The sequence below is a fragment of the Rhizobium sp. BK289 genome (genome assembly GCF_014193575.1).
Lineage (GTDB): Bacteria > Pseudomonadota > Alphaproteobacteria > Rhizobiales > Rhizobiaceae > Rhizobium > Rhizobium tropici_C.
Genome location: NZ_JACHZO010000002.1, coordinates 282927 through 395872 on the forward strand (window position 1 = coordinate 282927; position 112946 = coordinate 395872).

Consider the following 112946-nt stretch of genomic DNA (forward strand, 5'->3'; position numbering starts at 1 on the left):
AAGCACGTCCCCGAAGCGGGCGAACGGTAGCGCAAAGCCGCCATCGAACGCGTAAGGATCCACCGCCGGATCGCCCCAGCGCGCCGTGATTTCATCCTGAATCTGTTTGGGAAGCGACGAGAAGAAATCCTTGTAGTCGCTAAAGGAAAGCCTCTCGCGAACGACGCGCCCATCATGCCCCGAATTCGTCGGACCTTCCGCCAGATGCCGCATCAGTGCATCGCCGTCGGCAGGCAGATCGGCAACGCCGTAGCCTGCCGCCTGCATCGCCTTCAGCACCTCGATCGTACCGGCCGGAGTATCGAGCCCGACGCCATTACCCAAGCGCCCATCGCGATTGGGATAGTTCGCCATAATAAGCGCGACGCGGCGATCTTTAGGCAGCGTATTGCGCAGCCGCGCCCAATTGGCCGCGAGCCGCGCCGTGTAGCGCATGCGATCCGCAAGCGGCTCGCTGGCGACGATATTGGCTTCGACCCGCTCGTCGTAATGAGCCGCAGCCTTGAAGGACACAGCGCGCGCAAGAACACGGCCATCGACCTCGGGCAAAGCCACGTTCATGCCGAGATCGCGGGCCGAAAGCCCCTGCGAAGATGCCTCCCACGCCTCCTTCGATGAAGCCGAGAAGATAGCCTGCAGAACGACAGCGTCGTTGGTTTCCAGCACCGTCGCCTGACGATCCGCACCCGGCGCCGAAACGGCAAAGCCTGTCGCGTTGATGACCACTGCCGGCTTCAGCTCGGTAAAGACACTTTCGAGAATGCCGACGGACACGGCGTCCTTCAGGCTATAGGCAAAGACCGGCAACGGCCGCATGCCCTCGGCAATGAGCGCCTCTATCATGGCCTCGACGGGCTTGGTTTCACCGCTCTGGACGAGGGCGCGGTAGAAAGAAATAGCGACGGTCGGAGGTTCGAGTCCCTCCGGGACGACCACCCCCAAATTGAAAACCCTCCGCCACTCCTCCACGCCGATCACGCCCCGGCCCGGCCACCATATGCCGCCCTTCATCAACGGTACGGCAGGGATCGGCTTCTCGGCACCCGAGAGCATAGCTTCGGCATAGCCAAGAAACGCCCGCGAATTCGTCTCCCCGCCCTCGATCAGATAGGACCAGAGCGCGTTGAGATCATCGAGCGCGACGTTGGAAAATGGCGTCAGTCCCGGATCCGGCTTCGAATCCCCCGGCAGCACCGCAATCAAGGCGCCCTGGCGCGCCGCGCAGGCATGCAGCGCTTCCAGAGCATAATGGAAGTAGCTCGCCCCTCCCAGCGCCCGCACGATGATGAGCTTCGCGTGCCGCGCTGTCCTGTCGATATAGGTATCGACGGACATCGGATGCTTGAGGCTCATCAGGCTCGCAAGCCGAAGGGAACGGTCGCCCTCGCCATGCGCTGCGGCAATCGCCGCAAGCTCGGTATCGGCAGCCGACAGAAAAAGGATATCGCCGGGCGACTGCCCGAGATCGATCGCCTCCTCACCGTCGCTGATCGTTCCCTTCTGTGCCAGGAGGAGATGCATTAGATCTTAGAGTATGCGGCGGCATACCCCCCCCTGTCCCTCCGGGACATCTCCCCCACAAAGGGGGAAATTGTTTGGTGCCATGCCTCACCCCATCGACCATTCGAAGCCACTAAAACCTCGGTAGTCAGCCGTTTCGCAAAAACGTAGTCGTGAGTTCCCAATCTCCCCCCTTGTGGGGGAGATGTCCCGCAAGGGACAGAGGGGGGTATCGCACAGCAAAATCGGGACATCGATCAGACCAGCGCTTCAATCGCTTTGCGAACGATCGTCTCGTCCATCTCGTGCAGGCCGATCACCACGAGCCGGGTCGCGCGCGCTTCACCCGGCGTCCAGGCGCGATCGAAATAGGTGTCGATGCGACTGCCGACGGCCTGAAGCTGCAGGCGCATAGGCTTGCCGGGGACATCGACGAAGCCCTTGAGGCGCAGCACATCATGCTCCGCAATCACGCGCTTCAGCGCATCGACGAAGGCGGCCGGATCGGCAATCGGGCCGAGTTCGACGACGAAGCTGTCGAATTCGTCGTGGTCATGCGGCGTGCCGTCCTCATGCTCCAGTTCATGATGGGATTTGCGGTTGACGATATCGTCTTCCGTGCCAATGCCGAGGCCGAGCAGGACGGCAGCGGGCACGTCACCATTCTTCGCCTCGATGATTATCGGCTTGCGGGCGGTGCGCGAGGCGACCTCGGCGCGCACACGGCCGAGTCCGTCGACGTCGATCAGATCGGTCTTGTTGAGCACGATCAGATCGGCACAGGTCAGCTGATCTTCGAACAGTTCCTCGATCGGGCTTTCGTGGTCCAGCGAGTCGTCCTCGACGCGGGCAGCCTCGACAGCGTCGTGATCGTCGGCGAAGCGGCCGGCGGCAACGGCGGCGCTGTCAACGACAGTGATGACGCCGTCGACCGTGACATGGGTGCGAATGTCGGGCCAGTTGAAGGCGGCGACCAGCGGCTGCGGCAGCGCGAGGCCCGATGTTTCGATGACGATGTGATCCGGGCGCGCATCGCGCTCCAGCAGTTTCGTCATGGTGGGAATGAAATCATCGGCGACAGTGCAGCAGATGCAGCCGTTGGTGAGCTCGATGATGTCGTCTTCCGTGCAGTTCTCCGCGCCGCACCCCTTCAGAACGTCGCCATCGACGCCGAGATCGCCGAATTCGTTGATGATCAGCGCGATCTTCTTGCCGCCGGCATTCTGCAGGAGGTTGCGGATCATCGTCGTCTTGCCGGCTCCCAGGAAGCCGGTGATGACGGTGGCGGGAATCTTTTCCTGATTCATATGGATCAACCCTTCATTTTCAGCGGCAGGCCCGCTGCGATAAAATAAACTTCGGCACTCGCCGCCGCGACCATCTGGTGCAGACGGCCGGCATGGTCGCGAAATTCGCGCGCCATGCGATTTTCCGGCACGATTCCCAGGCCTACCTCATTGGAGACGAGAACGAGCCTTGATCGCGCAGTTGGCAGAAATGCAGTGAGAGCGGCAAATTCCGCCGCCATGTCACGCTCGGCCATCATCAGATTGGTTACCCAGAGCGTCAGGCAGTCGATAAGCACCGCCCGCCTCTCCGCGTCGATAGCCGCGAGCTGCCCGACGAGATCGATCGGCTCCTCATGCGTCTGCCATAGATCGCCGCGGTCGGCCCGATGCTTGGCGATGCGTTCGCGCATCTCGTCGTCCCACGCCTGCCCTGTCGCCACATAGTGACGTTCGAGACCGGTATCCGACACCAGAGATTCGGCAAACCTGGATTTGCCGGAACGCGCACCACCGAGGACGAAGATCGCTTGGGAAATCGAAGCCGACATGCGTTATGCCCACCCCCGTGCGGAAGCGAGGGTCGGCAGCACGTCGCTGGAACCGGGAAACGGGCGTCTACACGCCGAAAACTCGTCTTGCGCCATGACAACCTCCGTGCTGGCAGCGGAACTCGCGTCCCAAAACAGGCTCTGCGCCCGGCACGCATGGCAGGTCTCCTGGCTCGCGGATGAGGCGCCGCGACGGGGGCTGACCGAAGCCGGTCGCCCCCGATCGTGCGCCAGCGGATCTTTCTCGCCTTCCCGGCAATGCATCATGAAAAGGCGGACGATTCGTAGAATAAGAGGCGTCCAGCCCCCGTTGATCATGATGCCACACTAGTGGCTTTTTCGATTTGCGCCTGCCCCGCCCCGTTCGCCCCATGCGAACCATCGACGGAATCGGCTTCAAACCGAACGAAAGACCCTGACCGCTCTACAGTCGCGGGGTCGGCTGTGATGAGAACGCCCGGGTTGGGTCCGTCCCTTCACATTCCCTTTTCATCCCATGCGGCAGATCGCCGCCCGGGAACCATTCGTTATACGGGCAATGATTAGGCTTTCACCGACTTCAAGTCAATCAAGGGCATGGATGCGATGCCAAACGTCCCGATTGCGAAATTGACCTGACATTCCCGCAAAATCAGCGGCTTTTTTGCCGCATTTCTTTGATGTTAGAAGTCTATAGAGGGTAAGCCCTCACATTCGAAAAAACATATCGTTCGTTCCCAATGCTGCAGAAATTCCAACCGCGCCGCCTCGGCGTCTTCTCCGCCCTGTTCGATCTCGGTCGGTTCAGGGCATTGCTGCGCCGTGGCGAACTGGGACTTGTTTTCGCCGGCGCGCTGGTGGGAATAGCCTCCGGCTGTGCCGTAACGGCGATGAGCTTCATCTCCCGCAAACTTCACAGCCTCATCTACGGCATAACCGACTATGAGCGCCTGAGTTCGGCGGCGGTGGCGATTCCCGACAAATCGGTGTTGCTGATCGCGCCGATCGCGGGAGGCATTATCCTCGGTATCCTGCTCTATATATTATCGCGCACACGCAAGAAGCCGATGGTCGACCCGATCGAAGCCAATGCGCTGCACGGCGGTCGCATGTCGCTCACCGACAGTATCCTCGTCGCCGTGCAGAACCTGATCTCGAATGGATTCGGTGCCTCCGTTGGCCTCGAGGCAGGCTATACCCAGCTTGCCGCCGGCATCGCCTCGAAATTCGGCTACAAGATGCAGATGCGCCGCGCGGACCTGCGCATGCTCGTCGGCTGCGGCGCCGCCGGCGCGATTGCCGCCGCCTTCAATGCGCCGCTCACGGGCGCCTTCTACGCCTTCGAGCTGATCATCGGCACCTATTCGATCCTAACGCTGACGCCTGTCGTCGTCTCGGCATTGATATCGACGATGATCGCAAGGCTGCTGGCCGGTGACGACTTTGCCATCGATATCGGCCATATCGGATCGATCGCCCCCGCCGATTATCTGCCGGCAGTTCTGCTCGGCGCCTTCTGCGCCGGCGTCGGCGTCCTGATCATGCAGGGCGTCGCCTGGACCGAGGAGCTCGCACGCAAGAGTTCGATCGCGCCGCCCTTCCGCCCGGCGCTCGGCGGCCTTGTCGTCGGGAGCCTGGCGCTGATCTCCCCGCAGGTTTTGTCAGCGGGACACGGCGCCCTGCATCTCAACCTGTCGACGGACGTGACGTTCGGGGCCCTGGTGGGGCTGTTCCTCCTCAAATCGCTGGCCTCTGCTGTCTCGATCGGCTCAGGCTTCAGAGGTGGTCTATTCTTCGCATCTCTGTTCATGGGTGCGCTTCTCGGCAAAATCTTCGCCTATTGCGCCCCCTATTTCGATCACAATGCGCTGACGCCAGCCGTCTATGCCGTGGTCGGCATGAGTTCGCTGGCCGTCGCGATCATCGGCGGGCCGCTGACGATGACGTTTCTGGCGCTGGAAATTTCCGGCGACTTCCCGATTACCGCCCTCGTGCTGGCCGCCGTCATCACATCCTCGCTCGTGGTCCGCACCACCTTCGGCTATTCCTTCGCCACCTGGCGCTTCCATCTGCGCGGCGAAAGCATACGCAGCGCCCATGACGTCGGCTGGATCCGCAATCTCACGGTTGCCCGCATGATGCGCCCCGACGTGCATACAGCCAGCATTGACATGAGCATCGAGGAATTCCGCAAGAATTTCCCGATCGGCTCGGCCCAGCGCGTCATCCTGGTCGACAAGAACGACAAATATGCAGGAATGGTCCTCGTGCCCGACGTCTATGCGAGCCCGGTCGAAAAGGATGACGAGGAACACGGGCTTTCCGATTTCATCCAGCTGCGCAATGAATTCCTGCAGCCGCAGATGAACGCCAAGCAAGCGGCCGCCATGTTCGAGCAGACCAAGAGTGAAGCGCTCGTCGTCGTCAACGATCTGATCGAACGCAAGGTAATCGGCCTGCTGACAGAAAGCTATACGCTGCGCCGCTACAGCGAGGAGCTCGACCGCCGCCGCCGGGAAGTCTCGGGCGAACTCTGAAGCAGATCACCGACCTGAGTTTTATCGAACCAGGCTGTCGAGCCAGGCAGGGTCGAGCACGCTCTCCAATTCCCCGGCAACGTCGTCCAGCGCCGCATCGACGCTTGCTCGATAATCCGTGCGCTCACCGGCAAGGCCAAAGCTCGCGAGCAGCTTTGCTCGATAGGCATCGCTGCTAAAGAGCCCATGTAGATAGGTGCCCATGATGCGCCCGTCCGGCGATATGGCTCCATCGGGCCGGCCGTCAATGACAGTCGAGGGTCGTTCACAGTCCGCCCCACGCGTTACCCCGAGATGGATTTCATAGCCCGACAACGGCACGTCATATTCCCTGGAGACGGCCTTGCTGTTGCGCACCGTCTTTTCCGGCGCCATTTCCGTCTCGATATCCAGCAGGCCCAATCCAGGCGTCTCGGTAACCGATCCCTCGATGCCGAGCGGATCGTAAACGGTATGGCCGAGCATCTGATAGCCGCCGCAAATGCCGATGACGCGGCCGCCGCGACGCACATGTGCGGCAATGTCGCGGTCCCATCCCTGCTCGCGCAGATCGAGCAAGTCACCGATCGTGGACTTTGAACCCGGCAGAACCACAAGCCCCGCATCGGTAGGCAGATGCTCACCCGCCCGGACAAAGACGAGATCGACATCGGGCTCGGCCCGCAACGGATCGAGATCGTCGAAATTGGCAATGCGCGACAGCACGGGCACGGCGACCTTCAACGCGCCGGAGGAGCCGCGCGCCAGCCGCTCCAATACGACGGAATCCTCGGCCGGCAGGCGCGCGGCCGCTTTGAGCCATGGCACGACGCCATGGCATTGCCAGCCCGTGAAGCCGCCGATCGCCTCGATGCCCTCTCCGAACAGGGAGACGTCGCCGCGAAACTTATTGATGATGTAGCCGCGGATCATCCGGCGATCTTCTTCCGGCAGAATATGGTAGGTGCCGACCAGCGATGCGATCACGCCGCCGCGGTCGATGTCCCCTACGAGTACGACAGGAACGTTTGTCCGCGTCGCAAAGCCCATATTGGCGATATCGCCCCGTCGCAGATTGATCTCGGCGGGAGAACCGGCCCCCTCGACGATGACGAGATCGGTTCCGGCACGCATCGCGGCAAAACTTTCAAGCACCGCGCCAAGCAGCTGCGGCTTCAGCGCCTGATAATCCCGCCCCTTGGCATTCCCCCAGACCTTGCCCTGCACGATAATCTGGCTGCCCGTCTCCGATTGCGGCTTTAACAGCACCGGATTCATGTGAACGGATGACGGCACGCGCGCCGCCAGCGATTGCAGCCATTGAGCCCGGCCTATCTCGCCGCCATCCTCGGCAACGGCGGCATTGTTGGACATATTCTGCGGCTTGAACGGACGGACCCTCACGCCCCTGTTGGCGAACAGCCGGCACAACCCCGCGACCAATACCGTTTTTCCGACATCGGAGCCGGTTCCCTGCAGCATGATCGCCTTTGTCATTCCCCACCACCTCGATATGCTGCAGCCACTGGAAACGCGGAGTTTCGCCTTGATTTTGCCACTATGCTCAACGGCTGGAAGCAGCAGTCCAGATACAAAAATGCATCACTTCGAAATATGCTCTGTTTGCGACATTGGATGACGATTTCATCCGTTGTGAGTTACGCTGGAGAGGATTATCTCCGTCGCGAAAACAAACAACGAAATGGGCCGCCCCGGCTCGGAGGATACCCCAATGCTCTTCATCTTCAACAGACAGAATTCCATCCAGATCGCGTGGAATGGCAAGCTTCCAACCCACCGCCCGGAGAACCGCCTGCAGCAGCTCGACACCCGCTTCGGGACCGTCGGCTTCATCCGCACCTATAACGTCGGCTGATCTCCGGTCAAGCCACGGGCCTGCGCACATCAAGCCGCCATGCGACCGCATCGGCGGCTTTAATTTTGACTTGAAACGTGAGATCGCATCGCCAGGTGCCCCGAAACGGTACGGCTGAAACGCGAAAACCGCGCGATCCGGAGATCAACGCGGCTTGCCAAAAAACGCCGGCTTCCCTGCACATACACCGCAAGGTTCGCTTTCTCCGGGACGCGATACCTGATCCGAAGAAGCAGCGGTGTGTCCCCCGCCACGTCTCGATTGATAACCCGACATCGTTACCGTAGGGTTATTAAGTGCTTAAATTAGAGTGAATCTGAAATTTTTTCGAAAATTCTCTTCTTTGCATTGAGAAATCGCAAAGGCCGCAAATTGAACATAAAACGTCTTTCAGGGACGCGATATTTGAGCCCCATTTAACTCCGCACCCAAGGAAGCGCTTCATCGAAGCCTCACATTGCCTGTTTTGCAGCCATGAATAGCAGAAAACAGGCTAATTCAGATGCTTATATCAGCTTCTCCAAGAGACGCGATAACTCCGAATGGCCGGCAGGCTGTTGATTTATTCATTCAAATCCTTAGGCTGCCTTCTGTCGATGCAAGAAACATCCGGCCGCGACAAAGTTCCGCGGTCGCAAAAAGACCAGATGCACGACGGCAGCAAGGGGACCGTGCTCGCATCGTCAGCGGTGTAGGAACGGTTGCGGTAGGACCACGCTGACAGGGGATCGACAGAAATCGAAAGCGTTTGGGGTCGATTTCCGCCACGCAACGAAAAATTGGGAGACAATACCAAATGAAGAAGCTACTCGCTTCCGCCATCCTGGCATTCGGCGCCTATGCTTTGGCTGGCTCGGCGCAGGCTGCAGAATGCGGCAATGTATCGATCGCCGAAATGAACTGGGCATCCGCCGGCGTCGCAGCCCAGGTCGACAAGATCATTCTGCAAAACGGCTACGGCTGCAACGTGACGCTGGTGACCGGCGATACGCAGCCGACATTCACCTCAATGAACGAAAAGGGTGAGCCGGACGTCGCTCCGGAACTCTGGGTCAACGCCGTGCGCACTGCACTCGACAAGGCCGTATCCGAAGGCAGCCTGATCGAAGCAGCACCGCTCCTGAGCGATGGCGGTGTCGAAGGCTGGTGGATTCCGAAATTCGTCGCCGACGCCCACCCCGATATCAAGACCGTCCAGGACGCGCTGAAGCATCCGGAGCTCTTCCCTGCGCCGGAAGATGCTTCCAAGGCTGCGATCTACAATTGCCCGTCGGGCTGGAACTGCCAGATCTCCACAGCCAATCTCTACAAGGCGCTCGGTGCCGAAAAGCTCGGCTTCACGCTGGTCGATACCGGCTCCGCCGCGGGCCTCGACGGTTCGATCGCCAACGCTTTCGAAAAGAAGACCGGCTGGCTCGGCTACTATTGGGCTCCAACGGCCATCCTCGGCAAGTACGAGATGGTTCGCCTGAGCTTCAATGTGCCACACGACAAGAAGGAATGGGATGCCTGCACGTCGCAGCAGGATTGCGCCAACCCGAAGGTGAACTCCTATCCGGTTTCGGACGTCTATACCGTCGTAACCAAGTCCTTTGCCGAGAAGGCGGGCGTCGCCATGGATTACATGAAGACCCGCAAGTGGGATAACGGCACCGTCGGCAAGGTTCTCGCCTGGATGACCGACAATCAGGGTACCAACGAGGATGGCGCCAAGTACTTCCTCAAGACCTATCCGGACATGTGGACCAAGTGGGTCGCCCCGGAAGTCGCCACCAAGGTGAAGGCTTCGCTCTAATCGTGTCGTGGAATCGGCGGCTGGCCAGCGCCTGCCGCCGATTTCGTATTCGCCGGAATCGACAGCGGCGGCTCTCATTGCTGACGGGATGACACGCCGCAAGGTCGCAACGAGTGCAGATCAGAGAAGGCAAATACTGTAAGAATTGAAGGGCAGCCTGAAGAACCGGTCGCAGCGCTGCAATGCCATCTGCGCGTGAAAGCCACACGCCGGACCAGGACAGAACCGGACCAAGAAGGGGAAATACATGGCTATCCAGTGTACGATCCTGCCGAGTGTGCTCTGCAACTTTCCGGCAATAGATGAATCGCTCATACGTCTTGCGCGCAAGAATATCGATGACGGGTTTCGCGCATCCGTGCGCGCCTACGGCAACATCATCGATGCCGTCGTGCAGCCTCTGCAGTGGTTTCTGAATTATCTGGAATGGGCTTTTACCAATACGCCCTGGTTCATCGTGCTCGTCGTCATGATGCTCGTCGTCTATGCCGCAAGCCGTAACCTGAAGATCGTTTTAGGCACGGCGATCTCGATGATCCTCATCGGCGTCTTCGGCCTTTGGACCGACACGATGGTAACGCTTGCCATGGTGACGGTCTGTACGCTCATCGCCATCGTCATCGGCCTGCCGATCGGCATTCTGATGGCGCGCTCCGACCGGCTGCAGTCGATCGTCAATCCGACCCTCGACGTGATGCAGACCATGCCGAGCTTCGTTTATCTGATCCCCGTCGTCGTCATCTTCGGCATCGGCAAAGTCCCGGGTCTTATCGCCGTTGTCATCTATGCCGTCCCGCCGATGATCCGCCTGACCAATCTCGGCATCCGGCTCGTGGACAAGGAAGTTCTGGAAGCCGCCGACGCCTTCGGGTCGTCGCATCGCCAGAAACTGTTCAACGTGCAGATCCCACTGGCGCTGCCAACCATCATGGCAGGCATCAACCAGACCATCATGATGTCGCTCGCCATGGTCGTCGTCGCCTCCATGGTTGGGGTCGGGGGGCTTGGCAAGAACACGCTGCAGGCGATCAACAATCAGTTCTTCACTGTCGGGTTCCTCAACGGTTTCGCCCTGGTTGCCATCGCCATCATTTTCGACCGCACGAGCCAGGCCTATGGCAGACGGCTCCAGAAGCACTCGGAGGTCATTCATGGCTAGTCACGCGATACAGATAAAAAGCCTCTACAAGATCTTCGGCCCGCGCGGACGCGACTATGTCGACCAGGTCAAGAACGGCTTGGGCAAGGCAGAGCTCAACGAGACGCATGGCCATGTGCTCGGCCTGCAGGATATCAGCATCGACATGCCGGCCGGTGCCATCACCGTCGTCATGGGCCTTTCCGGCTCGGGCAAGTCGACGCTGATCCGTCATATCAACCGGCTGATCGAGCCGACCGTCGGCGAAGTGCTCTATGACGGCGTCGACGTCTGCAAGATGAACGAAAATGACCTGCGCGAATTCCGCCGCCACAAGACGGCGATGGTGTTCCAGAAATTCGCGCTGCTGCCACATCGCACGGTGATCGAGAACACGATCTACGGCCTGGATATCCAAGGTGTGCCGCGTTCTGAAAGCGAGAAGAAGGGCCAATACTGGATCGAGCGCGTCGGCCTCAAGGGCTTCGAGAGGCACTATCCGAACCAGCTTTCCGGCGGCATGCAGCAGCGTGTCGGGCTTGCCAGGGCATTGACGAACGATGCCGATATCCTGCTGATGGACGAAGCCTATTCGGCCCTCGATCCGTTGATCCGCGTGGATATGCAAACTGTTCTGCTCGATCTTCAGAAGGAATTGAAGAAAACCGTCGTCTTCATCACCCATGATCTCGACGAGGCGCTGCGCCTTGGCGACAAGATCGCGATCCTGCGCGACGGCAAGGTCGTGCAGCAGGGAACCGGTCAGCAAATCGTGCTGCAGCCGGCGGACGACTACATTACCGCCTTCGTCAAGGAAGTGAACCGCGGTCGCGTCATACAGGCCCAGACGATCATGAAGCCGCTTGGGGGCGAGTCCGTCACCACACGCGTGCCCGGCGATATGACCCTGGAACTCGCCGCCAAACAGATAACCGAAGCCGGCCAGACCGGAGCGCTCGTCACCGACGCCGGCGGAAAACCTGTCGGCATCATAGATCTGCAAAGCATCATCGCCGCCATGGTCACGCCCAAGACCCATGAGGCGGCCGAGATGGCGGCGGCCTGAACCAAAGCGCTGCAACGAAAGCGCCCTTCATGGGGCGCTTTTTTCTTGTCTGGTCGGCACATCGAGACAAGCGGACCATCTAGTCATTGTGTTCACATAAAGAAATGTTTATATCTGCATTTGATATCCAGATATTCGACGCATCCGAGGACAAACCATGACCGTCGCCATCAATCCCTTGACCGATCTTCTTGCTGAAAAGGGCGTGCTGCTTGCCGACGGCGCCACGGGCACCAATCTTTTTGCCATGGGCCTCGAGGCCGGCGAAGCCCCCGAACTCTGGAACGAACAGCATCCGGAGCGCATCACGAAGCTGCATCAGGATTTCGTCGATGCGGGCGCCGACATCATCCTGACCAACACCTTCGGCGGCACCCGCCATCGTCTCAAGCTGCACCATGCGCAGGATCGCGTCCACAGCCTCAACAAGACGGCGGCCGAGATCGCTCGTGCGGTTGCCGACAAGGCCGGCCGCAAGGTCATCGTCGGCGGTTCGGTGGGACCGACAGGAGAGCTGCTGATGCCGCTCGGCGCGTTGACCTATGAAGACGCCGTCGCGGCCTTCGTCGAGCAGATCGAAGGCCTCCAAGCCGGAGGCGCCGATGTCGCATGGATCGAAACCATGTCCTCGCCGGAAGAGATCCGCGCCGCAGCCGAAGCTGCCGCCAAGGTCGGCCTGCCCTATACCTATACCGGCTCGTTCGACACGGCCGGCAAGACCATGATGGGTCTGCATCCGAAGGATATTCACGCCGTCGCCACCGACATCGGCGAAGGCCCGCTCGCCGTCGGCGCCAATTGCGGCGTCGGCGCCTCGGATATCCTGTCAAGCCTTCTCGACATGACGGAAGCGGATGCCTCCGCGATCGTCATCGTCAAGGGCAATTGCGGTATTCCGGAATATCGCGGCGCCGAGATCCATTATTCCGGCACGCCGCCGCTGATGGCCGACTATGCACGCCTTGCCCGCGATGCCGGCGCCAGGATCATCGGCGGCTGCTGCGGCACCTCCTGCGGGCATCTCGCCGCCATGCGGCAAGCGCTGGACAGCTACGTACCCGGCCCTCGCCCGACGTTGGAAACGATCATCGAAAAGATCGGCCCCTTGCGCAACAAGACCGCCAGCGAAAGCGGCGCGGCCCCGGCTCGCGAACGCCGCCGGCGCGTTTAAAGAGCACATCGTTGCGCTGGGCTTTCAAGCCTGGCGCAAGCAACCTGTCGGGTAAGTGTCACCGGCCGAACGGATCAAGGCCGAAAAACCGCTTGTGCGGAGTGACACAAAGCGGGTTGCTTCCCATGACCTTCCTTGCTCGCAGTACTGTTGACGTTCATGCCTCCGCCGACGGCAGAATCTCTGTTCGCCCCGTCGCGGGCGCGAGCTCGGCTGCTCTCGGGGCATCGGTACCGCCCATAGGCTATCTCTCATCCAGTCAGCCTCGCCGTTCGCGTTTCGCTTTCGCCGCAAGCAAGTCGGATCGGAAATGCCGATGCGATCCTACGATCCGGGTTAATTCGCCCTCCGCCAATTGCCGACGAACACCGCAAACGATCACAGAAACGAGGGGCAAGCCTTGAATGACGTCCTGTTGCAGATGAGCTAGAGCGTTCCCCATGCGACGGCCTGCGTTGTCTTCCGCCCCGTTGGCGGGGTAGTGCAGTGGTAATGTCACCTCAATCCGATCGACGACAGTTTCGGACAAGTGTGGAGTGGCAAATTGGCCTTTGGAGGCTCTGATCCGGCACCGGCGAGCAAAGGATGTCGGGCGATCGGGCCTAATCCCATGGAGGATCGATAAGGCATGCTCAATTTTTCAGATGTGCGCGAGCAATCGGGTGGCTGGGAGATTCTCAACTTTCCGCGCATACCCGACAGCCGTGGGAATTTGACCTTTCTCGAAGGTAATCGCCACGCGCCGTTCGACATCAAGCGTGTCTATTACCTTTACGACGTTCCGGGCGGCGCCCATCGCGGCGGACATGCCCATAAACAGCTCCGTCAACTGATCATTGCCATATCCGGCAGCTTCGACGTCGTTCTGGATAACGGCTTCGAAAAGAAGCGGTTCTCGCTCAATCGCTCCTATTACGGCCTCTATGTTCCGGTGATGACATGGCGTGAGCTGGATAATTTCTCGTCAGGCTCCGTCTGCCTCGTTCTCGCCTCGGAACACTATGACGAGGCCGACTACTATCGCGATTATGAAGAGTTCGTGCAGGTGGTTAGGGGCGCATAATGAATACGGTTCCCTTTTTCGACCTGTCCGCGACACAGACGGACATTCAGACCGCGCTCGATGATGCTGCCAAGCGCGTCGTTTCCAGCGGCTGGTTCATCCTCGGCAAGGAACTGGAAGCTTTCGAGAACGAGTTTGCCTCCTATATCGGCACAAGGCATGCGATCGGCGTCGGCAACGGCCTCGATGCCCTGACGCTCACGCTGCGTGCCTGGAAGGAACAAGGGAAATTGAAGGATGGCGATGGCGTCATCGTACCGGCCAACACCTACATAGCGAGCGTGCTGGCGATCACGGAGAACAATCTTCGCCCTGTTCTCGTCGAACCCGATGAAGCCACTTACAATCTGTCTGCAGAAGGTATCGAAGCCGGCGTACTGCAAAATGCAAAGGCGGCGATGGCAGTCCATCTCTATGGTCAAGCCGCCGATATGCCCGCTATCGCGGCCTCTTGCCGGAAGCATGGACTTCTGCTCATTGAAGACAGCGCGCAGGCGCATGGCGCGGCGATCGGCGCCCGAAAGGTCGGAACCTTCGGCCATGCCGCGGGCTTCAGCTTTTATCCGACGAAGAATCTCGGCGCACTCGGCGACGGCGGTGCGATCACCACCGATGACGACGAACTCGCGGCTCTGCTGAAGGCGATACGCAATTACGGGTCGGAGCGAAAATACCATAACAGTCATCAAGGCCCGAACAGCCGCCTCGACGAGATACAGGCAGCGTTCCTGCGGGCGAAGCTGCCGCACCTAGACGAACAGAACGCACGCCGGCGCAAGATCGCCGAGCGCTATTGCAGAGATATCGTCAATCAGCATCTGCAGCTGCCCGTCGTTTCGGGCGATCCGGCAAGTCACGTCTGGCACCTCTTTGTGGTTCGCTGCAAGCAAAGGGATGCGTTGGCCGCTCACCTTGCCGAGCAGGACATTCAGACCGCGGTGCATTACCCGATACCGATCCATAAGCAGACCTGTTACCGGCATGTGATGAGCGATGTCAGCCTGCCGCTGACGGAGGCCATCCATCGCGACGTTCTCTCCCTGCCCATGAGTCCGGCGATGAATGCCGAGCAGGTCGAACGCGTCATCAATGCCGTCAACGCCTTCGCCGTATAACCAGCGAAGGGACCGGAAGGGAACCGGGTTCAATGGTTCCTGACGGCCGCCGCTTGCGAAAGCTTCCCGAACAAAAGGAAACGCCATGTTCATCAACATCAATAGTCTTGAGCAGGAGTTGAAGACGATGTTTGAGAGCAACGAGATTGAAAGCTTTCTGGCGATGCTGACGCAGATGTTCTTCGAGATGTTGAGCGATCCGCGGTTCAGGGGCCAGGCCCTTTTCGAGCCGATTTCCGATGGCTATCTGCAAAAACTGGCGCTATCGCTCTGCGACTATAATCTGGAAGGGCGCCACAAGAACGCCGTTCTGCACGTTGCAACGGAAGTATACGATACCGGCGGCCACACGCGCGTGCTGGAAGACATCGTCGCCAATTTGCCCGACAAGCGTCATGTCCTCGTCTTGACGGGCGGAGCCGCGGGGCGGCCGCCCCAACTCTCCAAACTCCTGCAGGAGCGCTTCGCGACCCTCGGCCTGTCGGTCATCTATTTGCATCGCCAAGCGCTCTTCGACCGGGTCAAAGAGCTGGTCGCGCTCATTCGCAATCTGGCGCCGCATACGATTTTCCTGAACGCCCATCATTTCGATAGCGTCGCCTACGGCGCAGTTTGCGGTTACAGCGCACCCCGAGTCCATTTCCTGCATCATGCGGATCACCAGCCGAGCCTTGGCGCCACCCGAACCGACTACGAGCATTTTGATCTGACGCCGGAATGCCACGGCGCTTGTCGCAAACATCTGAAGTTCGGTCCGAAAATGCTGCATATGAGCGCCGCCGATCATGGCATGGTCTGCGACGGGCCGACCGACGAAGCGACATCCCTGGTCTGCGTAACTTCTGGAAGCGCCCAAAAATTCCATGGCGAAGTCGGTTTCGGCTATCCGCAATTGGCCTCGGCCCTTCTCAAAGCCGGCGTCGACCGATTGCATCACATCGGCCCGTTCCCGGATGTGCTGCAGCAGCAGGTCCGCAATCAGCTAGCGATCGATGGCTCAGATCCCGGCAGGATTGTCTTCGAGGGTCCGGTTCCCTCACTTGTCACGCGTCTGAAGGAGATCGCGCCCGACTTCTATCTGGAATCTCATCCGGTCGGCGGCGGAAAAGCAAGAGTCGAAGCTCTTGCCCTCGGGCTGCCTATTCTCAGGGCGGAGCCGCCCGAGAAACTTCCGCTTTTTCGCTGGGTTGATGGCGAACTCGGCTCGGCGGCAATCATCTCGCACCTCGGCGACGTCCCGGCTGCCGTCGACAAAATCAGGACGACGGGCAAGGCCATGGGCGCGTCCAACAGAGAATTCTATCAGCAATTCCATGCGCCCGATGTCTTCCGGCAGAAACTGCTGAACATGACCGAACCGGTCCCGGCTGGTCTCTGATCCCGGGCAGCATTCCCCGAATGCTTGCTTTCGACAAAAGCCTCAAACGCCGAGTAGCGCCGCAAATGACGAATTTTGACTGGTTCGATAAACTGCAGTTGAAGACCATACAGCTGGTCCCCGCCCGGAGCGAGCATGCGGATTACATTTATTCGCTGCGCATCGATCCTCTCTACAATACCCATCTCTCCCCGCCTCCCGCCTCCGCCGAAGCGCAGCGCGCATGGATCGAGCGATATGTCCAACGCGAGCAGCAAGGCGAGGAGTTCTATTTTGTTATCGAGCGATTGGACAAAGTCGCATGCGGTACCGTGCGCCTCTATGATTTCCGCGGGCCCTCCTTCTGTTGGGGAAGCTGGATCTTGGATCACAATAAATCCCGCTATGCGGCGATTGAATCGGCCCTGTTGGTCTACCGCATCGGTTTTGAACACCTTGGCTTTGACGAAAGCCATTTTGACGTGAGACGGGAAAACAGGAAGGTCATCAGCTTTCACAAAAAGATGGGCGCCATCACCACTGAGATCGATGACGACAACGAATATATGCGCCTTCCCAAGGAAGTATTTTACGAAAAGCAAAGAGACATCATCGATTTTCTTGGCAGAAGCGCAGATTAAGCGCAGCGGGATGTCTGCCGCCCACCGTCGAGCAAGCTGCCTCGCATCGATGATGTCCTGGGCACGATTGACGGCTGTTCGACCGCGATCATAGACACGATGCTTGTAGCCGGTGAATGCAGTGAAGCTGTTGAGATGGGCCCAGACCAGTTCGTTCGGCTTATGAAAGAGATGCGTGCCGTAGCGGTGAACCTCGATACCGGTCTCTGTCGAACTCGCTATAGGCGTTGCCGCCGATATGGCTTCGCCGATCGATCAGAAGCACGTTCTTCTGCAAGCTCGTTGGCCACCCGCTCCGCGATCGTCGCGCCATAAAAGCCGGCGCCAACCACAAGCAAGTCAAACATCGGCGAAATTGATCATGATCGCAAGACCAACCTTCTTGCCGCCAACTTTCGATCAGACCTGCCCGAATACACTGAAGACCTCCAGTTCGAACTTTGTCTCTTCGACGGCAATAGAGCGCCGGTAGACGCCGAAATCCTCGAACCTCTCCGGGAAATTCTGGATCACGTCACCGATCGCCCTTGAAATCTCGTGCATTCTTTGGAGATGGTTGCCGAACTTGTATTTGGCCGGAATGGGCAAATCCTCGAAATTGTTGGCCGAACCGTTCCGACCGGTGATCACGCAGCATCCGAGGAGCGCCGCTTCACGCGGCATGCGATCCTTGCCGGCATGCGGACCGAAGTCGACATAGAGCTTCGCCTGCGCCATGTTTTGGTGGACTTCCGTCGGCGACATGTTGCTCAGGATCTTGAATTCATATTGCGGAGACATGATCGCCAGTTGGCGCTCGAAAGCCTCGGCCTTGTCGTTGAACAGAACCAGATCGCGCCGCTGCTGAAGCGGCTGTGGCGCCACGTTGTTTGCCAGTGTCGTAAAATCCGAGATCCGCAAGACATCGCTGAAGCCCAAAACACTGAGCTGTGCCGTGGCATAAGCGGATTGCGACAACATCTTGCAGTCGTTCGCCAGAAGGAACTGCACGCCGCCCAACGGCATCAGATGTCCCATGCCGTAATCGAAACTCAACCACCAAAAGGCCTTAACCGCCTTCTTGAAGAGCGGAATCAGATGCGGCCATATCTCCGGAAATACCACGATCGCGTCTTCGTTGTCGATGATATAGTCCGAGCTTTCGGTCGCGTAGGCCCGATATTGCGGATGGATGGCATTCTCGTATTCCCGAAATACCATCGCTGTTTCCCCCTTAGGGGACGGCATCAGCGAGTGATCGGAACCGTTGGTATAGACCATTCTGGCGTTGCGCCCGATTTTGGTCAGCCTCGCGCAGAGCTGGTGAAGGGCTTCCGGGCCGCCCGTCATATGATTGGGTGGGCAGAGGATGTAGATCGTTTCATTTCCAGTCATAGTCGCAGTCCGCCTTCACATGTCGTTTGCCGATTCACCCGCCACAGGCGCCCGGTTCGCCGCCAAAATGCTCTAAAAAAACCTAGCCGCCCCTCGTCATCAAAGCGGAAAGGATGGCCGCCTGCTGGCGCTCGCACATGAGGCCGAAGCCGCGGCCCCCGATTGCCGACCGTCTCTCGTCGTCGCGAACGAGTTCGATGCAGGTTTCGACAAGCCGATCATAGTTGCAAAACGCCATTCCCTTGGCAAAAGCGGCCACTTCCGGGTCATGGATATTGCCCTCGCTGACGACACAGGCGCCATTGGCAAGCAGGAAGGAAACGCGGCAAATCTCGAAGATCGCGGCGTCGAAATGATGCACGTTGAGGACGATTTTGGAGCGCCCGATGAAGGCGTCGCGCTCGGTGCCGTAGACACCGAACAGGTGAACGAGGTTCAGCCCGCTTGCTTGCAGCGCCACAAGCACATTCTTGCGGCGTTCGTTGATCGAGCCGTAAAAGAGAACGTCGATATCCTTCACCGGCGCTTGCGGCACACGCGTCAGGTGCCTGTTGTATCCTACATCGAGAATTTCAGCGGGAACGCCGAACCTGGCCAGTCCCTGGCGATTGCGCTCGCTGTAATCGAGCACGGCGAATTTCTTGAGCAATCCGAGATAGCGATGATTGATCCAACTGCTTTCAGCCGAGACCTGCTCCATATTCACGATGATGCTCTCGGGCGGCAGCCATTGCGCTGCGACCGACGGCAGCAAATTTGCGCCGTAAACGATCGGCACCCGTCCGTTCCACTCTCGCGGATCGGTAACCAGAGGCGCGCTGCCGCCGAGTTCGGCAAAGGCGTAGTGGAGACCAAGGGCAACATCCTCGAAAGCGCGGCTGTGCACGTAGCCCTCTGGGCTGACGATCCAAATGCAGTGCCGATCCTTGTGATGCTCCCAACCGAAAGGAAAGGCTGGCAGGGCGTGTTCCGCGCCATGCGATGCGACAGTCTGCTTCTCCGCTTGCGCGTACATGTTGATCCTTCTCGAAGACTCGCTGGAACCCCTCGCTTGGAAACTGCGCGATGGGCCTTGCTCAAACCTTGCGAGGCCGAGAGCCGATGGAGAGCTTCGGGAAGGCATTCTTGCCTGTGTATGGAAGCTGCCCTAGCCTGGCAGCATTTGTGTTACCGCAATGATCGGACCGAGCGGAAACAGGCTGTCGCGCCTTTGCCATTCCGGTATGTCGATGCTGGAAATGCTGCCGTCGAGAAACAGCGCATTCGGACATTGCAGATCATCGCGGAACAGCGTCGCAAAATCGTGGAAGCGCACCGGGCCGTCGGAAATCGCAAACACGACGAGCCCATCGGCGGTGACGCCGACGCCGTTTCTCGTCTTGAGACTGGTGCTATCGGCCAGAAATGACGGATGAAGCTTGCCGTCGATGACGAGCATCGGGCCGGACTGAGTCGCATAGAACGGCTTTGTACCGGAAGCAGCGAAGGTCTTGCTTTCCACGATCCCGGCCTTGCCTCTATCGACATAGAAAACCCCGTTCGGCAAGAGATGGAAATTGCCCCAGCCCCTATTGGTGTTGATCGCCTTTACCTCGCGCCCGTTTTCGATGAAGAGACCAACAGGAGATTGATCATCGAGATACATGCCGCCATTCATGGCAAAGCGCACATAGACGCGATCCTGGCGCAGATCTATCTCCAGTGCCCGGAACGAGCCGTAAGGCTTGCCGTTGTGATCATTTTGGAAAATCTGGATGTCGTAACGGGCGGGATCGAAGGTGCAAACCGTGTAGCTGTCGCCGAGATGCTCAACCTTCCGGCAATCTTCGCCAGCCGAGGCGGTGGCGGCGAAGGCAAGAACGGCAAGGATGAGCATCAAACGAATCAAGCGCATAGCTCCGCACCAATAGCACAGGCCCTGGAATGCACCGCAATGCGGCGAAACGAGGAACCCGCGAGGCTAAAGCTGAAGTGCCGCCATATGGAATGCAAGCTGTTCGGCGGGATATCGATAGGTTGCACCGACAGGGCAGATGTTGCGTGCGAGGCAGCCGCCGACCATGCAGCCGGCCTGCCCCTCCTGCGTGCGCAAATGCGAGCGACAGGCCTGAACATCGAAACCGGTCGTGGTAATGGCCTCGACGGGACAGGCGGTGAGGCAAGGCTTCTCCACGCATGACGCGCATGGATGCGGAGAAGACGCTGTCGTCCGAGCCGCCTTTAAATCCTCGGCAAATCCCAGGGCACCACGATATCCATGCCATAGGCCGTATTCCGGATGGATCAATATGCCGAGCGGCGACGGCTGCAATCCCTCGGCCTGCATCGCCCAGCGCTGGAACGGCTGCCACGGGGGATCCGAAGGAAAATAAGCCGTGGCCCCCAATGTCTTTGCGACCGGACGGATGATCTCTTTCGACCAATCGTCGAGAGGATCGATGCGTGTCCCGTTGCCGGGCATATCTCGCCAAGCCGAAAATGCCGGCCAGATCGAGCCGCCGATATTGCCCAGCAGCGCGACGCTGCGCACGGGCGTGCCATTGGTCAGCAACGGTCCTTCGCCTTCATTGAAGGACACAACGCCTCGAACGAAAACTCCGTGGACGCCGAGCGCCGCACGGAGCTGTTCGAGTATGACAGGGCCGCGGCTCACCGTGGCCCCTTATATTGATAGTGCGGCCGCCAGACTTCCTTCTGGATCAGGTCGGCAACGCGTATGGCACCGCCTTGCTCCCTGGCGGCCTCGGGCTCTCTTCAGGTGAAGGCGTCCGGCATGGAATCCTTGCGCTTCTGGATATAGGCCAGAAGAGCCTCGTCGATGGCCGGATCGAGCGGCGGCGCTTCGTAATGATCGAGCCAGGAGCGGCAAAGTGCGTTGGCGCGCTGCTCGATGCGCTTCTGGCCTTCAATCTCCCACTGCTCGAAGGAGTTGTTGTCGGCGAGCGGCGAGCGATAGAAGGCGGACTGGAAATTCGCCTGCGTGTGGCCGCAGCCCAGATAATGGCTTCCCGGGCCGACTTCGCGGATGGCATCCAGTGCCTGGCCATTGTCGGAGAGATCGATACCTTCAGCCATCTTCTGCATCATGCCGAGCTGGTCCTGGTCGATCATGAACTTCTCATAGGAGGAGACGAGCCCCCCTTCGAGCCAGCCGGCCGCATGAAGCACGAAATTCGTGCCCGCCAGCAGCGTCATGTTCAAAGTATTGGCGGATTCATGCGCGGCCTGTGCATCCGGCACCTTCGACGCGCAGAGCGAACCGCCGGTACGGAACGGCAGGCCGAGACGGCGGGCAAGCTGCGCTGCACCGTAAGAAACAAGCGACGGCTCCGGCGTGCCGAAGGTCGGCGCGCCCGACTGCATCGAGATGGATGCGGCGAAGGTGCCGAACAGAACCGGCGAGCCCTTGCGGATCAGCTGCGTGAAGGAAGCTCCGGCCAGCACTTCGGCCAGAATCTGCGTCAGCGTGCCCGCGACCGTCACCGGGCTCATCGCGCCCGAGAGAATGAAGGGCGAAACGACCGAAGCCTGATTGTGCCGCGCATAGACCTTCAAGGCGCCAAGCATGGTCTCGTCGAACACCATCGGCGAATTGGCGTTGATGAGGTTCAGGGTTACGCAATTATTCTCGACGAAATCGTCGCCGAACACGATCTTTGCCATAGCGATGGTGTCTTCGGCACGCTCCGGTGCCGTGACCGAGCCCATGAACGGCTTGTCGGAATATTTGATATGGCTGTAGACCATATCGAGATGGCGCTTGTTGACCGGGATATCCACCGGCTCGCAGACCGTGCCGCCGGACGAATGCATCGACGGCGCCATATAGGCGAGCTTCACGAAATTGCGGAAATCTTCGATCGTCGCATAGCGGCGGTTGCCCTCGAGATCGCGCACGAAGGGCGGGCCGTAGACGGGCGCGAAGATCGTCGCCTTGCCGCCGACATGAGCGTTGCGGGCGCTGTTGCGCGCATGCCAGGTAAATTCCTTCGGCGCGGTCTTCAGAAGTTCGCGGCAAAGTCCCTTCGGAAAATGCACGCGCTGCCCGCGTACGTCGGCACCGGCGTCCTTCCAGAGCGCCAGAGCTTCCGCATCATCGCGAAACTCGATGCCGATTTCCTCCAGAACCCTGTCGGCATTGCGTTCGATGAGCTGCAGGCCCTCTTCGTCAAGCACTTCATAGACGCCGATCTTACGGGTGATATAGGGGAGCGAAGGACCCGGCCCGCCGCCGCTGCGCGAAGCGCGCCGCGCTGCCGCACCCCTGCCCTCGCTGCGCGAACGCCGTCCGCCGCCGTCATTGCCTGCAGCCGGTTGCTCAATCATATCGTCCATGATGTTTCCTCACTCCTGCGCATGAATGCGTCTATCAGGCTCCATGCTACCTGATTCCGACAAGCGGACGTTCCTTAATGCGCCAGCAATTAGCATAGGACAGACATCGGCTGACAATATCAACTGTTCTTCGTCCGTCGCGATTGTTCCGTGCGACGTCGCATTCAAAAAGAGTTTTGGCGGCCTTCCGGTCTATCCGTAATGGCGGCAGTGTTTTATACAAGTCTCTGATGCTGCACGAAAATGGGATGGAGCGCATGTCTGACGACGAAATCATTCTCTCGGAACTTTCTGATGAAGAGCTCGTGCAGCAGATGCATGACGATCTGTATGACGGTTTGAAGGAAGAAATCGAGGAAGCGACCAATATCCTCCTCGAACGCGGCTGGGCTCCTTACGATGTCCTGACCCAGGCGCTGGTCGAGGGCATGCGCATCGTCGGCATCGATTTCCGCGACGGCATTCTCTTCGTTCCGGAAGTGCTGCTTTCGGCCAATGCGATGAAGGCAGGCATGGCGATCCTGCGGCCGCTGCTGGCACAGACCGGCGCCCCCAAGCTCGGCAAGATGGTGATCGGCACCGTCAAGGGCGACATTCACGACATCGGCAAGAACCTCGTCGGCATGATGATGGAAGGTGCCGGTTTCGACGTCATCGACCTGGGGATCAACAACCCGGTCGAAAACTATCTTGACGCCATCGAACGCGAACAGCCTGACATTCTCGGCATGTCGGCGCTGCTGACGACCACCATGCCCTACATGAAGGTCGTGATTGATACGCTGAAGGAAAAGGGCCTGCGCGACGACTATGTCGTGCTGGTCGGCGGCGCACCGCTGAACGAGGAATTCGGCAAGGCCGTCGGTGCCGACGCCTATTGCCGCGACGCAGCCGTGGCGGTCGAAACCGCCAAGGAATTCATGAAGCGCAAGCACAACAGCCTGGCTGCCGGCGCCTGATCGCTTTATTTCTCCGAGCCGGCGACGAAAAGGTTGTCGCCGGCCCGTGGACATCCCAAATGAGTTACTGAGCAGCCTTCTTGACGGTATGACCGGCGTCTTCCGTCGCATTGACGGCGTTTGCCGTATCCCTGCCCATGCCACGAATGGTGTTGGAGCACGAAGCAAGCACCATAAGCACGGCGAAGGCAGCGGCGATTTTGCTTGTTGTCGATACGGTCATCATCAGGAGCCCCTTTGAATGGATGTTGATCGGCAAGATTCGGAGAAAAACCCTCCGCGCGATAAACGCGCCGCAACTCAAAAAGTTCATGTGATCGCGTGCGGCGCAATCGCGCGCGAAATACTGGCGATCGTCAGAATAAACAGCCTCGACCACATCGACCTGCACTGTCTTCCCGCAATCTACCATTCCTATCCGCAGAGGATCGCGCCGGCGCTGGAACAGGCGATCGTCGATGCCCGCTCGCGCGGGTTCGACAAGATCTTCATCGGTTATGCAGATTGCGGCACCGGCGGCGATATCGACAGGATTTGCGAGCGCGAGGGGATAGAACGCCTGTCCGGCCCGCACTGTTACTCCTTCTTTACCGGCAACGAAGCTTTCGCGGCGCGTGAGGATGATATCACCTCGTTTTTCCTCACCGACTTTCTGGCCCGCCAGTTCGAATCCTTCGTCGTCGTCCCACTGGGTCTGGATCGTCATCCCGAGCTGCGCGATATGTATTTCGGCAACTATCGCAAGGTCGTCTACCTTTCGCAGGAAGAGGATCCCGCCTTGCAGGCGAAGGCGAAGGAAGCCGCCGCCTATCTCGGCCTTGACTATGAATATCGCTTCACCGGCTACGGCGACCTTGCCCGCGAACTGTCGGTCGTCTGATTGCGGCGCCCTGTCGTTTCTCGCCCGCTGCTGCTTTGTCGCCACCGACATGCTGGACGAGTGAGGCACATTCAATCACAGTTCGAACCCGGTAATTTCAAAGGAAAATGCCCGTTAGGAACGCTTGCGGACAAGCTTTTCATGCGGCGTCGCTTTTCGGCATGTGCCGCGTCGTGGCGAGCGCAGTCCAATGGTCTGCCGGCGTGCATTCTGGCGTGAAGAGGAGATTTGTGCATGGCAGATCGCATTGTCGTCTACTGGCGGGACATTCCGGCCCAGGTGATTATCAAGAAGGGCAGGCAGACGGCAAAACGTGAGCTTTCGCTACGCTTTACCGAAGCAATAGACATGTGCGCCATGCGCACCGGCGCCGCCGAAACCGACGACTACCTGGCCGAATGGCGCAAGGCGGATCCCGTGCCGGTCTCCGACGATCTCGAAGCCGAGGCGGACAAGGCGGCGAGCGAATTCGAGGCCGCCTATGATCGCGAGCGGCTGGTGGCACTGGTGAAATCCGGAGGCCGCGACAATGGCTGATGCCGTTCAGAAGCCCGGCAATGCCGCCGCGGGCGCAAAGGCGGCCAGCGGCGCCTATACCCCAGCCGGCGTCTCGCCCAACCGCCGCGCCCGACGCAAATATACCGTTCGACTCTGGGCCGTCCGTCATTCGCGCTTCTTGGAATGGTTCTACCGTCGTTTCGCCGACGCTTTCCTGCTGCTTCATCCGCTGTGGAAGGCACTCGGCTATGACCGGGTGGAGCGCCCGATCACCTTCATCGAACGCAATGTGAAGGGCTTCCTGTTCGATTGCCGCATGTGCGGCCAGTGCGCTCTGTCGTCGACGGGCATGTCCTGCCCGATGAACTGTCCCAAGCAGCTGCGCAACGGTCCGTGCGGCGGCGTTCGCGCCAATGGCAATTGCGAAGTGGAGCCCGATATGCCTTGCGTCTGGGTGCAGGCCTGGAACGGTTCTAGGAACATGACCCACGGTGACGCGATCCTCAACGTGCAGAAGCCCGTGAACCAGTCGCTGCGCGAAACCTCCTCGTGGCTCCGCGTCACGGCTGAGGCCGCTGCATCCCGCGAAACGGCAAGCAAGGAAGCCTGAGCGATGGCGCATATCGATGAAAATCCGCTTGGTGCGCATCTGCCGCTCGATCCCCTGCCCGGCCACTCCTCGCTCGGGCGGCTGGAACGCGTGCTTCGCCGCGGCGAGTTTGCCGTCACCGCCGAACTGAACCCGCCCGACAGTGCCAATCCGGAAGACGTCTACGAACGTGCTGCGATCTTTGATGGCTGGGTAGATGGCATCAATGCCGTCGATGCTTCCGGTGCCAACTGTCATATGTCGTCGGTCGGGATCTGCGCGCTGCTGACGCGGATGGGCTATGCGCCCATCATGCAGATCGCCTGCCGCGACAAGAACCGTATCGCCATCCAAGGCGACGTGCTGGGTGCGTCGGCCATGGGCGTGCAGAATATCATGTGCCTGACCGGTGACGGCGTGCAGGCCGGCGACCAGCCCGGCGCCAAGCCGGTCTTCGATCTCGATTGCATGTCGCTGCTCGAAACCGTACGCATTATGCGCGACAACGCCAAATTCCTTTCCGGCCGCAAGCTGACGTCGCCGCCGAAGGTCTTTCTCGGCGCCGCCATCAATCCCTTCGCGCCGCCCTACGACTTCCGCCCCTATCGGCTGGCAAAGAAGATCGAGGCCGGGGCGCAGTTCGTCCAGAGCCAGTATTGCTACGACGTGCCGATGTTCCGCGAATACATGAAGAAGGTGCGCGATCTCGGCCTCCACGAAAAATGCTTCATTCTCGTCGGCGTCGGCCCGCTCGCCTCGGCAAAGACCGCCCGCTGGATGCGCTCCAACGTACCGGGCGTCCATATTCCCGATGAGGTCATCAAGCGCATCGAGGGTGCACAGGATCAGAAGAAGGAAGGCAAGCAGCTCTGCATCGACATCATCAACGAGGTGAAGGAGATCGAGGGCGTTTCCGGCATTCACGTCATGGCCTATCGCCAGGAAGAATATGTCGCCGAAATGGTGCATGATTCCGGCGTTCTGAAGGGCCGCCAGCCTTGGAAACGCGAGGCGAGCCGCACCGATGCTCTCGTCGCCGAGCGGCTGCACCAGATCAGCGAAGGCAGAGAAGAAAACCAGCAGGCAATGGCGGAGATCGCCGCACATCATACGCCGCCGCAGGCACATTGAATTCGAGACGATAGCAGCAGGCCAGGAGAGGAACCGGCCGGCTTGTAACCCAGATCACCGCACGATAGACCAGCTATCGGGCCAACTGACCAGAGGATCAGATATGACGCGTACCATCGTTGCCTCCGCCACCCGCGAGATCATCATAGGCTTCGACCAGCCCTTCTGCGTGATCGGCGAGCGCATCAACCCGACGGGGCGCAAGAAGCTCGCTGCAGAGATGATCGAAGGCAATTTCGACACCGTCATCAAGGACGCGCTGGAACAGGTCGCCGCCGGTGCGACCATGCTCGACGTCAATGCGGGCGTCACCTCGGTCAACCCGAACGAGACCGAACCGGGCCTACTGGTACAGACGCTTGAAATCGTGCAGGGTCTGGTCGACGTCCCCCTTTCGATCGACAGCTCGGTCACGGCGGCGATCGAGGCTGCCCTCAAGGTTGCCAAGGGCCGGCCGTTGGTCAATTCGGTCACGGGCGAAGAGGAAAAGCTCGAAGCCATTCTGCCGCTGGTCAAGAAATACGATGTGCCCGTCGTCGCCATCTCGAACGATGAGACCGGTATTTCCATGGACCCGGACGTCCGTTTCGCGGTTGCAAAGAAGATTGTTGAGCGCGCCATGGATCACGGCATCAAGCCTGAGGACATCGTCGTCGACCCGCTCGTCATGCCGATCGGGGCGTTGGGCGATGCAGGCCGTCAGGTTTTCGCGCTGCTGTACCGCCTGCGCAATGAACTCAAGGTCAACACGACCTGCGGCCTTTCCAACATCTCCTTCGGCCTGCCGCATCGCCACGGCATCAATGCGGGCTTCATCCCGATGGTCATCGGCGCGGGCATGACCTCCGCCATCATGAATCCCTGCCGCCCGCAGGAAATGGAAGCCGTGCGCGCCGCCAACGTGCTGAATGGCACGGATGCCAATTGCACCAACTGGATCATGACCTATCGTGACTACAAGCCGGCCGAAGGCGGCGTTGCAGCTGCCGCAGCCACGGCAGCCCCTGCCGCCGGCGGCGGACGCCGTGGCGGTCGGGCAGCGCGCGCCGGTGCGGGAGCAGCGAGGGAATAAGATGGCATCCGGTCGCGGCCTATCCAACGATCTTGCCACGCTTTGGCTGCAGGCGCCCGTCGTGATCGCCATACGGCTGCAGCAGATGTGGATGGACGCGCTGTCCGGCAGCGTGAACGCCGCCGAAATGAACCGGATGATCTCGGAGAAGATGATGGCTGCAGCGGAAAGCGCCGTTGCCGTCAACGCAGCAATGGTGCAACAGGGTTTCGCGGCTCTGACGGCCGCAGGCGAGACAAGCCAGCGCAGCATCGCCGATGCGGTCGCCCACGCCGCGATAAAACCCTATAGCAAGCGCGTTCGCTCGAACGTGCGCCGTCTTAGCAAATAGAAAGGCTGATCCGTGGCCGACGCCAGCGACAGCGCCAAACCTCTCGTCCTTTTCATGCCATCCGGCAAGCGCGGCCACTTCCCCGTGGGAACGCCCGTACTGGAGGCAGCCCGTCAGCTCGGCGTCTATGTCGAAAGCGTCTGTGGCGGCCGGGCCACCTGCGGTCGCTGCCAGGTCTCCGTGCAGGAAGGCAATTTCGCCAAGCACAAGATCGTCTCGGCCAATGACCATCTTTCGCCAATCGGGCCGAAGGAAAAGCGCTATGCCGAGGTGCGCGAACTGCCTGAAGGACGCCGCCTCTCCTGCTCCGCGCTGATCCAGGGCGATCTGGTCATCGACGTGCCGCAGGATACCGTCATCAACGCGCAGGTCGTGCGAAAAGCAGCCGACGAACGCGTCATTGCCCGCGATGCGGCCGTGCACATGTGCTACGTCGAGGTCGAGGAGCCCGATATGCACAAGCCGCTTGGCGATCTGGATCGCCTGAAGGCGGCAATCGCGGCGGATTGGAAATACGATAATCTCGAAGTGGATTTCCACCTTATCCCGCAGGTGCAGTCGATCCTGCGCAAGGGCGAATGGAAGGTGACCGCCGCCATTCATCGTGATCAGGATAGCGAGCGCCCTCGCCTGATCGCGCTCTATCCCGGCCTGAAGAACGAAGCTTACGGCATTGCCTGCGATATCGGTTCGACGACGATCGCCATGCATCTGTCGTCACTGCTGTCGGGCAGAACCGTCGCGTCGGCTGGCGCCTCCAACCCGCAGATCCGCTTCGGCGAGGATCTGATGAGCCGCGTCTCCTATGTGATGATGAACCCGGACGGCCGCGAGGCGATGACCAACGCCGTTCGCGAAGCCTTGAACGGCTTGATTGACAAGGTCTGCGCCGATGGCGGCGTGTCGCGTCAGGATATTCTGAACGCCGTCTTCGTCGGCAACCCGATCATGCACCACCTGTTCCTCGGCATCGACCCGACCGAACTTGGTGGCGCACCCTTTGCGCTTGCCGTATCCGGCGCAGTACATCTGAAATCGGCCGACATCGGCCTGCCGATGAATGCCGGCACGCGCATCTACATGCTGCCCTGCATCGCCGGCCATGTCGGCGCCGATGCGGCTGCCGCAACACTCGCCGAAGGGCCGCATCGCCAGGATGAGATGATGCTGCTGGTCGACATCGGCACCAATGCCGAGATCGTGCTCGGCAACCGCCATCGTGTCGTCGCCGCCTCTTCGCCGACCGGACCCGCCTTCGAAGGCGCAGAGATTTCCAGCGGTCAGCGCGCTGCCCCAGGAGCGATCGAACGCGTGCGCATCGATCCCGTCACACTGGAGCCTCGCTACCGTGTCATCGGCATCGAACCGTGGGCGGACGAGCCAGGCTTCGAGGAAGCGGCCGCCAAGGTCGGCGTGACCGGCATCTGCGGCTCGGCGATCATCGAGGTCGTCGCCGAAATGTTCCTCACCGGCATCATCTCGAAAGATGGCGTGGTCGATGGCACTATGGCGGCGCGTTCGCCGCGCATCCTGCAGAATGGCCGCACCTACTCCTACCTGTTGCGCGATGGCGAACCGCGCATCACGGTTACGCAGAACGATATCCGCGCCATTCAGCTTGCCAAAGCCGCGCTTTATGCCGGCGTCAAGCTGTTGATGGATAAGCAGGGCATCGATCACGTCGACCGCATCGGCCTTGCCGGCGCCTTCGGCACTTTCATCGATCCGAAATATGCGATGGTGCTTGGGCTCATTCCCGACTGTGAACTCGACAAGGTCAAGGCCGTCGGCAATGCCGCCGGCACTGGCGCGCGCATGGCACTGCTCAATCGCGGCCATCGTCGCGAGATCGAAGAAACCGTCAGGAAAATCGAGAAGATAGAGACGGCGCTTGAATCAAAGTTTCAGGAACATTTCGTCTACGCCATGGCTTTGCCGAACAAGGTAGACAGCTTCCCGGAACTTTCGAAGGTCGTCACCCTGCCCGAGCGCAAGCAAATCTCCGACGATGGCGGAGAAGGCGGCGGCCGCAGGCGTCGCCGCAGCCGCGAATAGGAAATGGCTGGCCGCGTATCACGCGGCCATTTTGCGCCCGATCTCGACGAAGGCTTGGCGGATGCTGTCTGCCACCGCCTTCATCGGCCCGGTCATCTGCGATGCCGTCAGCAGGCGAATATCGAAAGGTGTCAGCTCCGGCAATCCCTCGTTCGGCCCAAGGATCTCCATATCTTCCGTGACGTAGGACCGTGGAAACGGCGCGATGGCGAGATCGGAAACCACGGCGGCGCGTTGCGCCATCGTATGGGCGCTGAGATAGGAGACGCGATAGGGCCGCTTCTGCCGTTCCAGCTGTGCCATCGCCTCCGATCGCCAGATGCAGCCTTCCTCCCAGATGGAAATCGGCAGTGGATCGCGGCGATAGGCCGTGCCGCACTTGGCGCCGGCCCAGACGAGACGCTCCGTATAGATCACCTCACCCTCGGTCGGGAAAGGCCGCGTCGCGCAATTGATCAGCGCGAGATCCAGCCGCTGCTCCTCGATCCGCTTCTTGAGCTGGATGCTCATATCGACGACGACATCCACCATGATGCCCGGATAGCTCTCTGAAAAACTCCTGAGAATCGTCGGCAGCAGGCGCTCGCCGATATCGTCGGGAGCGCCAAGCCGTACCACACCACTGAGTTCAGGCATGATGAAGCGCGAGACAGCCTCGTTGGAGAGCGCCAGAATATTGCGCGCATAAGAAAGCAGCATCTCGCCGTGCTGCGTCAGGCTGACCGAGCGCGCATCGCGCAGGAACAGCGTCACGCCGAGTTGCTCTTCCAGTTTCTTGATCTGCATGGAAACGGCCGACGGCGTGCGAAAGACAGCATCGGCGGCAGTCGAAAAATTACCCGTTTCGGCGATCGCGACAAAGGTACGCAGAACTTCATTGTCAAGCAACGGTATGGGCCGGCGGAACGGTACGGTCATATCGATTACCTTTCAATTTTTCTGATCCTAAGCACCATATCATTTCATTTGTCTGAATGTCAACGAAGCACCATATTAGACCTAATGGAAATTCGTCGCAGACAGCCCAAAGGAGTAAAATCATGGCTGGCACGGTATCAAACGAAGCCTCACGGCTGTTCTCTCTGTTACGCCTTCGCAAAATACAGCGCATGGCACAGCATACGCTAGACGAGATTGCCACCAGGTTCCCCGCTCATCTGATCGATGATGTCAATGCACGCGGCCTTCCGCCGGATCGCACATTATCAGCGCTGGAGCGAAAACCCGGCAGGCTGCGTTCGTTCAAGAATACTAATGGCAGCTATAAGATCTATTCGTTTGATTGATGGATCTGCCGAGCCCATATTAAACCCGTGACATTTTGAGCGGTTGACACTGAAAGGACCCTGAAAATGACGACCATCAGTTATAGACACACCGGCACGCGGAACCCATTTCCGTCAAGCGGAAGTTACATGCCCTTCTTTTCCCGTCTTGCAAATCGCTGGCAGCAGTGGCGCTCCCTTCGTGAGCTGGAATCTCTGTCCGATGATATGCGCAAGGACTTGGGTTGGCCGGCCGCAAACGAAGTCAAGAAGCCGAAAGCCACCCGATGAGAATCAAAGAGCATAACGACTGAAGGCGACGCTCAACCCGAACGAGCGTCGCCTTTTGAACATTTGCGCATCCAGATGCGAACCGCGCTTTAATCTTGAGAATTACCCGCAAATATATTTTGCCGCTTGAGCATATCGCTCGGCTCCGCTTCGCTTCCCTCCTGTAGCCCCCTATTTTTCATGGTAGACGCAAATATCCCTTTGCGGCCGCGATTATCCATGCCAATGTCGCTTATAGACCATCGGACCGACGTATTTGACGCAAGGAATACGTAACGGCCCTGGAGCATGGATTTTCACGACATGAGCAAGACCCCGATCAAGACGCGTTCCCTGGTTTTCTTCCTCGTCCCGCATTTCACCATGCTGCCGTTTTCCGCCGCGATCGAGACGCTGCGGATTGCCAATCGCATGCTGGGCTATCCCGCCTACACATGGCGACTTGCCTCGACGGATGGTCAGAAAGTCTATTCCTCCAGCGGCATCGGATTGGAGGTCAATTCCTCCCTCACGGACGAGCGCCGCTATCTCGGCGGCGAGAACCGCCCGAACATGGTACTGGTCTGTTCCGGCATCTATGTCGAAGAGTTCCACAACAAGTCCGTCAACGCCTGGCTGCGCGAGACGTACAATCGCGGCGTCGCCGTCGGCAGCCTCTGTACGGGCGCGCATGTGCTTGCCCAGGCGGGTCTGTTGAACGGCAAGCGCTGTGCGATCCACTGGGAGAACCTGCCAGGCTTTTCGGAAACTTTTCCGCAGGCGGAAGTCTATGCCGATCTCTACGAGGTCGACAGCAATCTCTATACCTGCGCTGGCGGCACCGCCTCGCTCGATATGATGCTGAACCTGATCGGTCAGGACTTCGGCGAAAACCTTGTCAATCGCGTCTGCGAACAGCAGCTGACCGATCGCGTGCGCAGCCCGCACGATCGCCAGCGCCTGCCGCTGCGCGCGCGTCTCGGCGTGCAGAATTCGAAGGTGCTGTCGATCATCGAGCTGATGGAAAGCAATCTCGCCGAGCCGCTGTCGCTTCTGGAAATCGCCGACGATGCCGGCCTGTCGCGCCGCCAGATCGAGCGCCTGTTCCGCCAGGAAATGGGCCGCTCTCCAGCCCGTTACTATCTTGAAATTCGCCTGGATCGCGCCCGGCATCTGCTCGTGCAATCCTCCATGCCGGTCGTGGAGGTCGCTGTCGCCTGCGGCTTCGTCTCCGCCTCGCACTTCTCCAAGTGTTATCGCGAACTCTATAACCGCTCGCCCCAGCAGGAGCGCGCCGAGCGCAAGCTGACCATGTCGACGAACCGCACGGGGATCGTCGTCTAAAAGGCCCGAGCAATCAAACTATGGCGGCGCAGCCTATTGCGCCGCCTCCTGAGCCATCTTGAAGTCGGAATAGACCTGATTGCGACCGTTGTGTTTCGCCATGTAGAGAAACTGGTCGGCGGCGTTGAGATAGTTGTCGAAGGCTTCGTATCCGGCGATCTCGGCAACACCGATGGAAACGGTCACCGACAATTCCTCGTCATCGGCATGGACCTTCAGATCCGCAAGACTGAGGCGGACCTCGTCGCAAAGCGCGGTCGCCGCGCGTGAGTTCATTTCGGTAAAGAGAATGGCGAACTCCTCGCCGCCGAGACGGGAGAGCAGGTTGTCGCTGCCTTCAAAAAGCGCACCAAGCCTGCCGGCAACGGCCTTCAACACCTGATCGCCGATCTCGTGACCGTAGGTATCATTGAGATTCTTGAAATGATCGATATCGAGGATGGCGACCGAACTCGGACGCTGCCGGCGCAGGCATTCATTTACGAGACGTGGACCGTGGTCGTAGAAGTAACGCCTGTTATAAAGACCCGTCAGATAATCGCTTGCCGCCGCGGCGCGCAATTGCTTCAGCTGCGCCAAAGTCTCGACGTTCAACGCTATACGGCATTGCAGTTCCTCTGGAACGAAGGGGCGATAGATGAAGTCGCTCGCACCGGCCTTCAAGAAGGTCGCGGACAACAATCGGTCATTCGACGACGAAATGCCGATGATCCGCATCCGGTCCGAACCAAAACGGTGGCGGATGCGGCGTGTCAGTTCGTGCCCATTCATATCGGGCATGTTGTAGTCGGTGACGACGACTTCGATATCGCCGAACTCCTCGAGCGCCGCCAAGGCTTCGATACCGGTACCGGCCTCGGTGACTTTGAATTGTTGGGCATATAGCAAATCCGTCAGCATCTTTCGGGCCGACGGCAGATCATCCACGACCAGAACGCGCGTCGATCGATTGGCAATGGCGCGCCGGACGGATGAGACCAGATTGTCGAGCGCAAACTCGCCGTCCTTGAGCACGTAATCGACGACGCTGCGCTCCATGATACGGTTGCGTGTCGCGACATCGAAAGAGGCTGTGAAAACGATAGTGGGAATATTGTGGGCGACCGCGACATCCAAAGCTTCGCCATGGGGGGCGTCGGGCAAATTGAGGTCGATCACAGCCATGGTGAAGCCATCACCGGCATTCATCAGCGCCTCATTCAATATTTTCAACGATGGGCAATGCGTGACCGCCAGGCCGAGCTCGGTCTCGAACCGATGTGAAAGCACGGCGGAAAACATACGGGAATCCTCCACCAGAAGTATCTTCCGGTGACCGTCGCGGTGGCCGCTGCCATCGCCCGGAGATCCCACATGCAGTACCATTTCCCTTCAATTCCTCCCACGCCATAGGCGCCTGAATCTCTGTCAATCGCAGGGTCTGCCAAACCGTTCCTCACTTCATCCTGAACAGGATTCGTGAAAAAATTGGAACCATAGATTGCGGAGATTTATACAAAAATGATTTTTCCTCACATTTTTTTGCAGCCGACGCGCCCGTTGCTGCAGCGCCTACGCGGTTTCCTCGACTTTACGCGCAGTCTGGATTTGCAGCAGCGTATCGAGATTCTGATTCACGCGGCAGTAGAATTCCTCGTCGATGAATGGCCGCAGGATAAAGTCGTTGCCACCGGCCTTGAGGAAGCGTGCCGACAGCAGTCGGTTGCTGGACGATGAAACGCCGATGATGCGCAGCTGATGCGAGCCCGTGGTGGCGCGAATGCGCCGCGTCAGCTCGAAGCCGTCCATGTCGGGCATGTTATAGTCCGTGACCATAAGGCCGATATCCGGATTGGCTTTCAGGATGTCGAGGGCCTTGGCGCCGCTCTCGGCAACGCTGACACGGAAGTTATAACGCTTCAGGCGGCTGGACAGCAAAGCGCGCGCCGTAGCACTGTCATCGACGATCAGCACATGATGGCGGTGGTTGGTGAGAAAGCGGCAGATCGACTCCGCCAGCATGTCGACCGCAAACACATTGTCCTTGAGAATGTAGTCGACGACATCCCTGGCGATCAGCTCGTCGCGCGTACCTTCCAGGAAGGTGCCGGTGAAAGCGATGGTCGGAATGCTGAGATCGACCAGATAAGCTAGGGCTTCGCCCTTCTCGGCTCCCGGCAGGTTCATATTCGAGATCGCCAGCTTGATCGGCTCGGACGACTTGTCATAGGCAAGCTGCAATTCCTCGAAGTTCCGACAAATCTCGACATCGATGTCCAGAAGCTCCTTGAGCCTGGCTCGGATCATCGCGGTAAATAGATTGGAATCCTCGACGAGAAGAATGCGCGAGCCGGCAAGAGACGCGCCGGAATATTGCATCCCCGAAACACCCAGAAATGGCATAATGAAAACCTGTTATTGAAAATGATCCCCTCTGTACTTTTCTAGTACAAAGCTTTTGCGGATTCATTAAGCCGACTGGTTTCCCATAGATGAAGAAAGATAGATGAAGAAAGGCGGGCATCCGCCGCGGACGCACGCGAATGTTCGGGCCCTTGGAACCGGTCGATAATCGTCAAGCATGAAGCATCGCGTGCCGCTGATCTCGGCTACAAGCCCCGGCCCGGCCCACCGACATACGGTATAAACCAGGTCGGAACCTGCTGCCCGGCTCATTCCGCTGCGGTTCTGCCGCGGCGACGGCCGGCACCCTTAACCTCGGAAGCATTCTCCTCGGACGGAGCAGCACCTTCCGCCGCATCGGCCTCCGGACCATTGGCGGAATCCGTCAATACGCTGGCCGCAATATCACCGTGCCGCTCTCTCCTGCCATCGCGTACGATATGCAGCTCCTGATGCGGATAGGGAATGGCAATCCCCTCTTCCTTGAACCGCTTCAGGATTTCGATGCGCAGATTGTTGCGGATCTCCATGCCGTCGGAAAGATCCGAGAGGTAGAAGCGCATCTCGAAATCGAGCGATGACGGACCGAAGCGCAGGAACTCCACGTGCGGTTCGGGATTTCTGAGAACCTTCGGGATCGCGCGCACCAGTTCCAGCAGAATATCCATGACCTTGCGCGGATCGGCATCGTAGCTGACGGATACCGGAATTTCCGAACGGCCGAGGCGGTTGCGATGCGTCCAGTTGCCGACGGAAGCGTTGATGAGTTCGGAATTCGGCACGATGATCGACTGTTTTCGAAAGGTCTCGATCTCCGTCGCGCGCACCGAGATGCGCTTGACGATGCCTTCCGAAGTACCCGACACGATCCAGTCACCGACCTTGAAAGGCCGTTCGACCAGAAGGATCAGGCCGGACACGAAGTTCGACACGATATTCTGCAGGCCGAAACCGATACCGACCGAAAGGGCACTCGCGACGAGCGCGAGGCTGGACAAATCGATGCCGGCAGCGGAAATGGCAAAGATGGCCGCCAAGGCTATGCCGAGATAGCCGATACCGGTCCTCACGGAGTTGCGGACGCCGAGATCCACCTGCCCGCGCGCCATGACATTGCTGTCGAGCCAGCGCTGGAACCAGCGCGTGACCAGATAGCCTCCGGCAAACAGCAGAATACCGACGAAGATGCCGAGCAGCGAGATCGACATGTTGCCGATCTTGATCTCGGTAAACAGCCGATAGGCGAAGACTTCCAGATCCTGGATATGGAAGCCCCAGAACAGCAGAATCAGCGGAATGCCCGTCAGCAGCGCGACGGCATAGGTCGCGAGCCCGGCAGCAAGGCCGGCCTGATCGAGCGCCACTTCGCGAAGCTTCAGCCGGTTTTCCAGAAAGCGGCCGATGATCGTTTCGGCAAAGACGCCCTGCTTCGACACGGCCTTGCCGAGCTGGAAGCCGAGATACATGGTCGCGATGACGGCGCTCGTCACGATCATCTGCGTTGCCATGAAGCGGGCGAGACCGACATAGCCGATGAACGAGATGAAGATCACCAATATGCCGAGAACACGGAGAATGATGGCCATGCCGTGCGGCCAATGCCGCCCAGGCGCATCCGGATCGCCATTCTTGGCCAGCATCGGCGAGCCGAACGAGGCGGCAATCAGAATGAGGCCGATCAACAGCGCCGCCAGGAAGCTCTTTGCCACTGTGACGACGACGGGCGAACCCATGGATTCGCTGATGCGGTCGAAGACGTAGTCCAAACCATTGACCACGGCCATTGCCTGCAGGCACCAGGCCAGCGAATGCGCGCCCTTGTTCGACAGCTTGACGAGGCGCCAGTGTGGCCGGAACGGCGCAAAGACGGCGTTGCTCAGGCGGCCGACGAAATAGACAAGCCCGATGAAACCGAAGACCGCCGCCAGAATCGGCGCGATATCCGGCCGCAGCACATTGAAATTCGAAAGGAAAAAGAACGACGTGACGAGAAATGCCGCCAGCGACAGCGTGCGGATCAGCGTCGACCAGAAGGCGACGGAGAGCCGGCTGATATAGGGCGGATTCTCGATGGCCTCGTCCTGCACATAATAGCGGCGGAACAGCCTGTAGCCACCGACAAGGAATAGCAGTGCCGCGCCGATCGAGAGACAAACGGCGGTGAGGAACGAAACAAGCTTGGCTTTCAGTACGAAGCCGATCCAGCTCGCCACGGCGCCGCTGAACTTGACGCCCTCATCGACGAGAGCCGCACCCGCGTCGTCGAATGTGGCACCGGAAATCTCCGTTCGCTTGAACAATGTCTCTGCGAACAGCCTTCGACGCATCTCCATGAGCTGCATGGAAAGTCGATTGGTCTCTGCAGTCAGATTATCGGCATCGAGGATCACGGCACTGATCTGCGCGCGCTCGGCATTGAGCCGGTCGCGCTCCTGCGCGACGATCGGTGCTTCCGGCGGCTGGCCCTCTTTGGGAGCGGCGCCCAGCTGGGCCAGGCGCGTATCGATCTCGGCGGTGCGGGGTTTCAGGCGCGCTGAAATTGCAGTGACGGAGCGATTGAGATCGTCGACACGGCCTGACAGCGCCACCAGCGTCTCGTCATCGCTACCCGATTGCTTTGCGCTCTCCTGGAGGGTGTCGTATGTCTTCTTTACCTTGTTGAGATCGGCAACGGCCGCATCCAGCAACCCGTTTGCAAGCTGTGTGGGCTGTTGCTGGTCCGTTTGTTGCGGCTGCTGGGCCGGCTGTTGATCCTGCGCAAAAGCATAGCCGCCAGCCTGTGGAAGGGTGGCAGTAACGGCTCCCAATCCCAATAGCAAAAGGGGCAGCAGAAAAAGACGGCATTTCAGCGGGCGCAAGCAAAGCTCCTCGTCGCACGTAACTCGCAGGCAGCGGATGACCGAATCGCCGAAGAAAATCGAGAACCGAGTCTTCCTGAAGTGTGATTGCGAATTTCATAGTCTTTACGCGTACGCCTTGTAAGACAAAGAAAGGCGACACAAAGGCATTCCACGCCTTTATCCCATCCAGAATAGCGCCAGAAGCCGGATATTGCCCGCCTCATCACGAAGACAACGTGTCGGACTGCTCATGCCTGTCCGCAAATAGGCCAGGTAAATGCCTTGGCAATGGGGCGTCCATGGCCGTCTGCTCCAGGATATCAGGATAAAAGCCACCCCTTCGACAGGCCGGGATCGGCGAGCCGACTTGCTTAAGCCAGGCAGAGAAACGTTAGCCGGCCTTGCACTGCGGATGAAAACGTTCCGCCATGTTTTCGGCTGCGGCATAGGCCTGGGTGACGATCTCCGGCACCAGATCGATATCGGGGAGGCTGCCAAGCCCCAAGGGACCGATGGCGAAAAGCCCTTCCGTCGTGCGGCCATTGACCTCGAGCGCACCACTCGCCTCGACGGCCAGACCGAGGCCGAGTTCGTCGGGTACCGCAAGGCCGGCGTCGATCAGGCTGCGCAGCAACGGCGCATTCAGATCGGGCGCCTGGCATCGACAGTCGATGACGTCATCGGCGTAGAGCTGCTCGGGTTCCGATCGGCCCGCGGGTCTCAAAACCATCCCGGTCGGCGTCCGCCGGATGAAATGACCTCGCTGCAGCAAGGTATTCCCCTCGGCCAGCTCCTGCTTCAGGCGGACGTGCAGCGCTTCGGGCAGTCGGTTACGATGACTGTCGTAGAGTGCCCGCAGATGACGGTTGAACTGTTGCTTCTGACCGGCGGGCAAGGACCGCCAGAGCGATCGCGCATGCTTGCGCAAGCCATTCATGACAGCCTGCCAGCTTTGGCCGCTTGCCTCCGCCTCCTCGCAGGCCTGACGGATAAAGCGAACGATCTCGCTGAGATTGCCAGGCATCTTATCGGCAGGGAAGACCGGATCGGCATTGTTGCGTGTGTGGCTTTGCGGCAGGAAGCCCCGCCTTGAAACGATGGTGATCTGCCCGGCATAGCCATTGTCGCGCATCTGCAGCAGCCGGTCGACGACGCGCAGGCCGCTGCCGAGCAGGATCGTATGCGGGCGTGAAACCAAGCGCCGCGCCCGCACTGTCGTCGGGGTATTCACGAGATCGCTGGCCTGCGATTCCTGATCGGTGATGCCGTAGCCGGTCGCCACTACCACCATGTCGAACGGCGCATTGACGGCACCATCGCTTTCCACCACGAAGCGGCCGCCGCGAACGCGGCGAAGCCCGAAGACCGTCTCGCTGCTGACCTGTACCGTAACATCGCGACGGGATGAGAAGGCCTCGGAAAAACGCTGATAGACGTAGTCGCTAAAAATGCTCTTCGGCACAAAGATCTGCAGAAAACTGGGTATGGCGGCAGGAACGGCGCTGCGAAACGGCGCATTGCTGCAAAGCCATTGATTGAAATCATCGGGATCGCCGGCCGAAACCGAAAGATCGCGAACGCGGCTGTTGAGAATCTCGCTGCTATGGCCCGAGGCCAGCGCCTGACCGCCGCTGACGCGGGAATTGGGATCGAAAAGCTGCAGATGGAACGGAAAACGCACTGTCTTCATCAGGGCGATCGCCATCATCATGCCGGAAAAGCCGCGCCCGATAACGGCAATGCGCGGCATCACGTAAGACTGTGCCGCCGCGTTCGTCCTGGCGGAAAAAAATCCCTGAACCGTCATATCAACTCCTGGGGCGAGAGGTGGTCGATCATGCCTTTCCTGGGGCTTGCTCACTTTACGGGCTCAGAAACTCAAACTCCGATATCTGGTGCTCGGCAGCCGAAAAACAGTGGCTGACAAAACGCACGGAAGCCGTTTCAGTTCTCAAAACTCGGCGCATCCTCTCAATTGGATATCTCGTCCGCTGAGAGATGCGACAGGCAGGTCCAACTCTGATCTGAGATCAGATGCCTGCAATCGGCCGCCTATTGCTTCTCGGAAGCCGTCAAGGCGGCGGGATTATTGCCATTGTCTACTTATTTAGTCGTATATGAAAGCGCGAAAATGCGCCGCTAGCAAGTGCTTTCTTGTCCTGACAGGATCAGCCTGGCGATGTTGCGACGCGAAAACGCCGCGGGATTGGCTGTCTCCTTGTGGATGACCACCAGGTCAATCGGCGGAAAAGGAATAGCATTTCATAGCCCTGAAGCCCCATGTGGCATCGCTTTCGATAATGACGGACGGGAAGATGAAAGCTGCGAAGCTCGCTGCCGCGCAACTGCATATCGACCGCTCGCTTACAATTTCTACATTTGGCGCCTATCATGTCCCAGGATGTGGCGCGCACAACCGAGGAAGATCCGTGGTATGCCGCCTCGATGGAAAAGCGAATCCTGGTGATTTATCGCGCCTGGAAGACTGATCCGGCGCAGGCCGAGGAGTGGTGAATGGGGACTGTTTCGCAGTTGCGCGAACGCGTCAGGCCGCCCGCGCATCGCGTTCAAAGCGAAGAGGAAGCGCTCGATATTGCCCGATCACTCGCGGCTGATTTCGCGCAGCAGGCAAGCGACCGCGATATCAACCGCATCCTGCCCTATGACGAGATCGAGGCGTTGTCCATATCAGGCCTCCTCGGCATTTCAGTGCCTTCGGAGCATGGCGGCATCGATATTTCGAACTGCGTTCTTGCGGAGGTCATTGCCATATTGGCGGAGGCCGATCCTTCCATTGCGCAGATATTGCAGACGCATTTTCACGTGCTGGAGGCGATCAGGATTGCCGGCAGTGAGGAACAACGGGCATCCCACTTCGAACGAGCCATTGCAGGCGATCGCTTCGGCAGCGTCTTTTCCCAACCCGAGACCGGCGGGGCGGATCAGGATGGCCTGCATCTGTCACCGGAAGGGCTCGGCTTTCGCCTCAACGGCCGGAGCCTGCCTTCCGCCAGCATCCTGTTCTCGGACTGGGTCGCACTGTTCATTCCGGACCGGCGCAACGGGCTGATGGCAGCCATCCTGCCGAGAAATACCGAGGGCATTCAGATCATCGACGACTGGGACGGTTTTGGTCAAAGAACATCCGGAAACGGCACGACCATATTGCATAATGTTTATCTCAGCGCCGATGCCCTGCTCTCGCAGCACGAGAAGCTGACGGAGCCCACTGTGATCGACTGCGTGAGCCAACTCACCCATGCCGGCATCAATCTCGGCATCGCCCGATCCGCACTTGCGACGACCATGGAGTTCGTGCGGGCCAATCCTCACCTATCGGCGGATAACAGTTCCAAGCGGGCCGTGGACGATCCATTGCTGGTGACGAGAATCGGCGAGATTGCCATTCGGATCGAGGCCGCAACAGCGATCGTGGAGCGTGCCGGCAGCAAGATCGATGCCGCCCAGATCAACCTCACCGAGGATCACGTCATCGATGCTGCGCTCTCCGTTGCGGCGGCCCAGGCGATTACCGCTGATATCGCTATGGAAGCATCCAATACGCTGTTCGATCTTGCCGGCGCGACGTCGGCGCGCATCGGGCTCAATCTCGACCGCCACTGGCGCAACGCCCGCATTCACACACTGTCTGATCCCGCGCGCAAAACGCACAATATCGTCGGCAATTACCATCTCAACGGCATAAAGCCGGCAAGAAACTCGCTCGTCTGAAAAATGTAGGGACGGTCAGCCGATCTGCGAGGCGCGGTGGTCTTCACGCTCCGGTATCTCGATATCCGCGCCGCCGGTAACAAACTGTTCCAGCGACATGTTGTCGAGAATCTCCGCAATGGCGTCACGCACCTCCGTCATGGAGCGCCGCACCTGACAGCGCTCGGGATCGGAACAGTCGTCACAGGCTTCGTAGGCCGTACGGCTGGCGCAGCGGATCGGCGCCAGCGGGCCGTCCAGGGTGCGAATGACATGACCGATGCGGATTTCCGATGCCGGACGCGACAACGAATAGCCGCCACCCGGCCCCTTTTTGGAGCGCAAGACGCCGGCATTGCGCAATTCGAGCAGGATGGTATCGAGAAACTTCTTCGGGATATTGTTGCGCAACGCGATATCGTTGATGAATGCCGTTTCCCCAGGACCGAGGCGCGCAAGATCCACCAACGCCTTCAGTCCGTATTTTCCTTTTTTCGTAAGCATCGCCGTCCGCTTTACTGCAAAGTCGATTGTTGAAACCCGGCTTGGCCACCCAAGGGAGACTCACCGGTCCATCCTGTCACCACGGATTGCGGAAGTAACCCCGCGCCTCCTGACGAGCAAGATAGTAACTCACAAATTGTATAGTTTATATGAGTAAATTTAGGCAATTGTATCGCCTAAGCAACGAATTTGCGGTTTTTCTTGGATTTAGGCGGCGCTACTATCCAAATATGCCGTCTTTTGCCCATGGTCGTGATCGCTGATCGCACCGGCGACCTGTTCGGCGACCAGAACGGCATGCTCGACTACCTCGGGCAGTCCCATGAGTTCGCCGAACGTTCCACGCGCAAGCGGTCCGGAAATAAACAGGGACGGCGCTACCGTTCCATCGGCAGCAAGTGCCCGCGATTGCGTATCGCAGGCAAATCCCAGCCGGGCCGGATCCATTGCGAGATAGCCGGCTTCCGATAGTTCTTCGATCCAGCCTTGCGATTGCAGAATGCCGCGATGTCCGGGGCCGGTGGTGACGACGACCGCATCGAATTGTCTGTCCATATATCGCTCGGACCGGCTGAGCTGCAATCTGCAGTCAATGAAGCCGTTGGCTACGACGACACCTGCGACCGAAGCTGCCAGAACCTCGAGCCTGCCGCTTTCGATCGCCCGATCGCTGACTGTCTCCACCTGCGGCGCGACCCGAAAACGATGCACATCCCAGAACGGCCTCAAATGCCTGACGAGACGGCGCCGCTCCTCGATCGGGAGCGCCTGCCACACATACCGGCCCTGCGCCCTTACCTGGTCGATGACGGCATGCCAGCTGTGTCCTTCGCTCTGCGCTTCGCGGATCGCGGCCCGTAGGCGGCGCAGGAGATCAAGCGCCGTCTTCGAAGGCTCACTGGCGAAATCGCCGAATGGTTCCTGCTTCACCGCCGCATGGCCGCGTGAGCGCAGACCGCGTCGCGATATGGCGGTGACCGGTCCCATGTGCCCCCTGAGTTCGAGTGAGGCAATGACGTCGGCCGAGGTCAAGCCGTTGCCGACAACCAGCACACGATCCTCGGCCCGGATAGCCGCAAGCGCATTCGGCCGCGTCGGATCCGGAACGAAGCGCGGATGACCGGCAAGCGCATCCTGCAGCACCTGCGGCGGAAGGGGCGAAGGATGGCTGGTGGCGATGACGAGAATATCCGCATCCACGCGCTGACCGGCCGCGCCGGTAACCGCCCAGCGGCCATCTGCCCTCTCGATGCGCTCCACGCTTTGCCTGACATGGACAACGCGCCCATCCTCGACGAAAGGATGGATCATGCTATTGATATAATTGCCGAAAACGGAGCGCCTGGGAAAAAGATTGCCACTGGCGGCCACCGCCGCCTCATCGTCGGCAAGCGCATCCCTTTGCTGCAGCCAGCGTTGAAAATGCTCGATGTCATCGGGCAGCAGGCTCATCTTTGCCGCCGGCACATTGATACGGTGAGCGGGATCTTGCGTATCGTAGGCAAGCCCTGCCCCGAGACGTTCCCGTGGCTCGAAGATGAAGAGTTGGCCAGGTTGCAACGACCGCTGCTGCAGCAGATGGAAGGCAACCCCCGTTCCGGAAACGCCGCCGCCGACGATGACGATAACAGGCAGTTCACGCGCCTGGCGATCAGAGCCAATGGTCAATAGCCAACTCCCTCAAGATCGATCTGCCGCGAGTCTTTTGCGTGTCGATCAATCGCAATCTCATTGAAGATAATGGTATACTCTACAAAATTTGTTGACAATACGATTGCGGCGGGTGCCAGCTCTTCAGACAACCAAAGGCAGTCAATGCAATGCTGATATTCCTTTGCAAACAAATGGTTATTTGTGCCGCGCACAACATTGTTTTTGCGTCGCAGGATGTAAAAAGCTTGGCATGCGCCGGTTGAAAGAACATACTAGCGGTTGTTCTGGCTCGTGTTCTCTGTGGGAGGAGAAACATCATGGAACTGCTTCGTCTGCTCACTGCCTTCGACTATACGCTGGTGCTGATTCTGGCAGTCATCTTTGTGTTCAGCGTCATGGAAGGCGGGCATAAAAAGCATTGAATTTGGGCTGTAGAAAGCGATAGCCGTCGCGGCCGGGCAGCGCCCGGCAGAGTCAGATGCATTTCAGCTGCCATGCCCAGAGCCCGCTGCGGGGCGCAAATAATCGACACAAATGACGAGCTGCCTCGGCCGGTATTTCCGATGCGGCTGCCTGCATGCAAAGTTCTTTCAAACCGGGAATAAGGATGTGTCACTGTACTCACAAAGCCGACAGTAGATATTGCAGCACTGGATTGTATAATTCGACGCTCTTCGCCCGTTAAAGTGAGAGAATTATTCCACAAGCTTCGCGCAAACAATTCTTAGGATATTTCCTTACATCGATAAACCATCGATCGGAGGGGATATACTCATGGGCTATGACTGGAGCGGCATCAAGACACGCCGGATGAGAAGGCTGAAATACGGGCTTTCGCTATTCCTCTTCACCATGTCCATAGCAGCGCCAATCATGTTCCTGCTGCATCTCCGCTGAACCCTTGGCAAGACCTGCTCCGATTGCTGGACCAGGAATTTCGCCTCGGGGCAGCGCTTGAAGTTAGGATCAATCCATCGCGACGGGGAACCAAAGCGAGCTACGGCCGTTCCTAAAGGCTTACGCTATTCAGGAGAACACCATGGCCGACGTCTCGCTGGACAAGGATATCAACGCGCAGATCGATGAGCTCCGCAGACAGATCAGTAAGCTCTCGACCGTCCTGAAAACCAAGATCGATACCGCCACCGATCGTGCGGACGAGACCCTTTATTCATCGAAAGCGAAGGCTGCAAGCATTGCGGACCAAGCTCGGTCCGAAGGCCGGAACGTGGTGCAGGCTGCAAGGGAAAATCCGACAGCCACGAGCTCCATCCTGATCGCAACGGCGCTTCTGGGCGTCTTGACCGGCCTTCTGCTCGGCAAGCTTTCGAACTGATCCGACAATTCCCGTCAGACAAAGACTGATCGGTCACAATGGCAACAGCAACCGCGCATCGTTTGAAGTTTTGCGCCATGTTTGGGCGGAGGGCGCAACGGAACTGATGGACAAGCGTTGAAGCAAGATCGAGCCGGTCGCGTTTGAAATGTGAAACCGGAAAATGAATTGGAAACGACTTCCAAATCATCGTCGTCAATCAGTGTAAATCTTGGCTAAGTGCCTGAAAAGATGGTGGGTGATGTAGGGCTCGAACCTACGACCCGCTGATTAAGAGTCAGCTGCTCTACCAACTGAGCTAATCACCCGTACCGCTTGCTGGCGGCGTGACCGGGCATATAAATAGGATCGGTTTGATTGTCCAGCGGCCAGACGAATTTTCTTTGATTATTTGTCAAAAAAATTTCAGAAGCCGCGAAAAACCCCGTAAAATCAAAGCTCAAGGATTCCGGATGCAATGCGCACAGCCTGGCCGCCGATGCGGGCATTGGTGATCAGGCCGCCGTCGACATCGACATGGAGGTGAATCAGAGACGGCCGCCCCATCTCGATGCCCTGCTCGACGATGAAGGGATGATGCCCATCCGGCAGCGCATCGAACTGATTGATGGCGCCGGACATCGCCGCGACCGCCGAACCCGTTGCCGGGTCCTCCACGATCCCCATGCCGACCGGAAAGACGCGCGCGTGAAACTTCGCCGCATGGTTGACCCCGCCACGGCAATAGATGAAGGCCGAGGCCAGCGCGCCATCGACGAAGGGGACCGTCTTCTCCCAGAGCTGCGAATCGAATTCCATCCGCTCGGCCGCACCGACATCGTGCACCGGCACCAGAAGAAACGGCACTCCGGCGCTCCAGATGGAAGGAACATGGTTCTCGAAACCAATCTCGGTGATGTTCAGGCTGAGCGCGTTGGCGATGTCGGCCTTGTCGAGCGGCAACAGGATCTGCTGCGATTTCTTCGGCAGGTCGAACTCGGCAAAGCTCGCCTTGTTCTGCCGCAGCTTGATGGCGCAGCGCACCGGCCCAAGGCGTTCATCGAGAACGGAAACAAGATCGAGATCTCCGCCATGGCTGGCATGGGCTTTCTCCGCCAGAGCGATCGCCGTGCCGACGGTCGGGTGCCCGGCAAAAGGCAGCTCGCGGGCAGGCGTGAATATGCGCAAGCTTGCCGTATGGGCCGGATTTTGCGGCGGCAGCACGAATACCGTCTCGGAGAGGTTCAGCTCCCTGGCGATCGACTGCATCGCCTCGTCGCTCAGGCCCTCGGCTTCGAAGATGATTCCGAGCGGATTGCCCGCCAGCTTGCTGTCGGTGAACACATCATAGACACTATAGCTGCGCGTCAATCCGGCCTCCATCCGTATTTCCAGATTCGCTTATTCATACCGGCAAGCGACCCTAGCGCAAGCCCAAGCTATTTGTCGCTGCCGAAGAACCAGGCGAGAATAGGACGCATTGCAATATTATAGGGATGCGCCGTTGGGTCGGCCGATCGAATAGCAACCACGCCATCGACCTCGTCCTCTTCGGAAACGAGCATATGCGCCTCGATCCGCCGAAGTATCTCCTCGGCTGTCCACGGAAAACGGAAAACGCGGAGAAGCGTGATCGAACGCCTTATATGCATTGCGTAATATCCGGATACCGCAGCGGCATCACGTAGATCGAGGCCGGTCTCCTCCAACAGCTCACGCCGCATATTGCCTTCGACATCGGCGTGCCCGTCGACGATATCGTTCTCATCCATCGATCCGGAGGCGCAATAGACCTGACCGGGATTTGCGGTATGGGCGGCCATGCGTATCGCGATGATCGCTCCGTCCGACGATACGATAACGGGAAAGGCAAAAAGGTGAAAAGCTCCCGGCTGCCGCTGCTTTCGCCACAAGAGAAATGTCGAGAAGGACGTTACATAGGCCTCCCCCTTCACTGCACCGCCTTCAAGCGACAGCCTGTGCTGAAAGATCATGCGACCGTCATAAAGTGATGGGTTGGCGGCAATTTCCCTTGCCCAATTTTCCCGCGCCGCCTCCTGCTCGCGCAGGTGAAACGGATGTTCGCCGGGAAACACGGCAAGGTCGATGCTGGAGATGGGAAACACGGTGCTTTCCGGCGGCCAGCCGGCCATGTCGTTCTGTTCTGAGAAGGTCATATCAAATCCAATGTCATGACGATGGGGCAATGATCGGATGCTTTCGGCCTGTCCCAGCCGACGCGGGGATAGCGTTCCACCTCCTGCCCCGGTGGAAATATGGTGCGGAAAGGCTGGCCTGAACGAACGACATCCGGGACCCGAGTTGCATTGGCGCGCGCCAGAGCGGGCGACAGCCAGATGTAGTCGAGCTGGCACAGCCGCTGCTCCTGCGGCCCGCGCGCGTGATAGAGCGTCCAGCGATCGAGTTCGTCGCGCCGCTGCATGATATTTTCGGCAAAGCCGTCATGGCTGAAGACATCGAGCGCGCTGCCCTTCTCTTCGTTCCGCGCCTCGAAACGATAGCCCGTGCGGCGCGTGCCGATGACATCGATCCATTCCTGATAGTCGTTCATGTCGCCGCAGATGGCGAAATTCTTCGTTGCCGTATGACCGGCGCCGAACCGGTTCTCGATGATGCGGCGAACCGCCAAGGTCTCGGCGCGGCGGATCGGCATGGTCGCATGACGCCCATCCACGCCTTCACGCGCCGGCCCCATCGATTTGAGATGCACGACATAGAGCGAAAACGGCACCCCGCCGATATGGAGATGCAGCTCCAGGCAGTCACGCTTGAAGATCTTGTCTTCCGGATGAATCTCGAGTTCCGCCAGTTCGTCGTTGAAAAGACCGAAATCGCCATATGTCACCATGGCGTGACTCTTGATGTCGTTGAGCACGATCGGCTGGCCGTCGCGCGTTTCCTCACGCATCATGACGGCGACATCGATGCCGCGGCTGTCATTGCCTTCGATCAGGAATTTCTGGCGATAGCCGTTGCCGACCATGCGGTAGAGGTACCCGTATTCGAAGGCCTGCAGCGCGGCCATGTTGTCGACCTCCTGCAGGCAGATGATGTCGGCATCGGCGTCTGCGATCGCCAGCGCCGTCATCTGCCTGGTGTCGTCGGTCGCAGCGATCACACGCGCCGCTTCCAGCTGCTGATAGATCTCTTCATTGCGGACATCGAAGAGCTGCAGCACGCGATCCTGGCGCAACTGGTTGCGAAAACCGGTGTAATCAAAACGGGTCAGAAGGTTTTCGACATTGAATGTCGCAAGGCGCAGGGACATGAAGCATTCCAATTTATGAAGAAGCAGGCGAGCCGGTTCACTAAACCGATATCACCCGGCCTTCGCGGTCACGGTCGATTTGAATTTGCCCATCAGATACGGGCCGGAGAGAACAGACGCATATTTCGGCTCCTCGCCTTCCTTCAGGCACGACGGCAGGCAGGCGATCTCGGCAAACCAGTTCGGCTGATGGAAGAAGGCCAGGGATTGCCGCCGCTGCATGCCGCCCTCCTCCGGCGGCGGATTGACGACGCGATGCACGGTCGAGACCCAGCGATCGTTGGTCCAGAGCGCCATCAGGTCGCCGATGTTGATAACGAAAGCCCCCTCCACCGGGGGCACCGGCGTCCAGTTGCCATCAGGAGCGATGATCTCGAGCCCTTTCGAGCCGGATTGCGGCAGAAGGATCGTCAGGCTGCCGTAATCGGTATGCGCACCGGCGCGAAGCTGGCCCGGCTGCGGCGGTACATGCTGCTCGGGATAATTCAGCGCCCTCAGCGCACTGATCGGTGCATCGACGTGAGGATCGAAGAAGTGTTCGTCGAGGCCGAGCGCCGTTGCGAACACGCGCATGATGCGCGCCGCCAAATCTTCCATAGCTCCGTAGTAAGCCTTCCATGCCTCCACAAATCCATCAGGTTCTTCCGGCCAAATGGTGGCGGCATAGCAGAAGCCGAGCGCCTCCGGATCGCTCATATCAGCGGGAACGGAAAGCGGGCCGCCATTGAAGCTTTCCTTCAAATCCGGCGGCGTGTCGACATTGCGCGATTTTGCCAGCGCTTCGGTGCCCGGCCCGAGATAGCCGTAGGGATAACCGGGATAGAGCGTTTTCGCCCGCTGCTTCACCTCGGGTGGCAGATCGAAGAATGCTTGCGTTTTCTTCCAGACCTCGGCGATGACGGCGTCTGCAACGCCATGGTTGGAAATTGCCAGAAAGCCGGTCGAGCGGCATATCCGATCCACCTCCGCACCGAGCCGCTTTTTCTCCTCATGACCAGCCGCCTCGAAGGCGCCGAGATCGAAAATAGGAAAGCTATGATCGGACATGCGCGACTCCCATCCGTAACCTCGAGCAAATCAAGCATAGGAGAAGGCGGGGAACAACCATCTTGTCCCCTGCCCGATCAAAGCCGCCAGGCCGAGCGGACCGCGACCCGATAATCATCGCCCACGGCAACAGCCTCGCGGCTATAGGCGCGCAACACCTGTCCATCCGACATAGACAGCCTCAGCGCATAGCGCTCGCCCTCATAGAGAACGGAATCGACACGGCATGAAATGCCCTCGCCGTCGACAACCACGTCCTCCGGCCGCACGAGAACATCCGCGCCCGCCGAGCCGCCTGCCCGATTCTCCCATAAGCCCCGGAAGAACGGCCAATCGATACGGCGCGGACCGCCGTCGGGAAAAGCCATCGACAGGATGGCGCCCTGCCCGACCAGACTGCCGACCATTTTCCCTTCAGGGCGTGCATAGATCTCCGCCGGCTGCGCCACCTGCAGGAGCCGCCCTTTGGACATGACGGCAACATCGGTCGCAAGCGCCATCGCTTCGCTCTGGTCGTGCGTGACATAGACCATGGTGGCACCGGAGCGCTGATGAAACTCGCGAAAAGTCTCCTCCATCTCCTTCTTCAGGTGACGGTCGAGATTGGCGAGCGGTTCGTCGAGCAGCACGACATCGGGCGATGTCACCAAGCAGCGAGCAAGCGCCACGCGCTGGCGCTGGCCGCCGGAGAGTTCGGCTGGCCGGCGCTCGGCATAATCGTCAAGCCGCACCGTCGCCAAGGCCTCGCGCACCTTCTCGCGATAACGCTCGCCGGAGATGCCGCGCACCTTGAGTGGATAACCGACATTGTCTGATACGTTCATATGCGGCCAGAGCGCATAGGATTGAAACACCATCGCCATGTTGCGCCGCTCGGGCGGCAACATGTTTACGGCATCCGCCAGTAGCCGTTCGCCGAGATGGATGGAGCCATCCGTCGGCTGCTCGAAGCCGGCGATCATTCGAAGCACGGTCGTCTTGCCGCAACCGGAGGGGCCGAGCAGCGCCAGGAAACCGCCCTCGCGAACATCGAGCGACAAGGCATTGACGGCAGCCCGGCCACCGGTACCAAAATCCTTGCTGATATGGTTGAGGATCAGCTTCGCCAAGGCACCACTCCCTTCGGCAGGCGCTTGGCCATGATTTCCAGAAGCACCATCATGATGACGACCATGGCGATGACGATGACCGACATGGCCGAGGCAAGATCGGCGCTGCCGCCGTCGTCGAGATTGTAAATGACGACGCCGAGCGTCTGCGTGCCGGCCGACCAGAGCAGAGCCGAAACGGTCAGCTCGTTGCAGGCAATGAGGAAGACGAGGATCACCGAGGCACCCGCCGCCGGCGCGATCAGCGGCACGATGATATCGATCAACCGGCGGAAGAAGCCGGCTCCGGAAAGCCGCGCCGCCTCTTCCAGCGCCGGATCGAGCTGCAGGAAAGCGCTCATGACCGGCTTCAGGCTGACGGCGAAATAGGCGGAGAAATAGGCAAGCAGGATGATCCAGATCGTTCCGTAAAGCGTGACGTTGAGGATCGGCAAGGGTGCGGCAAACACCAGAATGAAGCAGACGGCAATGATGATGCCCGGAAGCGCATAGGGGATCTCGATCATGCCGCCAACGATGCGGCTGAGCGCGTCCTTGCGCCGCGTCAGCGCATAGGCCGTGAGCACTGTCACGAAGAGGAGACCCAATGCTGTCATTCCCGCCAGAAACAACGAATTGGAAAAGGCGGTCCGCGTTATGCTCTGCCGAAACAGGATTTCCGTGAAGGCATTGAGCGATGCCGTCTTGAAGGTGAGCGGCACGCCATAGGCCGGCACCAGCGCGCCTGCGACCAGCGCCAGGAAGGGTGCGACGAGCATGACGAACAAAATGGCGCAGAGCACGGGCAAGGCCAGATAGCGCCAGCGGCCAAGCGAAAAGGCAGCCGTCGCACCGGAAATACCGATGACACGGTAATCACGCCCCTTCAGAGCCCTGCCCTGCACGGCAAGACCGGCAACGGCGATGACGGCGATCATCGTCGAGAGTACGGCGATATCGCCGAATGTCCTCGGCCCGAAATTGGAGAACTTGGTGAAGATCAGGGTCGATAACGTGTAGATCGAGGCAGGAATGCCGAGGATCGCAGGAATACCGAAATTGCCGATCGAGGAGACGAAAGCAATCGCGGCTCCGGCAATGACACCGGGCAGAGACAAGGGCAGAATAGTATCGCGGAAGACGCGCAGGCCTGAGGCTCCGGAAAGCCTTGCCGCTTCCACACCATCGCGTGGCAGCGCCATCAGGCCGGCGCGCAAAGCGAGATAGACCAGCGGCGCATGCTGAACGCCATAGAGCAGCGTGATGCCGCTGACGGAATAGAGCGGCTGCGGCGAGCCGAGCGGCGGCGCGATATGCAGCGCTTTCAGCAAAGGGCTCGACGGCCCGGACATCTGCACCCAGGCAAGCGCCGTGACCTGCGGCGGGATCATCATCGGTAGCACGAAGAGGAAACCGATGAGCCCCCTGCCCGAAAGATCTGTCAATGTCAGCAGGAATGCGAAGAGGCTGCCAAGGACGACGGAAATGATGGTGCCGAGCACGGCCGTTTCGATCGTGTACCAGACCGAGCGCCAGAGCGCGGGATCGGTGACGAGCTCATAGGTCCCGCCCTTGAGAAGTGCCTCGATGCCGGTAAGCGCCAGCCGCGCCAGCGGCAGGACGCTGAGCAACAGCACGACGGCAACAACAAAAGGAAACAGCCAGGCCGGCTGGCTGTTTCCCCTACGCATATATGAGTACATTCCAGATCCGGGTCGGATTACTTCGACTTGAAGTAGGTGGAGAAGGTCTTCAGGTCCTGATCCGTGTTCTTGAGAGCATCGGCGGCATTCAACGGCAAAACCTTGATGCTGTCACGTGCCGGGAAGCCTTGCGGCAGCGGCGTACCATTGCGGGCCGGGATGTAGCCGAGCTTCAGGAAGCCTTCCTGGCCCTTTTCCGAGAGGACGTAATCGACGAACTTCTTGGCGGCATCGGCATGCTGCGTGCTCGCCAGAATGCCCACCGGTTCGGTGACGGCTGAAACACCTTCCTTCGGGAAGACGAATTCCAGCGGAGCGCCCTTGGCCTTCTCGCGGATCGGCATGTAATCGACGATCATGCCATAGGCCTTCTCGCCGGAAGCAACCGACTTGAGCACCGCGCCATTGCCGCCCGAGGCGATCGCGCCATTGTCGGCGAGGTTCTTGTAGTAATCCCAGCCGAGGCTACCGACGCCGGCGAGCGTCTGCGCGTGAATGAGAGCGGCGCCCGAGGCAAGCGGGCTCGGCATGGCGACGAGGCCCTTGGCTTCCGGCTTCACCAGATCCTGCCAGCTTGCCGGCTTCATCGCGGCCGCGGTGTTGTAGACGATGCCGGTCGTGATCAGCTTGGTGGAATAGTAATAGCCGTCGGTGTCATAGAGCGAGGCATCGTAGTTCTTGGCTTCTGGCGACTTGTAGGCAAGCAGCTTGCCGGCTTCCTTCAGGCGCTCCAGCGTCACCGTATCGGCGATCAACAGGACATCGGCGACCGGAGCGCCAGCCTGCATTTCGGCCTGCAGCTTGGCGATGATCTGCGGCGTGCCGTCACGAACCCAATCGACCTTGATGCCGGGATTGGCGGCCATGAAGCCATCGACAGTCGCCTGTGCATCGGCATTCGGCTGACTGGTATAGAGGACGAGATCGGCGGCATTGGCGCTGCCGGAGAAAAGGGCAATGGCCAACAGGCCGGCAAAGGCGGAAACAAAGGTCTTCATGAAAACGTCCTCGACTAGGTTGTAGGAGGTTGTCTAGACGCAGGGCTTAACATGATTGTGACAGTTGAATTTGAATAGATTGCCGTTCGTATGATGATTGAATCTTGACGATCGGCATCCGGCGCTATTTCTTGACGTACGTATTTCAGACGGGATCGAGGAGGACAGATCTATGGAATATCGCCTGCTTGGCCGCTCCGGCCTCAAAGTTTCCACCATCACAATGGGCACCATGACTTTCGGCGGCGTCGGCTGGGCAAAAACCGTCGGCGATCTCGGCATCAAGGATGCCAAGAAGCTTGTCGACATGTGTATCGACGCCGGCGTCAACCTGCTCGATACGGCCGACGTCTACTCGCAAGGCGCATCGGAGGAGATTCTCGGTGAGATCATCGGCGGCCCGCGCAAGAACGGCGTGCTCATCGCCACCAAGGCACGCTTCCCGATGGGGCCGGGCGTCAACGATGCCGGCTCGTCCCGCCAGCACCTCATTCAGGCCTGCGAGGCGAGCCTGAAGCGCATGAAGACCGATGTGATCGATCTCTACCAGCTGCATGAGTGGGACGGACAGACACCGCTGGAAGAGACGATGGAAGCGCTCGACACCTTGGTTCGCCAGGGCAAGGTCCGCTATATCGGCTGCTCGAACTTTTCCGGCTGGCACATCATGAAGGCGCTCGGCGTCAGCGAGCGCGACAAGCGCGAACGCTTCGTCAGCCAGCAGATCCATTACACGCTCGAAGCACGCGACGCGGAAAACGAGCTGGTGCCTGTTAGTATCGACCAGGGCCTCGGCATTCTCGTCTGGAGCCCGATCGCCGGCGGCCTGCTCTCGGGCAAGCATCGCCGCAATCAGGCGACACCGGAGGGTACGCGCCAGTTCGCCGGCTGGACGGAACCGCCGATCCGCAATGAGAACCGTCTGTGGAATATCGTCGACAGGTTGGTGGAGATCGCAGATGGTCGCGGCGTTTCCGCCGCTCAGGTGGCGCTTGCCTGGCTCATCGGCCGAAAGGGCGTGACCTCGGTCATCATCGGCGGCCGCACCGAGGCGCAGTTCAAGGACAATCTTGCCAGCGCCGAATTGAAGCTGACCGACGAAGAACGCAAGCGGCTGGACGACGTCAGCCTACCGCCGCTGATGTATCCCTATTGGCACCAGCGCAATACCGCCAGCGACAGGCTGAGCGAGGCCGATCTGGCGCTGATCGGCCCGCATCTGGCGAAGTAAAAAACGGTGGTGGCGGCTTAGGCCGCCATTGCTCCGATCTCGCCCGCGATCAGCTTGCCGAGCCGCGAAATGCCCTCTTCGATCATCTCGTCATTGGCGCAGGAGAAGCTGACGCGGAAGGTGTTCGCGCCCGAACCGTCGGCGAAGAAGGCCTGCCCGGGCACGAAGGCGACTTTCGCCGTTTCTAGCGACCGCGCGAGCAGCTTGGCGCCATCCATGCCCTTCGGCAGGGTGATCCAGACGAACATGCCGCCCTGCGGCCTCGTCCAGCTCGTACCGTCGGGCATGTATTTCGCAAGCGCCGCCAGCATGCAGTCGCGGCGGTGGCTGTAGGTCTTGCGGATCTTGGCAACCTGCGCATCGAAACCACGCTCTGCGACCTGATGAATGGCGATCTGGTTGATGGTCGAGGAATGCAGGTCGGCCGCCTGTTTCATCAGGACGAGTTTGCGGATGACAGGCGCATTGGCAACGACGAAGCCGACGCGAAGGCCAGGCGCCAGCGTCTTCGAAAAGCTGCCGCAATAGATCGTGCGCGTGTCGTTGATGCTGCCCTTGCGCGCGATTTCCAGCGCCAAGATCGGCGCGACCGGATCGCCGTCATAACGCAGCGACTGATAGGCGGCGTCTTCGATGACGGCGATATCGAGCTCTTCGGCAAGGTCGAGCACCTTCTTGCGGCCGGCCAGATCGACGGTCTCGCCCGTCGGATTGGCAAAATCGGCCGAGAGATAGGCGAACTTCACCCTGCCGCCCGCCTGCGAAGCCGCGGCGCGATAGGAATCCGGCGTGCGGTTGCCGTTCGGCGTCAGCTGGTCATAGGCCGGCTCATAGGCGTTGAAAGCCTGCAACGCGCCAAGATAGGTCGGCGCTGTCACAAGCGCCGTATCCTTCGGCGACAGGAAAAGCTTGCCGAGATAATCGAGCCCCTGCTGCGAACCGGAAACGATGAAGACATTTTCGAGTTCGCAGGGAATGCCGAGCGCGCCCATCTGGCCGACAAGCCATTCGCGCAGCGGCTTGTAGCCCTCGCTGACCGAATATTGCAGCGCTGCATTCACCGTCGGACCGGAAAAGATATCGGCATAGGCCTGCTTGAATTCGGCATCGGGAAACAGAGCGGGATCGGGAATACCACCTGCAAAAGAGATGATATCCGGCCGCTCCAAGAGTTTCAGCAGCTCGCGGATTTCGGAGGCGCGCATGCGGCTTGAGCGCGTCGCAAAGATATTTTCCCAATTCAACATGGGGCTTCCTCGTAATTTTTGGTCTTTCCGTCACAAGATCACGCAATAAAAGATAAGTCAATAATGCTGACCTATTTTGTTTGTGACAGTGACAAACAACTCTCGAAACTCAACGATGCTTTGCCGATCACCGATGCTCGGACCGCTTCCGAATGACCTACACATTTCTCTCTTCGGGTGCTATTCTTACGTCCTATCCATCGATCGGAAAAAGTAAGAATGGCGACCGCAACTCTCTCCTCGAAATTTCAGATATCGATCCCGAAAGAAGTTCGTGACCAGCAGCATTGGAGCGCGGGCCAGGAATTTGTTTTCATTCCGAAGGGCAAGGGTGTGCTGCTTATCCCCGTACCCGAACTTGCTGACCTCAAGGGCATGGCGAAGGGCGCCAACCCTGGTAATTACCGTGACCGGAAAGACCGGTTCTAATGCGCGTCGTTGATAGCTCAGCCTGGATCGAGTGGCTGACCCAAGGTCCGGCTGCAGATCGGCTTCAAGGCGAGATGCCTGCGCGAACCGAATGTATCGTCCCCACTATCGTCCAGCTCGAACTTTCCAAATGGCTGGAGCGCGAGCGCGATGAGGACGCAGTCGATTCCTTCTTCGCCTACACCGCCACCTGCATCGTCGCTCCCCTCGATACCGCTCTCGCCCGCCGCGCCGCCGAAGTCTCTGCGAAATACAAACTCGCACTCGCCGATGCGATCATCTACGCCACCGCCGAACAGCACGACGCCGACGTTCTGACGCTGGATGCGCATTTCAAGGACCTGGAACGCGTGGTCTATTTTGGCAAAGCATAATAGATATTTGCCCTTTTCCGCTTAAACGCGATACATCTCGAAAAGGCGCCAACCAGCATGAGCACCGATCCGACATCGTCCTTCTATACCGACAACGCCGTCGTCTACGCGGCGCGTGAACGCAGGCTGCCGCGCCAAAGGCTGGATGCCTTTCTGACCGCCCTGCCCGCAGGCGCAGCCATCCTCGAACTCGGTTGCGGCGGCGGTCAGGATGCCGCCTACATGCTGTCCCGCGGCTTCGACGTTACGCCCACGGATGGCTCCGCCGAACTTGCGAGAGAAGCGGAAAAGCGTCTCGGCAGGCCCGTTCGAGTGATGCGCTTCGAAGCCTTGGATGCCACCGAAATCTTCGACGGCATATGGGCGGAAGCCAGCCTTCTGCATGTTCCGCGATCTGTTCTGCCGGATATCTTCGATCGCATTTTGCGCGCCCTAAAGACGGGCGGCATCTTCCACGCCAGCTTCAAGGCGGGTGAAGCAGAGGGGCACGACAAGTTCGGACGCTATTACAACTATCCGTCGGCCTCATGGCTTCGGGATATGCTAAGCATTCGCGGATGGAAGAACATCACCATGACCGAAGCCGACGGTGGCGGTTTCGATGGCGTGCCCACAAGATGGCTCTACGTCGCCGCTCATAAATAGAAAGGCCGGAGCTTTCGCCCCGGCCCTCCAATCCAGCTCTCGCCGAAAGCTTAGTTGACCGACTTGTCGACCAGCTTGTTCTTGCCGATCCAGGGCATCATGCCGCGCAGCTTGGCGCCGACTTCTTCGATCTGGTGGCTGTCGTTGTTGCGGCGGATACCCTTGAAGCGGGCAGCACCCGAACGGTATTCCTGCATCCACTCGGAGGTGAACTTGCCGGTCTGGATGTCCTTGAGGACACGCTTCATCTCAGCCTTGGTTTCTTCGGTGATGATGCGCGGACCGGTGACGTATTCGCCCCACTCGGCCGTGTTCGAGATCGAGTAGTTCATGTTGGCGATGCCGCCTTCATAGATCAGGTCGACGATCAGCTTCACTTCGTGCAGGCATTCGAAATAGGCCATTTCCGGAGCGTAGCCGGCTTCAACCAGCGTTTCGAAGCCGGCGCGGATGAGCTCGACGAGACCGCCGCAGAGAACGACCTGTTCGCCGAAGAGGTCGGTTTCGCACTCTTCGCGGAAGTTGGTTTCGATGATGCCCGAACGGCCGCCGCCGACGCCGCAGGCGTAGGAGAGAGCGAGTTCAAGGGCGTTGCCGGAAGCGTTCTGATGGACGGCAACGAGGCAGGGAACGCCGCCGCCCTTCTGGTATTCGCCGCGAACCGTGTGGCCCGGGCCCTTCGGCGCGATCATGACGACATCGACCGAAGCCTTCGGCTCGATGAGGCCGAAGTGAACGTTGAGGCCGTGTGCGAAAGCGATCGCAGCGCCGTCACGAATGTTCGGAGCAATATCGGCCTTATAGATATCGGCCTGCAGTTCGTCCGGGGTCGCCATCATCATCAGGTCGGCCCAGGCGGCAGCTTCGGCAACGGTCATGACCTTGAAGCCATCGGCCTCGGCCTTCTTGATCGTGGGCGAACCGGCCTTCAGCGCGATCACAAGGTTCTGTGCGCCGCTGTCCTTCAGGTTCAGCGCGTGAGCGCGGCCCTGGGAACCGTAGCCGATGACGGCGACCTTTTTCGACTTGATGAGGTTGAGATCGGCATCACGATCGTAATAGACGCGCATTGTTTGTCCTTCCCTTTGCTTGTCTGGTGTAAACTTGGATCTGCTCAGACGGTCGCTGCTGCTTCCGCCAATACCTTTTCCGTGCCGTAAAGCTTGAGGAAGGCGCTGACCGCCTTCTCAGCCTGACGGCTCGTATCCTTCAAACCGGGCTCACCGAGCAGCATGCGCACATGCAGGTCGGAGACGATGAGCCCATAAAGCGTGTGATATGCCTCGTCCGCATCGGCAAAGCGCAGCAACCCCACCCGCTTGCCGGCATCGATGAGACCGATGGCACGGCGGTCGATCTGCCGGCGCCCGCGCTCCAGAAGCAGCTTGCCGAGCTTCGAGCCATCGCGGTTCGACTGGCCGATCGCCAGGCGGTTCAAAGCGAGAGAAACGTCGCCCGCCAGAACCTCCAGCAGGTCGCGGGCGAATATGACGAGGTGGTCATGCAGGCTTGCCGGATTCAGCCGCTCGCCATTGCGCTCGAAGGTGCGAACCTTGCTGGCCTGATAGGTGATCATCGCCGACAAAAGACCGTCACGGTCGCCGAACCACTTGTAGAGACTTTCCTTCGAGCAATTGGCGGCGCGCGCGACGCCCGAGGTCGTCAGCGCCTTCTCGCCGCCGTCGACGAGCAGACGCAGCGCCTGCTCCAGAACGGCGTTCTGGCGCGGCGAAAACTCGCTCGACTGTCCTACTTCGCTCAGCACGATGGCCACTCCCAAATGCGTACCGTACGGTACGGTTCGTGGCGCTTTATGCAGGACGACAAGACAGCCGTCAAGCGGAATTCGTTGCTGCACTGCGTTAAAAAGAGAGTGCTTTTCATGCTACTAAACGGTAGCAGCTGCCGCGAGTCGGTCAGTTGATCGATAGGGCTTGACGCAAATGATTGGTCGGAAACATCGCCTACTCGGCCGCGACCACGCTATTGCGCATGGCCTCGACATCCTTCAGCGGCGGCAGGCCGTAAAGCCGACTATATTCGCGGCTGAACTGTGAAGGACTCTGATAGCCGACACGATGACCGGCCGATCCGACGTCGAGCTGCTCGACGATCATCAGCCGACGGGCCTCATGCAGCCGAAGCTGCTTTTGATACTGCATCGGCGATAGGGCCGTAACAGTCTTAAAATGATGATGCAGCGAGGAAACGCTCATGCCGACGCGCTCGGCGAGTTCTTCGATGCGCAGCGGCTGCGTATAGTTGCCGCGGAGCCAGGCGACGGCACGCGCCACCCGGTTGCTCTGGCTCTCCGCCATGGCGATCTGCAGCAGCCGAGGGCCGTTCGGACCAGTTAGCAGGCGGTAGAGGATTTCCTGCTCGATCAAAGGCGCCATGGCCGGAATATCTTGGGGCCGATCAAGCAATCGGAGCAGCCGCAGCGAGGCATCGAGCAGTTCCGGCGAGGCGGCATTGACCGCAATTCCGCGCACAGGCTCGGCAGTCAGTGCCTGACGCGGAACGCTGACGCGCGACAGCAGCTCCTTCAACCGTTCGCTGTCGAGCGCCATGCCGAAGCAAAGATAGGGCGCATCGCTGCCGACATTGGTGACCTGCGTCGACACCGGCAAGTCGAGCGCAGTCAAAATATACTCGCCGACCCCGTAATTGTAGGTCTCGGCGCCGATTGTCAGGTTCTTGCGTCCCTGGACCACGATGGCAAAACAGGGCCGGTAAGCCCCATGCTGCCACACGGTCGCGGCCGACTGCCGATAGAGATTAAGATTGTCTATCGGCGTGCGGTGTTCGCCGTCCCCCGGAGCGAAACGTGCAACGATCGATGCGAGTTCCTGATTGGGATTGAAAGGCAGTGTCATGCGCAACCAACTGTTTTCGTGCAGATATCGATGCTTATCTAGATAACACCATTCGATCGCGAAAGACCTGCCGCACATTTAGATTCGCAGGATCGTACATAAAGCTTGCAGGATCGCTCTAACGCTGTGACCCGGTCCTGATGCATGGTGGGCCATCCAAATTCTACTCCCAACCCATCCGAAAAAATAAGGAAATCTCCCATGCCTATCGCAAAGGGTTATGCAGCAACCGACGCGTCCAAGCCGCTCACGCCTTTCACTTTCGAGCGGCGCGAGCCGAACGCGGACGACGTTGTCATCTCCGTCAAATATTGCGGCGTCTGCCATTCCGACATTCACCAGGCCCGCAACGAATGGGGCGGCTCGAAATATCCGATGGTGCCCGGCCACGAAGTCGCCGGCATCGTGACCGCCGTCGGTTCCGAGGTCACGAAGTTCAAGGTCGGCGACCGCGTCGGCGTCGGCTGCTTCGTCAATTCCTGCACGACCTGTGCCACGCGCGATCTGGATTACGAGCACTACATGCCGGGCTTGGTTCAGACCTACAACGACGTGGAAGCCGATGGCGAGACGCCAACCTATGGCGGCTACTCCGACTCGATCGTCGTCAAGGAAGGCTATGTCCTCTCCTTCCCCGAAAACATTCCGCTCGATTCGGGCGCACCGCTGCTGTGCGCCGGCATCACGCTCTATTCGCCGCTGCGCCACTGGAAAGCCGGACCGGGCAAGAAGGTCGCGATTGTCGGCATGGGCGGCCTCGGCCACATGGGCGTGAAGCTGGCCCACGCCATGGGCGCCGACGTGACAGTTCTCAGCCAGACGCTGTCGAAGAAGGAAGACGGCTTCAAGCTCGGCGCGAAGGACTACTACGCCACCAGCGACGCCGAAACCTTCACGAAGCTCGCCGGCACCTTCGACCTGATCATCAACACGGTTGGTACGGCGATCGATTGGAACGCCTATCTGAACCTTCTGAAATATGATGGCAGCATGGTGCTGGTCGGCGTTCCCGAGCATGCGGTTCCGGTCCATGCCTTCTCGCTGATCCCCGGCCGCCGCAGCCTTTCCGGCTCCATGATCGGCTCGATCAAGGAAACCCAGGAAATGCTCGACTTCTGCGGCGAGCACAACATTGTCGCCGAGATCGAGAAGATCAACATCCAGGAAATCAACGAAGCCTATGAGCGCGTGCTGAAGAGCGACGTCCGCTACCGCTTCGTCATCGATATCGCTTCGCTGGCATAAGCACTGCCGCGCAGCAACCCATAGGAAAAGGGCAGCCGCTGCGGCTGCCCTTTTTTTCATTCCTCGCGCATGGTTTCCTTCTGCGTGATCAGCCGGGCGCTGTGCTGCCGGCTGATATAGATCCAAAGCCAGCTCCAGGCGACGGCGATGCGCCAGCGCACGCCGATCAGGAAATAAATGTGGGCCAGGCCCCACACCCACCAGGCTAGCCAGCCCTTAAGCTTAATCCAGCCGAAATCGATGATTGCAGCACTTTTACCGATCGTCGCCAGGCTGCCTTGATGGCGATAGTGAAATGGCCCCGGCGCCGGCTGGCCGGCCAGCTTCGCCTTGATCACCTTGGCAACGTAAGCACCCTGCTGCTTTGCAGCCGGAGCGATCCCCGGCACCGGGCTGCCGTCGTCACGCAGGACGGATGCCGTATCGCCGATGATGAAAATATCTTGCTTGCCCGGCGCCCGCAGCTCCTTATCCACCACCGCCCGGCCTGCGCGGTCCGCAGGAATATCCAGCCATTTGGCGGCCGGCGATGCCTGGACGCCCGCCGCCCAGACGATGGTGCGGCATGGTACGAAGGCGTCTCCGATCATCACGCCTTCGGCCGAGCACAAGGTGACCGGCTTGCCGAAGCGGATTTCGACACCCAGCTCCTCCAGCTCCTTCCGCGCATAATCGGACAGATCCTCAGCGAACGCCGGAAGCACGCGCGGCCCGGCCTCCACCAGAATGATCTTTGCCTTTCGGGTATCGATATTGCGGAACTCCCTGGGCAAGGTCGTCCTTGCCAGTTCCGAAATGATGCCGGCAAGCTCTACGCCAGTCGGCCCCGCGCCGACGATGACGAAGGTCAGGAGCGACTCACGAACGGTCGGATCCGTTTCCATCTCCGCCTGCTCGAAAGCCAGCAGCACGCGGCGGCGGATGGTCGTCGCATCCTCCAGAGTCTTCAGTCCCGGCGCCACCGGCTCCCACTCGTCATGACCGAAATAAGCATGAGTGGCCCCCGTTGCCAGCACCAGCGTATCGTAGCCAATCTTTTGACCATTCTTCAAGAAGACCTGCCGCGTTTCGCTGTCGACGCCGACGACCTCCGCCAGCAGCGTCGTCACCTCGGGACGGTCCCTGAAGAAATTGCGGATCGGCCAGGCAATCTCCGATGTCGCGAGCAAAGTGGTCGCGACCTGATAGAGAAGCGGCTGGAACAGATGATGATTGCGCCGATCAATCATCGTGACGCGGACGGGAGCGCCTTTCAGATCGTTGACGCACTGCACACCGCCGAAACCGCCCCCGACAACGACAACGTGATGATCCTGCATGGCAACACCTCATGGCTACGTTTCGCTGAAAACGTAGGGTTGAGAAGAGTAAGCAGCAACCGTCTTTTATGCATGGCACCCCTGCACCGCTCCCTTATGCTGAGAGCTAGGATGCTTTTGTGGACTGGGCACGCGCAATTAGATTGAACACTTCGCGCACGTCCGCGACTCCAATAAATCGCGGCACGTTCGAAAGTGCAGGCGTCCACATGCCCATACCGCCGCCACGGCGTGTGAAGCCGATTTCGGTATCGCTTCCGAAATTGATTGTACCGGTCCCGTCACCATTCTGATCGAGATCCACGGCAGGTAAGCGATCCAGTGACATGGTCAGAAGCTTGGCAAACCATCCTTCGCGCAAGATGATGATGCGTTGATTAGTGACCGCATATTGAGTTCTCGCGCGAACGAATGCATCGACCGCGAAACGACCGACGATAAGATAGAGTCCAATCGCCACGAAAGGCACGCCCCATAACCTGAAAAAGATTGGCGCATTGCCTTGCCTGATGACCGCGCTTTCCCAAAAGACCGCAAAGCCGCCCCACAACAACGAAAAGGGTACAAGCAGCAGATCTTTTTTGCCGACCATGAAACCTTGCTTTGGTCGACCCTGCCATAACAGTTTTTCACCAGGCTGGAGGTAAGTCTGAATATCTGTGTTGCGCATAGCGGATTGCCCTTGGAGCGATAATCACAAGATAGATTCTACAACTTAAAAGCCTACCGTCGCCATGTGAGCTTTGTCGATGTGATATGCGGAATTTACGCGCGACGCTGTCGATTTAATATGCATACCCGACAGGAACGGAGGCGCCGCTTTTCAACTCCTCCATCGAGATCGATGCAGAGACATCGAAGAGCTCGATCTTGCGCACGAGCTGCTTGTAGATGACATCGTAATGCTCGACACGCGGCAAGACGATCTTGAGAATATAATCATAATTCCCGGTAAGCCGATGCGCCTCGACGATCTCGGGGATGTCGCCGATGACCTTACGGAAAGATTCGATCCACTCGTCGGCATGATGCGCCGTCTTGATCATCGCATAGACCGTGGTCGGCACCCCCATCTTCTCACGGTCGAGCACGACGATGCGCCGGGCAATATGCCCGCTGTCCTCAAGCCGCTGTATACGCCGCGAGCACGCCGACACCGACAAGGCGACGCGATCGGCGAGCTCCGTCACGGATATGCCCGCATCCGCCTGCAGAAATTCGAGGATCTTTCGGTCGCGTTCGTCCAGCATCTGCGGTAATTCCCTGTATGTACGCCGCTATTTTGCACATAAATCGAAAAATGCGCAAACATTTGCAGAGAAATCCTGATAAGCTTCAAAAAACGCAAACATACGGCGGATGAATCACCGCACTATTCCTCCATTCAAAATCCAGGAGCGGAGAACAGCATTATGCGCACCATTGGCCTGATCGGCGGTATGAGTTTCGAGAGTTCTGCAGTCTATTACCGCCTGATCAACGAAATGGTCCGCGATCGGCTCGGCGGCCTCTCCTCGGCCGAACTGGTGATGTACTCCGTCAATTTCGAAGAAATCGTCACGCTGCAGAAGGCGGGGCGCTGGAACGATGCCGCCGACCGGCTCGCCGATGCTGCGCAACGCCTGGAGGCCGCCGGCGCCGAATGTGTTCTCATCTGTACCAACACCATGCACCTGATCGCGCCTCAGGTTGCCGAGCGCATTTCCGCGCCTCTCATCCACATCATCGATGAGACCGCCGCAGCCTTGAAGGCAGCAGGCCGGGTCAAGCCTCTGCTACTCGCAACCCGCTACACGATGGAACATGGCTTTTATGCCGAACGCATGGCTGACAACGGCGTCTCCATCATGGTCCCCGGCCCCGAAGATCGCACCGTCACGCACGATATCATCTTTAACGAGCTCTGCGCCGGTATCATCAAGGACGAATCGCGCCGGAAGCTGAACGCCATTATCGAGCGCGCCAAGGCCGCAGGCGCCGACAGCGTCATTCTCGGCTGCACCGAGATCTGCCTCATCCTCGATCCAAAGGCGCTGATCCTGCCCGGCTTCGATACCACGACGATCCACGCCGAAGCGGCTGTGGACTTTGCTCTTGCGGATGAAAAGAACAACAAGAGCTGCGCTGCCTGACTTCGATCAATTTACTTGACTGAGTCCAGTAAATAACCAACATCGTCTCCTGTATCTGAGGAGACGATGCCATGAGTCCTGCTGCCGAATTCGCGACCATCGATGCCGTTCGCGACTTCAACCGCTTCTACACGAATTTTCTCGGCGTCCTGAACAAGGCCTATCTGGATAGCCCCTATACGCTCACGGATGTGCGCGTGCTGTTCGAAGTCGGCTTCCGCGGCGGCGTTGCCGCTTCCGCGCTGACACGCGAGCTTCATCTCGACCCCGCCTATCTCAGCCGTATCGTCAAGCGCTTCCGCGAGGATGGGCTGATCGAAACGACGCCGGACCCGACCGATGCGCGCAGCCAGATCATAAAAGTCACCGATAAGGGACAGGTGCAATTCGAGGAATTCGTCCGCCGCTCGCGCGCGCAGATCGCCGGATATTTCGAAAAGCTCGCGATCGGAGAACCCGAACGCGTCGTTGCGGCAATGCAGACGATACAGGACACGCTCGGCAGGGACCGAACCACGGCATCTCCCGCAATCATCCGCAACCACCGGCCCGGAGACATCGGCTGGATCGTACAAAGCCAGGCACGTTTCTACACGGAGGAATTCGGCTGGGACGACCGCTTCGAAGGTCTGGTGGCGGAAGTCGCCGGAAAATTCCTCTCCAATTTCAACCCGCAGAAGGATCGATGCTGGATCGCTGAACGAAGCGGCCTGAATATCGGCTCCTCTATGATCGCAGATGGCGGTGACGGCGTCGCGAAACTCCGGCTGCTCTATGTCGACAAGACAGCGCGCGGCCTTGGCCTGGGCAAGCTGCTGGTCGACGAATGCATCCGTTTCTCGCGCGATGCCGGCTACGGCAAGCTTTCGCTCTGGACCAACGATATCCTCGACACGGCACGGGCGATCTACGTCAAGGCCGGCTTCAAGCTCGTGGGGGAGGAAAGGCATTGCATGTTCGGCCCGGAATTGAACGGCCAGACCTGGGAGCTCGATCTCTGAACATAGCTGGCTGGATGCCCGCATGGACACGCTTTAGCTTCGACCCTATCTTCGATGCATCTCAAATTTGTATCGAGATATTAGCCATGACCGTGTGCAGCGAAATCCGGATAGAGCCTATCACTGCCGAACACATCGAAGACTTTCACAAGGCGCTCGATATGGTGGCCCGCGAACGGGAATATCTATCGCTGCTCGAAGCTTTTCCATTGGAGGAGACCCGCGCCTTCGTGCTTGGCATGATCGAAAACGGCAATCCGCAGCTTGTCGCCTTGGCCGATGGGACGGTGGTCGGCTGGTGCGATATCAGCCGCCATACATTTCCCTCTAACGCCCACGCGGGCAAACTCGGCATGGGCCTCATCCCCGCTTATCGCGGCCAAGGCCTGGGTCGTCGATTGATCGAAGCGACGCTGCGAGCTGCGCGTGATGTGGGAATAGAGCGCGTCGAACTCAGCGTCTATGCCGACAATAACAGAGCCATAGCGCTCTATGAGAAGGTCGGCTTTGTCCGCGAAGGACTGGCGCGCAAGTCCTTTCGCATAGACGGTCGCTACAAGGACACGATCCACATGGCGTTTTTCCACGAATAGCGCGTCCAACCGCCTCATTCTCGGCAATATCTTGCTGCGTTGCAAAAATTCGCTTGTTTTGGAAACGATCATTTCCTAAAAGGATGACATGACCACAGACACAATCGACATCACACCGAAGCTTCGCGGCCGCCCACGGGAATTCGATATGGATTCCGCGCTCGACGAGGCATTGCGCGTCTTTTCCGAGCGCGGCTATTATGCCGCCTCCATCAACGAATTGACCGAGGCCATGGGCCTCACGGCAGGCAGCGTCTACAAGGCATTCGGCGACAAGCGCGGCGTATTCCTTGCTGCTTTCAGCCGGTATCGCCAAGTCCGCCAGCAACTCATCGATGAGACGCTTGCCGAGGCGCCGAATGCTCATGAAAAGCTGCGCGCCTTGGTGACATTCTTCGCCGAAGCATCATGTGGCGAGATCGGTCGCCGCGGCTGCCTCGTGGTCGGCAGCGCGACGGAGCTTGCGCTTTTCGACGAGGAGGTCGCAAGCCGCGTCGGCGTGGCCTTCGATTTCGATGAGCGCCGCATTCTGGATCTCATTCGCCTCGGTCATTCGGACGGTTCTGTACCGAAGCATGTCGATCCTGAAAGCACCGCCTGCACCCTACTGGCCCTGACCAAGGGCATGCGCGTGATCGGCAAGACCGGCCGCAAGATCGAACACATGCTCGCCGCCGCCGAGACGGCCATGAAACTGCTGAACTGATTCTATCGAAATTTCGGGGGCAAATTCCCCCTACCCGCATCGAGGACAAGATATGCCCGCTATTGCCGCCACTAGACGGGAGAGCACACCGCTCCCGGAAAAGACCCTTTCACCGCTGCTGACATTCATGTTCGCCGCCGCCTGCGGGCTGGTGGCTGCCAATCTCTATTACGGCCAGCCGCTCGCCGGTCCCATCAGTCAGTCGCTCGGCTTCACCCCTGCGGCCACCGGCCTCATCGTCACGCTGACGCAGATCGGCTACGGCCTCGGTCTCCTGCTGATCGTGCCGCTCGGCGATCTTCTTGAGAACCGCAAGCTGGTGCTGACCCTGGTGGCGCTATCCGCCATCGCGCTCATAGGCGCCGCTTTTGCCTCCTCGCCATCGCTGTTCCTGCTTGCCTCGCTCTGCATCGGCCTGGCTTCCGTCGCGGTGCAGGTTCTTGTCCCTTTCGCCGCCCATATGGCACCTGACGCCAGCCGCGGCGCTGTCGTCGGCAATGTCATGAGCGGCCTGCTCGTCGGCATCATGCTCGCCCGCCCGGCTGCGAGCTTCCTGTCCGAGCTTTTATCCTGGCACGCGGTCTACATCATCTCGGCCGGCGTCATGATCGGGCTGATCGTTATCCTGCGCCTCGTTCTGCCGACCCGCGTGCCCCATACGAAACTGCATTATGGGCAGCTGCTGTCCTCTATGGGCCACCTCGCGCTTCGCACGCCTGTGCTGCAGCGGCGTGCGCTCTATCAGGCCTGCATGTTCGGCGCCTTCAGCCTCTTCTGGACGACGACGCCGTTGCTGCTGGCAAGCCCTGCCTTCGGCCTGACGCAAAACGGCATCGCGCTTTTCGCACTTGCCGGAGCCGCGGGCGCCGTCGCCTCGCCGATTGCCGGACGCGTTGCCGATCGCGGCTGGACGAAGCTTGCCACAGCCTTCGCCCTGGTGCTCGCCATTATCGCCTTCCTGATCGGCCATTTTTCCGGCAGCGGTTCATTGCTGGCGCTGATCACGCTGACGCTGTCGGGCATCATGCTCGACTTCGGCGTCCAGACGAACCTCGTGCTCGGTCAGCGCGCCATCTTCGCGCTCAGCGCCGAGCATCGCAGCCGTCTCAACGGCCTCTATATGGCGACCTTCTTCGCCGGCGGCGCCCTCGGCTCGGCGCTTGGCGGCTGGGCCTATGCCATCGGCGGCTGGAACATGGCCTCCTGGATCGGCGTCGCCTTCCCGGTCATCGCGCTGCTTGCCTTCCTGACCGAGCGCAAGAACTGATCAAGACGGATGCGGTACAGCCAGCCGCAGCCAGTCACATTCCCGCAAGCCGGCGCCACGGAACGGGTCGATCAGCGTGCCGGAGACGATGCCGGCCAGGATCTGCGGCGCGGGCGGCACTTGGGCAATGGTCGCGACCAGCCGGTCGCGGATCCAGGCCAATGCTGCCGAATCCGATTGGTAGAAGGGCGTAAAGGCGGCAGACAGCAGCTGGAATAACCGCACATGTATCCGCCGTGCCTTGGCATAGGCAGCAAGAGCAGCCTCGATCGTTTCATGTCCTGCCAGAGCATGCGCCAGCGCCGCGACATCGAGTAGAGCCATATTGGCGCCCTGCCCGAGCTGCGGGCTGGTGGAATGCGCTGCATCGCCGACGAAGACAGTCCGCCCGCTATAGGGTCTCATCACTGTACGATGGGCATAACGCGCCAGCGTCAACTGATCCCAGTCAGTGATCTGCTCCAGCAAGGGCTCGCATTCCGGCCAGTAGCCGCGGATCGTCTGCTTCCAACGCTCGAGCCCGTGCCTACGCACCTCATCCGCATCCGCGACCTTCAGGCTCCAGAATAGAGCCGCCTGCTTCGGTAAATCCGACCTTCTGCTGCCGATCGGCAAGATGCCGATCATCACGCTGGCCTTGTCATAGCGCTGCGTCAGCGCCGCCTGATCCACCAGCCCGTCCGGACAGTCGAGCGTCGCCCAGAAAGCGCCGTAAACGAGGTTGCGGGCACGCGGCGCGACAGGCGAGGCTGCGACCAGTTCCGAGCGTGCACCACTGGCGTCGATGACGAGATCATATGGCCCGAGGCGCTCGCCCCCTTCGACGGAGAGATAGCTTTCACCATCCTCCTTTGCAACGCCGATGACGTGCTGTCCGGTATGGATCGGATGCCGCCGCGCGGAGACTTCATCGTAAAGCGTATCGAACAGTGCCGCACGATGAACGCCAAGCCCATAGCGCCCGCCCGGCAATGCATTGTAGCGCACATCGAGGACGATGCGGCCACGGGTGGTTTCCGTACCGAACAATCGATTGATCCGATTCCCGGCCGCATGGATCGCGGGGCCGAGCCCGAGCGATTCCAGCACGGTCAACCCGGTGGGCTGCAGCATCAGCGCCGAACCGACGGGAGCCGGGCTATCGAACCGTTCGATGATATCGGTCGTGTGGCCAGCGCGAGTGAGAAAGAGAGAGGCGGCAAGACCGGCAGGTCCGGCGCCGACGATGGCGATCTTCAAGGGCTTCACTGTGACGGCTCAGTCCGGCGATTGATCGAAACGGGCTCTAGCAGCCTTGACGGCCTCATGATTGGCCTCGGCCCAGTTCAAAAGCAGCGCCAGCGGCTCGTAAAGCGAGTAGCCGAGATCCGTCATGCGATATTCGACGCTCGGCGGCTTTGTCGGGAAAACCTCGCGATCGACATACCCGTCGCGCTGGAGATCGCGCAGCGTTTGCGTCAGCATTCTTTGGGAGATATCGGGCACCAGGCGGCGCAACTCGCCGAAACGATAAGGCCGTTTAGCCAGCGTTTCCAGCAACAGCACCGACCATTTTCCGCCGATCTGCGATATCAGGTCCCGCACGGGACAATTGCTGAAATCAAGTTTGCTGAGATCGAAGTCGCGCAGCGGCGGATCCTCGCTGCGCAGATTGACGACGGCGCTGGCTGCCATGCCGGTTCCCTTTTGGTAACTTGGAGCCCAAAAACTGCCTCCTTTACACCGTGAAGTCAATTCCTATTCTAGTGCTAGTCTCTTTTTGAGAGCAGCAAGGCCCCTGCGAATGTGCGGCGGTCCAACAAGGGAAAACATATGAGCAGCACTCTTCTCGTCACCGGCGCCGCCGGCAAGCTTGGCCAGCGCGTCATCCATCACCTGCTGGAGACATATAAGGTCGCGCCCGGTCGCATCATCGCCGCCACGCGCAGCCCGGAGACGCTTGCCGATCTCGCGGCCAAGGGCGTCGTCACCCGCAAGGCCGACTTCGATGATGCCGCCGGTCTGCCCGCCGCCTTCGCGGGCGTCGATCGCCTGCTGATCATCAGTACCGATGCGCTCGCCGTCCCCGGCCAGCGCCTCAAGCAGCATACGGCTGCCGTCGAAGCCGCGAAGAAGGCTGGCGTCAAGCATATTCTCTACACCTCAATGCCGGCTCCGGAAGGTTCGCTCGTCACCTTCGCGCCTGACCACCTCGGCACGGAAAACGCCATCAAGGCAAGCGGCATCGGCTATACGATCCTGCGCGACGCCTGGTACTTCGACAATTATCTGATGGGCCTGCCGCACAGCCTTGAAACCGGCAAATGGTATACGGCAACCGGCGGCGGCCGCGTCAGCAACATCAGCCGCGAAGATTGCGCGCTCGCGATTGCCGCAGCTCTGGCTTCCGATGCAACGGACAATGCCACCTACACGCTGACGGGCTCGACCGCCGTCACCATCGAGGAGGTCGCAAGCGTCGTCAGCCGGATCACCGGCCGTCCGCTTGAAGTCGTGCAGGTCACGGACGAACAGTTTGCCGCAGGCCTCACCGGTGCCGGCCTGCCGAAGTTCGTGGTGGATATGCTCGTCTCCGCCGACGCCAACACCCGCGCCGGCAAATTCGACATCCTTACCAATGACTTCAACAAACTGACCGGCAAGGAGCCGCAGACGCTGCGCAGCTTTATCGAGGAACATAAGGCAGCATTGGCTGGCTGAGTTTTGGAACTTTAGGGTGAGTCTCTCTTTGCTGAGACTTCAAGCATAGCCCCTCACCCAGCCCTCTCCCCGCAAGCGGGGCGAGGGAGTTTTGGTGCTCCGCACGCAAGCTCTAATCGAGTGATGTCGCCGCCATTTTGAGCTGTCGTCCCTTCTCCCCGTAAGCGGGGAGAAGGCTAGGATGAGGGGTCAGGCCAGAAGGCGCGGCAACAACAAACTTGCCTGACTAGCGCTGGAACCTTTTCCCTCAAACCACCTGACCACAAGCCCTGCGGAAGCGACGAACCGTTTCGGCCATGCCATATTCCAGCGCATCGGCGGTCAGCCCGTGACCGATCGACGTCTCCGCGAGCTTCGGGATACGCTTGAGTAGCGCCGGCAGGTTGGCGACCGTCAGGTCGTGACCCGCATTGACGTCGAGGCCGTTGGCGAAGGCGGCGTCGGCGGTTTTGCCGAGCGCTTCGAGGATGATGGCAGCCTTCTGCGGATCATCATAGCATCCGCCGTAAGGGCCGGTGTAAAGTTCGATGCGGTCGGTGCCCACTTCCCTGGCGATCTTTACCGCCCCGGCATCGCCGTCGCCATCGGCAAACAACGACACCCGGCAGCCGATCGTCTTGTATTTGGCGACGACCTCGGCCAGCAGTTCACGGTTCTTGCGGAAGTCCCAGCCGTGATCCGAGGTCGCCTGAGAGGGATCATCGGGCACGAGCGTCACTTGTTCAGGTTCCGCCGAAGCACAGAGATCGAAGAACTCGTCGCTCGGATAGCCCTCGATATTGAATTCCGCTTCCGGAAACTCATCATCGATCAACGCACGGATATCGGGCAGATCGGAAAAGCGGACATGCCGCTGATCGGGACGCGGATGAACGGTAAGACCGCTTGCTCCCGCGGCAAGCGCGATGCGCCCCAAGCCCGTGACGCTCGGCCAGGGAAGATCACGCCGGTTGCGCAGCATCGCGATGGCGTTGAGGTTCACGGAAAGCTTGGCGGGCATGATCGAAATCCCTGATTTTCAAAGCGGATGATAGCAGCCGTTTTAGGCCATTATGCGCAGCAAAACCAACGAGATTCCGACATCAACCCATGCAAAACTTTGATGGAGAGGATCGAACCAAGTCACCGCATCGCGACATCCCTCACGCAAGGCTCAGGACGTCTTGTCAACGGACAATCGTCAGCGTCTCGGCGGCGCGGGTAATGGCTGTATAAAGCCAGCGCTCGCGCGTATCGCGGAACGCCCAGCTCTCGTCGAACAGCACGACATTGTTCCACTGCGAACCCTGGGCTTTATGCACCGTCAGCGCATAGCCGTAGTCGAATTCGTCATAGCGCTTTCGGGTCGACCACGGGATCTCGCCCTCGACATCCTCGAAGGCCTGCTTCAGGAGCTTGATCTTCGCTGCCCCACGATCCATGTCGTCATCTTCCGGCCGCACCAGAAGATTGATGCCCGGCTTCGTCGTTTCCCGGGAAGAGGTCATCACCTGCCAGAGCGAGCCGTTGAGCAACCCTTTGGCGGGATCATTGCGCAGACAGACGAGCTTGTCGCCGGATTGCGGATAATCGGCCGTAAAACCCTTGAGCTCACGCAGACGCTGATTGTAGCGGCGCCGCGTCCTATTGGTACCGACGAGCACCTGATCGGCCTCCAGCACCAGCGGCTGCGTGACCTCGTTCTTCGAGATCACCTGCGCGGTGCCATAGTCGCCATGCATGATTTCCTTGCCCTCGCGCACCTGCATGGCGAGCTGAATGATCGGATTGTCGCGCGCCTGACGATGAATATCCGTCAGCAGATAATCCGGTTCCTCGTTCGTGAAGAAACCGCCGCCCGAAACCGGCGGAAGCTGCCCGGGATCGCCGAGCACCAGAATAGGCGTGCCAAAACTCATCAGATCCTTGCCGAGCGCCTCGTCCACCATCGAGCATTCATCGACGATGATCAGCGCGGCCTTGGCGACCGGGCTTTGGCGATTGATGGTGAACATCGGGGCAATCGATGTCTTGCCCGTCTCTTCGTCCTCGACGGCCTCTTCGCCGCGCGGCCGGTAGATCAGCGAATGGATGGTCTTGGCATTCGAGGCGCCGCGCGAGCGCAGTACCTGCGCCGCCTTGCCGGTAAAGGCAGCAAACAGCACATCGCCATCCACATGCTCGGCAAAATGCCGAGCAAGCGTCGTCTTGCCCGTGCCGGCATAGCCGAACAGACGAAACAACGGCGAGCGCCCCTCCTTCAGCCATTTGGCGACGGCCTTGAGCGCTTCATCTTGTTGCGGCGCGAATTGCATGGGCCGAATTGGCAGGATTCGGCCGCTGGAAGCAAGCAGTAAAAAATACCCGGCGAACCGGGAATAAAATCGCAAGCCCCGGTGTCTCATGTCCGGCAACGCAAAAAAGCAAAGCCTGGACGATCTCGTCCACCCACCCGAGGAGAAACATCATGAAGACCATGAGATTCCTGACCGCGCTCGCTGCGGCATCTGCCTTTGCCACGGCCGCACTCGCCGCGGCTCCAGTCAAGACGGTCGAAAGCGCCAAGGGCAAGGTGCTCGCCGGCGAGAACGGCATGACGCTCTATACGTTCAAGAACGACAAGTCGGGCGAATCCAATTGCAACGGCGATTGCGCGAAAGCCTGGCCGCCGCTGATCGCCGATAGCAAAGCCAAGGCGGAAGGTGCATATTCGATCATTACCCGCAAGGACGGGAAGAAACAGTGGGCAAAGGACGGCATGCCGCTCTATTTCTTCGTCAAGGACACAAAATCCGGTGATGTCGCCGGCGACGGCTTCAAGGGCGTATGGGATGTCGCGAAGCCCTGATGGGAACGAAAAGGGCGCGGCGGGAACATCCCCCGCGCCCGACAGCTTCGAGGCGGAAGTGCTGGCGCTCCTCCCCTCGTTGAGGCGCTATTCGCGCAGCCTCACCCGCTCGGACGCCGATGGCGAGGACCTGCTTCAGGATTGCGTCGAAAGGGCCCTGACCCGGCGCGGCCAGTGGCGCGGGCTGAACCTGCGCGGCTGGGTCCTCACCATCATGACCAATCTCTATCGCAACGGGCGGCGCCAGGAGGTGGGCCGCAGCTTTGTCGATATCGATGACAACAGCCACTTGGCCGCAGCCGAGGCGGACAGTGATCCGCTGCAGCGATCGCGCCTGGAAACGGCACTGAACAGCCTTAGTGAAGACTATCGCGCAGTGCTGATGCTCGTCGTCGTCGAAGGCTGCAGCTATCAGGATGTCGCCGATATGCTCGATATCCCGATCGGCACCGTGATGTCGCGCCTGTCGCGCGCGCGGCAGAAGATGACCAGCCTGTTGGATGCAGACAATGTTGTCACGCTTCGGAGACCAAGATGAACGAACGCAAACCGACCGTGACCGAAGCGGACCTTCACGCCTTTGCCGATGGCCTTCTGCCACCGGAAAAACAGGCGGAATTGCAGGCGTGGCTGACCGAAAACCCCGAAGATGCCGCCGCCGTTGCGGCATGGCAGGTCCAGAACGATGACATCCGGGCCATGTTCTCGCCCTATGCCATATCGAAGGACGGCGACACTGATCTCATTTCCACAAGCAGAAGCACGCTCTCCGCGCAAGCGATCCCGCCACAGCGCAGCCGCAGGCTGATGATGCTCGCCGCCTCACTGGCACTGTTCGTCGCCGGTGCGGCAGCCGGTCATTTCGGCCCGGATCTCCTGGTACCGCGCGAATTACAGCTGACCTCGATCGAAGCCCTGCCGCAACAGGCGCATTCGGCTTTCGTCGTTTATGCCAGCGATGTCCGCCATCCCGTCGAAGTCGGCGCGGATCAGGAAGCCCATCTCGCCACCTGGCTCGGCAAACGCATGAATGTCGCTGGCCTCAAGGTGCCGAGCCTGCAGACGCTAGGCTTCCAGTTGGTCGGTGGCCGGCTGCTGCCGGTCAACGGCACGCCCGGCGCCCTGTTCATGTATGAAAATGCCAGCGGTCAACGCCTGACCGTGCTGGTTGGGCGCAATAGCGGCAACACAACAACCAGCTTCCGCTTTGCCAGCGACAAGGCCGTCGAGACCTTCTATTGGATCGACGGCGATCTCGGCTATGCCGTGACGGGCGAAATCTCGCGGGACATGCTGCAGCAGGTGGCGGACGAGTGCTACAGGCAGTTCTCGTCGTAGCTTGCCTCAAGGTGAAGCGTTTTGTCGCCCCAGGCTGTTGAGTTAGCCCCTGCCCCGAAACGGTCTCAGATGGAAGCTGTTGGAACGAGGCTAATCTTTATGTGTTTGGCGATGACGAAACCGCTCACTCCGTAGCTGGCATCCCATTCTATGCGGAAGTTCTCTTCCATCTTCGCAATTTCCAGATCAAAGATGATACCCGGTACCATTTCGAAATCGGTACAACTGATGGCGCTCACCTCCCCAAGGACAAGGGTAACGATCGCGTGTTTATCCAGGAGGAAGTAGCCTTTGGCGTCCACCTGATCAGTCATGTTCCATGCGTGGATACGCATCAGCCCTGCTGCCCTGCCCGGGAAGCTGATCTCAAGCAATTTGGCATCGTGGAAGCGGGGTATCCGCCCGAACCATTCAAGCAGAGATTTGCCGCCGGGAATATCGCTTAGCACAGAAGTAGAGGACATTACGGTTCACGAATGGGATAAGCGGTTAGGAAACGCTTGTTCAGAAGGTCAACAGAAGCTCTTCAGGAAACTGCGATGTACAATTCAACAACCGGACAGCAACATAGCAAAACAGGGCTGTATTATGCCAGTGACACAAAGAACAAACCATTCGTCAGCCGATTTCTGACTGATTCTTAGCGCTGAGGATCGTTTTCAAGCGCGATCGGCTTGCCATGCGGCGTTGCCTCGGCCGCACGTTGCCAGCTTTGCTGCAAAGCCACAATCGCGTCGGCATCGGCAATGCCCTTCGCGACCAGCAGCCCTGACAAAGCAGCCACCCAGCAGTCGAAATAATCGCTGCCGTCAGGCGCGCGGCCCGGCTTGTGAAGTTCCACCGACAACTGCTCAGCCCATTCGCTCCAGGCGAACAGGCCCTTCTCGTGCAGGTGAACGGTCATCGCAAAAGCGCCCGCCGCCCAGGGTTCCGGAAAGACTGGCTCGCCATCGGCAGACTTCGGCAGTCCGGGCGATTGCGCCAGAGGCGATGGGACCTCACACGCGCTCAAGATAGCTCTCCCAGGCATCGATCGAGACCGTCAAAGAGGGATCAGCGCCCTCGCCCCAGATCTCGGCACCGTCGAAGACGACCGTATAGACCCATTGCGGATTTTCGCCGCGGCCATGGGCATTGTCATCGGGGAAGACGAAGGAGCCCTGCACCGCTTCGATGACACCCGTCTTTGCGCGGGCATAGCGCGGCAATCTGGTGTGGCCGATCGGGTTGAAGTTCTTGGTGCGGACATGATCGCCGACGGCAAAGAGCGGGGCGGTCTCGACCGGCCGGTCGCAAGGACCGCCCTTCGCCAATGCGCCATCGACCATTTCAGCCTTCAGAACCCGCTTCGGCACTCTGCCCTGTTCGAGCGAATGGCCGATCCGGGACTCTTCGGCGGTGGCGAAGCCGTGCCGCTCCAGCAGCGCTTCGACAGCACGAATCCAGATCTCATAGTAGCTGGCGCCAAGATAGCTGGCCGGCGGAATGTTTTCGCGTGCATGCCGGCTTTCATCAATGGTCCAGGCACCGAAGGCACCACAGGAGAGCGTGATGCCGAGCGCGCGCTTTTCCCATTCGGCATGGAAATAGGGCTCGTTCGGTTCCGGCGCGACTGGGCCGAAACCCATCTGGCCGCCAAGATCGTGTGGACCGTTCATCACGCGGCCTCCGGAGTCTTGGCGAGCGCGGTACCGATCATGGCGTCGCGGCTGACGAGATCCGCCAGCGCCGCCTCATCCATATCTTCGGAGCCGGCAGGCCGCTCAGGGATTACCAGATAGCGAAGTTCCGCCGTCGAATCCCACACACGGATTTTCGTCTCCTGCGGCAATGTCAGGCCGAATTCGGCGAGCACGCCACGCGGATCGATCACCGCGCGGGAGCGATAGGCCGGCGCCTTGTACCAGACCGGCGGCAGCCCGAGCACGGCCCACGGATAGCAGGAGCAGAGCGTGCAGACGATCAGGTTATGCGTTTCCGACGTATTGAACACCGCGCGCATATGCTCGCCCTGGCGGCCGGTAAAGCCGAGACTGGCAATCGCCGCCGTCGCGTCGCGCCGCAGCCAGTCGGCAAAGTCGGGATCGCTCCAGGCTTTCGCCACCACCTGCGCCCCATTGCGCGGCCCCACCTTCGTCTCATAGGTCTCGACGATACGGTCGATCGCCGCCGGATCGATCAAGCCCTTTTCCGTCAGCAGCGTCTCCAGCGCCTTCACCCGCGCCTGCATGTCCGAATAGTGGTTGTCGTGGTGATGATGGTCGTCATCATCGTGCGAATGTCCGTGGGACATGGCTTACTCCTGTCTCTGGCCGTTACTTTAGCATCGGCCAGAGACTGAGCACCAGCAGGATGGCCATGGTTATGTTGAACCATTTAAGCCTGATGGGATCGGACAGCCAGTCGCGCAGCACGGAGCCGAAGCCCGCCCAGGTCGATACGCTCGGCACATTCACGGCGGCAAATGCCAGTCCGACGAGCAGAACGGTGAAGAGATAGAGCTGCTCGTTAGTGTAAGTGGCCATGGCGGTGACAGCCATCACCCACGCCTTGGGATTGACCCATTGGAACGCAGCAGCGCTGATAAAACTCATCGGCTTTGCATCGCTTTCCGCCTCGCTCAGGCTGCGCGAAGTGCCGATCTTCCAGGCAATCCAGACGAGATAGGCCCCGCCGGCGAATTTAAGCGCGGTATAAAGCACGGGCACCGTGTGCAGAAGTGCCCCCAACCCCAATCCCACCGCAATCAGCAGCACAAAAAAGCCGACACCGATGCCGAGCATATGTGGAATGGTGCGCCGGAAACCGAAGTTCACACCGGAGGTAAACAACATCATGTTGTTCGGTCCGGGCGTGATCGAGGTCGTGAATGCAAAAAGTAGAAGAGCCAGAAATGTATCCAGCGCCATGATGCCTCCCAGGACACCGTATCGTGACAAGGCGGCATCCAAAATTCTTCTTCACGCGCGCAAAAATGCGGCGGCGCATGACGGTGCGACATTAGTTCGCCGGCCATACGAAAGCCATAGGATGATTGTCACCGTGACATGACGGATGCCGATTGAAATCCGGTTGAATGCCCCTATCCTTCGGTTTTCTCCAGCGAGGAATGACCATGCGCGAGCCCATCCCAACCGTCACCCTTCCTTCTGGCATCCAGGTTCCGGCACTTGGCCAGGGCACCTGGAATATGGGCGAGAATGCAGCAAGCGCCAGGGATGAGATCGCCAGCCTGAAAACCGGCCTCGATCTCGGCATGACGCTGATCGACACGGCTGAGATGTATGCAGACGGCGGCTCGGAGGAGATTGTCGGCAAGGCGATCGAAGGCCGCCGCGACGAGGTTTTCCTCGTCAGCAAGGTCTATCCCGCCAATGCGAGCCGCAAGGGCGCAGTTGCAGCCTGCGAACGCAGCCTGAAGCGCCTGAATACCGATCGCATCGATCTCTATCTGCTGCATTGGCGCGGTAACTATCCGCTCGAAGAAACGGTGGAAGCCTTCGAAAGCCTAAAGGCGGCCGGGAAGATCGAAGCCTGGGGCGTGTCGAACTTCGACGTTGCGGATATGGACGAGCTGCTCTCCGTGCCGAACGGCGGCAATGTCGCCGCCAACCAAGTGCTCTACAATCTCTCCCGGCGCGGCATCGAATATGACCTCTTGCCATGGTGCCAGGAGCGAAGCATTCCAATCATGGCCTATTCGCCGATCGAGCAAGGCCGCCTGCTCCACCATCCCGAGCTGATCCGGATTGCCAAGACCTATCAGGCGACGCCGGCCCAGATCGCGCTTGCCTTTCTGCTGGAGCGCGACGGCGTGATCTCGATCCCGAAGTCCTCGAACCCTCAGCGCATCGAGGAAAACCGTGAGTCGATCGATATCGATATCACCGACGAGGATTGGGCTGTGCTCGATGCCGCCTTCCCGCCGCCGTCGCGAAAGAAGTCATTGGAGATGCTATAGGTTTACGCAGCAGCCTTCTGCTGCGCAACGATCAGCTCGATTGCCCGGAAAGCATCGATCTCCTGCCAGTCGGCCGGATCGCGATAGGTCGGGTAAAGTGAAAAGGCGGCAGCGGCGATCTGATCGACCGTCCTCCGCTTGGTCCGGCGCCTGGCAAGTATTGCCTTGGTGTAAACGCCGAAATGATCCTCAGTCACCCCCCAGCCTGCATAAAAGGGCGCGGCATAGCAGCGGACCGGAATGCCGCGCAGCAGCGCATCGAAGCCGAACTGGCTCGAAACCGTCCAGACCTCGTCGACGACTTCGAGGATGGAGGCTACCGACACGGCATCGTCGATCATGACCACATCGCCCTTGGAAGCCGGCCCCGTAAGATATCCCTTACGAAGCCCGGCCATGACATCCGGATGGGTGCGGATGAGGCATTGCGAATCGCTCGCCAGCCCATCGGCAAGCATCTTCTCGAAGGAGGCTTTTGAGCCGAGCGCCCTGTCGACGGAAACGTCGCCAACGACCTGATCCACCAGCAGAATGCGGCGCTTTGCAGTCCGCTCGATATTGGGCTGCCGATGGGGGAGATGATTGTATTTCGAGAGCTTGTTGAGAACGATCTGCTCGCGGATAGCGCGGCCGAGCTCTCCTGCCTCTCCCGCCCCCTCTATCAGCTGCTCAAGCCGCGACGGCCTGTTTGCATCGACGGGCAGGCCAAGATCGTCGATAACGATGGACAGCGGAATGGCGCCGGACTTGCCAAGCCCTATCGACCGCAGGAAACCGTCCTCGAGATGCCAGTGGCGCAATCCGCGAAACCGTGCAAACCTGGCTGCCACCTTGGCCGGCGCGCGGCCACCCCAGGACACGATGCCGCCAATTTTAGGAGAAAGGATCGAGGCCAGTTTCTGCGAACGGAAATAATGTCCGAGCCAGGGAAAATCACTTCGTACGAAAGGCGCCGCGCCGAGGCGCATGCCAGCCGGCGGATGCCACGGCTTTTCACCTATCTCAGGCAAAGTCTCGCCGGCAAGGACTGCCACAATGTTCCCTCGCTAGAAGTGATATCGCCGGCCTAGGTCGGTCATCGCAAAAGATAGAGCGGTTTGGTGCTTCACGAAAGCACCAAACCGCTCTGATTTCTCACGCAATTCCGGTCGGCAAGCCGATCAACGCCGCAGGCTCTTACATCCCCTGTGAGCCGCGGTTCATCGCAGCAATGCCGGTGCGGCAGACTTCGATAAGGCCGAGCGGCTTGACGATGGCGATGAACTGATCGATTTTCGAGGACTTGCCGGTGATCTCGAAAATGAAGTGCTCGACGGTCGCATCCACGACCTTCGCGTGGAAGGCGTCGGCGAGCCGCAGCGTCTCGGCGCGCGTCTCGCCGTTTCCGGTGACCTTCAGCAGTGCCACTTCGCGCTCGATCGGCCGCTCCTGGCCGAGTTCGCGGGCGCGCACCGTCAGATCGACGACGCGGTGAACGGGAACGATGCGCTCAAGCTGCGCCTTGATCTGCTCCAGCACCTGCGGCGTGCCGCGCGTGACGATGGTAATGCGCGACAGATGCGCCTGATGCTCCGTCTCCGAAACGGTGAGGCTTTCGATATTGTAGCCACGGCCGGAGAAGAGGCCGATGACGCGGGCGAGAACGCCGGGCTCGTTGTCGACCAGCACCGAAAGCGTATGGCTCTCGGCCGCCGCGGTTTCGGGCGAAATGAAGTAGGCGGAGCCCGTGGGTTGAAGGTGTGCGTTCATGATCCTTGTTCCGTTTCCTCGGTTCTTGTTCGGCATGCCGGCGGGATCGGCTGAGGCGCGGCTCCTGCAGCACCCCAGCTATCGATCAAACCAGCTGGCGCCCCTTGGCGTCGATGGCATTGGCGACGGCCTCGTCGGTTGCTTCGTCCGGCAGCAGCATTTCGTTGTGCGCCTTGCCCGAGGGGATCATCGGGAAGCAGTTGGCGAGATTGGCGACGCGGCAATCGAAGATGACCGGCTTGTTGACGTCGATCATTTCCTGGATGGCGCCATCGAGCTCACCCGGCTTCTCGCAACGCAGGCCGACGGCACCATAGGCTTCCGCAAGCTTGACGAAATCAGGCATCGCTTCCGTGTAGGAATTGGACAGACGATTGCCATGCAGCAGCTGCTGCCACTGACGAACCATGCCCATGTACTGGTTGTTGAGGATGAAGATCTTGATCGGCGCATTGTGCTGGATCGCAGCCGACATTTCCTGAATGCACATCTGAATAGAAGCATCGCCGGCAATGTCGATGACCAGGCTCTCCGGATGGGCGATCTGCACGCCGAGCGCTGCCGGCAGGCCGTAGCCCATGGTTCCGAGACCACCCGAGGTCATCCAGCGGTTCGGCTGTTCGAAGCCGTAGAACTGCGCCGCCCACATCTGGTGCTGGCCGACTTCGGTGGTGATGTAGGTATCGCGATGCTTCGTCAGCTCATAGAGGCGCTGGATCGCATATTGCGGCATGATGACGTCGTCGCTCGCCTTGTAAGCAAAGGAATTGCGCGCGCGCCAGCGGGTGATGTCGGCCCACCAGTCGCCCAAACGCTCGGCAGCCGGCTTCTGCGGCAAGGCGCGCCACAGGCGAACCATGTCTTCCAGAACATTGCCGACATCGCCGAGGATGCCGACATCGACGCGGACATTCTTGTTGATCGAAGACGGATCGATGTCGATATGGATCTTCTTCGAATTCGGCGAGAAGGCATTCAGGCGGCCGGTAATGCGGTCGTCGAAGCGTGCACCGATGCAGACCATGACGTCGCAATCATGCATCGCCATGTTGGCCTCGTAGGAACCATGCATGCCGAGCATGCCGAGCCAGTTCTTGCCGGAAGCCGGATAGGCGCCGAGGCCCATCAGCGTCGACGTAATCGGGAAATCGGTCAGCTCGACCAATTCGCGCAGCAGCTTGGAGGCTTCCGGACCGGAATTGACGACGCCGCCGCCGGAATAGATGACCGGGCGACGGGCATTCTTCATCAGCTCGATCGCCTGCGTGATCTTGTTGAGATCGCCCTGGATCTTCGGCTGATAGCTCTTCTGGACATGATGGGCTTCCGGCGGCGTATAGGTGCCGGTCGCGAACTGAATGTCCTTCGGAATGTCGACGACGACGGGGCCTGGACGACCCGACTGGGCGATGCGGAAGGCTTCATGAATGACAGCAGCCAGCTCGTTGACGTCCTTGACCAGCCAGTTGTGCTTGGTGCAGGGCCGCGTGATGCCGACGGTATCGCATTCCTGGAAGGCGTCGGAGCCGATCAGAGTTGTCGGGACCTGGCCGCTGAGGCAGACAAGCGGGACGGAATCCATCAAGGCGTCCTGCAGCGGCGTGACCGCATTGGTCGCGCCCGGGCCGGAGGTAACCAGCATGACGCCGACCTTGCCGGTGGAGCGGGCATAGCCCTCGGCCGCATGGCCGGCGCCCTGCTCGTGGCGAACGAGGATGTGCTTGATGTCGTCCTGCTGGAAGATCTCGTCATAGATCGGAAGCACGGCACCGCCCGGATAACCGAAGATGTGTTCGACGCCGTTGTCCTTGAGCGCCTGCAACACGATCTCCGCGCCTGTCATTCGATTGCCGCTCGCCTGATTATCTGTGCCGGTCATACGTTTGTTCCGCTGTCTGCTGGAGGTTTGGAAGAATGAAATCTCGATTTCGGGCATAAAAAAAGGCCCCTTGGGGAGCCTGTCATCTAGCGCATGGGTGGCTGTCGCCGGATGGTTACACCATCCTGCCCATGCGCTTTCCCACCACGATAAGAACGATCGAGTTTTTCATGGGGCGAAGTGATAGACAGAAAATTTCGAAGCGTCAACGCGTGAAGCAATAAAAAATCGCGGTGTCGCCGAAACCCTTTAAATGCATGGATGACCGACAGGATTTTGTTAAGCCGCCATCTCTATGCTCCGGCATGGACTAGTTGGGGTAGCTGTTTGCTGAACAATGATCTGCAGACGTCCGGCAAAGCTGGAGATTTTGATCGTCGCGACAAGCTGAAGCCGGGAAATCGCTTCCTCGGCCGTGTAGTTGCGTGCAACGGCTCGAGAGCAACGATCGCCGCCGTCGCCGAGGCCGGTGGCACGGACCTTACCGAACTATGGTCGGTCGGTCGGCTGATTTCCATCAGTGTCGGAAAGAACCGCGTGGCCGCCCTCGTCTATTCGATGAACACGCAAAGCGTCGGCTGGGGCGAAGGACAGGACAATCTGTTCCGCATCGAGGTCGAACTTTTGGGCGAGGTCCATGTCGGGCCGGATGGCCGCGAGGAATTTTCGAGCGGCATCACCGCCTATCCTTATCTCGGCGCGATTGCGCATCGCATCCGTGCCGCCGATCTCATGCGCATCTTCGATGCCGGCAAGGGCAATAGCTGCGTCATCGGCAAGCTGACGCAGGATGAAAGCATCGACGCCGCCATCCATATTCCCTCCATGCTGTCGAAGCATTTCGCCGTCGTCGGCTCGACCGGCGTCGGCAAATCCACCGCCGTCTCGCTGTTGCTGCACAAGGCGATCAGCACCGATCCGAAACTGCGCGTACTGATCCTCGATCCGCATAATGAATTTGCCGCCGCCTTTCCGAAGCACGCCGTCGTCATCGACACCGATACGCTCGACCTGCCCTTCTGGCTGATGCGGCTGGAAGAATTCAGCGAAGTCGTCTTCCGCGGCCGACCGGCGATACCGGAGGAGCTCGATGCGCTGCGCGATCTTATTCCGGAAGCAAGACGCGCCTTCCGCGGCAGCGATTCAAGCCTGATGCGCCGCCAGACGGAAAAGTCTTCCGTGACGGCGGATACGCCGGTTCCCTACCGCATGGCCGATCTGCTGGCGCTGATCGACGAGCGCATCGGCCGGCTGGAGGGCCGGCAGGAAAAGCCGCATCTGCGCTCCCTGAAAATGCGCATCATCTCGGCGATCAACGATCCCCGCTATCACTTCATGTTCTCCAACAATACGATCACCGATACGATCATGGAGACCATCGCCAAGATCTTCCGCATTCCGGGCGACGGCAAGCCGATCTGCACGTTCCAGCTCGCCGGCATCCCCTCGGAAGTCATCAACTCCGTGGCGTCCGTCCTCTGCCGTATGGCGTTCGAGCTGGCGCTCTGGAGCGACGGTGCGATCCATATGCTGGTCGTCTGCGAGGAAGCGCATCGCTACATTCCCGCCGATCCGACGCTCGGCTTCTTCCCGACGCGCCAGGCCATCGCCCGCATCGCCAAGGAGGGCCGCAAATACGGCGTATCGCTCGGCATCATCACGCAGCGGCCGGGCGAACTCGATCAAACGATCCTGTCGCAGTGTTCGACGCTCTTCGCCATGCGTCTCGCCAATGATCGCGACCAGGAAATCATTCGCTCGGCCATCCCGAACTCCTCGATCTCGACAACGAGCTTTCTGTCATCGATCGGCAACGGTGAAGCTATCGCCTTCGGCGAGGCCATCGCAGTTCCGATGCGCATGCGCTTTTCCCAGGTCGAGCGGCATTTGCTGCCGAAAGCCAGCGGCAGCACGGCGAAGGTCAGCGAGGATTCGCCTGATACGGTCGATCTGCGCACGATCATCAGCCGCATGCGTTCGATTACAGGTCCAGATATCAGCGCCTTGCAACAGAACTACGGTGCCGCAGCGGATGCGGTAACCGAGAGCAGGAATGATTTCGACGATCTACCTATAGAGCAGACATCGCAACGTGTGGCGGAAGCCGATGCGCCATCGATCGAACCCTATCGCCCCGACATGCTGCCTCGCGCGGCCACCCCGCAGACAGCGCAGCCGCCGCAGACATCGATCGACAGCAGGCTTGCGGACCTGCGCCGCGAATTTCGCAGCGACGATACGGCCGCACGACCAGTGCCGCCGAGAGAACCCTTACCGTCGCTCAAGCGGGAACCCGGCCTTTCGCTGCGGGACAGCATACTGAAAAAGCCGCTGAGCAGCCTCTACGACAAGGATTGAGGCAGCAGGCTCACGGGCTCAGACGCTCCCAGCTCTCGTCCATCTGATTGCGAAACCAGGTCATCTGCCGCTTGGCATATTGCCGCGTTGCCGCTGCTCCGGTTTCGATGACCTCTTCCCGCGTCATCTCACCCTTCAGCATCGCGGCGATCTGCGATACCCCGATCGCCTTCATGACCGGCATCTCCGGCGACAGATCCAATGCCAGCAAAGCCCGCACCTCCTCCTCCGCCCCCATTGCCAGCATCGTCTCGAAGCGGCTGTTGATGCGCTGGTGCAGCAGCGCGCGCTCGGGCAGGACAACGATTTTCCGAGCACGATCTGGATCGATGACCATCGGCCCGGTCTTGCCCTGAAAGGCGGCAATCGAACGGCCCGTCGCCTCCCTCACCTCCAGGGCGCGGACAATGCGCTGGCCATCCTGCGGGTTGAGGGTTTCAGCAATAGCGCTATCACGTTCTGCAAGCTCGCCATACAGCGCCTCCGCCCCTTCCGCCAACAGCCGACTGCGAAGCCGGCTACGGATGTCAGGTGGAATCTCGGGCATGTCGGAGAGCCCGCCAGCCAGCGCTTTGAAATAGAGCCCGGTACCACCGACGAAGACAGGCAATCGCCCCTCGTCGCGCAGGCGCTCGACCAAGACGCCTGCCTCACGCAGCCAGGCGCCGGTCGAATAGGCCTGTCCCGCCGGCACATGACCGTAGAGATGATGCGGAATGCCTTCCATCTCGGCCTCCGAGGGTCGCGCAGTCAGCACGCGCAGGGTATCGTAGACCTGCATGCTGTCGGCATTGATGACGACGCCGCCATGCAAACGGGCCAATTCTACCGCCAGCGCGGACTTGCCGCTGGCGGTCGGCCCGGTTATCAGGATCGCGTCGATATCGCTCACAAGGTTTCTGCTCATGGCCCTCGTTGCCACGCTTATTGCCAATCCGTCAAACCCCGTTCTTGTTCCGGCCATCGCTGAACAGGCGGCTGATGCTGTCAAAGCGTCCGGGCTCTATTGGCTAGCCGATGGCATTGCCTGCGATATCGCGCTTCGCGACGGGACTGATATCGGGGCCGCAGAGGCCAATATATTGGCCGTGATCGGCAGCGAGCCGATCGATCTCGTGATTCAGGATGCCGACACCCGCCGCAAGAAGTTGCTGATTGCCGATATGGACTCCACCATGATCGGCCAGGAATGCATCGACGAGCTTGCCGCCGAAGTCGGCCTCAAGGAGAAAGTCGCAGACATTACGGCTCGCGCCATGAATGGCGAAATCGCCTTCGAGCCGGCGCTGCGCGAGCGCGTGGCGCTGCTGAAGGGATTGCCCATTTCCGTCGTCGACGATGTCATTGCCAAGCGCATCACGCTGACGCCTGGCGGCCCCGAACTCATCGCGACGATGAAGGCGAAGGGCTACTACACCGCCCTCGTCTCCGGCGGCTTCACCGTCTTTACCAGCCGCATCGGCACCACCCTCGGCTTCGACGAGAACCGCGCCAATATCCTGCTGGAAGAAAACGGCATCCTGACCGGGCTCGTCGAGGAACCGATCCTCGGCAAGCAAGCCAAGGTGGATGCGCTGAACGATATCGCCGGCAAGCTCGGCATTTCCACCGATGACGCGCTCGCCGTCGGCGACGGCGCAAATGACCTCGGCATGCTGCAGCTTGCCGGCTCCGGCGTCGCACTTCACGCCAAGCCGACGGTCTCGGCACAGGCCGGAATGCGCATCGACCATGGCGATCTCACCGCCCTCCTCTACATCCAGGGCTATCGCAAGACGGACTTCATCAAACCATAGAACGGCGCAATCGCCGGGATCGGGGCTTTGGATGATCATCACCGAAACCGACCGCCTCATCATCCGCAACTGGCGCGAGACGGATCGTGATCTGGCCTACGAGATCAATTCCGACGAAGCCGTCATGGAATTCTTTCCGTTCCGCCGCAATCGTGCGGAAGCCGACGCTTTCTTCGATCGCGTTCATGCGATGATTTCAGAAACCGGGTTTGGCCTCTATGCCCTTGAGCTCAAAGAAAGCGGAGAAGCGATCGGTTATTGCGGATTGATGCGGACAGATCATCTGGAACCCTTCGTGCCGGCGGGGACGATCGAGATCGGCTGGCGCCTAGTGGCACGGCAATGGGGCAAGGGATTCGTCAGCGAAGCGGCGCGAGCCCTGCTTGCCCACGGTTTTGACAGGCTCGGCCTGGACCAGATCGTCTCCTTTGCGGTGCACAACAATGTCAGGTCGACCGCTGTCATGGAACGCATCGGCATGCGTCGTGTCGAAGGCGGTGATTTCGATCATCCCAACGTGCCCGACACCCATCCCCGTCTGAAGCGGCATGTGCTCTACCGCCTGACGGCAGCCGAATGGCAGGCCCGGCAGGCAAAGCAAGCCGGGCGCTGACCCTCTACTCCAACGCAACGGCGATGAAGCGCAAGTCACCGTTCGGAGACGCAACCATCATCTGCGCATTGCGACGTCCCTCACGCTTCAGAGACGCCACCTTCTCCGAGGCGGCACTCGGCGTCTGGACGAATTCCTGCGCCACTTCCACGACGACGTCGCCGGGTTTCAGACCCTTGTCCGCCGCTGCCGAACCGGGCGCCACTTCAGTGATGACGACGCCATCGACGCTATCGGCGATGCCGAAGCTTTTGCGGTTCTCCGATGTCAGCGTCGCGAGCTTCATGCCCAGTATGTTCGAGGTCGCTTGTACCGGTGGCTGAGCCTGCGGCGATTGCTGCGGATCGGCGCCCTGGTCCTGCCCATCCATGCCGTCATCGCCACCCTCATCGCCCTCGTCGGGGTTGATGACGCCGCCATTATTGCCATTATCGTCGGGCGCAAGCTGCGGCTTCTTGGTCTTGTCGGTGCTGGCGGCTGCCGCCTGATCGCTGTCTTCCAGCCGGCCGAGGGTCACCTTGACAGTCTGTTCCTTGCCGTCACGGAAAATGACGACATCGACTTCCTTGCCGACGGGGCTTTCGGCGACGACGCGCGGCAAGTCGCGCATCTCTTCCACATCCTTGCCGTCAAATTTGAGGATGACATCGCCCGCCTTTATCGAGCCGTTATCGACAGGGCCACCCTTGATGATACCGGCCACGAGCGCGCCCTTGGCTCCGGCCAGCCCAAGACTGTTGGCGACATCATCCGTTACCGGCTGAATGCGTACGCCGAGCCAGCCGCGGCGCGTCTCGCCGAAATCCCGGAGCTGATTGACGACGCCCTCCGCCAGTTCCGACGGGACGGCAAAACCGATACCGATCGAGCCGCCGCTCGGGGAGATGATGGCGGTGTTGATGCCGATCACCTCGCCCTTCATGTTGAAGAGCGGGCCGCCGGAATTGCCCTTGTTGATCGCCGCATCCGTCTGGATGAAGTTGTCATAGGGACCGGCATTGATGTTGCGCCCGCGGGCCGAAACGATACCGACGGTCACGGATCCGCCGAGGCCGAAGGGATTGCCGATCGCCATCACCCAGTCGCCAATCCGCATCTTGGAGGAATCGCCGAACTTCACCGCCGTCAGCGGATGCTTCGGCTCGACCTTAAGCACGGAAAGATCGGTCTTCGTATCCGTGCCGATCAATTTTGCCTTCAGCTTGGTGCCGTTCGGGAAGATCGCCTCGATATCGTCGGCGCCTTCGATGACGTGATTGTTCGTGACGATGTAGCCGGAGGGATCGATGACGAAGCCGGAGCCAAGCGAGCTCACCTTGCGATTGCTGTTGTCGTCTTTCTTGTTGTTGAAGAAATCGTTGAAGTAATCCTGATACGGCGAGTTATCCGGCACCTTCGGCGTCGCCGGCCCATCGCCCTCGTCCTTCACCTTCTGCGATGTGGAAATATTGACGACGGCATCCAGCAATCCCGAAGCAAGATCGGCAACCGAAGCCGGTCCGGCATTCACTGCCGGGTTTATCGCGCCAGGGTTCAACGTAGCCGTCGGCGATGCGGCCGGAGGCGTCTGGTTGTTGGTGGCCGGCGCCTGGGCACCCGCCGTCGCACCGCTATTCTGCGTCTGCGCATAAGCCTGTTCGGTAACGCCCGCAACGGGGCCGGCAATCAGTGCGATGCTGGCCAGCAAGGCAAACGAACGGCTGAAAGGCAGGCGATTGGTCGAAGCCATCAGGCATCCTCATCAGGAAAGGGGAAATCTTGTATAAGCATCAACATAAGGCGGAATGATGAAGCGTGAAATCACCTTTTTGCGAAATCCCCGCACTCCGCGCCGACGATACGGCATGGTAAAGGCGATGCGATCCGCAATTAGGAAAAGGGCCGCCGTGAGGCAGCCCTTCCATTCCTTGATTTGACACCTTAATTCGCGGGCGACGTCGGATTGGCAAGCGCCGGCGCCCCGGAATTGGGCGTTGAACCCACGGGACTGTCGAAGTACTTGAAGAAGTCCGACTGGTTCGGCGGCAGGACAAGCGTCTTGCCGCCCGAAGCGAGCGCCTTGGTATAGGCGGCCATCGAGCGATAGAACTCGTAGAAGTTCGGATCGCGCTTCGAGGCATCGGCGAAGATGCCGTTTCGCTCGGCTTCGCCCTCACCGCGCAGCACTTCGGAATCCTTCTGCGCGTCCGCAACGATCTCGACGACCTGACGGTCCGCGATTGCACGGCGCTTCTGGCCTTCCTCGTTACCGCGAGCGCGGATCAGTTCGGCTTCAGCCAGACGCTCGGCCTTCATGCGGTCGTAGGTCTGCTGCGACACTTCCTGGGTCAGGTCGGTGCGGCGGATGCGGACGTCCTCGATGTTGAGACCGAGCGATTCGGCATCGCGATGCAGATCGTTGCGCACTTCCGTCATCATCGAGGCACGCTCGTCGGAAAGCGCCGCTTCAAAGCCGCGCAGACCGTAGACACGGCGCAGGGCAGCGTCGAGGCGGGTTCTGAGGCGCGATTCAGCCGCGTCGCGGTCGCCTGAAACGGTCTCGCGGAACTTGCGTGCATCCATGATCTTGTAGACGACGAAGGCATCGACTTCATAGAACTTGCCGCCAGAGACCTGGACGCGAATATTGTCCAGATCGAAGCGAAGCTCCTGCAGCTGCACATACTGGACCCGATCGGCATCCATGAAGGCGAAAGGCAGCTTGAAGTAGAGACCCGGTTCCGTCTTGACCTCGCGGATCTGCCCGAAGCGCAGGACGATCGCCTGTTCACGGGCATTGACCACGAACACCGACGAATAGATGAGCAGCAGCACTACCGCGAGGGCGATGAGAATGGCTGGCAAACGGCTGGACGTCATTATTTGGCCTCCGGCTGAGTTGCAGCGGCGGGCTTGCCCGCCGGCGTCGTAGACTGCTTGCCGATGTCATTCAGCGGCAGGTAAGGCACGACACCCTGCTTGTCGTCGATGATGATGCTGTTGGAATTGCCGATGACGGACTCCATGGTTTCGAGGAACAGACGCTTGCGGGTGACGTCCGGCGCCTTGACGTATTCGTCGTAGATCGAGATGAAGCGCTGCGCCTCACCCTGAGCTTCCTTCACGACACGGTCCTTATAGGCGGCTGCTTCTTCGCGGATTTGAGCCGCACGACCGCGCGCCTGACCGAGCCTCTGGTTGGCGTATTGGTTGGCCTCTTCCACCTGCTGGTCTTCATTCTGTTCGGCACGCTGCACTTCGTCGAAGGCGTCTGCCACTTCGCGCGGCGGCGAAACATCCTCGATCGGAATTGCGTTGATGGAGATGCCCGAACCATAGCGATCCATCGTATCCTGGATGATGCTCCTCACCTCGGTTGCGATTTCCTGACGCTTGTCACGATAGATGTCCTGGGCGGGACGGCGACCGACGACCTCGCGCATGGCGCTTTCGGCAACCTGCTGCAGCGTCTCGTCGGGGGTTTCGAGATGGAACAGATAGGATTGTGGATTGGTCACGGTATACAGAACCGAGAACTGCACGTTGACGATATTCTGATCGCCCGTCAGCATCAGGCCGGCTGTCGAGCCGGCGGTCGAGCGGCCGCCGATGTTGCGCTGCTGCTCGGTCACCTTTACGAATTCGATGCGGTCCATCGGCCAGATGTGGAAGTGCAGGCCGGGCATCGAGACTTCTTCGCGCGGCTTGCCGAACCGAAGTTCCACACCGCGCTCGTCCGGCTGCACGGTATAGATGCACTGGATCAGCCAGAAAACGGCGATCACCGCGATGATAATGAGGACGACCCCTGCATTGAAGCCACCTGGCACGAAACCTTTCAATCGGTCCTGACCGCGGCGAATGATATCCTCAAGGTCCGGAGGCCCTCCGTTGCCGCTTCCCCGCGGCCGGTTTGGTCCTTGCCCCCAAGGTCCCTGATTATTTCCGCCGCCACCGCCGCCCCATGGGCCGCCGCCGCCGCCATTCTGATTGCTCCAAGGCATCAAAACCTCTTTGTTTGTTGACTCCCGATATCACGCCGATCCCGCGGAATTCTTGGCTCGATATCCGCGGGTGGCAGCGATTGTTTCCCGTTATAGGTATCGAAGCACCTGCTTTCAACGAGACTTGAGGAAGTTCGTCGGATTCATTGGAAATATTTGCTTTCCGGGGGCAGCTTTTATGCTTTTCGCCTGAAATAGCGAACGAAACGTGTCGGATAAGTGTCCTTCTCGCCGGCCGGCACCGCAAGCTCACTTTCGGCTTGCCATATGGCGGGATCGATCGCTGGAAAGGACGTGTCGCCCTCTACATCCGCCTCGACATGGGTGATCAGCAGCCGATCTGCCAGACCGATTGCCTGCCGGTAGATTTCGCCGCCGCCGAGGATGCAGATTTCGTCGACATTGCTCTCGTTCGCCAGACGCGATGCAACAGAGATCGCTTCATCGAGCGAATGCGCCATCGTTATTCCCTCAGCTGAAAAGCCGGCGTCACGGCTGATGACGACATTCGGCCGGCCGGGCAAGGGCCTGCCGATCGACTGGAACGTCTTGCGGCCCATGATGACAGGCTTGCCGAGCGTCACTGCCTTGAAGCGCTTGAGATCGGATGACAAACGCCAGGGCATATCGCCTTCGCGCCCGATGATGCCGTTGCGCGATACGGCAACGACGATGGTCTTGATCGGCTTGGTCATGCGTCTTCCTCAGTCCTTGTCACCGACACCAATCGAGTCGGCGCAGCGATTTTACATCAGGATGGCGGCCATGGGAGATGGAAGACGCCTCGCAGCTCCGCATCGCCCCAATTGCATCACCCCTCATTATTGAGCTTGTCGAGCTGGCCGGCCAGCAGACCGCCTTCTTCCCGATCTCTAGCCATCTTTCGATAGAGCCCGGCCATGCCCCTGAATATCAGGGCTGCGGGATCGTCCTCGCCGAGAAAATCGGAAATCTCCTCCATCTCGGCAACCCAGCGATAGGCTTTGGGATACATGTCCGGAATGCCGTGGACGAACTTCGCATCGAGATCCGGCAGGCTTTCCTGAAGCTCGCGTTTCAGGGCCGCATCGGCGTCGGAACGTATTGCGGCAAGCAACATGGCCGTGCCGAGGCCCGTCACGCCCTTGTTGATGCCGGCATAACACATCTTCAATGCCGAGGCCGCACCGAGGGGTCCGTCGATGCGACGCACCTGAAGTCCATGCTCAACAAGCACGCCGCTGTCGTTGGCGGCGTCGCCGCTGACATAAAGCTTCGGCCCCTTCTGGCCCGGCTTCGGCGGACCGCCAATGATAGAGCCGTCGAGAACCGCGCCGCAGTCGCTGCCAAAGATCGATGCGACCTCGGCCATGGTCTTCGGCGAGATCGCGTTGCAGTCCATGAATGTGGTCTTGCTTCCGCTCCGCCGAAGCTCGCCGGCAATTTGCCAGGCGACGGCCACTGCCTCAGCAGGCGGAACGATAGAAAGAATGAGAGAGGAAGCAGCGGCTGCGGCCAGATCGACCGGCTCCATGCCGGCTGCTTTCGCCCGCTCGATGGTCGAAGCCGAACGACCCTCGAGATAGGTGACCACCCTCGCCCCATTCTCGACCAAACGCCGGCCAATGGCACTCCCCATCGCCCCGGCTCCGATGACTGCGATCTGCAAGGTCGATCTCCTTCTCCGCATAGGAAGGCGGCAGCATATCGCCTATCGCTCGACCGGACGAGCGCAATGCCGCGCGGTAACGCCAAGTTTAACGCCACGTGTCATGCGTTGCGCAGCACGAGGACGGCATAGGTGCAAGGCTCTCCGCTTTCGTTCTTGAAGACGCAATCCGTCGGCGGGCCGAGCTCGAGGCAATCGCCTGCGGACATCGAGTGCCTCGCATCTCCTTCGATAAACGTCAGCCGCCCCTCCAATACCCAGATGAGCTGCCGCATGAAGGCGTAGGCCGATGCCGGCATCGGAACTTCCGCTCCCGCAGGCAATTCGATGCGCACGAGATCCAGCGGCAGGTCCGATTTCGGCGAGACGTGCCGCCGCTCGTAACCCGTCTGCGGATCGACCCAGACGGGCTGTTCTTCCTTCCGGAGAAAGCGGCCCTGCTGCATCTCGGCGCGCGCCATCAAGGTCGACATGCTCAAGCTGAAGGCGCCGGAGAGCTTGCCGAGCAGCGCCGCCGTCGGGCTGCTCTCGCCACGCTCGATCTTGTGGATCATGGCCCGGGAAACGGCCGAGCGCTCCGCCAGCTCCGTCAACGACCAGCCGCGGCTTTCTCGTTCAATGCGAATCCGCGCGCCTATGCGCCTGTCCATATCATCAAGTTGAGGCATGCGTTTTACTATAGTGGACTTTCATGAGAGTGACAATCGACACATGTCGTCGGAAAACTTGGATTTATGGATATCTTAGTCTGTTCTCCGATGCAGTTGTGTACCAACATAGTAGACAGTTGCCGAAATCAGTGTATGACAGCATGAAAACAAACGAAGCGGCCATTCAATTTGATGGATGGTGTCTACGGAGCCGCCGATGCAAATTCGCGACGCGAAAGATGAAGATCTCGCCGGGATCACCGCAATCTACAATGACGCCGTCGCCAACACGGCGGCGATCTGGAACGAGACGCTTGTCGATATCGCCAACCGCAGGCAATGGCTGCAGGATCGGCACAAGCTCGGCTATCCGGTCATCGTTGCGACCGACGATCACGGCGACGTCATCGGCTATGCCTCGTTCGGCGACTGGCGCGCCTTCGACGGCTATCGGCATACGGTCGAACACTCCGTCTATGTCCGCAACGATCAATATCGCGGCGGCATCGGCAAGGCGCTGATGATCGAGCTGATCGAGCGCGCCCGGGTGATCGGCAAGCATGCAATGATCGCAGGCATCGAGGCCGGCAACGAAGCTTCGATCCGATTGCATGAAAAGCTCGGCTTCCGGCAAGTCGGCCTTCTTCCGCAGGTCGGCACGAAGTTCGGGCGGTGGCTGGATCTTGCCTTCCTGCAACTGCTCCTCGATCAGCGCAGCGATCCGGACGCCAAGCCGACAGCCTAAACCGCCACTTCGGCCGCGATCGCCGCGTGCGGCTCATATCCGAGAACCTCGAAATCCTCGATGCGATAATCATCGATGCTGTCCGGATGGCGCAGCAGGCGCAAGGTTGGAAACGGTTTGGGCTCCCGGCTGAGCTGCTCCCTGATGGCATCCAGATGGTTGAGATAGAGGTGGACGTCACCACCAGACCAGACCAGCTCGCCCATATCCATATCGACCTGCTGCGCGACCATGGCGAGCAAAACCGCCTGTTGGCAAATATTGAATGGATTGCCGAGGAACAGATCGCATGAGCGCTGAAAGACCATCAGGCTGAGGCGCGGGCGCTTGCCCCCTTCGGCCGAGATATTCGATACGTGAAATTGATAAACCATATGGCAGGGAGGCAGCGCCATATCGGCCAGCTCGCCGACATTCCAGGCATGAAAAATCATACGCCGGCTGCCGGGATTGGTTTTCAGATCGCGGATGACCGATGCGAGTTGGTCATGCATCCGGCCCTCCGCATCACGCCATTGCCGCCACTGCTTGCCGTAAACCGGGCCAAGGTCGCCCCATTGGAGTGCGAAAGCTTCGTCCTCGAGAATCCGCTTCTCGAAAGCGAGCTGATCGATATCCTCGCCCGTTGCCTTGCGATATTTCGCCAGCGGCCAGTCGGTCCAGATCCGCACGTTCTCTTTCAGGAGATTGCGGATATTGGTGTCGCCGGTCAGAAACCAGAGCATCTCCTTGACGGCCAGTTTCCAATAGACGCGCTTCGTCGTGAAGATCGGGATCTGCCCCTTCGAAAGGTCGAAGCGCATCATCGCACCGAGGCCGCTCAAGGTGCCGACGCCCGTGCGGTCGATCCGGCGATCACCATGCTCGAGCAGGTGCTCCATCAGGTCGAGATATTGATACTCCGGGTGACGAGCCATCTTCCGCTCCGAAATCGCTTGAATTTCCGGCCGTAACAGCGGTCGAACGGCCGCCTGCCGATTCCTTTTTCGCGATTTTAATGACAAGCCGCTGAGAAACCAACCGCGGCCAAGCGTAATTCAGGCAAATCTCTGAGCCTCGCGGACAAACCGATGTTTCCGCGACGTAATTATGACAATTGCCCTTCCCTTCGGCTGCGGAAAACACTATATCAGCCTTGCCGGTCTTCGGGCCGGCTATGGCGATAAATGAGCGGTGTAATAAACCTATTGGACCCGGGGGCGGTACCCGGCGCCTCCACCAAAAACCGGCCGGCAGGACTGGCGTCAGACCGGCTTTTGATGGGGGCGAAACAGGATCGACAAGGGTGTAAAGATCGACTTTTCGCTCGGCATTGTACCGCCGTTATCGGGCTAAAATTGTAGTTGCAAACGACAACTATGCGGAAGCTCGTCTCGCTGCTTAATCGCGGTGTGACACTTCAAATAAAGTCCTAAGGGGTCGCACTCTTAGGCGGGGTTCGAAGGCACCTGGCAACAGAAGCCTTCACCTTCTTCTCCAGTGCTATATTATAGGTCGACAGGCGGTGACTCGCGCATAGGGCTTTTCCGGCGGCGTTCAGCGTGGCATAAGCCTATAAAAAACATGGCCAACGAAAGACAGGAAAGCATGGGGCAGGATCATATCCGCTACGACATTTTGGCACAGGACGCCTTGCGTGGAGTCATCCGCAAGGTGTTGACCGAGGTCGGCGCCACGGGTCGCCTGCCCGGTGACCATCATTTCTTCATCACCTTTCTGACGGGCGCTCCGGGCGTACGCATCTCGCAGCACCTGAAAGCGAAGTATCCCGAGCAGATGACCATCGTCATCCAACATCAGTTCTGGGATCTGAAGATCACGGAAAGCCAGTTCGAGATCGGCCTTTCCTTCTCCGACGTTCCGGAAAAGCTGGTCATCCCTTTCAACGCCATCCGCGGCTTCTACGACCCCTCGGTAAATTTCGAGCTGGAGTTCGACGTGCCGCTGGCCGACGAGGAAGAGGATACCTCCTCCAGCGAGATTACGGCCTATCCGGTGCCGGTCGAGGGAGAGGAAGTTCCGGTGGCTGCGGCCAAGGAAGGTGAGGAAAAGAAACCGGGATCGGTCGTCTCTCTCGACGCGTTCCGCAAGAAGCAGTAGGCCCAACCGGGGAGGCATTCGCCTCCCCTTCGCATATCACGGGGGGATCGATGAGCGCCGAAATCGTCAATCTGCGTCAGTTTCGCAAGAAGCAAGCCCGTTCGGTCAAGGAAAAGCAGGCGGAGCAGAACCGCGTCACCTTCGGGCGGACCAAGGCAGAAAAGAGCCTGACGAAAGCACTCAACGAGAAGAACGTAAAGACGCACGAAGCGGGCCGAATCGAGACGACGGAGAGTGAAGACTAGTTTTGGTCTCGAGATAAAAAACTTCAGAAATCAGTTGCTTACTTCCGCATTTTGAATCACTTTCAGACATTATCCCGCCATTTCCGATTTTTGATCGATCCGCCGATGATCCGTAAACATTCCGCGACGCTGCATGGCCATCGCACAAGCTTTTCCCTGGAAGATGCCTTCTGGACAGAACTGAAGGCCATTGCCAATGCGCGCGGCACCTCGCTGGCGGCACTGATCTCCGAGATCGACGACGGCCGCGAGGCCGGCAGCAACCTCTCCTCCGCACTCCGCCTCTATGTCCTCAAATGGCTCAAGGATCGCAAGTAGAGCAATTTCAGGAAAAGTGCATAGCGGTTGTTCCCGTCCGGGATTGCATGGAGCAAATAGGGCAGTTGGCGATCCCGCGAAGTGCTGAACTGCTCTGGCGAATTTTGGCAGGCGCCGGAAGGACGCAGACGCTTCGAAGGCTGGGCAATCCCGCCTTGCCCGCAAAGGCATATGCTATTGCGCAACCCCCGGCAATTCATTGAAATTCAACGGCGCATTCGTTTGCGGCGCTTGGCCGTTGAGTGCCGGCGCGCGCTGCGTTTCGGCCCTTGCCCGCGCTTCGGCGGCTGCTCTGGCCTTGGCTTCCTCTTCCGCCTGCTGCTTGGCCCTTGCCTCTTCCTGTGCTTGCTTTTGGGCGGCAGCTTGCCGCGCCAGATCGCGCAGGCGATTTTCCTCGGCACGGCGCTGCTGTTCGATGGCGGCATCACGCTGACGTTGAGCTTCGCGCGCGACGGCCGTAAATTTATAGAGCGCCACCTCGCGCCGGAGCCGCTGCTTCTCTAGCACGTTGGCCTGCAGGCGTTCGACACGCCGGCGCTCGCGCTCGAAGGCGCGCACCGACAGGAAGCTGGTGACGTCGGTCACATCCATCGTTCGTCCCGGTGCCGTAAGCGGCCCGGCAAAATCGAGACGCAAGGCCGGCTCGGCGCCACTCTGCGCCTCGGTCCCGGCATTGAAATCGATGCCGAGGGATCCGCGCATGCGCTCGTCCGGCAGGCTCATTTCCGCGTTGCCGGAGAGCTTTGCGACGTCATTGCCGGTTGCAATATTCGTCGCGCGCACCACGCCCGCGGAAATATTGAAGGGTATGCCCGTGGCCGGAAGCACGGCTTCGCCATTGTTGAGCAGCGTCTGCACGATCGGCAGCACCTTGGTGGCAGTAATATCGCCCTGGATCTGATCTGTCGCCGAAAGCAGGGGCGACAGGATACCGAGATTGAGACCGCGCACATGTGTTTCGCCAAGCTTGAGTTCTCCCGAGCCGCTGGCATTGGCCGCAAGCTCGGCAACGCTCCTTCCGCTCGCCTCGGCATTCACGGCGAAGCCGAAACGACCACTGGCGAGCGGTGCACCATCGCGCTGCCAGGCGACGGCCGCCAGATCGCCATCGGCAAGACTGAGCTTGGTCTGCAGCAAGCCCGTGCCGTCGGAATTGGCAAGCATGATGCTGCCGCTCAGCGTTCCCCCGTTCCATCCGCCGGTCAGATCGCTAAGCCGCAATTCCTCGCCCTTGTATGAGGCATTGGCGGTAAAATTCGAGACAGGCCCGAATATGCCGGGCCAAACCTGCTTGGCTGAAAGCTTGACGCCGATGTCGAGCCCGGTGAAGGCCGGCAGGCCAAGCTTGTCCTTGACAAGGCCACCCGTCTTCGTGTCTTCAATCGGTCCGTAGATCGCCTCGGCCAGCCAGCCGAAATCCGCCTTGTCGAGCGAGAATTCGCCCGATGCCCTGATGTTCGGCGCCTTGCGGTCGACGGTGAGCGCGCCCGACACGGTATTGTCGGCAAGCACCCCCTTCATGTCCGAGAATACGATCTTGTCCGGGCTCAGCGCGGCATTGGCCTGGAATTTCACCGGCAAGCCCGCGCCGGTCTGGGGGATGCCTATGCCGTTCATCACGAAATAGGGATCGAGATCGGCGCTTTCGAGCGACAGCGCGATATTCCCGTTGAGAAAGGTGTCGGGACGCACGTCGACCTTGCCGTTCGCGGTGAACGAGGTCTTGTCCGTGGCAAAGGTCAATGCCGCATCAGCCGGATCGGTGCCGTTGGCGGAGACTTTCAGCGTCAAGCGGCCATTGGCATCGGCTTCGACCGGCAGCGGATCAAGGCCGGCCTGGCCGAAGAGGATGGAGGTGATGGAATTTTCCAGCGTCCCCTCGAGCGTCGTCGTGCCCTTGCCCGCGAAGGCCGAGAGATCGGACATACGATAATCAAAATTGACGCGGCTGCCATTGGAAACGCCGGCCAGCGTCACCGTCAAAGCGCTGTCCTGGTCGCCGCCAAGCGTAACCGCTCCGCGAAGGGCTGTATTTCCATACCAGGCAGCATTGCGCACCAATCGATCCATGACGGGATGATGGGGCAGATGCTGGCGCAGCATTTCGAAGAATGGACCGGGATCGGCGGCCTTGAAGGTGATTTCACCCGAGCCCCTATAGTGCGAAGGCTCGCCGTCGGCGCGGCCGGTGGCGGTGATTTCAGCGCCGGCGACATTGCGCACTGAAAGCTTATCGAGCGTCAGCGCGCCGCCAGCGATGGAAAACGACGTATCGACTTTATCGGCCGGCACACCGAAGGCCGTGAACTTCGCGGCCTGCAGATGCGCAGTGATCTGGTGACCGAACAGGGTCTCGTCGCTGTCTTGGCCGGTGAAAAGCCCGGTCAGCGCCCGCAATGCGTCGAGATCGAGTGCATCGCCGGCAAGATCGACGGCAAGTCTCGGCGGGTCCTTGTCATTCGGAGCCTGGCGGTCGAGCCGACCCTTGAGGGTTGCCGAACCGACGGCGATCTCCAAATTCTCGAAACGTTGCTCTTCGTGCCGCAGGCTGACATCGGCAGAAAAACCGGCCTGACGCAGCTGACGGATCGACGGGTCCACCGAGCCCACCAGCCAGGAGGCCAGCCCGGAAGGCTGGTTGGAGGCGACCACCAGGTTTCCGATGAAATTCGGCTCGCCCTGCAGCATCAGGTTGCCCTGCGCCTCGACCTGCGTGCGCCCCGGCAGCGTGCCGATCGCATGGTCGATCTTCCATCCCGTTCCCGCTGGCTCGAGATCGAGCTGCACGTCGCGGATCGTCGTATCGCCGGCTACGATCGCCGGCAGCCGGAAGGTCGCTTTGCCCGGCACCTGCGGTACCGGGACTTCGGCAGCGATCGCGATCAGGCTGTTCAGCCGCTGACGCGCGGAGACGGTCGGATTCCGGTTCGTCTTGCCGTTGACGCCTTTGTTGTTGCCGAGCCGATTGACGTCGATCTGCTGACCATCGGCGGTCAACAGAAACTCCGGCTTGGAGCCGGTATCCAGGGTCGCCTCGCCAGTGACCACATAGGGATCGTTGTCGGCGCCGACTTCGAGGCGATATTCCGAAACGCGAATGCGATCATTCGTCAGTTCGAACCGCCCCTTGAAGCGGGGCTGCGCCTTCTGATCGGCGGAATTCTGGGCCTGCTTGTCGCTGACGTCAGCCGTGAAGGAACCCATATAGTCCGGCTTGCTGTTGACGAGCTTCAGCTCGCCGTCGAGATCGACATTCAGGGGATGGCGGTCGGGCATCAGTCGCGTGCGCACACGCAGGACGCCATTGTCATCGGGCTGGCTGCTGGAAACGGTGAAGTTGCCATGCTCGCCATCCAGCGCCGCATCGCCTTCCATACGCCAAGGCCCCGCCAGCGACTTCGCCGACATTTGAGCATTCAGGCCGGTGACATGCCGGGTACGGCCCGTCTGCTCGTCAATGAAGAGGATATCGCCCTCTTCCACATGGACGCTTTCGAGCACCACCGATTTAGCCGGAATCTCAGGCCGGCTGCCGCGCATCCAGTCGAGCGTCCCATCCTTCAACAGGCGCAGCCGTACATTCGGCTTCGATACGCGCATATCGAAGATCAACGCTTCACCGGAAAGGAAAGGGGCAAGCTCGGCGTCCATCGAGAATTCGGCGATCTGCACCAGCGGCGTGCCATCGGCCTCCTGGCCGACGCGGACATCGTGCAGCGTTACCGACGGAAACGGCAGAAGGCGGGCATCGACGGTGCCGTGAACGGTCACCTTCTTGCCGATGATGCGGCTCGCCTGATCCTCGAAATTCTTGCGAAAATCGGTCCAGTCTATGAAGAGCGGAGCGAGCAGCGCCACGAATAGCACCACCACGAGCAATCCACCCAGAAAAACCAGGACCTTACCTAACAATGCGCACTGTCTCCAATCTTCATTCCCAACCCATGCCAAACCCGACGTCAGAGCGCATTCGCGACATAGGCTGGAACAAGCACAGTTCTACCCGATCCCTGCCTGTGAAAGCAGCCCTTTTTAAGAGGGATGCCACCCCATCTAGCGCATGCATGCAGCTTTTCATGACAAAAACCGGAAAAGAGCGGCTGCAGCCTAGCGTCATTCGCATGCGTGGCAAGCCAAGATCATGAAAATATTCCGTCTTTCAGTGCCCGCGGAATATCTTTCCGGGATTGAAGATGGCATGCGGATCAAGCGACTCCTTGACCTGGCGCATCAGATCGACGGCATTGCCGAGTTCCTGTTCGAGGAATGCCATCTTGCCCTGCCCTATCCCATGCTCGCCCGTGCAGGTGCCGTCCATGGCCAGCGCCCGCGCGTTCAGGCGCGCGACGAACTCCTCGACAACCGCGATCCCTTCCGGGGTCTTGTCGTCGAACAGCACGAGCACGTGGAAATTGCCGTCGCCGGCATGGCCCACGATCGGCGCCAGCAGGCCATGCGCATCGATATCGGCCTGGGTTTCCGCGACACATTCGGCCAAACGCGAGATCGGCACGCAGACATCCGTCGACAAGGCAGCCAGCTCCGGTGCCAACGCCCGGCAGGCCCAATAGGCATCGTGGCGGGCCTTCCAGAGCTTGTTGCGCTCCTCCGCATTGCTGGTCCAAAGGAATTCGCCGCCACCGCATTCGGCTGCGATCTCGGCAAACTGCTCCGATTGCAGCGCGACGGTCTCATCCGTGCCGTGAAATTCAAGGAAGAGTGTCGGCTTCTCGTCATAGGTCAGGCCGGAATAACGGTTGCAGGCCCGCATCTGCATGGCATCGAGCAGCTCTATGCGCGCGACGGGTACGCCCATCTGGATCGTCATGATGACGGCATCGCATGCCGCCTTGACATCCGGAAAGGCGCAGGCGCCGCCGGCGATCTTCTGGGGAATGCCCTGCAGGCGCAGGGTGATCGACGTCAGCACGCCGAGCGTGCCTTCCGCTCCGACGAAGAGCCGCGTCAGATCGTAGCCGGCGGATGATTTCCTGGCGCGGCGGGCGGTGCGGATTTCCTCACCGCTGGCGGTCACCACGGTCAAGGACAGCACATTGTCCTTCATCGTGCCGTAGCGCACGGCATTGGTACCCGATGCGCGCGTCGATGCCATGCCGCCGATCGAGGCATTGGCGCCGGGGTCGATCGGGAAGAACAGGCCGGTGTCGCGCAGATAGGTATTGAGCTGTTCGCGCGTCACGCCGGGCTCGACCGTGCAATCCAAATCTTCGGCATTGACTTCAAGGATGCGGTTCATGCGGCTGAAATCGATGGAAATCCCGCCCTGCGGCGCATTGACCTGCCCTTCCAGCGAAGAGCCGGTACCGAACGGGACGACCGGAACCTTGTGTTCGGCACATGCCTTGACGACGGTCTGCACGTCTTCGCTCGTCTCGGGAAAAACCACACCATCCGGGAGCTGCGATGGGATATAGGTTGTGGTGTGAGCGTGCTGGGCGCGAAAACTTTCGCCGGTCTGGAAACGCTCGCCGAAGGCCTGCTTCAGAATACCGAGAACGGCGGATATGCCAGCCTCGTTGCGTGTTCCCGCCTTTGCATCAGCCAAAACCATAGTCCGAATCTCCCGTCGCAGTCATAAAAGGCGTTAACCTCTTATTGGTTCTATGGGGCATTTGGGGCGAGGCTGTCCAGTCATGAAAGTAAACGATTCGTGACGCACGGGTTCGGCGGCAAACAAGCATCGCAATAGCAATTGCTTATTTTTTAATCACGCCTGATCCGTCCGCAGCCAGAGATGAAGCGCTCCGTCACGGTATCAGCTGCCAGGGAGCAACATACCGCCGACTGGCATAGGTCTTGCCTTCTGCCTTCCAGCTTGAACATGCCACGATTGGAAGGACATTCGATGAAGCGCAGACAATTGCTCATGGCACTGGGTATCGCGATGCTGGCGGTGGGTTCGCTTTCGACCCCGCACATGGCTCGGGCGGATGCCTTGAGCGACATAACCTCGCGCGGCACGCTCCGCGTCGCCGTCCCGCAGGACTTCCCGCCCTTCGGCAGCGTCGGCACGGACATGGCGCCCATGGGCTATGACATCGATATGGCCAATCTGATCGGCGAAAAACTCGGCGTGAAAACGGAACTCGTTCCTGTCACCAGCGCCAACCGCATTCCCTATCTGCAGACGAACAAGGTCGATCTCGTGATCTCAAGTCTCGGCAAGAATCCGGACCGCGAAAAGGTCATCGATTTCTCCGAAGCCTATGCGCCCTTCTTCAACGGCGTCTTCGGTCCCGGAGATGTCGCGGCGGCAAAACCGGAAGACCTTTCCGGCAAGACGATCGGCGTCACCCGCGGCGCGATCGAGGATCTGGCGTTGACCAAGGTCGCGCCGCAAGATGCGACGATCAAGCGCTACGAAGACAATAACGGCACCATCTCCGCCTTCCTGTCCGGCCAGGTCCAGCTGGTCGCGACCGGCAATGTCGTTGCGGCGGCCATTCTCGCCAAGAACCCGCCGAAGAAGCCCGAGATGAAATTCCTCATCACCAACTCCCCCTGCTTCATCGGCCTGAACAAGAACGAGCAGGCATTGCAGAAGAAGGTCAACGACATCGTTGCTGCCGCCAAGGCGGACGGGACACTGAACAAGATGTCGCAGAAGTGGCTGGGCGCCGACCTGCCGGCCGGCTTCTGATCAACGCAGGGCCGATCCTGCCGTCATTCGGCAGCGGGATCGGTCCAAGGAGGGCTTTCTCCCATGCGATATCACTTCGATTTCGGCTGGCTTGCCGAATACTATCCTACGCTGATCAAGGGCGTTCTCGTCACGGTGGAGCTGACCCTTATCGGCGCTGTGCTCGGCATTCTCCTCGGAATTGCCTGCGCCTGGGCGCGCGCGCTCGGCCCACGCTGGCTGAAACCCTTCGTCGCGGCTTATGTCGAGCTGATCCGCAACACGCCGTTTCTGATCCAGCTTTTCTTTATTTTCTTCGGCCTGCCCGGTATCGGCGTGCAGATGAACGAGATGACCGCCGCCAATCTCGCGATGATCATCAATCTCGGCGCCTATAGCTGCGAGATCATCCGCGCCGGCATACAGGCCACGCCCCGCGGCCAGTTCGAAGCCGGCGCCAGCCTTGCCATGACCCCGTTCGAAACCTTCCGGCATATCGTTCTTGTACCGTCCCTGCAGCGCATCTGGCCGGCGCTGTCATCGCAAGTCGTCATCGTCATGCTCGGCTCCGCCGTCGTCTCGCAGATCGCCGCCGAAGATCTGACCTTCGCGGCAAACTTCATCCAGTCGCGCTCGTTCCGCGCCTTCGAAGCCTATTTCGTGTCCACGGCGATCTACCTCACGCTGGCGATCCTGCTTCGACAGGTACTCGCGGCCGTGGGCAAGATGATCTTTCCACGCAGGGTCCGCCAATGATCCAGTTCACCACATGGGATATCCTGCGCGGCCTGCTGCTGGCGGCACGCTGGACGATATTGCTGTCGCTTGTCTCCTTTGCCGGTGGCGCCATCGTTGGCGCGATCCTGCTGTTCCTGCGCATCGGCAAGGCCAGGGCCGGCCGCATCGCGGTCAAATATTTCATCGAACTGTTCCAGGGCACGCCGCTGCTGATGCAGCTCTTCCTGGCTTTCTTCGGTCTCGGGCTCTTCGGCATCGACGTGCCGGCCTGGTTGGCTGCTGGCGTCGCGCTCACCCTCTGGTCATCAGCCTTCCTGACGGAAATCTGGCGCGGCTGCGTCGAGGCGGTCGCCAAAGGGCAATGGGAGGCTTCGGCAAGTCTTGGCATGGGTTACCTGCAGCAGATGCGCTACGTCATCCTGCCCCAGGCGCTGCGCATCGCCGTGCCACCGACCGTCGGCTTCTCGGTGCAGGTCGTCAAGGGCACGGCCCTGACCTCCATCATCGGCTTCGTCGAGCTGTCCAAAGCCGGCACCGTCATCACCAATGCGACCTTCCAGCCGTTCACCGTCTACGGCTTCGTCGCGCTCATCTATTTTGCCCTGTGCTGGCCGCTGTCGAAAAGCAGCCAGATCCTGGAGAGAAAGCTCAATGTCGCTCATCGAAATCACTGAAGTCCGCAAGAGCTTCGGCGCCAACGAGGTCCTCAAAGGCATCAACCTCGATGTCGAACCCGGCGAAGTCATCGCCATCATCGGCAAGAGCGGTTCGGGAAAATCGACGCTGCTGCGCTGCATCAACGGCCTGGAAACGATCAATGACGGCTCGATCTCCGTCGCCGGCGCGCAGCTTCTGCCTGACGACTTGCATCTGAAGGCGCTCCGGCTGAAGGTCGGCATGATCTTCCAGCAATTCAATCTCTTCCCGCATCTGAGCGCGGGGCGCAACGTCATGCTCTCACAGATGGTCGTCAAGAAGACCGCCAAGGCCGAAGCCGAGGCCATGGCGCGGCGCATGCTCGATCGCGTCGGCCTCGGGCAAAAGTTCGACGCCTATCCGGATGAACTCTCCGGCGGCCAGCAGCAGCGCGTCGCCATCGCCAGGGCACTCGCCATGCAGCCGATCGCACTTCTCTGCGATGAAATCACCTCCGCGCTGGACCCGGAGCTGGTCGCGGAAGTTCTTGCTGTGGTGCGCGAACTGGCAAGCGAAGGCATGACGCTGCTGATGGTGACGCATGAGATGAAATTCGCCCGCGACGTCTGCTCGCGCGTCGTCTTCATGCACCAGGGCCGCGTGCACGAGATCGGACCGCCCGGCGAGGTCTTTGCCAATCCGCAAACGCCGGAGCTCAAGCAGTTCCTCGGCATCCATTGAGAGGCGGCAGGCCCCGCTAACCGGCTCTATGAACCATGGTGTTCCAGGCACCCGGAGCAATGCCGAATGCCTTCTTGAAATGCCGGGTCAGATGGCTCTGATCGGCAAATCCGGTTGCCGCGGCCACCTCCGCGATCGACTCTCCCGCGCCGATCATCGCCTTTGCCTGCTGCAGCCGCCGCATCAGCAGGAACCGATGCGGGCTTGTTGCGAAGGCGGCGCGGAAATGCCGCGCCAGTGCAAAGCGATCGAGACCGGTGATGCGCTCCAGTTCCTGCGAGCGCACACCCCGCGTGACATGCGCCTCGAGATAGTCCCGCGCAGTCTTCACCTGCCCCCACGCAATGCTGCCCAAGGGCCGTTGCGGCAAACGGGCATGCTGGACAAGTCCGTCGGTGAGCCGCGAGACGAAATCGTCGACGAAGAGCTCATCCAGCTCGCGATCGAGCTCGCCGAGCGCCGCCAGCAACAAGCCGGCGAGACGATTGTCTTCCACCACGGGGTCATCGACGAAAGGCAGGCCGACACGCGCCGCCTCAAGGCATTGAAACAGCACCGATGGTTCCAGATACAGCATCCGGTACACGAGCCCGTCTTCGGTCGCTGCCCCGCCATCATGCAGTTCGTCCGGATGAAGAATGATCACCCGCCCGGGCAGGCTGTAGCGCTGTTCGCCGCGATAGCGGAACGTCTGCACGCCGCGCATGGTAACGCCAAGCGCATAGGTATCGTGCCGGTGCAGTTCGAAGGCATCGCCGCGAAACTGCGCCTGGATGCGTTCGATGCCCGGATAGGCAGGCGCAGACAGGATGCGGTTGCTCTCCGGCGTCACGCACAAACGTTCAAGACCCTCGAAGATCTGTCCGGCTACATCTTCGTGCAATGTCCCATTTCCAGACTGCATGAAAGTGACCATCGATGTTCGATACCAAAATCGCGATCGTTTTGCGAAGCGACCTTCAATCCTGGCAAAAGCTGAATGTAACGGCCTTCCTGTCGACAGGCATAGCCGGACAAAATCCAGATATCATCGGAGAAGCCTATCGCGATCGTACCGGCAACGTCTACAACGCTTTGTCGATCCAGCCCATCATCGTGCTCTCGGCCGACAGGGAGAGTATCGCCGCGATCCACCGCCGCTCGCTGGAGCGTGGCGTCACGTCTTCCATCTTTATAGAAGAAATGTTTTCAACCGGGCATGACGCGGCCAACCGCGCCGTCTTTTCCGAATTCGCGCCGGAAGATGCCAAGGTCGTCGGCATCGCCTTGCGCGCCGACAAGAAAATCGTCGACAAGATCACGAAGGGCGCGAGCATGCACGCGTGATCGGACGCAAAGAAAACGGCCGGATCGTGAGATCCGGCCGTTTCTGTCCAGAAAGGTTTAGCCGTTCTGAGTGATCGGTGCGATCTGGATCTCCACGCGGCGGTTCTGCGCGCGACCGGCCTCGGTGGCATTGGATGCGACCGGCTGCGACGGACCGAAGCCGATGGCCGACATGCGGCGCTGATCGATACCCTGGCTGCCGAGGTAGGAGGCAACCGATCCGGCGCGGCGCTCGGACAGATCCTGGTTATGCTGCAGGCTGCCGGTCGAATCCGTATGACCGTTGACGTCGATCAGCGTGCGGTTGAACTTGCGCAGAACGATCGCGACGGAATTGAGCGTCGGGAAGAATTCCGGCTTGATCGCATCCTGGTCGATATCGAAGGTGATTGCCGACGGCATGTTGAGGATGATGCGGTCGCCGACGCGGGTCACCGAAACGCCGGTGCCCTGCAGCTGCGCACGCAGCTCGGATTCCTGCTGGTCCATGTAATTGCCGATACCGGCGCCTGCGAGCGCACCGACGCCGGCGCCGATCAGCGCAGCATTGCGGCGCGAGGCCGGCGAATGACCGATCAGAAGACCGGCAACGGCGCCGACACCGGCACCGATCGCTGCACCGCCTGCGGTATTCGATACCTTCTGCTCACCCGTATAAGGGTCGGTGGTCGTGCATGCGTTCAAAAAGGCTGCCGCTAGGGCAAGAATGGCAATTTTCTTGATCATGGAATCGTCGCTCTCCGGTTCGATGGCCGCAGCAGATATGAAGCATTACGGCAATATCATGAAGAGGAATCTTAATCGGGACTTTGTCCCCTGTGCATAGAGCGGCAATGACGCTTTCGATGAAGCTGATTGAAATCCGGATGTGAGGAGCCGTCCATCAACACGGCTCCTCAGACCCCATAGGAGATCAAAAGCTCTTGAGGAGCTGCAGAACCGTATTGTAGCTCGCATTGGCAATCGAGAGCGATTGCAATCCAAGCTGCTGCTGCGCCTGCAGCGCCAGAACCTTGCTCGACTGCTGCTCCATATCGGCATCCACGAGCTTGCCGACACCGCTGGTCAGGGAATCACTCAGATTCTTGGCGAACTCGGTCTGGAGATTGACGCGCGATTCCAAAGAGCCGAAGGCGGATCCGATCGTCTTGAGCTGGTTCAGCATTCCCGTCACGGTATTGACCATGTCGACGACGGCGCCTTGCGTCGTATTCGCATCGAGCGAGATCTCCGCCTGGCCGGTGGTATTGCCGTTCTTGCTGTTGAGCAGCACATAATTTTGCGCGGCACCGGCCGCGGTTGCGAAAGCAGTCGAAGTCAGAACACCATAACCGCCGGCGCCGCTTGACTGATCGTCTATCAGATAACGCGCATCGCTCGAGGTGATGGGGCCGGTCGTCGAGCTTACGCCTTCATAACTCAGCATGCCGATCGTGACGGTTCCGTTCGCACCACGAATAAGGGATCCAGGGATCTCATGTGGCGCAGTGGGATCCGCGCCGTCCTGCAGCACGGTCCAGTTCACGCCGTTGAAGGTCGCCGATTCCCCGATGCTGCGCAGTTGCTCTTTCAGCTGGGTAAGTTCGTCGTTGAGCTTCGTCTTGTCGACACTGGTTTCATAGGCGCTGACAAGCTTGGTCCTGATTTCCGTTACGACGTCGATTGCACTGCTGACGCCCGTGGAGGCGGTGCTGACGGTCGAGACGGCGAGACCGAGCGCATCTTGAACCGACGAAATCGCGCCGATGTCGGTATGCGTCAAAGTCGAGATCTTCCAGTATGTGGCGTTATCTTCCGCCGACTGCACCCGCAGGCCTGACGACATCTGGCGTTGGGCATTGCCCAGCTTGGTCTGGGTGTCCCTCAGCACTTCCAGCGCTGTGTTCACAGAGGGACTGACCCTGATGAAGGTCGAAAAAATACTCACGGCACATGAACTCCGGACGCAACAATACGCAACAGATACAAGGAGACATCGGAACCTTGCCGCGAGCGCTCATGCGCGCGGGCCGAGCGTGTCGGCGAACGGGGAGCAAGGCAAAAACAACACCTTCGCTCCAGCGGTTACAATCGCCATGATTAGCAAACATGCTTAAAAAAACGCTAAGCGAAACGCCTGATTTACCATAATGGGCACAACCTACCTGTCCCGGCCTATTCCGCCGCGCGAAGGTTGGTCAGCTTCGAGCGCAACGCCGCGTCGGACATTTCGTCGTGCAGACGCTGCTCCTCATGCGTCTGCGGTTTTGCAAAACGGGCGATCAGCAGATAGGCGACCGGCGTGATGTAAAGCGTGACGAGAGTCGCGAAACCAAGGCCGCCGACGATCACCCAGCCGAGCGCGATGCGTGCTTCCGCGCCCGCACCCTCCGCAAAGACGAGCGGGACGCCGCCGAGGATGGTTGCGATCATCGTCATCATGACCGGACGCAGGCGCAGCGCGCAGGCCTTTTCGATCGCCTCGCGCACGTTTTCGCCCTTGTCGCGCAGCTGATTGGCGAATTCGACGATCAGGATGCCGTTCTTGGCCATGACGCCGACCAGCAGCACCAGGCCGATCTGGCTGTAGATGTTGAGGCTCGAACCGGTGATGACGAGCGCGAAGATGGCGCAGGCAAGACCAAGCGGCACCGTGGACATGATGATCAGCGACGACAGCACGCTTTCGAACTGCGCCGCGAGCACCAGAAAGATGATGACGATGGCAAAGCCGAAGGTCAGCACCATGCCGCTGGAATTCTCCTCCAGCGTCGCGGCTTCGGCGAGCGGCATCAACCGCGCACCTGGCGGCAACAGCGGCGTGGCGATCCGCGTGACTTCCTCGACGGCTTGCCCAAGCGACATGCCGCTCTTGAGACCGGCGGTGATAGCGACCGATGCCAATTGCTGCTCGCGGGTCAATTGCGGTGCGACGGCGTTCTCCTTCAGCGATGCGATGACCGACATCGGCACGATCTTGCCGTCGCCGGTTTTCAGATAGACGTTTTCAAGATCCGTCGGATCGTCGATCGGCCGGATCGTTGAGGTCAGCAGCACGGGATAGGATTCGCCCGCGACAAAGACGTCGACGACGGAGCGGCCTTCGAGCAGCGACTGCAGCGCCATCGAAAGCCCCGATATGTCGATCCCGAGATCGGAAGCGCGCTCCCGGTCGATGGTGACCGAGACCTGGGCCTGCGTCGGCTCGTTGTTGAGCCGTGGCGTGTCGAACTGCCCTGTCCTGTCGAGCTCCTGCACCAGCTTCAGTGCCGCCTCGGTCAGCACCTCATGATTGTTGCCGACAAGCGCCATCTGCACGCCGCTGCCGGCGCCCCGGATACGCAGGCTGTTGGCCTGGATGACGTTGCCTCGGAGCGCAGGAACGCCGGCCATGGCGCGGTTGATATCGGTGACGATGTCCTGTTGCGTGCGATGGCGCTCGCTCCAGGGTGCCAGGGTCAAGACCATGAAGCCGCTGTTTTTCTGGCTGTTCATGCCTGAGATAGCGTAGGTATTTCTGATGTCGCCGCTGTCCATCAGCGGCTGCAGCCGCTCCTCGACCCGCTGCAGCTGGTCCTTCGTGTAATCCAGGCCAGCGCCCTGCGGCGTGGTGAGACGCAGCATGACCATCGCCCGGTCCTCGCTCGGCGTCAGCTCGCTTTTGACATTCACGAAGGCGAGAACAGCAGCAGCCGAAAACAGCGCGCAGAAGACGATGACGACAAGCGGTGCGTTGAGACATGTCCGGAGCGTGCGGCGATAGACGCCGGCAAAAAGCTCACCGAAACGGCCGAGTGCGCCATGCTCTTCGCGCATTTCCTTGGTCAGCATGCGAGACGCAAGCATCGGGCAGAGCGTCAGCGCCACGATCGACGACAGCCCGACGGAGAAGGCAAGCACGAAGCCGAATTCGCGGAACAGGCCGCCCACCTGCCCCGGCAGGAAGGACAGCGGAATGAACACGGCGGCAAGCGTTGCCGTCGTCGCAATGACGGCGAAGAAGACTTCGCGCGTACCGAGTACGGCAGCCGCGCGCGGCCCGATCTTCTCGGCTCTACGACGCACGATATTTTCGAGCACGACGATGGCGTCGTCGACCACGAGGCCGGTCGCAAGTACGATCGCCAGCAGCGTCAGGATATTGACCGAGAAGCCTACCATATAAAGCGCGGCGAGCGTGCCGATGAGCGCCACCGGCATAGTGACGACCGGTATCAGCGTCGCCCGCCAGTCGCGCAGGAAGAGATAGATGACCACCGTGACGATCAGCGCCGACAGGACGAGCGCCAGCACGACTTCGTGGATCGCGCCCTGAATGAATAAGGCATCGTCGCTGGTGATGACGATACGCGTACCCTCGGGCAGCGATTTCGACAGCTGCGCGACGACGGCCTTCACGCCTTCGGAAATATTCAAGGTATTCGACTGCGCCTGGCGGATGATGCCGAGGCCGACGCCCTGTACGCCGTTCGAGCGCAGCGCGGTCGTGCCGTCCCTCGGTCCGAGCGTCACGGTCGCGACATCGGAGAGCCGCACGCGGTTCTTGATGATCAGCCGGGAGAAATCCTCCGGCGTCTGCAGCGCCGCCGTGGCACGCACGACGATATCCTGGCGCGCACTCTTCAGCGATCCGGCCGGTACATCGAGCGCTGCGGTCGCAAGCGCCGTCGTCAGGTCGCCGATAGTGAGGCCTCGGCTCGCAAGGGCGGCCTGATCGACGTCGATGCGGAAGATTTTCTCCTGATCGCCGTAAAGCTCGACATCGGCAACGCCTTCGACCGAAGCCAGCCGGTCAGTGATCTCCTTATCGACCAGCTGCGTCAGGTCGTCCATCGTCATGGTGCTCGAGGTGACGGCAAGGCGCATGATCGGCTGCGAATCCGAATCCGCCTTGACGATCTGTGGCGCATCCGCCTGATCGGGCAATTGTTCGGCGATGCGACCGATGGCATCGCGAACATCGTTGGCGGCAACCGAAAGATCGGTCGCGTCGGAAAATTCGAGCGTTACGCGGCTCTGCCCGAAGGACGAGCTGGAGGAGACCGATTTCAGGCCGCTGACGCGGGCGACCGCCCCTTCGATGATCTTCGTCAGCTCCTGATCCACCGTCTGGGGAGAAGCGCCGTCAAACACGGTTCTGACCGTCACGACGGGACGATCGACATCAGGCAGTTCGCGCACTTCGACGCCGAAATAGGCTGCAAGACCGGCAACGACCAGCAGC

General features: G+C 59.9%; 109 protein-coding genes, 1 tRNA gene, 1 other RNA gene and 1 riboswitch (2 of these 112 cut by a window edge). Of the genes, 53 read left to right on the top strand and 58 right to left on the bottom strand.

Features of this window, described 5'->3' with window-relative positions; all coding sequences use genetic code 11:
* From cobN to cobU, 3 genes are all read right to left on the bottom strand, one after another.
* A protein-coding gene (gene cobN / locus FHT84_RS05110) for a cobaltochelatase subunit CobN (RefSeq protein WP_113249281.1) crosses the window boundary here: on the bottom strand, positions 1-1521 show its 5' end (the start). The gene continues 2460 nt to the left of window position 1, outside the view; 1521 of the gene's 3981 nt are visible here — the first part of the coding sequence; its start codon is at positions 1519-1521; the stop codon falls past the left edge of the window.
* A gap of 236 nt (positions 1522-1757) precedes the next feature.
* Positions 1758-2807, bottom strand: a complete 1050-nt coding sequence (gene cobW / locus FHT84_RS05115) for a cobalamin biosynthesis protein CobW (RefSeq protein ID WP_112344066.1) — start codon at positions 2805-2807, stop codon at positions 1758-1760.
* Positions 2808-2812: 5 nt separating this feature from the next.
* On the bottom strand, positions 2813-3337 hold the full coding sequence (gene cobU, locus FHT84_RS05120; RefSeq protein ID WP_112343973.1) for a bifunctional adenosylcobinamide kinase/adenosylcobinamide-phosphate guanylyltransferase: 525 nt from the start codon (positions 3335-3337) through the stop codon (positions 2813-2815).
* 140 nt (positions 3338-3477) lie between these two features.
* Positions 3478-3877: riboswitch (cobalamin riboswitch) on the bottom strand.
* A 179-nt stretch (positions 3878-4056) separates the two neighbouring features.
* On the opposite strand from cobU, the gene FHT84_RS05125 reads away from it, so the two are divergent.
* Complete coding sequence (locus FHT84_RS05125; RefSeq protein ID WP_112343972.1) at positions 4057-5853, top strand: chloride channel protein; 1797 nt, start codon at positions 4057-4059, stop codon at positions 5851-5853.
* A gap of 21 nt (positions 5854-5874) precedes the next feature.
* On the opposite strand, the gene FHT84_RS05130 is transcribed toward FHT84_RS05125, so the two are convergent.
* Positions 5875-7329, bottom strand: coding sequence for a cobyric acid synthase (locus FHT84_RS05130; RefSeq protein WP_112343971.1), 1455 nt, complete (start codon positions 7327-7329; stop codon positions 5875-5877).
* Between the two features lie 235 nt (positions 7330-7564).
* On the opposite strand from FHT84_RS05130, the gene FHT84_RS05135 reads away from it, so the two are divergent.
* From FHT84_RS05135 to FHT84_RS05175, 9 genes are all read left to right on the top strand, one after another.
* The gene (locus tag FHT84_RS05135; protein WP_169645061.1) at positions 7565-7708 is read left to right on the top strand and encodes a hypothetical protein; all 144 of its coding nucleotides are present in this window, start codon (positions 7565-7567) and stop codon (positions 7706-7708) included.
* A 796-nt stretch (positions 7709-8504) separates the two neighbouring features.
* The gene (locus FHT84_RS05140; protein WP_112343970.1) at positions 8505-9503 is read left to right on the top strand and encodes an ABC transporter substrate-binding protein; all 999 of its coding nucleotides are present in this window, start codon (positions 8505-8507) and stop codon (positions 9501-9503) included.
* Between the two features lie 247 nt (positions 9504-9750).
* Positions 9751-10662, top strand: coding sequence for a proline/glycine betaine ABC transporter permease (locus FHT84_RS05145; protein WP_112343969.1), 912 nt, complete (start codon positions 9751-9753; stop codon positions 10660-10662).
* The gene (locus FHT84_RS05150; RefSeq protein ID WP_112343968.1) at positions 10655-11707 is read left to right on the top strand and encodes a glycine betaine/L-proline ABC transporter ATP-binding protein; all 1053 of its coding nucleotides are present in this window, start codon (positions 10655-10657) and stop codon (positions 11705-11707) included. The genes FHT84_RS05145 and FHT84_RS05150 overlap by 8 nt, the downstream gene beginning before the upstream one ends.
* A gap of 157 nt (positions 11708-11864) precedes the next feature.
* Entirely contained in the window at positions 11865-12878 is a 1014-nt protein-coding gene (bmt, locus tag FHT84_RS05155) for a betaine--homocysteine S-methyltransferase (protein ID WP_112343967.1), read from the top strand.
* A 628-nt stretch (positions 12879-13506) separates the two neighbouring features.
* A complete protein-coding gene (locus tag FHT84_RS05160; protein WP_112343966.1) occupies positions 13507-13941 on the top strand; it encodes an FdtA/QdtA family cupin domain-containing protein in 435 nt (144 codons plus the stop codon).
* The gene (locus tag FHT84_RS05165; protein WP_112343965.1) at positions 13941-15056 is read left to right on the top strand and encodes a DegT/DnrJ/EryC1/StrS family aminotransferase; all 1116 of its coding nucleotides are present in this window, start codon (positions 13941-13943) and stop codon (positions 15054-15056) included. Before FHT84_RS05160 ends, FHT84_RS05165 begins: the two co-directional genes overlap by 1 nt.
* Positions 15057-15141: 85 nt before the next feature.
* Positions 15142-16434, top strand: coding sequence for a hypothetical protein (locus FHT84_RS05170; protein ID WP_112343964.1), 1293 nt, complete (start codon positions 15142-15144; stop codon positions 16432-16434).
* A 20-nt stretch (positions 16435-16454) separates the two neighbouring features.
* Positions 16455-17054, top strand: coding sequence for a GNAT family N-acetyltransferase (locus tag FHT84_RS05175; protein WP_210209435.1), 600 nt, complete (start codon positions 16455-16457; stop codon positions 17052-17054).
* A gap of 399 nt (positions 17055-17453) precedes the next feature.
* Here FHT84_RS05175 and FHT84_RS05180 read toward each other — a convergent pair whose 3' ends face one another.
* The 5 genes from FHT84_RS05180 to FHT84_RS05200 all read right to left on the bottom strand — a co-directional run bounded on the left by FHT84_RS05180 (position 17454) and on the right by FHT84_RS05200 (position 22763).
* A complete protein-coding gene (locus FHT84_RS05180) occupies positions 17454-18428 on the bottom strand; it encodes a hypothetical protein (RefSeq protein WP_145644372.1) in 975 nt (324 codons plus the stop codon).
* 82 nt (positions 18429-18510) lie between these two features.
* Positions 18511-19443 (bottom strand): hypothetical protein, encoded by a 933-nt coding sequence (locus FHT84_RS05185; RefSeq protein ID WP_112343962.1) that lies wholly within the window; start codon positions 19441-19443, stop codon positions 18511-18513.
* 132 nt (positions 19444-19575) lie between these two features.
* On the bottom strand, positions 19576-20304 hold the full coding sequence (locus FHT84_RS05190; RefSeq protein WP_246698475.1) for a phosphodiester glycosidase family protein: 729 nt from the start codon (positions 20302-20304) through the stop codon (positions 19576-19578).
* A gap of 84 nt (positions 20305-20388) precedes the next feature.
* Positions 20389-21081: a 4Fe-4S dicluster domain-containing protein gene (locus FHT84_RS05195; protein ID WP_112343961.1), complete on the bottom strand. Its 693-nt coding sequence runs from the start codon at positions 21079-21081 to the stop codon at positions 20389-20391.
* A gap of 101 nt (positions 21082-21182) precedes the next feature.
* A complete protein-coding gene (locus FHT84_RS05200) occupies positions 21183-22763 on the bottom strand; it encodes a trimethylamine methyltransferase family protein (protein WP_112343960.1) in 1581 nt (526 codons plus the stop codon).
* Positions 22764-23020: 257 nt separating this feature from the next.
* On the opposite strand from FHT84_RS05200, the gene FHT84_RS05205 reads away from it, so the two are divergent.
* A complete protein-coding gene (locus FHT84_RS05205; protein WP_069613213.1) occupies positions 23021-23722 on the top strand; it encodes a B12-binding domain-containing protein in 702 nt (233 codons plus the stop codon).
* A gap of 64 nt (positions 23723-23786) precedes the next feature.
* Here the strand turns inward: FHT84_RS05205 and FHT84_RS05210 are convergent, their stop codons facing one another.
* Positions 23787-23945: an entericidin A/B family lipoprotein gene (locus FHT84_RS05210; protein WP_041677911.1), complete on the bottom strand. Its 159-nt coding sequence runs from the start codon at positions 23943-23945 to the stop codon at positions 23787-23789.
* An 18-nt stretch (positions 23946-23963) separates the two neighbouring features.
* Here FHT84_RS05210 and FHT84_RS05215 point away from each other — a divergent pair, with 18 nt between their 5' ends.
* From FHT84_RS05215 to FHT84_RS05245, 7 genes are all read left to right on the top strand, one after another.
* Positions 23964-24602: a DUF1638 domain-containing protein gene (locus FHT84_RS05215; RefSeq protein ID WP_112343959.1), complete on the top strand. Its 639-nt coding sequence runs from the start codon at positions 23964-23966 to the stop codon at positions 24600-24602.
* Positions 24603-24836: 234 nt separating this feature from the next.
* Positions 24837-25139 carry a virulence factor gene (locus tag FHT84_RS05220; protein WP_112343958.1) on the top strand — a complete coding sequence of 101 codons (303 nt, stop codon included), beginning with the start codon at positions 24837-24839 and terminating at the stop codon, positions 25137-25139.
* Positions 25132-25710 carry a methylenetetrahydrofolate reductase C-terminal domain-containing protein gene (locus FHT84_RS05225; RefSeq protein ID WP_112343957.1) on the top strand — a complete coding sequence of 193 codons (579 nt, stop codon included), beginning with the start codon at positions 25132-25134 and terminating at the stop codon, positions 25708-25710. Before FHT84_RS05220 ends, FHT84_RS05225 begins: the two co-directional genes overlap by 8 nt.
* A gap of 3 nt (positions 25711-25713) precedes the next feature.
* Positions 25714-26820 carry a methylenetetrahydrofolate reductase gene (locus FHT84_RS05230; RefSeq protein ID WP_112343956.1) on the top strand — a complete coding sequence of 369 codons (1107 nt, stop codon included), beginning with the start codon at positions 25714-25716 and terminating at the stop codon, positions 26818-26820.
* Between the two features lie 103 nt (positions 26821-26923).
* A complete protein-coding gene (locus tag FHT84_RS05235) occupies positions 26924-27892 on the top strand; it encodes a methyltetrahydrofolate cobalamin methyltransferase (RefSeq protein ID WP_112343955.1) in 969 nt (322 codons plus the stop codon).
* 1 nt (position 27893) lies between these two features.
* Positions 27894-28223, top strand: a complete 330-nt coding sequence (locus FHT84_RS05240) for a hypothetical protein (RefSeq protein ID WP_112343954.1) — start codon at positions 27894-27896, stop codon at positions 28221-28223.
* Between the two features lie 54 nt (positions 28224-28277).
* Positions 28278-30278, top strand: coding sequence for an ASKHA domain-containing protein (locus FHT84_RS05245; RefSeq protein WP_183761388.1), 2001 nt, complete (start codon positions 28278-28280; stop codon positions 30276-30278).
* An 18-nt stretch (positions 30279-30296) separates the two neighbouring features.
* Here FHT84_RS05245 and FHT84_RS05250 read toward each other — a convergent pair whose 3' ends face one another.
* Positions 30297-31196: a LysR family transcriptional regulator gene (locus FHT84_RS05250; protein ID WP_112343953.1), complete on the bottom strand. Its 900-nt coding sequence runs from the start codon at positions 31194-31196 to the stop codon at positions 30297-30299.
* A 122-nt stretch (positions 31197-31318) separates the two neighbouring features.
* Between FHT84_RS05250 and FHT84_RS05255 the strand changes: the two genes are divergently transcribed.
* From FHT84_RS05255 to FHT84_RS05260, 3 genes are all read left to right on the top strand, one after another.
* Positions 31319-31564 carry a hypothetical protein gene (locus FHT84_RS05255; protein WP_112343952.1) on the top strand — a complete coding sequence of 82 codons (246 nt, stop codon included), beginning with the start codon at positions 31319-31321 and terminating at the stop codon, positions 31562-31564.
* 129 nt (positions 31565-31693) lie between these two features.
* On the top strand, positions 31694-31834 hold the full coding sequence (locus FHT84_RS31345; RefSeq protein WP_245430432.1) for a DUF1127 domain-containing protein: 141 nt from the start codon (positions 31694-31696) through the stop codon (positions 31832-31834).
* 303 nt (positions 31835-32137) lie between these two features.
* Complete coding sequence (locus FHT84_RS05260; RefSeq protein ID WP_348627044.1) at positions 32138-33157, top strand: GlxA family transcriptional regulator; 1020 nt, start codon at positions 32138-32140, stop codon at positions 33155-33157.
* 33 nt (positions 33158-33190) lie between these two features.
* Here the strand turns inward: FHT84_RS05260 and FHT84_RS05265 are convergent, their stop codons facing one another.
* From FHT84_RS05265 to FHT84_RS05280, 4 genes are all read right to left on the bottom strand, one after another.
* A complete protein-coding gene (locus FHT84_RS05265; protein WP_112343949.1) occupies positions 33191-34522 on the bottom strand; it encodes a diguanylate cyclase in 1332 nt (443 codons plus the stop codon).
* Between the two features lie 186 nt (positions 34523-34708).
* A complete protein-coding gene (locus FHT84_RS05270) occupies positions 34709-35539 on the bottom strand; it encodes a response regulator (RefSeq protein WP_112343948.1) in 831 nt (276 codons plus the stop codon).
* Positions 35540-35808: 269 nt separating this feature from the next.
* Entirely contained in the window at positions 35809-38397 is a 2589-nt protein-coding gene (locus FHT84_RS05275) for a mechanosensitive ion channel family protein (RefSeq protein ID WP_183761350.1), read from the bottom strand.
* Between the two features lie 373 nt (positions 38398-38770).
* Positions 38771-40186: an FAD/NAD(P)-binding protein gene (locus FHT84_RS05280; RefSeq protein ID WP_112343946.1), complete on the bottom strand. Its 1416-nt coding sequence runs from the start codon at positions 40184-40186 to the stop codon at positions 38771-38773.
* 584 nt (positions 40187-40770) lie between these two features.
* Between FHT84_RS05280 and FHT84_RS31660 the strand changes: the two genes are divergently transcribed.
* Both FHT84_RS31660 and FHT84_RS05285 read left to right on the top strand, forming a co-directional pair.
* Positions 40771-40893: a hypothetical protein gene (locus tag FHT84_RS31660; protein ID WP_281411442.1), complete on the top strand. Its 123-nt coding sequence runs from the start codon at positions 40771-40773 to the stop codon at positions 40891-40893.
* Complete coding sequence (locus FHT84_RS05285; RefSeq protein WP_112343945.1) at positions 40894-42111, top strand: SfnB family sulfur acquisition oxidoreductase; 1218 nt, start codon at positions 40894-40896, stop codon at positions 42109-42111.
* A 15-nt stretch (positions 42112-42126) separates the two neighbouring features.
* Here the strand turns inward: FHT84_RS05285 and FHT84_RS05290 are convergent, their stop codons facing one another.
* Both FHT84_RS05290 and FHT84_RS05295 read right to left on the bottom strand, forming a co-directional pair.
* Positions 42127-42594 (bottom strand): Rrf2 family transcriptional regulator, encoded by a 468-nt coding sequence (locus tag FHT84_RS05290; protein WP_112343944.1) that lies wholly within the window; start codon positions 42592-42594, stop codon positions 42127-42129.
* Between the two features lie 207 nt (positions 42595-42801).
* Positions 42802-44262: an FAD/NAD(P)-binding protein gene (locus FHT84_RS05295; protein ID WP_112343943.1), complete on the bottom strand. Its 1461-nt coding sequence runs from the start codon at positions 44260-44262 to the stop codon at positions 42802-42804.
* A gap of 759 nt (positions 44263-45021) precedes the next feature.
* Here FHT84_RS05295 and FHT84_RS31665 point away from each other — a divergent pair.
* Together FHT84_RS31665 and FHT84_RS05300 are read left to right on the top strand one after the other, a co-directional pair.
* Entirely contained in the window at positions 45022-45144 is a 123-nt protein-coding gene (locus FHT84_RS31665) for a hypothetical protein (RefSeq protein WP_281024038.1), read from the top strand.
* A 142-nt stretch (positions 45145-45286) separates the two neighbouring features.
* Positions 45287-45583, top strand: coding sequence for a hypothetical protein (locus tag FHT84_RS05300; protein WP_112343942.1), 297 nt, complete (start codon positions 45287-45289; stop codon positions 45581-45583).
* 232 nt (positions 45584-45815) lie between these two features.
* On the opposite strand, the gene FHT84_RS05305 is transcribed toward FHT84_RS05300, so the two are convergent.
* From FHT84_RS05305 to FHT84_RS05340, 8 genes are all read right to left on the bottom strand, one after another.
* Positions 45816-45891, bottom strand: a tRNA-Lys gene (locus tag FHT84_RS05305).
* A gap of 124 nt (positions 45892-46015) precedes the next feature.
* The gene (locus FHT84_RS05310) at positions 46016-46933 is read right to left on the bottom strand and encodes a PhzF family phenazine biosynthesis protein (RefSeq protein WP_169645003.1); all 918 of its coding nucleotides are present in this window, start codon (positions 46931-46933) and stop codon (positions 46016-46018) included.
* Positions 46934-47001: 68 nt separating this feature from the next.
* A complete protein-coding gene (locus FHT84_RS05315; RefSeq protein ID WP_112343940.1) occupies positions 47002-47739 on the bottom strand; it encodes an NUDIX hydrolase in 738 nt (245 codons plus the stop codon).
* Positions 47736-48851: an endonuclease/exonuclease/phosphatase family protein gene (locus FHT84_RS05320; protein ID WP_112343939.1), complete on the bottom strand. Its 1116-nt coding sequence runs from the start codon at positions 48849-48851 to the stop codon at positions 47736-47738. The genes FHT84_RS05315 and FHT84_RS05320 overlap by 4 nt, the downstream gene beginning before the upstream one ends.
* A gap of 51 nt (positions 48852-48902) precedes the next feature.
* Positions 48903-49898: a 2OG-Fe(II) oxygenase family protein gene (locus tag FHT84_RS05325; RefSeq protein WP_112343938.1), complete on the bottom strand. Its 996-nt coding sequence runs from the start codon at positions 49896-49898 to the stop codon at positions 48903-48905.
* Between the two features lie 77 nt (positions 49899-49975).
* Positions 49976-51007 carry an ABC transporter ATP-binding protein gene (locus tag FHT84_RS05330; RefSeq protein WP_113249321.1) on the bottom strand — a complete coding sequence of 344 codons (1032 nt, stop codon included), beginning with the start codon at positions 51005-51007 and terminating at the stop codon, positions 49976-49978.
* Positions 50995-52689 (bottom strand): iron ABC transporter permease, encoded by a 1695-nt coding sequence (locus FHT84_RS05335; RefSeq protein WP_183761348.1) that lies wholly within the window; start codon positions 52687-52689, stop codon positions 50995-50997. The genes FHT84_RS05330 and FHT84_RS05335 overlap by 13 nt, the downstream gene beginning before the upstream one ends.
* Positions 52690-52706: 17 nt before the next feature.
* Positions 52707-53687 carry an ABC transporter substrate-binding protein gene (locus tag FHT84_RS05340; protein WP_112343935.1) on the bottom strand — a complete coding sequence of 327 codons (981 nt, stop codon included), beginning with the start codon at positions 53685-53687 and terminating at the stop codon, positions 52707-52709.
* A 172-nt stretch (positions 53688-53859) separates the two neighbouring features.
* On the opposite strand from FHT84_RS05340, the gene FHT84_RS05345 reads away from it, so the two are divergent.
* Positions 53860-54918 carry an aldo/keto reductase gene (locus FHT84_RS05345; protein WP_112343934.1) on the top strand — a complete coding sequence of 353 codons (1059 nt, stop codon included), beginning with the start codon at positions 53860-53862 and terminating at the stop codon, positions 54916-54918.
* A 17-nt stretch (positions 54919-54935) separates the two neighbouring features.
* Here FHT84_RS05345 and FHT84_RS05350 read toward each other — a convergent pair whose 3' ends face one another.
* Entirely contained in the window at positions 54936-56165 is a 1230-nt protein-coding gene (locus tag FHT84_RS05350) for a PLP-dependent aminotransferase family protein (protein WP_112343933.1), read from the bottom strand.
* Positions 56166-56384: 219 nt separating this feature from the next.
* Here FHT84_RS05350 and FHT84_RS05355 point away from each other — a divergent pair, with 219 nt between their 5' ends.
* From FHT84_RS05355 to FHT84_RS05365, 3 genes are read left to right on the top strand one after another with little or no spacing between them, the layout of a single operon-like run.
* Positions 56385-56594: an AbrB/MazE/SpoVT family DNA-binding domain-containing protein gene (locus FHT84_RS05355; RefSeq protein ID WP_112343932.1), complete on the top strand. Its 210-nt coding sequence runs from the start codon at positions 56385-56387 to the stop codon at positions 56592-56594.
* Complete coding sequence (locus FHT84_RS05360; RefSeq protein WP_112343931.1) at positions 56594-56968, top strand: type II toxin-antitoxin system VapC family toxin; 375 nt, start codon at positions 56594-56596, stop codon at positions 56966-56968. Before FHT84_RS05355 ends, FHT84_RS05360 begins: the two co-directional genes overlap by 1 nt.
* A 57-nt stretch (positions 56969-57025) precedes the next feature.
* The gene (locus tag FHT84_RS05365; protein ID WP_112343930.1) at positions 57026-57613 is read left to right on the top strand and encodes a class I SAM-dependent methyltransferase; all 588 of its coding nucleotides are present in this window, start codon (positions 57026-57028) and stop codon (positions 57611-57613) included.
* A gap of 50 nt (positions 57614-57663) precedes the next feature.
* On the opposite strand, the gene ilvC is transcribed toward FHT84_RS05365, so the two are convergent.
* The 3 genes from ilvC to FHT84_RS05380 form a co-directional block, all read right to left on the bottom strand.
* Positions 57664-58683 carry a ketol-acid reductoisomerase gene (gene ilvC / locus FHT84_RS05370; RefSeq protein ID WP_037202641.1) on the bottom strand — a complete coding sequence of 340 codons (1020 nt, stop codon included), beginning with the start codon at positions 58681-58683 and terminating at the stop codon, positions 57664-57666.
* 44 nt (positions 58684-58727) lie between these two features.
* Entirely contained in the window at positions 58728-59378 is a 651-nt protein-coding gene (locus FHT84_RS05375; RefSeq protein ID WP_112344062.1) for a TetR/AcrR family transcriptional regulator, read from the bottom strand.
* A 199-nt stretch (positions 59379-59577) separates the two neighbouring features.
* Positions 59578-60489: an AraC family transcriptional regulator gene (locus FHT84_RS05380; RefSeq protein ID WP_112343929.1), complete on the bottom strand. Its 912-nt coding sequence runs from the start codon at positions 60487-60489 to the stop codon at positions 59578-59580.
* Positions 60490-60690: 201 nt separating this feature from the next.
* Here FHT84_RS05380 and FHT84_RS05385 point away from each other — a divergent pair, with 201 nt between their 5' ends.
* Complete coding sequence (locus FHT84_RS05385) at positions 60691-61734, top strand: NAD(P)-dependent alcohol dehydrogenase (protein ID WP_112343928.1); 1044 nt, start codon at positions 60691-60693, stop codon at positions 61732-61734.
* A gap of 56 nt (positions 61735-61790) precedes the next feature.
* On the opposite strand, the gene FHT84_RS05390 is transcribed toward FHT84_RS05385, so the two are convergent.
* The 3 genes from FHT84_RS05390 to FHT84_RS05400 all read right to left on the bottom strand — a co-directional run bounded on the left by FHT84_RS05390 (position 61791) and on the right by FHT84_RS05400 (position 64303).
* The gene (locus tag FHT84_RS05390) at positions 61791-63053 is read right to left on the bottom strand and encodes an NAD(P)/FAD-dependent oxidoreductase (protein ID WP_112343927.1); all 1263 of its coding nucleotides are present in this window, start codon (positions 63051-63053) and stop codon (positions 61791-61793) included.
* 106 nt (positions 63054-63159) lie between these two features.
* A complete protein-coding gene (locus FHT84_RS05395; protein WP_112343926.1) occupies positions 63160-63723 on the bottom strand; it encodes a PH domain-containing protein in 564 nt (187 codons plus the stop codon).
* A 115-nt stretch (positions 63724-63838) separates the two neighbouring features.
* A complete protein-coding gene (locus tag FHT84_RS05400; RefSeq protein WP_112343925.1) occupies positions 63839-64303 on the bottom strand; it encodes an Lrp/AsnC family transcriptional regulator in 465 nt (154 codons plus the stop codon).
* 162 nt (positions 64304-64465) lie between these two features.
* Between FHT84_RS05400 and FHT84_RS05405 the strand changes: the two genes are divergently transcribed.
* The 5 genes from FHT84_RS05405 to FHT84_RS05425 all read left to right on the top strand — a co-directional run bounded on the left by FHT84_RS05405 (position 64466) and on the right by FHT84_RS05425 (position 68752).
* A complete protein-coding gene (locus FHT84_RS05405; protein ID WP_112343924.1) occupies positions 64466-65185 on the top strand; it encodes an aspartate/glutamate racemase family protein in 720 nt (239 codons plus the stop codon).
* A 71-nt stretch (positions 65186-65256) separates the two neighbouring features.
* Positions 65257-66186: a helix-turn-helix domain-containing GNAT family N-acetyltransferase gene (locus tag FHT84_RS05410; RefSeq protein WP_112343923.1), complete on the top strand. Its 930-nt coding sequence runs from the start codon at positions 65257-65259 to the stop codon at positions 66184-66186.
* Between the two features lie 86 nt (positions 66187-66272).
* On the top strand, positions 66273-66779 hold the full coding sequence (locus FHT84_RS05415; protein ID WP_112343922.1) for a GNAT family protein: 507 nt from the start codon (positions 66273-66275) through the stop codon (positions 66777-66779).
* An 88-nt stretch (positions 66780-66867) separates the two neighbouring features.
* On the top strand, positions 66868-67485 hold the full coding sequence (locus FHT84_RS05420; protein WP_112343921.1) for a TetR/AcrR family transcriptional regulator: 618 nt from the start codon (positions 66868-66870) through the stop codon (positions 67483-67485).
* A 52-nt stretch (positions 67486-67537) separates the two neighbouring features.
* Positions 67538-68752: an MFS transporter gene (locus tag FHT84_RS05425; RefSeq protein WP_112343920.1), complete on the top strand. Its 1215-nt coding sequence runs from the start codon at positions 67538-67540 to the stop codon at positions 68750-68752.
* On the opposite strand, the gene FHT84_RS05430 is transcribed toward FHT84_RS05425, so the two are convergent.
* Together FHT84_RS05430 and FHT84_RS05435 are read right to left on the bottom strand one after the other, a co-directional pair.
* Entirely contained in the window at positions 68753-70000 is a 1248-nt protein-coding gene (locus FHT84_RS05430) for an NAD(P)/FAD-dependent oxidoreductase (RefSeq protein ID WP_112343919.1), read from the bottom strand.
* 9 nt (positions 70001-70009) lie between these two features.
* Positions 70010-70426: a helix-turn-helix domain-containing protein gene (locus tag FHT84_RS05435; RefSeq protein ID WP_112343918.1), complete on the bottom strand. Its 417-nt coding sequence runs from the start codon at positions 70424-70426 to the stop codon at positions 70010-70012.
* 138 nt (positions 70427-70564) lie between these two features.
* On the opposite strand from FHT84_RS05435, the gene FHT84_RS05440 reads away from it, so the two are divergent.
* Positions 70565-71452 (top strand): SDR family oxidoreductase, encoded by an 888-nt coding sequence (locus FHT84_RS05440; protein ID WP_113249325.1) that lies wholly within the window; start codon positions 70565-70567, stop codon positions 71450-71452.
* 247 nt (positions 71453-71699) lie between these two features.
* On the opposite strand, the gene FHT84_RS05445 is transcribed toward FHT84_RS05440, so the two are convergent.
* Positions 71700-72452 (bottom strand): pyridoxine 5'-phosphate synthase, encoded by a 753-nt coding sequence (locus FHT84_RS05445; protein ID WP_113249326.1) that lies wholly within the window; start codon positions 72450-72452, stop codon positions 71700-71702.
* Positions 72453-72618: 166 nt separating this feature from the next.
* On the bottom strand, positions 72619-73746 hold the full coding sequence (locus FHT84_RS05450; protein WP_112344061.1) for an ATP-dependent RecD-like DNA helicase: 1128 nt from the start codon (positions 73744-73746) through the stop codon (positions 72619-72621).
* Between the two features lie 152 nt (positions 73747-73898).
* Here FHT84_RS05450 and FHT84_RS05455 point away from each other — a divergent pair, with 152 nt between their 5' ends.
* From FHT84_RS05455 to FHT84_RS05465, 3 genes are read left to right on the top strand one after another with little or no spacing between them, the layout of a single operon-like run.
* Positions 73899-74279, top strand: coding sequence for a hypothetical protein (locus FHT84_RS05455; RefSeq protein ID WP_112343915.1), 381 nt, complete (start codon positions 73899-73901; stop codon positions 74277-74279).
* On the top strand, positions 74263-74817 hold the full coding sequence (locus tag FHT84_RS05460) for an RNA polymerase sigma factor (protein WP_113249327.1): 555 nt from the start codon (positions 74263-74265) through the stop codon (positions 74815-74817). Before FHT84_RS05455 ends, FHT84_RS05460 begins: the two co-directional genes overlap by 17 nt.
* Complete coding sequence (locus FHT84_RS05465; protein ID WP_113249328.1) at positions 74814-75617, top strand: anti-sigma factor; 804 nt, start codon at positions 74814-74816, stop codon at positions 75615-75617. Before FHT84_RS05460 ends, FHT84_RS05465 begins: the two co-directional genes overlap by 4 nt.
* A gap of 65 nt (positions 75618-75682) precedes the next feature.
* On the opposite strand, the gene FHT84_RS05470 is transcribed toward FHT84_RS05465, so the two are convergent.
* The 5 genes from FHT84_RS05470 to FHT84_RS05490 all read right to left on the bottom strand — a co-directional run bounded on the left by FHT84_RS05470 (position 75683) and on the right by FHT84_RS05490 (position 78526).
* Entirely contained in the window at positions 75683-76081 is a 399-nt protein-coding gene (locus FHT84_RS05470; protein ID WP_113249329.1) for an Imm50 family immunity protein, read from the bottom strand.
* A gap of 176 nt (positions 76082-76257) precedes the next feature.
* Positions 76258-76629: a nitrile hydratase accessory protein gene (locus FHT84_RS05475; RefSeq protein ID WP_113249330.1), complete on the bottom strand. Its 372-nt coding sequence runs from the start codon at positions 76627-76629 to the stop codon at positions 76258-76260.
* Positions 76616-77275 (bottom strand): nitrile hydratase subunit beta, encoded by a 660-nt coding sequence (gene nthB / locus FHT84_RS05480; protein ID WP_112343911.1) that lies wholly within the window; start codon positions 77273-77275, stop codon positions 76616-76618. The genes FHT84_RS05475 and nthB overlap by 14 nt, the downstream gene beginning before the upstream one ends.
* Positions 77275-77910, bottom strand: a complete 636-nt coding sequence (gene nthA / locus FHT84_RS05485) for a nitrile hydratase subunit alpha (protein WP_112343910.1) — start codon at positions 77908-77910, stop codon at positions 77275-77277. The genes nthB and nthA overlap by 1 nt, the downstream gene beginning before the upstream one ends.
* 22 nt (positions 77911-77932) lie before the next feature.
* Positions 77933-78526, bottom strand: a complete 594-nt coding sequence (locus tag FHT84_RS05490; protein ID WP_113249331.1) for a LysE family translocator — start codon at positions 78524-78526, stop codon at positions 77933-77935.
* 206 nt (positions 78527-78732) lie between these two features.
* Here FHT84_RS05490 and FHT84_RS05495 point away from each other — a divergent pair, with 206 nt between their 5' ends.
* On the top strand, positions 78733-79578 hold the full coding sequence (locus tag FHT84_RS05495) for an aldo/keto reductase (RefSeq protein WP_113249332.1): 846 nt from the start codon (positions 78733-78735) through the stop codon (positions 79576-79578).
* Positions 79579-79580: 2 nt separating this feature from the next.
* Here the strand turns inward: FHT84_RS05495 and FHT84_RS05500 are convergent, their stop codons facing one another.
* From FHT84_RS05500 to FHT84_RS05510, 3 genes are all read right to left on the bottom strand, one after another.
* Positions 79581-80612, bottom strand: a complete 1032-nt coding sequence (locus tag FHT84_RS05500; RefSeq protein WP_113249333.1) for a capsular biosynthesis protein — start codon at positions 80610-80612, stop codon at positions 79581-79583.
* A 142-nt stretch (positions 80613-80754) separates the two neighbouring features.
* Positions 80755-81327 (bottom strand): acetolactate synthase small subunit, encoded by a 573-nt coding sequence (gene ilvN / locus FHT84_RS05505; protein WP_113249334.1) that lies wholly within the window; start codon positions 81325-81327, stop codon positions 80755-80757.
* A gap of 85 nt (positions 81328-81412) precedes the next feature.
* A complete protein-coding gene (locus FHT84_RS05510) occupies positions 81413-83206 on the bottom strand; it encodes an acetolactate synthase 3 large subunit (protein ID WP_183761346.1) in 1794 nt (597 codons plus the stop codon).
* 327 nt (positions 83207-83533) lie between these two features.
* On the opposite strand from FHT84_RS05510, the gene FHT84_RS05515 reads away from it, so the two are divergent.
* Positions 83534-85564 carry a DUF87 domain-containing protein gene (locus FHT84_RS05515; RefSeq protein ID WP_113249336.1) on the top strand — a complete coding sequence of 677 codons (2031 nt, stop codon included), beginning with the start codon at positions 83534-83536 and terminating at the stop codon, positions 85562-85564.
* 10 nt (positions 85565-85574) lie between these two features.
* Here the strand turns inward: FHT84_RS05515 and miaA are convergent, their stop codons facing one another.
* Positions 85575-86471 (bottom strand): tRNA (adenosine(37)-N6)-dimethylallyltransferase MiaA, encoded by an 897-nt coding sequence (gene miaA / locus FHT84_RS05520; RefSeq protein ID WP_113249337.1) that lies wholly within the window; start codon positions 86469-86471, stop codon positions 85575-85577.
* Between miaA and serB the strand changes: the two genes are divergently transcribed.
* Complete coding sequence (serB, locus tag FHT84_RS05525) at positions 86470-87360, top strand: phosphoserine phosphatase SerB (RefSeq protein ID WP_113249338.1); 891 nt, start codon at positions 86470-86472, stop codon at positions 87358-87360. The genes miaA and serB overlap by 2 nt on opposite strands.
* 31 nt (positions 87361-87391) lie before the next feature.
* Positions 87392-87973, top strand: a complete 582-nt coding sequence (locus FHT84_RS05530; protein ID WP_113249339.1) for a GNAT family N-acetyltransferase — start codon at positions 87392-87394, stop codon at positions 87971-87973.
* Positions 87974-87977: 4 nt separating this feature from the next.
* On the opposite strand, the gene FHT84_RS05535 is transcribed toward FHT84_RS05530, so the two are convergent.
* The 6 genes from FHT84_RS05535 to FHT84_RS05560 all read right to left on the bottom strand — a co-directional run bounded on the left by FHT84_RS05535 (position 87978) and on the right by FHT84_RS05560 (position 94272).
* Positions 87978-89702, bottom strand: a complete 1725-nt coding sequence (locus FHT84_RS05535; protein WP_113249340.1) for a DegQ family serine endoprotease — start codon at positions 89700-89702, stop codon at positions 87978-87980.
* A gap of 191 nt (positions 89703-89893) precedes the next feature.
* Positions 89894-90832, bottom strand: coding sequence for a protease modulator HflC (locus FHT84_RS05540; RefSeq protein ID WP_113249341.1), 939 nt, complete (start codon positions 90830-90832; stop codon positions 89894-89896).
* Entirely contained in the window at positions 90832-91956 is a 1125-nt protein-coding gene (gene hflK / locus FHT84_RS05545) for an FtsH protease activity modulator HflK (protein WP_113249342.1), read from the bottom strand. The genes FHT84_RS05540 and hflK overlap by 1 nt, the downstream gene beginning before the upstream one ends.
* Positions 91957-92132: 176 nt before the next feature.
* Positions 92133-92651, bottom strand: a complete 519-nt coding sequence (locus FHT84_RS05550; RefSeq protein ID WP_113249343.1) for a dihydrofolate reductase — start codon at positions 92649-92651, stop codon at positions 92133-92135.
* 116 nt (positions 92652-92767) lie between these two features.
* Positions 92768-93604 (bottom strand): NAD(P)-dependent oxidoreductase, encoded by an 837-nt coding sequence (locus tag FHT84_RS05555; RefSeq protein WP_113249344.1) that lies wholly within the window; start codon positions 93602-93604, stop codon positions 92768-92770.
* 101 nt (positions 93605-93705) lie between these two features.
* Entirely contained in the window at positions 93706-94272 is a 567-nt protein-coding gene (locus FHT84_RS05560; RefSeq protein ID WP_113249345.1) for an XRE family transcriptional regulator, read from the bottom strand.
* Between the two features lie 199 nt (positions 94273-94471).
* Between FHT84_RS05560 and FHT84_RS05565 the strand changes: the two genes are divergently transcribed.
* Positions 94472-94999, top strand: coding sequence for a GNAT family N-acetyltransferase (locus FHT84_RS05565; RefSeq protein ID WP_113249346.1), 528 nt, complete (start codon positions 94472-94474; stop codon positions 94997-94999).
* On the opposite strand, the gene thyA is transcribed toward FHT84_RS05565, so the two are convergent.
* Positions 94996-95916 carry a thymidylate synthase gene (thyA, locus tag FHT84_RS05570; RefSeq protein WP_113249347.1) on the bottom strand — a complete coding sequence of 307 codons (921 nt, stop codon included), beginning with the start codon at positions 95914-95916 and terminating at the stop codon, positions 94996-94998. The two genes, FHT84_RS05565 and thyA, sit on opposite strands and share 4 nt — an antisense overlap.
* Positions 95917-96097: 181 nt before the next feature.
* On the opposite strand from thyA, the gene ssrA reads away from it, so the two are divergent.
* From ssrA to FHT84_RS05590, 4 genes are all read left to right on the top strand, one after another.
* Positions 96098-96468: a transfer-messenger RNA gene (ssrA, locus tag FHT84_RS05575) on the top strand.
* Between the two features lie 118 nt (positions 96469-96586).
* Positions 96587-97099 carry an SspB family protein gene (locus FHT84_RS05580; protein ID WP_113249348.1) on the top strand — a complete coding sequence of 171 codons (513 nt, stop codon included), beginning with the start codon at positions 96587-96589 and terminating at the stop codon, positions 97097-97099.
* 50 nt (positions 97100-97149) lie between these two features.
* Positions 97150-97344 (top strand): DUF4169 family protein, encoded by a 195-nt coding sequence (locus FHT84_RS05585; protein WP_113249349.1) that lies wholly within the window; start codon positions 97150-97152, stop codon positions 97342-97344.
* A gap of 105 nt (positions 97345-97449) precedes the next feature.
* Complete coding sequence (locus FHT84_RS05590; protein WP_112344058.1) at positions 97450-97662, top strand: ribbon-helix-helix domain-containing protein; 213 nt, start codon at positions 97450-97452, stop codon at positions 97660-97662.
* Positions 97663-97836: 174 nt separating this feature from the next.
* On the opposite strand, the gene FHT84_RS05595 is transcribed toward FHT84_RS05590, so the two are convergent.
* Both FHT84_RS05595 and FHT84_RS05600 read right to left on the bottom strand, forming a co-directional pair.
* Positions 97837-101574 (bottom strand): AsmA family protein, encoded by a 3738-nt coding sequence (locus FHT84_RS05595; RefSeq protein ID WP_113249350.1) that lies wholly within the window; start codon positions 101572-101574, stop codon positions 97837-97839.
* A gap of 247 nt (positions 101575-101821) precedes the next feature.
* Complete coding sequence (locus tag FHT84_RS05600) at positions 101822-103234, bottom strand: FAD-linked oxidase C-terminal domain-containing protein (protein ID WP_113249351.1); 1413 nt, start codon at positions 103232-103234, stop codon at positions 101822-101824.
* A gap of 315 nt (positions 103235-103549) precedes the next feature.
* Here FHT84_RS05600 and FHT84_RS05605 point away from each other — a divergent pair, with 315 nt between their 5' ends.
* The 4 genes from FHT84_RS05605 (at position 103550) to FHT84_RS05620 (ending at position 106417) form a co-directional block, all read left to right on the top strand.
* Positions 103550-104323, top strand: a complete 774-nt coding sequence (locus FHT84_RS05605; RefSeq protein WP_245430431.1) for a transporter substrate-binding domain-containing protein — start codon at positions 103550-103552, stop codon at positions 104321-104323.
* Between the two features lie 63 nt (positions 104324-104386).
* Entirely contained in the window at positions 104387-105058 is a 672-nt protein-coding gene (locus FHT84_RS05610; protein ID WP_112343889.1) for an amino acid ABC transporter permease, read from the top strand.
* Positions 105055-105714, top strand: coding sequence for an amino acid ABC transporter permease (locus tag FHT84_RS05615; RefSeq protein WP_112343888.1), 660 nt, complete (start codon positions 105055-105057; stop codon positions 105712-105714). Before FHT84_RS05610 ends, FHT84_RS05615 begins: the two co-directional genes overlap by 4 nt.
* Positions 105692-106417 carry an amino acid ABC transporter ATP-binding protein gene (locus FHT84_RS05620; protein ID WP_113249352.1) on the top strand — a complete coding sequence of 242 codons (726 nt, stop codon included), beginning with the start codon at positions 105692-105694 and terminating at the stop codon, positions 106415-106417. Before FHT84_RS05615 ends, FHT84_RS05620 begins: the two co-directional genes overlap by 23 nt.
* Before the next feature lie 16 nt (positions 106418-106433).
* Here FHT84_RS05620 and FHT84_RS05625 read toward each other — a convergent pair whose 3' ends face one another.
* Positions 106434-107300 carry an AraC family transcriptional regulator gene (locus FHT84_RS05625; RefSeq protein WP_113249353.1) on the bottom strand — a complete coding sequence of 289 codons (867 nt, stop codon included), beginning with the start codon at positions 107298-107300 and terminating at the stop codon, positions 106434-106436.
* Positions 107301-107335: 35 nt separating this feature from the next.
* Here FHT84_RS05625 and FHT84_RS05630 point away from each other — a divergent pair, with 35 nt between their 5' ends.
* Positions 107336-107743, top strand: a complete 408-nt coding sequence (locus tag FHT84_RS05630; protein ID WP_113249354.1) for a DUF2000 family protein — start codon at positions 107336-107338, stop codon at positions 107741-107743.
* A gap of 57 nt (positions 107744-107800) precedes the next feature.
* Here the strand turns inward: FHT84_RS05630 and FHT84_RS05635 are convergent, their stop codons facing one another.
* The 3 genes from FHT84_RS05635 to FHT84_RS05645 form a co-directional block, all read right to left on the bottom strand.
* Positions 107801-108469 carry an OmpA family protein gene (locus FHT84_RS05635; protein ID WP_112343884.1) on the bottom strand — a complete coding sequence of 223 codons (669 nt, stop codon included), beginning with the start codon at positions 108467-108469 and terminating at the stop codon, positions 107801-107803.
* 187 nt (positions 108470-108656) lie between these two features.
* On the bottom strand, positions 108657-109670 hold the full coding sequence (locus FHT84_RS05640; protein ID WP_112343883.1) for a flagellin: 1014 nt from the start codon (positions 109668-109670) through the stop codon (positions 108657-108659).
* A gap of 227 nt (positions 109671-109897) precedes the next feature.
* Positions 109898-112946, bottom strand: partial view of an efflux RND transporter permease subunit gene (locus tag FHT84_RS05645; RefSeq protein WP_113249355.1) — the 3' portion only. 107 nt of this gene lie beyond the right edge of the window; the window shows 3049 of its 3156 coding nt (coding positions 108-3156); its start codon lies beyond the right edge, outside the window; its stop codon occupies positions 109898-109900.

Bases quoted from the DNA above. Each gene is read 5' to 3' on its own strand.
- FHT84_RS05635 (WP_112343884.1), bottom strand. From the start codon at position 108,469: ATGATCAAGAAAATTGCCATTCTTGCCCTAGCGGCAGCCTTTTTGAAC.
- FHT84_RS05365 (WP_112343930.1), top strand. From the start codon at position 57,026: ATGAGCACCGATCCGACATCGTCCTTCTATACCGACAACGCCGTCGTC.
- FHT84_RS05265 (WP_112343949.1), bottom strand. From the start codon at position 34,522: ATGGTACTGCATGTGGGATCTCCGGGCGATGGCAGCGGCCACCGCGAC.
- FHT84_RS05550 (WP_113249343.1), bottom strand. From the start codon at position 92,651: ATGACCAAGCCGATCAAGACCATCGTCGTTGCCGTATCGCGCAACGGC.
- FHT84_RS05345 (WP_112343934.1), top strand. From the start codon at position 53,860: ATGGAATATCGCCTGCTTGGCCGCTCCGGCCTCAAAGTTTCCACCATC.
- FHT84_RS05260 (WP_348627044.1), top strand. From the start codon at position 32,138: ATGAGCAAGACCCCGATCAAGACGCGTTCCCTGGTTTTCTTCCTCGTC.
- FHT84_RS05255 (WP_112343952.1), top strand. From the start codon at position 31,319: ATGGCTGGCACGGTATCAAACGAAGCCTCACGGCTGTTCTCTCTGTTA.
- FHT84_RS05470 (WP_113249329.1), bottom strand. From the start codon at position 76,081: ATGTCCTCTACTTCTGTGCTAAGCGATATTCCCGGCGGCAAATCTCTG.
- FHT84_RS05285 (WP_112343945.1), top strand. From the start codon at position 40,894: ATGGGGACTGTTTCGCAGTTGCGCGAACGCGTCAGGCCGCCCGCGCAT.
- FHT84_RS05210 (WP_041677911.1), bottom strand. From the start codon at position 23,945: ATGACCGTATCGACAACAAGCAAAATCGCCGCTGCCTTCGCCGTGCTT.
- FHT84_RS05395 (WP_112343926.1), bottom strand. From the start codon at position 63,723: ATGCGCAACACAGATATTCAGACTTACCTCCAGCCTGGTGAAAAACTG.
- FHT84_RS05140 (WP_112343970.1), top strand. From the start codon at position 8,505: ATGAAGAAGCTACTCGCTTCCGCCATCCTGGCATTCGGCGCCTATGCT.
- FHT84_RS31660 (WP_281411442.1), top strand. From the start codon at position 40,771: ATGTCCCAGGATGTGGCGCGCACAACCGAGGAAGATCCGTGGTATGCC.
- nthB (WP_112343911.1), bottom strand. From the start codon at position 77,275: ATGAACGGTCCACACGATCTTGGCGGCCAGATGGGTTTCGGCCCAGTC.
- FHT84_RS05590 (WP_112344058.1), top strand. From the start codon at position 97,450: ATGATCCGTAAACATTCCGCGACGCTGCATGGCCATCGCACAAGCTTT.
- ilvC (WP_037202641.1), bottom strand. From the start codon at position 58,683: ATGCGCGTCTATTACGATCGTGATGCCGATCTCAACCTCATCAAGTCG.
- FHT84_RS05220 (WP_112343958.1), top strand. From the start codon at position 24,837: ATGGCAGATCGCATTGTCGTCTACTGGCGGGACATTCCGGCCCAGGTG.
- FHT84_RS05205 (WP_069613213.1), top strand. From the start codon at position 23,021: ATGTCTGACGACGAAATCATTCTCTCGGAACTTTCTGATGAAGAGCTC.
- ilvN (WP_113249334.1), bottom strand. From the start codon at position 81,327: ATGAACGCACACCTTCAACCCACGGGCTCCGCCTACTTCATTTCGCCC.
- FHT84_RS05200 (WP_112343960.1), bottom strand. From the start codon at position 22,763: ATGGACGATATGATTGAGCAACCGGCTGCAGGCAATGACGGCGGCGGA.
- FHT84_RS05450 (WP_112344061.1), bottom strand. From the start codon at position 73,746: ATGCAATTCGCGCCGCAACAAGATGAAGCGCTCAAGGCCGTCGCCAAA.
- FHT84_RS05290 (WP_112343944.1), bottom strand. From the start codon at position 42,594: ATGCTTACGAAAAAAGGAAAATACGGACTGAAGGCGTTGGTGGATCTT.
- FHT84_RS05600 (WP_113249351.1), bottom strand. From the start codon at position 103,234: ATGGTTTTGGCTGATGCAAAGGCGGGAACACGCAACGAGGCTGGCATA.
- hflK (WP_113249342.1), bottom strand. From the start codon at position 91,956: ATGCCTTGGAGCAATCAGAATGGCGGCGGCGGCGGCCCATGGGGCGGC.
- serB (WP_113249338.1), top strand. From the start codon at position 86,470: ATGGCCCTCGTTGCCACGCTTATTGCCAATCCGTCAAACCCCGTTCTT.
- FHT84_RS05160 (WP_112343966.1), top strand. From the start codon at position 13,507: ATGCTCAATTTTTCAGATGTGCGCGAGCAATCGGGTGGCTGGGAGATT.
- FHT84_RS05270 (WP_112343948.1), bottom strand. From the start codon at position 35,539: ATGCCATTTCTGGGTGTTTCGGGGATGCAATATTCCGGCGCGTCTCTT.
- FHT84_RS05125 (WP_112343972.1), top strand. From the start codon at position 4,057: ATGCTGCAGAAATTCCAACCGCGCCGCCTCGGCGTCTTCTCCGCCCTG.
- FHT84_RS05350 (WP_112343933.1), bottom strand. From the start codon at position 56,165: ATGTTGAATTGGGAAAATATCTTTGCGACGCGCTCAAGCCGCATGCGC.
- FHT84_RS05245 (WP_183761388.1), top strand. From the start codon at position 28,278: ATGCCATCCGGCAAGCGCGGCCACTTCCCCGTGGGAACGCCCGTACTG.
- FHT84_RS05605 (WP_245430431.1), top strand. From the start codon at position 103,550: ATGGCACTGGGTATCGCGATGCTGGCGGTGGGTTCGCTTTCGACCCCG.
- FHT84_RS05465 (WP_113249328.1), top strand. From the start codon at position 74,814: ATGAACGAACGCAAACCGACCGTGACCGAAGCGGACCTTCACGCCTTT.
- cobW (WP_112344066.1), bottom strand. From the start codon at position 2,807: ATGAATCAGGAAAAGATTCCCGCCACCGTCATCACCGGCTTCCTGGGA.
- FHT84_RS05425 (WP_112343920.1), top strand. From the start codon at position 67,538: ATGCCCGCTATTGCCGCCACTAGACGGGAGAGCACACCGCTCCCGGAA.
- miaA (WP_113249337.1), bottom strand. From the start codon at position 86,471: ATGAGCAGAAACCTTGTGAGCGATATCGACGCGATCCTGATAACCGGG.
- FHT84_RS05315 (WP_112343940.1), bottom strand. From the start codon at position 47,739: ATGACCTTCTCAGAACAGAACGACATGGCCGGCTGGCCGCCGGAAAGC.
- FHT84_RS05400 (WP_112343925.1), bottom strand. From the start codon at position 64,303: ATGCTGGACGAACGCGACCGAAAGATCCTCGAATTTCTGCAGGCGGAT.
- FHT84_RS05190 (WP_246698475.1), bottom strand. From the start codon at position 20,304: ATGCTCATCCTTGCCGTTCTTGCCTTCGCCGCCACCGCCTCGGCTGGC.
- FHT84_RS05440 (WP_113249325.1), top strand. From the start codon at position 70,565: ATGAGCAGCACTCTTCTCGTCACCGGCGCCGCCGGCAAGCTTGGCCAG.
- nthA (WP_112343910.1), bottom strand. From the start codon at position 77,910: ATGTCCCACGGACATTCGCACGATGATGACGACCATCATCACCACGAC.
- FHT84_RS05410 (WP_112343923.1), top strand. From the start codon at position 65,257: ATGAGTCCTGCTGCCGAATTCGCGACCATCGATGCCGTTCGCGACTTC.
- FHT84_RS31345 (WP_245430432.1), top strand. From the start codon at position 31,694: ATGCCCTTCTTTTCCCGTCTTGCAAATCGCTGGCAGCAGTGGCGCTCC.
- cobU (WP_112343973.1), bottom strand. From the start codon at position 3,337: ATGTCGGCTTCGATTTCCCAAGCGATCTTCGTCCTCGGTGGTGCGCGT.
- FHT84_RS05235 (WP_112343955.1), top strand. From the start codon at position 26,924: ATGACGCGTACCATCGTTGCCTCCGCCACCCGCGAGATCATCATAGGC.
- FHT84_RS05340 (WP_112343935.1), bottom strand. From the start codon at position 53,687: ATGAAGACCTTTGTTTCCGCCTTTGCCGGCCTGTTGGCCATTGCCCTT.
- FHT84_RS05445 (WP_113249326.1), bottom strand. From the start codon at position 72,452: ATGCCCGCCAAGCTTTCCGTGAACCTCAACGCCATCGCGATGCTGCGC.
- FHT84_RS05130 (WP_112343971.1), bottom strand. From the start codon at position 7,329: ATGACAAAGGCGATCATGCTGCAGGGAACCGGCTCCGATGTCGGAAAA.
- FHT84_RS05230 (WP_112343956.1), top strand. From the start codon at position 25,714: ATGGCGCATATCGATGAAAATCCGCTTGGTGCGCATCTGCCGCTCGAT.
- FHT84_RS05620 (WP_113249352.1), top strand. From the start codon at position 105,692: ATGTCGCTCATCGAAATCACTGAAGTCCGCAAGAGCTTCGGCGCCAAC.
- FHT84_RS05460 (WP_113249327.1), top strand. From the start codon at position 74,263: ATGTCGCGAAGCCCTGATGGGAACGAAAAGGGCGCGGCGGGAACATCC.
- FHT84_RS05145 (WP_112343969.1), top strand. From the start codon at position 9,751: ATGGCTATCCAGTGTACGATCCTGCCGAGTGTGCTCTGCAACTTTCCG.
- FHT84_RS05380 (WP_112343929.1), bottom strand. From the start codon at position 60,489: ATGACACTGCCTTTCAATCCCAATCAGGAACTCGCATCGATCGTTGCA.
- FHT84_RS31665 (WP_281024038.1), top strand. From the start codon at position 45,022: ATGGGCTATGACTGGAGCGGCATCAAGACACGCCGGATGAGAAGGCTG.
- FHT84_RS05250 (WP_112343953.1), bottom strand. From the start codon at position 31,196: ATGACCGTACCGTTCCGCCGGCCCATACCGTTGCTTGACAATGAAGTT.
- FHT84_RS05225 (WP_112343957.1), top strand. From the start codon at position 25,132: ATGGCTGATGCCGTTCAGAAGCCCGGCAATGCCGCCGCGGGCGCAAAG.
- FHT84_RS05165 (WP_112343965.1), top strand. From the start codon at position 13,941: ATGAATACGGTTCCCTTTTTCGACCTGTCCGCGACACAGACGGACATT.
- FHT84_RS05530 (WP_113249339.1), top strand. From the start codon at position 87,392: ATGATCATCACCGAAACCGACCGCCTCATCATCCGCAACTGGCGCGAG.
- FHT84_RS05455 (WP_112343915.1), top strand. From the start codon at position 73,899: ATGAAGACCATGAGATTCCTGACCGCGCTCGCTGCGGCATCTGCCTTT.
- FHT84_RS05495 (WP_113249332.1), top strand. From the start codon at position 78,733: ATGCGCGAGCCCATCCCAACCGTCACCCTTCCTTCTGGCATCCAGGTT.
- FHT84_RS05615 (WP_112343888.1), top strand. From the start codon at position 105,055: ATGATCCAGTTCACCACATGGGATATCCTGCGCGGCCTGCTGCTGGCG.
- FHT84_RS05585 (WP_113249349.1), top strand. From the start codon at position 97,150: ATGAGCGCCGAAATCGTCAATCTGCGTCAGTTTCGCAAGAAGCAAGCC.
- FHT84_RS05390 (WP_112343927.1), bottom strand. From the start codon at position 63,053: ATGCAGGATCATCACGTTGTCGTTGTCGGGGGCGGTTTCGGCGGTGTG.
- FHT84_RS05420 (WP_112343921.1), top strand. From the start codon at position 66,868: ATGACCACAGACACAATCGACATCACACCGAAGCTTCGCGGCCGCCCA.
- FHT84_RS05180 (WP_145644372.1), bottom strand. From the start codon at position 18,428: ATGACTGGAAATGAAACGATCTACATCCTCTGCCCACCCAATCATATG.
- FHT84_RS05630 (WP_113249354.1), top strand. From the start codon at position 107,336: ATGTTCGATACCAAAATCGCGATCGTTTTGCGAAGCGACCTTCAATCC.
- FHT84_RS05325 (WP_112343938.1), bottom strand. From the start codon at position 49,898: ATGTCCGATCATAGCTTTCCTATTTTCGATCTCGGCGCCTTCGAGGCG.
- FHT84_RS05335 (WP_183761348.1), bottom strand. From the start codon at position 52,689: ATGTACTCATATATGCGTAGGGGAAACAGCCAGCCGGCCTGGCTGTTT.
- FHT84_RS05150 (WP_112343968.1), top strand. From the start codon at position 10,655: ATGGCTAGTCACGCGATACAGATAAAAAGCCTCTACAAGATCTTCGGC.
- FHT84_RS05385 (WP_112343928.1), top strand. From the start codon at position 60,691: ATGCCTATCGCAAAGGGTTATGCAGCAACCGACGCGTCCAAGCCGCTC.
- FHT84_RS05355 (WP_112343932.1), top strand. From the start codon at position 56,385: ATGGCGACCGCAACTCTCTCCTCGAAATTTCAGATATCGATCCCGAAA.
- FHT84_RS05565 (WP_113249346.1), top strand. From the start codon at position 94,472: ATGCAAATTCGCGACGCGAAAGATGAAGATCTCGCCGGGATCACCGCA.
- FHT84_RS05415 (WP_112343922.1), top strand. From the start codon at position 66,273: ATGACCGTGTGCAGCGAAATCCGGATAGAGCCTATCACTGCCGAACAC.
- FHT84_RS05535 (WP_113249340.1), bottom strand. From the start codon at position 89,702: ATGGCTTCGACCAATCGCCTGCCTTTCAGCCGTTCGTTTGCCTTGCTG.
- FHT84_RS05580 (WP_113249348.1), top strand. From the start codon at position 96,587: ATGGGGCAGGATCATATCCGCTACGACATTTTGGCACAGGACGCCTTG.
- FHT84_RS05135 (WP_169645061.1), top strand. From the start codon at position 7,565: ATGCTCTTCATCTTCAACAGACAGAATTCCATCCAGATCGCGTGGAAT.
- FHT84_RS05435 (WP_112343918.1), bottom strand. From the start codon at position 70,426: ATGGCAGCCAGCGCCGTCGTCAATCTGCGCAGCGAGGATCCGCCGCTG.
- FHT84_RS05610 (WP_112343889.1), top strand. From the start codon at position 104,387: ATGCGATATCACTTCGATTTCGGCTGGCTTGCCGAATACTATCCTACG.
- FHT84_RS05185 (WP_112343962.1), bottom strand. From the start codon at position 19,443: ATGTACGCGCAAGCGGAGAAGCAGACTGTCGCATCGCATGGCGCGGAA.
- FHT84_RS05405 (WP_112343924.1), top strand. From the start codon at position 64,466: ATGCGCACCATTGGCCTGATCGGCGGTATGAGTTTCGAGAGTTCTGCA.
- FHT84_RS05300 (WP_112343942.1), top strand. From the start codon at position 45,287: ATGGCCGACGTCTCGCTGGACAAGGATATCAACGCGCAGATCGATGAG.
- FHT84_RS05320 (WP_112343939.1), bottom strand. From the start codon at position 48,851: ATGTCCCTGCGCCTTGCGACATTCAATGTCGAAAACCTTCTGACCCGT.
- FHT84_RS05360 (WP_112343931.1), top strand. From the start codon at position 56,594: ATGCGCGTCGTTGATAGCTCAGCCTGGATCGAGTGGCTGACCCAAGGT.
- FHT84_RS05280 (WP_112343946.1), bottom strand. From the start codon at position 40,186: ATGACGGTTCAGGGATTTTTTTCCGCCAGGACGAACGCGGCGGCACAG.
- FHT84_RS05490 (WP_113249331.1), bottom strand. From the start codon at position 78,526: ATGGCGCTGGATACATTTCTGGCTCTTCTACTTTTTGCATTCACGACC.
- FHT84_RS05240 (WP_112343954.1), top strand. From the start codon at position 27,894: ATGGCATCCGGTCGCGGCCTATCCAACGATCTTGCCACGCTTTGGCTG.
- FHT84_RS05540 (WP_113249341.1), bottom strand. From the start codon at position 90,832: ATGACGTCCAGCCGTTTGCCAGCCATTCTCATCGCCCTCGCGGTAGTG.
- bmt (WP_112343967.1), top strand. From the start codon at position 11,865: ATGACCGTCGCCATCAATCCCTTGACCGATCTTCTTGCTGAAAAGGGC.
- FHT84_RS05510 (WP_183761346.1), bottom strand. From the start codon at position 83,206: ATGACCGGCACAGATAATCAGGCGAGCGGCAATCGAATGACAGGCGCG.
- FHT84_RS05215 (WP_112343959.1), top strand. From the start codon at position 23,964: ATGGATGTTGATCGGCAAGATTCGGAGAAAAACCCTCCGCGCGATAAA.
- FHT84_RS05170 (WP_112343964.1), top strand. From the start codon at position 15,142: ATGTTCATCAACATCAATAGTCTTGAGCAGGAGTTGAAGACGATGTTT.
- thyA (WP_113249347.1), bottom strand. From the start codon at position 95,916: ATGGCTCGTCACCCGGAGTATCAATATCTCGACCTGATGGAGCACCTG.
- FHT84_RS05560 (WP_113249345.1), bottom strand. From the start codon at position 94,272: ATGCCTCAACTTGATGATATGGACAGGCGCATAGGCGCGCGGATTCGC.
- FHT84_RS05175 (WP_210209435.1), top strand. From the start codon at position 16,455: ATGCTTGCTTTCGACAAAAGCCTCAAACGCCGAGTAGCGCCGCAAATG.